Here is an 81308-nt window from a genome sequence, read left to right on the forward strand (position 1 = left end):
GACGGCAGCAGCCAGAAGGCATACGCGGCCGACGGCACCGAGTACTCCGCCGACACCGGCGCGGCGATCTACGCCAACAAGAACGCCGAGACGTTCCTCAACGACATCAACCCCGGCAACCAGGTCAACGGCGTCGTCGTCTTCGACATCCCGAAGAACGTCAAGATCACCAAGCTCGAGCTGCACGACTCGCCGTTCTCCGGCGGCGTCGACGTCGCCCTCGGCTGACCCTCCCCCACCGTCCGGGGCGGGCAACCACGCCCGCCCCGGCTGTTCACAGCCGATCTGTTCACAGAAAGAGGCTCACCATGACCGACCCGATCACCCCCACGCCGCCCGACCAGCCCGCCGAGCAGCCGCAGCCCTTGATATCGCCCGCGGCCGGTCCGTCCGAGACCGACCTGGTCGGTGAGCCCAACCCTGTCGCGCCCGAGAAGCGGTCCTACGTTCTGGTGTGGGCGGTCGGTGGCATCGCCCTCGCTGTCGCCCTCGGCTGCGCGGGCGCCGTCATCGGCACGGTCAACGGTGACGGACCGAAGACGACGGCCGGTGCCAGCAGCTCGCCGGTGAGCGGTCCCGCCAGCGCGTCGCCGACTGTCGCTCCTACTACTGCCGCCCCGACCAGCGCGGCCCCCACCAGCGCCGCCCCGAGCCCCACGAAGACGACTCCGCCGCCGAAGCCGAAGCCGCCGTCGTACAAGACGCTTACCGAACGGCAGTGGAAGCTGATCGCCAAGAACCCGGACAGCTACTTGGGAAAGACCTACGTCATCTACGGACGGGTCAGCCAGTTCGACGCCGCCACCGGCACCGACAGCTTCCGTGCGGACGTCGCCCACCGCCGGATGGCCGACGAGTACGACTACAAGACCAACACCATCTTGAGCGGGACCGAATCGGACCTCGACAACCTCGTCGAGGACGACATCTTCCGCGCCAACGTCACGGTGCTCGGCTCCTTCAGCTACGACACCCAGATCGGCGGCGAGACCACCGTCCCGCTACTCCGGGTCGACTCCATCAAGGTCCTCTGAAACTCCCCGAGACGTCAGGAGGCGTCGTGCGTCCCGATGAGTTCCTCCGCGCCCTGGCACTGCTCCCCCCTGCGCTGCACGACCGCGCCCTCACCCTGCGCGCCTTCGTCCGTCCCACCATCTGCGACGACTGCCAGCGCATCGGCGACGCCGTTCGCCTGGCCCTCACCGCCGCCGACTACGACGAGCTGACCTCCGCCGGCGACCTGCTCGACACGGCCGAGCGGCTGGCCGCCGACCACGACATCCACCGCCGGTCCGGCGACGACCAGCAGCGCGGCCGCGGCCGGGTGGTCCGCTGGGCGACGACGTCCGCGCCGCTTGTCGCCGCGACCGACGCCAGCTGGAAGGGCCGCGTCGGCGGCATCGGGTACGTCGTCAGCGATGGCCACTACGGCCTGCTCGGCCGGGGCACCGGCCGGCTCGACCCGACAGGCGTCTCCCGGGTGCTGATCAACGAGCTGCGCGCGGTCGACTACCTGCTGACCGGGTACGACGAGGCGCCGGTGGGCATGACGGTGCTGCTGGACTGCCTCGCCGCCCTGCGCTACCTGCATCGCTGGCAGGCCGGCGAGACTCACGCGATGCCGGCCGGCTACAGCCTGCGGGAGCGCCGCTGGTCGGAAAAACCGACCCTGGTCCGGCTCGCCGAGCAGGTGGCCCGCCGCCCCGACCTGACGTTCGCGCACGTCAAGGGGCACAGCGGCCACGCCCTCAACGAGGCCGCCGACGGCCTCTCGCACATGGCGCGTCGCCGGCGGGAGGAGTCCTTCGACCTGCGTCCTCGGGCGCACGCCCTGGTCGACGCGTTCCTGCGCGACTGGCACGCGAACGCCATGCTCTGACCGCTCGCCCGGGTGCACGGAGCGAAGGCGGGCCGACGTTCAGCCCTGATTCGTTTGCGGCATCAGCTCCACAGCGTCCGACGGCCACCAGCCTTCCGACTCCACTGCTCGCCCCAACCGGGCGACGGGGCCTTTCCACACCGCTCGCCTCGGGCGGGCCGACGAGTCGTCGGCCCGCGGACACCACACGCCTGGAGACGACCATGATCCAGCCTGCGCAATCCAAGGCGCCGCTGATCGAGCTGATCTTCGACCGGCTCGCCGCCGCTGACGACCTACCGTCCGAGACCGCCGAGCTGGTCCTCGCCGCGCTGACCAGCGACGACGAGCTGTCCGCCGCACTCGCCGGCACGCCCACCCGGCTCGACCCCCGCTCCCCCACCGGCGACGGTCCGGCGGAACGCATCTGGTTGAAGTCGGTGACCGTCGCCGGGTTCCGTGGCGTCGGCCCCGAGAGGACCCTCCAGATCGACCCTGGCCCGGGCCTCACACTGGTCGTCGGTCGTAACGGCTCCGGCAAGTCCAGCTTCGCCGAGGCCGTCGAGCTCGCCCTCACCGGTGACAGCGCGCGGTGGGCCGACAAGACAAGCGTCTGGCGTACGGGGTGGCGCAACCTGCACAACCCGGACCCGTGTTGGGTCGGTGTGGAGCTGCGTGTCGACGGTGTGGCCACGTCGACCCGGGTGCACAGGGCCTGGCCGGTCGGGGCCGAACTAGCCGACGCCGAGGTGACAGTCACCAGCGCCCAGGGTCGGCACGGCGGCCTCTCCGAGTTGGGTCTGGCCCGCCCGCTGGAGCTGTACCGGCCTTTCCTCACCGCCGCCGAGCTGGGCAAGCTCGCCGCCGGCACGCAGAGCCAACTCTTCGACGCGCTCTTCGCGATCCTCGGCCTGGACGCGCTCACCGACGCCGACCGGCGTCTGCTGCGCGCCGCCCAGCCGCACGACAACGCCATCAAGGAGGTACGCGCACAGCGCGCCGCCCTGGTCCAGGCGCTCGAAGGGATCGACGACGACCGGGCTCGGCGGACCGCCGCTCTGTTGCGCGGCCGGAGCACGGTCGACCTCGCCGCGGTGTCGACGATCCTCGACGAGCCGGACGAGGCAACCGTCACTGAGACGGTCCTGTTCTGCCGGGAGCTCGTCGCTTTCGCCCCACCGCCGGTCGACGAGGTGACCCGCCTGGCCTGTCAGCTCCGGGACACGGAGGCCGAGGCCCAGCGGTACGACGGCGGGCGTTCCCGGGCCGCGCTGCGCAGTGCAGAACTGCTCCGCCTCGCCCTCGAACACCACGACGATCAGGGCGACGGGCCGTGCCCGGTCTGCGCCAACGGCACCATCGACGGTGGGTGGCGTGCTGCCGCCGCGCAGTCGCTCACCGACCTGCGGCAGCGCAGTGTCGCCGCCCAGGCGGCCACCTCCCGGCTCACTGCTCTGCTGCGGCAGACGCACCACCTGATCGACGACCTCGTGGTGCCCGACGGCCCGTGGGCGGAGCCGTCGGGCGAGGCGCTGCGCGACGCCGTGGCCGCGCTGTGGCGCGTACCCGGGGAGCCGGCCGCGCTGGCCGACCACCTTGCCGCGCTCTACCCGGCGGTGGTGGCGGCGGCCGACGCGGCCCGCGCGGACGCGGAGGATTTTCTGCGGCAGCGCGACACCGGCTGGCGGACGGCGGCGGTCGACCTGCGCGCGTGGGTGGGCGTTGCCGGCGGGATGCCCGCGCGGGAGGCGACCCTGTCCCGGTTGAGGGCCGCGCGGACGTGGCTGACGGAGACCGGTGCGAAGATCCGCACCGAGCGGGTCGCGCCGTTCGCCGGGCACTCTCAGCAGATCTGGGCGCAACTGCGGCAGGAGAGCAACGTCGAGCTGGGTGCGATGACGCTCGAAGGCGCGAACACCCGGCGCCGCGTGGCCTTCCCGGTAAGCGTGGATGGCGCCGACAACGGCACCGCGCTGGGGGTGATGAGCCAGGGTGAGATGCAGGCGCTCGGGTTGGCGACGTTCCTGCCGCGCAGTTGCGCCCCGGAGAGCCCGTTCCGGTTCATCGTGGTCGACGACCCGGTGCAGAGCATGGATCCGTCGAAGGTGGACGGTCTGGCACGGGTGCTCGCCGAGCTGGCCGAGCAGCGGCAGGTGGTGGTCTTCACGCACGACACGCGACTGCCGGACGCGGTCGGCCGGCTCGACCTAGGCAGGGCGCGGATCATCGAGGTGACCCGCGCGGAGCGGTCGGTGGTGACGTTGCGGCCCGGCTCCGACCCGGTCACCCGCTACCTGGACGACGCGTACGCGCTGGCGCGCAACGAGGAGATCACCGCAGAGGTACGCGGACCTGTGGTCGCGGAGCTGTGCCGCTCCGCAGTGGAGGCGGCCTGCCACCGGGCGGTCTGGCGGAACAGGGTGGCGCGGGGCGTCCCGCACGTCGACATCGAGAACGCGATCGAGGACGCGTCCCGACGGGTCACCACGACCGTCGCCCTGGCGGTCTTCGACGACGCGGACAAGGGTGGAGACGTGCTCGGCTGGCTCGGCCGACGGCACGGACGGCGGGTCGTGAACGCGTACCAGGTGTGTCGGGAGGGCGTGCACGGGGCGGACCTGGCGGACCTGTCCGGACTTGTCGCGGACGCCCGTCTCCTCACGGCGGCGCTGTCGTGACCCCGCCGACGCCGCAGCGCTGCCTGGCGGCGGCCGACCAGTTGCTGCGCGGGTCCGGGCTGTTCGGTGCAACGGCCGTGGGCGCCGGGTGGTGGCCGCGGGCGTGCGCCTGCCTGATCCGGCTCGCCCTCGAAGGCGGCATCGACGGCTACTGGCAGCGGGTGAAGCCGGCCGTGGCGGCATGCCGGCAGGGCCGCGCGAAGCAATTGATGCTGCGTGGCCGGCTCGGGCCGGGCAGCGAGACCGCCCGCCGGGTGGCGCTCGCCTGGGCAACGCTGTCCGCCGCCACGCACCACCACTGCTACGAGATGGCACCCACAGCGGCGGAGCTGCGCCGGCTGCACGCCGAGGTGAGCACCCTGCTCGCGCAACTCCAGCCGAGCGCCAGCAGCGGCCCGGACAGATGACGTGGTCCGAGGGATCGCCCTAGCAACTGACCCCGGAAGGGCGGGGCAACTCGTGCCGGTAGGGTCCAGGCACGGGTGATGAAAGGCGGACCAACCATGGCGATTCCCCACCTCACGGCCGGTGACGGCACGAGCTTGCCGGCGATCGGGCTCGGCACGTACCAGTTGAACGGGTCGGCTGGTGTCGACGCGATCGGTCAGGCGATCCGGACCGGCTACCGGTTGATCGACTCGGCGGTGAACTACGAGAACGAGGGCGCGGTGGGCCGGGCTGCCCGGTCGGCGGGTGACGTGCGGGACGAGTTGGTGGTCACGTCGAAGCTGCCGGGGCGGCACCACCGTTTCGACGAGGCGCTGACCACGATCGAGGAGAGTGTGTTCCGCACCGGCCTCGACCGGATCGACCTGTACCTCATCCACTGGCCCAACCCCAATACTGACCTGTACGTGCAGGCGTGGCGGGCGCTGATCGAGGCCCGCGAGCGCGGTCTGGTGCGGCACATCGGCCTGTCCAACTTCCTGCCCGAGCACATCGACCGGCTGATCGCCGAGACGGGCGTCGCCCCGCTGGTCAACCAGATCGAGGTGCATCTGTACTTCCCGCAGCAGGAGGCGATCGACTACCACCGGGCGCGGGGGATTCTCGTGCAGGCGTGGAGCCCGTTGGGCCGGGGCAACGACCTGCTGCGGCACCCGACGATCGTGGACATCGCGTCGGCGCACGGCGTCAGCCCGGCGCAGGCGATCCTCGCCTGGCATGTGGCCCGCCAGGTGATTCCGCTGCCCAAGGCCGCCTCGCCGCAGCGACAGGTCGAGAACCTGGACGTCTTCGACATCAAGCTCACCGACGCGCAGGTCGAGGCCATCACCGCGTTGGGCCGCCCGGACGGGCGGCTCGCGGATCAGGACCCGGCGGTGTACGAGGAGTTCTGAACGGCCTCCCGGCGGCGCGGTGGCCGGCCCGCCTCCGCGCCTGCCGGTCAGGCCTGCAGTGATCCGGCGAAGTGGCAGGCCGCCGCGTGACCGTCGCCCACCGGCGACAGCGGCGGGGTGGTGGTGGCGCAGACGTCCTCGGCCTTCCAGCAGCGGCTGCGGAACCGGCACCCGGTGGGCGGGTCCATCGGTCCGGGTACGTCGCCGGCCAGCCGGATCCGCGCCTTCGGCGTCGCGCCGCGCACCACTGCCAGGTCGGGCACGGCGGAGAGCAGCGCCTGGGTGTACGGGTGCTGTGGCGTGCTGTAGAGCGCGTCACGGTCGCCGATCTCGGCCACCCGACCGAGGTACATGACCGCCACCCGGTCGCAGAAGTGGCGTACCACGCCGAGGTCGTGTGCGATGAATACGAACGCGATGCCGAACTCTGTGCGCAGGTCTTCGAGGAGGTTCATCACCTGGGCCTGGATCGACACGTCGAGGGCGCTCACCGGCTCGTCGGCGACGATCACCTTGGGCTGTACGGCGAGTGCCCGGGCGATGCCGATGCGCTGTCGTTGGCCGCCGGAGAACTCGTGCGGGTAGCGGTTGTAGTGCTCCGGGTTGAGGCCGACCACCTCCAGCAACTCGCGTACCCGGTCGAGTTCCTTGCCCTTGGGCACGAGGTTGTGCACCCGCAGGGGCGTGCCGATGATGGTGCCCACGGTGTGCCGCGGGTTGAGCGACGAGTACGGGTCCTGGAAGATCAGTTGCAGCTCCCGCCGGTACGGCCGCAGGTCCTTCTCCTTCAGGTGCGTGATGTCGTTGCCCTGGTAGAGGACCTTCCCGCCGGTCGGTTCCAGCAGCCGGGTGATGAGGCGTCCGGTGGTGGTCTTGCCGCATCCTGATTCGCCGACCAGGCCGAGGGTTTCGCCGGCGTGCAGTTGCAGCGACACACCGTCGACGGCGCGGATCCGGTGGTCGTCGCGCCCGAACCATCCACTGCCCCGGGCGGTGAAGTGCATCTCGAGGTCCCGCAACTCCAGCAACGGCGTGCCCAGGCCCTCGGGCGCCGGGCGGGTCGCGGTGTCGGTGGTGGCAGTGGTCATCACGTGCTCCTTCAGGGCAGCCGGGGCAGGATGTCGGTCTCGAAGGTCCCGGCCGGGTCGGGCAGGTGGCAGCGGGAGGTCCGGGTGGTGTCAGCCGTGCGGGAGACGAGGTCGGGGAGGTCGACGGCGCAACCCGGCACCCGGCCGGCGAACTCGCAGCGTGGGTGGAACGAGCACCCGCTGGGCAGCGCGAGCAGGCTGGGCGGCGTGCCGGGGATGGGGTGCAGCCGGGTCGGTTCGCCGGAGACCGCCGGGATGCTCTCCAACAGACCCCAGGTGTACGGGTGCAGTGGCCGGCCGAGGATCGACTCGGCCGGGCCGTACTCGACGCCGCGTCCGCCGTACATGACGAGCACGTCGTCGGCGATCTCGGCGACGACACCGAGGTCGTGGGTGATGAAGAGGACCGCCGAGCCGAAGTCCTGCTGCAATTCCTGGATCAGGTCGAGGATCTGGGCCTGCACCGTGACGTCCAGCGCGGTGGTGGGTTCGTCGGCGATGAGCAACTTGGGGTCGTTGACCAGGGCCATCGCGATCATGGCGCGTTGCCGCATGCCACCGGAGAACTGGTGTGGGTAGTCGTCCAGGCGGCGGCGGGGGTTGGGAATGCCGACCCGGCCGAGCATGTCGACGGCCCGGTCCCGGGCCGCCCGCTTGGACACCCGGTGGTGCGCCCGGTACGCCTCGATGATCTGGTCGCCGATAGTGAAGTACGGGTGCAGCGACGACTGCGGGTCCTGGAAGATCATCGCGGCGTTCGCGCCCCGCCGTTTGCGCAGTTCGGCGGGCGGCATGCCGACGATCTCCTCGCCGCCGACCGTTATCGACCCGGTCATCCTGGTGCTGCGCGGGTCGTGCAGACCCATGATGGCCATGCTGGACACGCTCTTGCCGGAGCCGGATTCACCGACCACGGCGAGGGTGCGCCCCAGCGGGAGCGAGTAGCTGAGGCCCTGGACCGCCCGCACGAGCCCGTCGGCGGTCGGAAAGGTGACGGTGAGGTCCGTGACCTCCAGGTAGGACGGTTCGGCGGCACGGTCACCGGCGACCCGGCGGGTGCGGGCGACCGTCTCGGGGCCTCGGCCCGGGGTGGTCAGGAGCTGCGGTTCGGTCATCCCAGCCTCACTCGCGGGTCGAGAATCGTGTAGAGGACGTCGACGAGCAGGTTCATCCCGACCAGCACCACCGAGCCGATCAGCACGCCGCCCATGAGCACCGGCAGGTCGTACTGGTTGAAGGCGCGCAGGGTGAGCACGCCGAGGCCGGGCAACCCGAACATCGCCTCGGTGAAGATCGCACCGGTCAACTGGAACGCCAGGTCGAGGCCGAAGATGGTGGCGACCGGGGTGATCGCCGCGCGCAGGCCGTGGCGGTACACGACGCGCCGCTCGCTGATGCCCTTGGCGCGGGCAGTGCGGATGTAGTCCTCACCGAGCGTCTCGATCATCGACGCGCGGGCGTAGCGGGTGTACGAGGCGGCGTTTGTCAGGCCGAGCGTCAGCCAGGCGGCAAGCAGCCCGGTCGCCCAGGTGAGCGGGTTCTCCAGCAGGGGGTGGTAGCCGGCGTGCGGCAGGAACGTCGCGTAGAGGGCGACGAGCAGCGCCACCACGAAGTACGGCACGGCGTTGATGCCGAGCGACGCGCCGACCATGATCCGGTCCAGGTAGGTGCCGCGTCTTCGGGCCGCCACCACTCCGGCGAGGATGCCGGCCGCCAGGTAGACCACCGCCCCACCGAGGACGATCGAGACGGTGATCGGCAGGGCCTGCCCGATCAGCTTCGTGACGGGCTGCCCGAGGGTGTACGAGTAGCCGAGGCAGGGGGCGGCGCAGTCGATCGTGAGCCCACCCGAGTGGTACGTCCGACCGGCCACGATCCCCTTGAGATACTCGCCGACCTGCTGCGCGACGGGTTCGTCGAGGTTGAGGCTGGCGCTGATGTCGGCGTAGCGCTCGGGGGTGCAGCGCTGCCCGCAGATCGTCCCGGCCGGGTCGGTGGGGGCGACGAAGAACAGGCCGAAGCTGGCGACAAGCGTCACGATGACGACGGATATCGCGCTGGCGACCCGTCGCAGGATGTAGAAGAGCACCGCCGAGGCTCCTGGTGGCAGCGGGCCGGGGCGCAGGGCCCACAGCCGGAACGGAGAAGGGGGGTGGACGCCGGCCGGCAATTGCCGGAGGGCCGGCCGGCGTCCACGATGGGGGGTGGGGCAGGTCAGTTCTTCAGGAACATGTTCACGTAGAACGGCTCACCTGCGGAGGCGTCGCCCTCGGCGCCACCGATGTGGGTGCCCACCACGAAGGCGAGCTTGCCGTAGTAGCGCGGCAGGGCCACGTACTTGCCCATGATCTCCTTGTCCAGCTCGCCCCACTTGGCGACGGCCTGCTCGGCCGGGAGCTTGGCGATCTCGTCGATCTTGGCGTCCAACGCCTTGTCGCTGAGCATGCCCCAGCTGAGGCCGTCGCTGATGCTGTGCGTCTGGAACAGCACCGGGAACCAGCTGCCGCCGCTCGGCCAGTCGGAGCACCAGCCCTGCGGGGCCTGACCCATGTTGACCGGGGCGTCGTAGTCAGCGATCTTGGCACGCAGCTCGGCGGTGGTGACACCGATCGGCTTGACGGTGAAGCCCGCCGCCTTGAGGGCGTCGACGCGGATCTGGTTGGTCTGCTGCGGGACCGGCTTGGTGTTGTCGTAGTACCAGCTGAGCTCGAAGCCGACCTTGCCGGCCGTCTCCAGCATCGCCTTCGCGCCGGCCGGGTCGCCCGCGCCCTTGCCGGAGAGGTCGGGCAGCGGGTCGTACTTGGTGTAGCCCGGCACGCTCGGCGGCATGACGGTGCTTGCCGGCTCGGAGTTGAAGCTGTTCAGGCCGCCGGCCTTGTAGATCTGGTCGTACGGGTACGCCTTGGCGATCGCCTTACGCACCTCCAGCGGGATCTTGCGGGTGTCCATCTGCACCGAGTAGGTGCAGGGCTGCTCGCCCTGGATCAGCTGGGCCTTCTTGTCCCCGTTCAGCTGCGGGATCAGCGAGGCGTCGGCGGGGCCGTAGTTGAGCGCGTTGGCGTCCTCGCCGGCGCTGTTGAGCACCTGCTGCTGGGTCTTCGGGTCCTCACCGCCCCACTTGAAGTCGAAGCCGTCCGGGTACTGGTGCCGCACCGCGTCGGTGCTCGGGTCCCAGTTCGGGTTCTTCTTGAGCTTCAGCTCGGCGCCCGGCGTGTAGGTGTCGAACTGGTACGGCCCGGTGGCGAGCGGGTTGTTCTTGTAGTTCTCCTTCGTGTCCTTGGCCTTCGGGATCGGTGTGAACGCCGGGAAGGTCAGGTAGAAGGGCAGGTCCGGGTACGGCTGGGCGAGGTGGATGACGAGCGTGCTCGCGTCCGGGGTCTCGACGCCGGAGAAGGAGTCGCCGCTGACGTAGGGGCCCTTGTACTTGTCGCCGTCCTTGAAGGTGGTCAGCTGGTAGGTCGGACCGTTGGCGAAGACGTCGTGGGCGAACGAACGCTTGATCGCGTACGCCAGGTCCTCGACCTTGACCTCGCTGCCGTCGGCGTACTTGATGCCGGACTGCATCTTGAACGTCCAGGTCAGCTTGTCCGACGAGACGGTGCCCAGGTCGGTCAGGTCGGGCACCAGGACCGGCTTGCCGTTGCGGATCGCAAACTGGGTCGGGCTGCGGAAGATCAGCTTCTCGATAGCCATCGTGTCGGCGTAGTAGGTGTCGGTCGGGTCGAACGTGTTCGGGGTCAGCTGGGAGTAGATCGTGATCACGCCGCCCTTCTTGGCGCCGGGCACCTCGGCCGCAGGGCCCTTGGCGGTCGGGTCGAGCGCGCTCTGCTGGGTCTCGATGCCCTTGGCGTCACCCCCGCCGCTGCTGCCGTTGTTCGACGAAGGGCTGCCGCAGCCCGCCACCGCCATGGTGGCGGCCAGCGCGGCGGCGAGACCAACTTTGAGTTGCCTCACAGACGTACTCCTGTCTTTCTTCCGGTCAGCGGACCCCCGGGCGTGCGGGGTCCGCGGTTCTCCTCCGGCCCAGGGCGTCCTCATCGACGGGTCCGGGGGTCGAAGGCATCGCGTACGGCGTCGCCGAGCAGGCTCAGGGCGAGCACCAGGATCGTGATGCCGAGCACGGGCAGCCACAGGTAGAGCGGGTCGGCCCGGTAGTAGGTGGTGGCGGCAGAGATGGTCAGCCCCCAGGACGGGGTGGGCTCGATCAGCCCGGCGCCGAGCACGGTCAGCCCGGCCTCGGCGACCACGTATCCGGGCAGCGCGAGCGAGACGGAGACGACGATCGGCGCGACAAGGTTGGGCAGCAGCTCCTTGAAGAGCACCTGCCGGGTCGGTACGCCGAGCACCCGGGCCGCGGCGACAAACTCGCGTTCCCGCAGCGAGAGGACCTGCCCCCGCACCAGGCGGGCGAGGCTGGCCCAGCCGAAGAACGCCAGCACGCAGATCAGTGAGACGAAGCGGATCTGGGCGACGTCCTCGGCGCCGGCACCGTCGGCACCGCCGAAGATCGCGACCAGGACGGCGGAGCTCGCGATCGCGAAGAGCAGGTACGGCAGGCTGAGCACCAGGTCGATCAGCCAGGAGAGCACCCGGTCGACCCAGCCGCCGGCGAAGCCGGCGACCAGGCCGACCACCACGCCGATGACAGTGGTGATGGCGGTGACCGCGACGGCGACGATGAGCGACGGTCGGGCCCCGTAGACCCAACGGGCGAAGAGGTCGCGGCCCAGCCGTGGCTCGACCCCGAACCAGTGCTCGCCGGTGGGCCCGATGGTCGGGAAACCGAACTCGTCGATCAGGTTCTGGTGCAGGTCGGTGGGGTTCTGCCCCTCCAGCCGGGCGAGCAGCGGCGCGAAGATCGCGATGAGGACGTAGGCCAGGCAGATCGCGGCGCAGATCATCGCGATCCGGTCGCGGCGTAGCCGGGCCAGGGCGATCCGGGTCGGCGACTTGCTGACCGTCCGGACCGGCGGCGACGTCACGTGCTGCGCCCGTCCGTCGTCCGGCTCTGCGGCGCGGAGCACCTGAGGCTCCGTGACCATCGGCTCCACGCGGGACGACCTCCTCATCGTGCTGACTCATGGCACCGCCACCCGAACGGCTTCTGCGTCCGGGTGGCGGATCTGACGGCGGAACGTTAGTCCGACTAATGATTTCGTTGTGAGTCGACTTTGTAACAGACTCATTTCCTTAACGACCATTCAATCGGTCATTCAGGCTGTCGGTCGCCATTGGCAGACAACGATCAGAGTGACACCCACCCGTCACCCAGGGTTAACCTGATGCTCCGTAAGCGCCAGTCGGCAGCACTCAGCGAACGATGTAACCGCAGCTCAGAGTGCCTGCATGGCGGCTCACCTGGAGATGACGCCTGTCCTGCCGACGGCTCGATCGACGCCGCTCATCACCAGAGCGTAATGTTCTTCGATTAGGCAGCGACGAGTCGGGGACCGAATATCGGGAGCCGACCACAGCGCAATCCCGCGCGAAGTGCAAATCAATTATCCTGACGTTAGTCTATTCGAATTGCCCTCATAGGCACCTCGGATTTGCACGCGAAAAACCGCGTTCCGGTGTGACGAGGGGGCATCCGTCAGCGGGCGGGATGATCCACGGTGGAGGGTCGTCGGGGCCGGCAGCAGCCCGGACGAAGCAGGACCGCTCCGGACAAGCCCGTCGAGGGGCACGTCTGATGCTGTCCCTGCCATTTCCGACATGGCTTCCCTACGCAGGACCGCAGCGCGTGGCGAGTCCATGTGTGGGCGACGTTGCAGGTGATATGCCGGCATGCCGCAAGCCCACCGACGTACCGTGAGATCGTGTCGATCAAAGACGTACTTACCAAGACCGACCTGGTCGAACTTCGCCGCTCGGCGCTCGGGACGGCCAACCCGCTAGGTGTCGCCGCCGACATCGCCGAGGCGGTGGAGCAGGGCCGGCTGGAGGACCCGGACGACGCCGGTGACGCGCTGACCCTGGCCGCCGAGATCGCCGAGATCCGGGCGAGGCCGGACGCCGCCCTGCGGTACGCGGAGCAGGCTCTGGCGGCGTACCCCTCTGGAGATGATCCTCGGGCCGGTTTCGCGCGGGCGCTGCGGGCGCGGGCCCTGTTGCAGGCCGGCGGCCGGGAGGACGAGGCGATGGCGGAGCTGACCGCGCTACGCCCGTTGCTGCTGGTGCAGCCCGACGCCCCCGCCTACGTCAGTGCGGCGTTGGACGCCGCCGGTCGGTCGGCGATCGCCGAGCGGTGGCTGAGCGAGGCGGTCGACACCCTGCTGGGTGAGCGCGCCACCGCGGCCGGGGCGTCGGCGCAGGCCATCACCGCCGTCGAGCCGGCGGTGGAGGTCGGCCCTCCGGAGTCGCCGGGCGTCCTGTTCTTCCTTCTGCAACAGCGCCACCGGGTCCGCCGGGATCTCAACCTGCCGCACGACCGGCACGACGACCTGGCCGACCGCTTGGAGGCGCAGCTCGTGCGCCGGGCGGGGGAACGCGGCGGCGGCGAGCCGGATCTGATCTTCTGGCCCCGGGCCGAGTTCGACCGGCTGCTCTCCACGCACGCCGAGCTGACCGAGGTGTACGGGCCGGACTGGGACGCACACCGGGCCCGGCTGGAGAAGGAGCTGGTGCGGCTGGCCGACGCCGGCCAGGTGGGGCTGGCAGTGCTCAGCGCGACGGTCAGCGGGCTCGACGCCTTCGCGGGCCGACGCGACGGCGACCCGTCCGACCGGGAGGTCCGGGCCGGCTACGCGCGTGAGCTGGCGGCCCGGCCGGCGGCGCGGATCCCCTGGCCACCGGAGCGCAACGACGCCTGCTGGTGCGGTTCGGGCCTCAAGTACAAGAAGGACTGCCTGCCGCGCTCCCGCAGTTGAGAGCACCGCGCGACGGGCCGGCCAGCTGATCACCGGGTGACACGTCCGGCGGGTACCGATACCGTCCAGGCCTGGATCATCGAGGTCCGTCGTCGCGCCAAGAGGAGTCGCCGATGTTCGAGGAGTTCGCGGGCCTACCCGCCCACCCTCTCGTGCTGCACGCCGCGGTCGTGTTCGTGCCGCTGCTGGCTCTTCTCACGGTCGGGTACGCGTTCGTCCCGCCGATCCGACCGCACACCCGCTGGGTGCTGGGGTTACTGGCCGTTGGCGCGCCGGTGGCCGCGTTGCTGGCGAAGCTGTCCGGTGACGCGTTCTTCGACCGCATGCGGTCGGCCAACCGGGTCACCCCGGAGTTCCTGCCGAAGCTGGAGGCCCATCAGGAGTTCGGCGACAACACGCTCTGGGCCAGCATCGGGCTGGCGATCGTGGCGCTGGCGCTTGTCTGGTTCGTCGCGCCACGAGCCGGCGGGAACACCGACGCGGGGGCCGCCGGCACGACGGTGGGCGTGCGGCACGGCCGGGCGCTGACCGTGGCGTTGCAGGTGTTGTCGCTGGTGGCCGCCGGCATCGCCGTGTACTACGTGATCCGCACCGGCGACTCCGGCGCGAAGGCGGTCTGGGAGGGCCAGTAGAGGTCCACCAGAGCGGCGGTGCGGCCCAGCCGGAGCGGGCCGCACCGCCGCGTCGACCGTCAGCCGGCGGTGTACGCCCGGATGATGGTCTGGTCGATGCCGCTACCGCCGTCGCCGTCGGCCTTCACCCGTAGCGAGACGGGCTTTCCGGTGGCGGCCTTGGGCAGCTCGGCCCGGTAGGTGTCACCAGCGCGGGTGACCCGGGCCGACTTCCAGGTGGCGCCGTCGTCGGTCGAGGCCCACACCTGCAACGACGTCACCTTCTGCGCCTTGACGCCGTGGGCCTGGCGGACGGTGAACTCGGCGGTGCCGCCGGTGGCGTGGTTGGCGGTGTCCATCGGCAGCGCGTAGTCCACGGCGAGCAGCGGCAACGGCACGCTTCCGGTCCCGTCCGGCCCGGCGGACCGGAACGTCCAGGACGTGGAGACCCGTGTGGAGATCGGCAGGATCATGCTCGTGTCGACGTCGAGGGTCACCCGGTAGTCGGCGGCCTGCTGCCCGACCGTGAAGTCGGCCAGTGGCCGGTCGCGCTGCTCGACGAGCTTGCCGTTGCGGTAGAGCGACAGCGTGCGGTTCACCCCGATCGCGGTGCCCTGCAAGCAGTCGGCGCGTTGGTGCTGGTCGGTAAGCGACACCAGGTCGATGTGCAGGTTGCCCCGGGTCCGTGACGGTGCGGTGGCGCAGGTCCACCCGTTGTCGGCCGGGTCGTCGTACCAGCCGGAGTGCAGCGGCTGGCGTGCCCAGACCTTGGACTGTCGGCTGCCGGGCTGGTAGCGACGGGGCGCCTCCTGCGCCGACAGCCCACCGTAGACACCCTCGTCGGCCCAGACGATCTCCGGCGAGAGGTAGTCGGTGCGGTTGGGCGGCAGGTCCGCCTCGTGGGTCTGGGTCACGCCCAGCCCGTCGGCGGTGAACCCGGTGCGGATCAGCTGGGTGACCATTTCCGGCGAATCCATCTGGTGGAACCGCTCGTCGATTCGGGCCAGTCGGGCCTGCTCGGCGGCGCCCACCCGGAAGGCGGGGTCGGCAGGTATGCCACCCGGGTATTCGTGCACCAGGTTGTAGCGGTACGGCTTGGCGGTGCCGGCGGGCGAGCTCAGGTTGACGGCCGCCCAACTGCGTCGCGATCCGACGCTGGGCTTCGGTAACGGGGAGGTGCGGACGCTCGTCGCGGACCCGTACCCGTTGGCCTGGCTCCACCACACCAGGCCGTTCTGCGCGGTCTGCTCGATGGTGAGGTCGACCCGCGTCGGCGTGGCGGCGACCCCGTCGACAGTCGCCGTCACCGGCTTGGCCCGCGCCGGGTCGAGCGTCAGGCTGCGGGGGCCGTTCACGTTCAGGTCGGACTCCCCGACAAGGGTCGTCTCCGTCACGTCGCTGTCGACGTAGTAGGCGACTGACGAGCCGAGGACCGCGTACCGGCCGGCCGGCACGCGGACGGTGAAGGTCTCACCGGGTACGCCGTTCGGCCCGCCGTAGAAGAGGACGGGATCGGCGAGGTTGGTGACCAGGATGTTGATCCAACTCTCCGCGCCGTCCTTGAGGCCGGGCAGCGGCTTCGTGTCGATCGTGAGGTCATAGCTCGGCTGCTCGACGAAGAAGCTGACCGGGGTGGTCGAGACCAGCTTGTGGCCGGCGGTGCGGGCGGTGACGGTGGCCAGATAGAAGCCGGGCCGTGCTGCCAGCGCCGCACGGTTGACGCGCAGGGTCGCGCCGGCGGTGGAGCCGCGCTTGAGCATCACTCGGGCCGTCGACAGCGACGCCGCGCCGCGCGGCACGGGCTGGCCGTCGTGGTTGACGATCGACACGTCGAGGTCGAGGTGGGTCGTCGCCGGGGAGTCCGCGCCGGTCCAGGTCAGCTTCGTCTCGCTGGTCCCCGACTGCGGGTACGCGAAGGTGCCGAGGTTGACGACAGGTTGGTCGCTTGTCGGGCCGCCGAGGGCGCGGGCCGCGTTGAGCCGGCCGGCACCGACGGCGTACGGGTCGACGCCGCTCAGCGGGTCGGCCGCTCCGACGAGCGCCGCTTTGAGCCGCTCCCCCGTCCAGTCCGGGTGCCGCTGGGCGAGCAGGGCCGCCGCGCCCGCCACGTGCGGGGTGGCCATCGACGTGCCGGTGCTGCCCTCGTAGAACTTGTCGATCGGGTCCTGTAGGTCGGTGCCGGCGGCGCGGGCGGCGACGATGTCGACGCCGGGTGCGACAAGTTCCGGCTTGGCCACGTTGCTGGTGACCAGTGGCCCACGGCTGGAGAAGCCGGCGAGCTTGTCGTCACTGTCGACGGCGCCGACGGTCAGCGCGCTGGAGGCGGAGCCGGGCGAGGAGATCGCGCCACCGCTGTTGCCGGAGGCGATCACGAAGAGCGCGCCGGTCTGCTTGCTCAGGGCGTCGACGGCGAGCGACAGCGGGTCGCTACCGTCGTCCGGGTAGCTGCCGCCGAGGCTCATGTTGATCACGTCGGCGCGGGCGGCGGCCCACTCCATGCCGGCGATGATGCCGGAGTCCTCGCCGGAGCCGTGGTCGTCGAGGACCTTGCCGATGACCAGCTTGGCCTCCGGCGCGACACCACGACGCTGGCCGTCCGAGGCCGCGCCGGTGCCGGCGATCGTCGACGCGACGTGCGTACCGTGGCCGTTGTGGTCGACGGCGTCGCCGCCCTCGACGGTGAAGTCGGCCCGGTCGGCGACCCGGCCGAGCAGGTCGGGGTGGGTGAAGTCGGCGCCGCTGTCGAGCACCGCGACCCGGACGCCCTTTCCGGTGTAGCCAGCCTTCCAGGCGTCGGGCGCGGCGATCTGCTCCAGGTTGCGGTCGAGGCCGGCGGGCTTACCGCCGCCGTGTCCGCCGCCGGTCAGCGCGGTGGCGCGGACCTTGCGGTCGAGCCAGACCTTCTTCGCGCCGGCCAGCAGCGAGTTGGTGGCCAGCTTGGCGGTGGTCGGGCTCTTCTTGGGTACGTGGCCAGCCACCGCGCCGATGCTGGGCAGCGGCAGGACGTCACCGAGGGCGGCAACCCGGGCAGACGCGGTGGCGGGCTGCACGATGAGCGGCAGTTCCGTGGTGTTTTCGTCGTCGTACCCGTCGGCGATCAGCGCGGTGACGTCGAACAGGGAGGGGTCGAGGACCGGGCCGACCTGGGACGCGACGCGGGCGGGGATGACGTGCAGGTGGCCGTCCGGGCCGCAGGTCTGGTGGATCACCGAATTCGGATCGGCGGGTAACACCGTGGCCTGCGGGCATCCCGATCCGGTGGTCCGTACGGTCACCACGTCGCCGGTGATCAAGGTTACGGTGTGTGATTTTCCGTTGGCGGGGGCGTCGGGCGCGCCCGTCCGGGTGGCACCGTTGGGGCCGGCTGTGGCGGCGCCGCCCGGTACGGCGGTCAGCGCCGTTGCCGTGACGGCGACGGCCAGCAGCCACCGCGTTCTCTTGAGCATCTTGCTCCCTGTCTGATGTGGACAAACACGCCTTATGGGCGGCTCACCGCAAGATCATATGCACGAGCACGTGATCTTCGGGGCCCTGGGCGTCACCTTTTCCTCGCCCGCGCGACAGAGATTTCGGCGATGTGTCGCCGCCGTACCCGGTTCGATGTCGGTTCGATTGCCGCCCACGTCGAGGCACCGAACCGGGCCGTCGGAGGTCGAAGTGTTCACTCTCTGTACAACCGCGACCCGCGATGTCGGTGGCCCAGATCCTCCCCAGCCGCGTACTCGTCGACGAAGGCCAGGGATCGACGGAAGGCCGACCCGGACCTAGCATGTCGACGAATGGATCTTCGAGATTGGCCCCTGCCGAGATCCGGCAACCAGCCCAACCGAAGGGAGACGCGCATGCGTCGACCCCGTTATTTGGCACTACTCAGCGTCGGCGTGTCCGGCGCCCTGATCCTCAGCGCGGCACCGGCATCGGCTGCCCCGCCCAAGGCCGCCGCGCCGACGGGCATCGTGGTCGCCGACGGCATGACCCAGCCGGTGTTCTCACTCGCCGACGCCATCGAGGAGCGGGTGTACGTCCAGACCCCTGTGGATACCGACCACGACGGCCGCCCCGACCGCGTGGCCATCGACATCTCCCGTCCCCGGGAGACCGCCACGCAGGGCTTCAAGGTGCCTGTCATCTTCGAGCACAGCCCCTACCGCAAGGGCACCTGGGGCGACGTGCCGTACCCGAGTGTGCTCGTCGACGAGCTGCCGCAGAACGGCCTGACCGACCGGTCCGGGCGTCGGGCGCTCGACATGGGCGTGCAGCGCGCCGAGGCGAAGGCCAACCTGCCCGGCTCGCTCGACGACTACTACGTCCCGCGCGGGTACGCAGTGGTGCTCGGTCAGAGCGTCGGCACCGGCGACTCGGACGGCTGCCCGACAAGCGGCGACCAGGCCGAGACGCTCGGCACCAAGGCCGTCATCGACTGGCTCAACGGCCGGGCCAAGGGGTACGACGCCAGCGGCGCCCCGGTCACCGCAGGCTGGACCACCGGCGCGGTGGGCATGACAGGTGTCTCCTACAACGGGACGCTGCCCAACCAGGTGGCGACCACAGGGGTCAAGGGCCTGAAGACGATCGTGCCGGTCTCGGCGATCAGCAGTTGGTACGACTACTACCGGGCCAACGGTCTGGTCGTCGCCCCCGGCACGTACCAGGGCGAGGATCTCGACATCCTGGCCCAGTACACCGCCGGGCAGGCACGGGCCGAGGGGCCCTGCGCCGACGAGCTGGCCGCGATCACGAAGGAGCAGGACCGGGTCACCGGCGACTACTCGAAGTTCTGGGAGGATCGCGACTACCTCGACGCCCGCGACGTCAAGGCGAGCGTCTTCGTGGTGCACGGCCTCAACGACTGGAACGTGAAGACCGAGCACTTCGCCGGCTGGTGGGACGAGCTGGCCAAGCGCGACGTGCCGCGCAAGATCTGGCTGCACCAGGGCGGGCACGGCGGCCCCGGCAGCAACGCCTCGGTGACCCTGCCCGACGGCCGGACCTGGACGTACAAGCAGACCGAGAACCGCTGGTTCGACTTCTGGCTGTGGAACGTGCGCAACGGGATCATGGACGAGCCGACAGCCGTGTTGCAGCGCGAGGACCGGGCCTACACGACGTACGCCAACTGGCCCGACCCGGCCGCCCGCGAGGTCGGGCTGCGGTTCGCCGCCACCGACGCCACCGCCCCGGGCGCGCTCACCACGGGCAAGCCGCCGAAGGGCAAGGTCGAGCAGAGTTTCGTCGACGAGGGCCGAACCATCCACCCGGACACCCTTGTCGCCAACCCGGACGTCGCGAGCGCCAACCGACTCGCGTACCGCTCCCCCGCGCTCGCGCAGAGCGTGCGCATCTCCGGCCGCCCGGAGATGCGGCTGCGGATGGCGATCGACAACAAGCCGGACGCGAACCTGACCGCGTACCTGGTCGACTACGGTCCGGTCGGCTCGACAGCCGCGCCGACAGTGGTGACCCGGGGTTGGATGGACCCGCAGAACCGCAAGAGCGCCGAGCGCAGCAAGCCGGTGAAGCAGGGCAAGCTGTACGACTACCGCTGGACCATGGAGCCGAAGGACTACGTCTTCCCGGCCGGTCACCGGATCGGCGTTGTCGTCTTCTCCAGCGACCAGGAGTACACGCTGCTGCCGCTGGGCGGCACCGAGTTGCGGGTCGCGCCGAACGACAGCGAGCTGCGACTGCCGGTGGTCGGCGGGCGGGGCGTACTCGGTTTCTGATCGGCTCTGTCAACGGGTGGGGCGGTTCGACGACTCGTCGGGCCGCCCCACCCGCGTGTGGTCGTCGGGGGTCTCGGTATGTATCGAGGCTGCGGACGTCGTGGCGGGCCCAGAGGGTACGCCACCGGCGTCTGCCGCCAGCTCGCGCCGCACGGCTCGCCAAACCCGCTCGATCGGGAACGTGGGTATGTGGCACGGTCGTCGGGTGCCCGTATCCCGTCGTGACGTCCTGCAGTGGCAGTTCGACCTGACCTGGTCGTTGTTCGAGTACCACCTGGAACGGTTGGAGTCGGCCGATTTCCTCTGGGAGCCCGCCGCGCACTGCTGGACGGTGCGCCCGACCGACGACGGCAGGTCGATGCCGGACTGGGCGGACGCCGAGCCCGACCCGGTCCCCGTCCCCACGATCGGGTGGATCACCTGGCACATCGGCTGGTGGTGGACTGTCGCTCTCGACCACGTTCAGGGGCGTCCGCCACGGGAGCGCACCGAGATCGCCTGGCCCGGCGGCGACAAGGCGGTGGCGTGGCTGCGGGACCTCCGTACCGAATGGTTGGAGGTCTTGGCCCGGCTCGACGACGCCGACCTCGACGGCACCGCGCCGTTTCCGTGGCAGGGCGACCCGGCGCACACCGTCGCCCACATGCTCGCCTGGGTGAATGCCGAACTCATGAAGAACGCGGCCGAGATCGGCCAGCTCCGCCTCATGCGTCACGCACGCGGGTAGCGTCGCCCGCCCGTCCGGCTACTCCTGCTCGGTCGCCGGTGTGAAGGTCACGCGCGAGCGGACCTGCCGAAAGCCGGTCCGTTCCAGCTCGGCCAGCACCGCGACCCGATGGGCGTCCACGTCGGCTGTCACCTCTCGGGCACCGTCCTCGGCCAGCAGGCGAACCGCCTCGACAAGCAACTCACCCCGGACGGCGTCGTCGAGCAGGCCGAGGTAGGCGATGAGTGGGAAGCAGGCGTCGCCGGTCGGTCTGACCAGGCCCACCGGCTCACCGTCGGCCGACCCGACCCGCCACTGCTCGGTCGAATCCCCCAGCCAGGCCAGGGGGTCCGTGGCCAGGTCGACTCCGCCGACCGCCTGAGCGGTCTCGACGCCGGTCAGCACGTCCGGCTCGGCCACCCGGGCGACGAGCGTGTTGATCTCCGCTTTGTCGAGGGGCGGACGGAACGTGTACCGCCCGGAGGTCGTCGGAAGTGGCGTGCCCGTCCACGAGCATCGCAACCGCTCGCCGCGCTCCACGAGCCCGGCCAGCCGAGCGGCCTCCATCGGGGCGCTGACCACGGCCAGCACCTCGGGCCGACGCCGCCAGTGCGCCGGCAGCGCGGCGTAATACGTGCCCGGACCTCCGAGCGCCTCGTGGGCGGCGCGTAGCAGCGCGGCACCCACCTCCGGCTCGGCGGCCAGGTCGAACCGATCCAGCCAGGGCGCCCCGACGGCCCCGGGCGGGAGGAGCCAGGCCGCCCGGCCGACCACCTGGCCGGCGCGCAGGGCCACCCAGGTGCGCTCGGGCCGGTAGCCGCCGCCGGCGATGCCATCGGCGTACGCGATTTTGCGCAGTTGGGGCAGCGGATCGGGCATGGAGTCGAACAGATTTTCCTCGCCCGCGACGAGCGGGCGGATGACCAGGTCGGTCATGGCAGGTCCTCCGGGAAGCGCGCGCCCCGGGTCAGATCCGCGTGGACGCCGGGGCGCGGAGGGGGCGCAGAACATCGGACATTGTTCTGACCTCCCCTCGGGCTCGACGGCGTGCCCGCGAAGTTACCCGACGCGCTCGCCGGCCACAAGCCAGGTGTTCGGGCTGCCCGCTCCGCAGCCGGCCTCGGTTACAGGGGTGGGTTGGTCTGCGCTCCGCGCCGGTGGGCCAGCCCGTCGGCGACCGCGATCCCGGCCAGGATCAGCGCCGCGACGGCAGCCACGGCGACCGGCGGAAGGAGCACCATGGGCGGGGCCGCCACGATCAGCAGCAGGACGCCCACCAGCAGCATCCGGCACCGCGGCCGGAGCGGGGACGGGCGCTCCAGATAGCTGCGCCCGATCAGGAACAGCACCGGGCCGCCGAAGATGATGGCCACGAGCGCCCAGTCGATCGGCGGGTCCGGGTCCTCGATGACCTGTCCGAAGCCGACAGCCGTGCAGATGATGCCGCCGACGATGAGCAGCAGGCTGAAACCCGCCGAATGGGCAAGCCGCAGCTCGTCCCCGGCCGACAATCCCGTCGCGGTCTGCCCCGGAGCGACGTGGTAGAAGTAGATCCGCCAGAACGCGACGACAGCCACGAACGCGGCGGTGAGGGTGACCGTCCGCGCGGTCGAGAAGCCCGGGAAGCTGACGGCGGCACCGGCTTCGAGCACCACCTCGGCCAACGCGATCATGAAGAACTGGTTGTACCGCTCCGCGAGGTGCACCTCGGAGATCGTGAGCATGCGGGTGAACCGTTGTGTGCCCAGGCGGGGCGCGGGCCAGTGACTTCCGGCGCCGATGACCTCGATGACGACGGCGATGGTCCAGAAGACCCCACGCCCCAGGCCGCCGCTGATGCCGCCGGCGATCCACAACACGCCGGACACGGCGTGCCAGGCCAGCACGCGGGCGGCCAGCAGCCCGCCGAGCTCACCCCGCAACGCCAGCGTCAGGTAGAGCGGCCGGCCGACCTGGATGATGACGTACGTGCACGCGAAGATCAGGCCCCGCTGGCCGAACGCCTGCGGCAGGGAGACCGCCAGCACCAGTGTGCCGAACATCGTCGCCAGCAGGATGACCTGGATGTCGCTGCGCCGGGGGTCGTAGCTGCTGGCCATCAGGGCGTTGAGGGACCAGATCATCCACATCGCCGTGAAGATCAGCAGTGTCTGACCCGCCTCCGACAGCAGCGTCTGCCGGACGATTGTCAGGTCGTCGGCGACGCGGCCGGCCAGGCGGGCCAGCGCGAAGACGTAGACGATGTCGAAGAGCAACTCCAGGACGGTCGCCCTACGCGGACTGCGACTGTCGGCCAGCCCGCGCGCCCAGGTACGCGTCAGCACGGCCCCACCCGCCTCCTCGCCGACGGTCCACCCCGTACCCGACGAGGCACTTTATCCTGATCTTTACCGGCTCCTGGCGGTAATGCGGGATCGGGCGGCGGCGGCCCGGGTCAGGCGCGGCTGGAGATCTGCTGCACCGCCCAGGCGTTGCCGTCCGGGTCGCTGAAGTAGATGAAGCCCACGTTGTCCAGCGGGTCCGGCACCGGACGCGGATTCTTGCCCATCACCTGGATCTCGCTGACCTCGACACCCCGCTCCACAAGCTCCGCGCGAGCCTTCTGCAGGTCGGGCACCACAAGTTGCAGCCCCTTGATCGAGCCGGGCGGCATGTCCGGCACCAGTCCCTTGCCGATGACTATGGAACAGCCCGAGCCCGGCGGCGTCAGCTGCACCAGCCGCGTGTCGTCGTTGATCGCTGTGTCGTGGTCCACAACGAAGCCGAGGCGGTCGGCGTAGAACTCCTTAGCGCGGTCCAGGTCCGCGACCGGTACGACCACCACTTCCAACGTCCAGTTCAACCGGCACTCCTCAAGTCGTGTGCTCTGGTCTCGCAATCGCTTCGGGGCCGAGCCCCGTCGCCGCCGTGCTGCCGACAGTATCGCCGCGACGCGTGCGTCACGCCTCGGAAACCGGCGTGTCCACATGGTCGCGCCACGAGTGCCGCGGCTCGTAGCCCAGGACCCGGCGTGCCTTGTCGATGCTGAGCAGTGTCTCGTGCTCGCCCAACTCGCCGCGGATCTCGACACCCGGGTAGACCTCCGCCATGAGGCTGGCACTGGACCTGGTCATGACGGTGTCGGCGTTGGCGATGATGAAGACGTCGGCACCGGGCCGGTCATGGGCGAGCGCCCGCTCGACCGCCTGGGCGCCGTCGCGGGCGTCGATGTAGCCCCACAGGTTCCACCGCCGCAGCCGCGGGTCGGCGTCGAACGAGGGGAAGGGCGCGTAGTCCTCGACGTCCATCACGTTGGAGAACCGCAGACCCACCATGACCAGCTCCGGGTCCCAGCGGCAGAAGTGCCGCGCCATCTCCTCCTCAAGGGCCTTGTTCAACGAGTACGTCGACTCCGGCCGCGGCGCGTACTCCTCGTCGACGGGCGCGTACGGCGGCGGGGTGTCGAACGGCAGCCCGAGCACCGTCTCACTCGACGCCCAGACGACCCGCTTGATGCCTGCCGCCCGGGCCGCCGCGAAGACGTTGTACGTGGCGGCGGAGTTGTTGGCGAACGTCCTCGCGTTGGACATCAGCCCCGGTGCCGGGACCGCCGCCAGATGCACTATCGCCTCGATGCCACCGGCGTGCTCGTCGGCACCCCCGGTGAACGCCTCCACCACCTGCCCGTAGTCGGTGAGGTCGACGAGGAGGAACTCGCCGTTCACGTCCCGGGGGTCGCGCCCGCCGGCACGGTCCACCGCGAGGACGTCGACACCCAGGCCGCGCAGGTGCGCGACCACCGCGCGGCCAAGCTTGCCGGTGGCGCCGGTGACGACGACGCGCCCGGGGAGTACGGAATCGGTCATGTCCCCCATCCTCTCCGGCGGGCTACGGCGTCGCGCGCCCGACCCACGCTTCGGGGACGCGGATCGGTCAGGAATCGAGAAGTACGCGCCGGTCGGCGTCCCTAGCATCATCGCCATGGACATCACCATTCACACCACAGCTCTTCCGCACGTCGACCCCGAGGCATCGCTTGCCTTCTACCGCGACGTGCTCGGCTTCGAGGTGCGCACCGACGTCGGGCAGGGCACGATGCGGTGGATCACCGTCGGCCCCGCCGGGCAGCCCGACGTGTCTATCCTCCTGGCGCCGCCGACGGCCGATCCCGGGATCACCGAGGACGAGCGCCGCATGATCGCCGAGATGATGGCCAAGGGCACCTACGGCTGGATTCTGCTGGCGACCCGCAATCTCGACGAGACCTTCGAGAAGGTGCAGGCCGGCGACGCCGAGGTCGTCCAGGAGCCGACCGAGCAGCCCTACGGCATCCGCGACTGCGCCTTCCGCGACCCGGCCGGCAACATGGTCCGCATTCAGGAGCTTCGCTGAGCCGCCCGCCCCGCATCCTCCGTCGCCGGGTGAAGGGTGTTCGCACCTCCGTGCGGGCGCCCTTCGCGACTGTCGTCGGCTCGGCTGACCGTTTCGCCCGTTGGCAGGCGTCCCGGCGTGCATCGCCCCGCCGGGTGCGTAACGTGCAGGGGTAACGCTCACGCGAGGAGGAGACGCCCATGTCCAAGCCACCGCTGCCCGAACCCGCGATCGCCATGCTGCGCAAGCCGAACCCGGCCGTCATGACGACCCTCCAGTCGGGTGGTCAGCCGGTGTCGGCCGCCACCTGGTACCTGTGGGAGGACGGTCGGGTTCTGGTGAACATGGACGCGAGCCGCCGCCGGCTGGACCACATCCGGAACGACCCCCGGGTCTCCCTCACGGTGCTGGACGAGGACGGCTGGTACACCCACGTCAGCATCATCGGGCACGTCGCCGAACTGCGTGCCGACGAGGGCCTCGCGGACATCGACCGGTTGTCACAGCACTACACGGGTAGCGACTATCCACGGCGGGAGCGCGATCGGGTCAGCGCCCTGATCGAGATCGACCGCTGGCACGGCTGGGGCGCGCTCAAGGACAACAGCCAGGTCGGCTGACGCCGGTCGAGCAGCCGGAACTCCCGTGGGCTACGTCGTCACGGTGGTGGCGGCCCGGGCGCCGACGCGGTTCACCAGGTAGCCGAAGGCCGCCGCGGTGAAGAACATGACGATGCCGTAGACCGCGCCCGGGATCGCCATCTGGGTGCTGTTGAGCAGCGCCGGACTGAGGGCGATCGTGATGGCGAGTGTGCTGTTGTGGATGCCGATCTCGAACCCGGCGGCCGTCGCGGCGCTCCGCTCGACGCCGGCCAGCCGGGGCACCCCGTACCCGATGGCGAGGCTCAGCAGGTTGAACGCGAGGACGGCCAGGCCGACCGAGACGAAGTAGTCGGCGATGTTCTCGCGTTCGCCGAGCACCGCGCCGGCGATCACCGCGACGAGCACGACGACGGACAGCACCCGGACCGGGCGGTTCAGACGCTCGGCGACCTGCGGCGCCCGGGCCCGGATCAGCATGCCGAGGGCGACCGGGACGAGCACGATGGCGAAGACCTGGAGCACCTTGTCGAACTGCAGGCCGATGCTGCGCCCGTCGGGCAGGAAGTACGCCGCCGACAGGTTGACCAGGATCGGCAGGGTGAAGACGGCCAGCACCGAGTTGATGGCGGTCAGGGTGATGTTGAGGGCGACGTGCCCGCCGAACAGGTGGCTGAAGAGGTTGGCCGTCGTGCCGCCGGGGGACGCGGCCAGCAGCATCATGCCGACGGCCAACTCCGGTGCCAGGTCGAAGGCAAGGACGAGGCCGAAGCAGAGCGCGGGCAGCACCAGCACCTGACACACCAGGGCGATGACGGCGGCTCTCGGATGCTGGGCCACCCGGCGGAAGTCCTCAGTGGTCAGCCCGAGACCCAGACCGAGCATGATGACGCCGAGGGCGATGGGCAGACCGATCAGTGTCAATGCTGAGTCCATGGCACAACATCGTTACCACCAGGTAACGCAGTCGCAATCCCCCATCTGGCCGGACGGCCCTTGACCGTGGACGGTGATCGGCTTAACTTCATCAATCAGATAAGTCTCTTAACTAATTCTGCTTGATACCTCGTGGGAGTGTGCCCATGCGACCATTCCGCCACCGCCGCCTCACCGCAGTCGTCGCCCTGGCGACCCTGCTTGTCACCGCCGCCCCGCCCGCCGCCGCGAGCGCGGGAGGCAAACCCGACCGGGCCGGCTATCACCGGGTCGGTTACTTCACCCAGTGGGGCATCTACGGCCGGGCCTTCCCCGTCAAGAAGCTCGAAACCTCCGGGGCGGCGAGCCGCCTCACCCACCTCAACTACGCCTTCGGTAACGTCAGCGAGGACGGCCGCTGCTATGTGGACGGTGGGCCGGGCGAGGGCGACGCCTGGGCCGACTACCAGCGGCCGGTGCCGGCCGAGGAGAGCGTCGACGGTGTCGCCGACGCCCCGGGTCAGGCCCTCAACGGCAACTTCGGCCAGCTCGCCAAGCTCAAGGCCAAGCACCCCAAGTTGAAGGTGCTCATCTCGCTGGGCGGGTGGAGCTGGTCGACGTACTTCTCGAACGCCGCCCGCACCGACGCCTCCCGCAAGGCGTTCGTCGCGTCCTGCATCGACATCTACCTCAAGGGCAACCTGCCGGGCAGCCCGGGTGCCGCGGCCGGCGTCTTCGACGGCATCGATCTCGACTGGGAGTGGCCCAACTGGGACGGTGAGCCCGGCAACGTCATCCGCCCGGAGGACCGGGAGAACTTCACCAAGCTGCTCGCCGAATTCCGCCGGCAACTCGACGGGTACGGCCGCACGACCCGCGCCCACCACCCGCTTAGCGCGTTCCTGCCGGCCAACCCGGCCACGATGGACGCCGGCTACGAGGGCCGCAAGATCTTCAAGTACCTGGACTTCGCCACAGTGCAGGGCTACGACTTCCACGGCGGCTGGGACGCGAAGGCCAACCAGCAGTCGGCGCTGCGCGTGCCCCGGGGCGCGCCGGACAACCCGGACTTCTCCGCCGAGGTGGCGATCGACGGTTGGATCAGCCGTGGCGCGCCGCGCGGCAAACTCGTTCTCGGCATCCCGTACTACGGCCGGGGTTGGACAGGCATCACCGGCGGCGGCAACGGCCTCTTCCAGCCGGCCACCGGGCCCGCACCGGCCACGTTCGAGGCCGGCTACGAGGACTACAAGAAGCTCAAGACCCTGGCCGGCAACGGCTTCACAGTGCACCGCGACCTGCGCGCCGGGCACGCCTGGCTGTTCGACGGTACGACGCTGTGGACGTACGACGATCCGGCCGTCGTGTTGCAGAAGACGCTCTACATCCGGGCGGCCGGCCTGGGTGGCGCGATGATGTGGTCGCTCGACGGTGACGACGACAACGCCACGCTGACCAAGACGATCGGCCTCGGGCTGACCACCTGGTAGGCGTACCCCCCTCGACCCGGCCCGCCGTCGACCGTTCATCCGATCGACGGCGGGCCGGCTTCACCTCACTGGCTGCTCCAACGATCGCTGTACCGCAGGGCCGGCCTTCCGTCAGCTCGTGTGGGCAGCCGATCCTCGTTCGGCCCCGGCGGGGTGACCCCGTGCAGCGTGGCACCCGCGAAGTGCGAGAGGGCGTGCAGGATCTCCGCCCGGCTGTGCGGGAAGTGCCGGAGGTCGGCCACTGGAAAGCCACCCAACTGTGTGGAGTAGGTGAACTCGCGTGGCTTCTCCACCTCGGGATAGTCCCGTTTGAAGGCGATGACGAGGACGTTGCCGGCGACGAAGATCCGGTCGAGGTGGTGCCAGGCGATGAACCTGTTGTGTGTGCTGGTCTGGATGCCGATGCCCTGCCTGGAGAGCGCGACGACGAGCGGCCGTCTCGCCAGAGCGAGGTGGCCGGTCACCACGTCCTCGAGTTGGGAGACGACCAGAAAGCCGATCACAAGGATCCCGGTCACCGTCCACAGCAGCCCGAGGGTGTGGCTCTCGAGCAGTTGCCACCACAGGGTTCCCTCCTCCGCCGGACCCGGATTCGCGTACAGGAGAACGCCGACCGTGGTGGCGAGCGCAACCGGGGTACGCCACCACATATTCACCCGACGGCTCCCGAGCCACCATGCGAACCAGGCGAGGACGCAGGCACTGAACGGAACGGCGATGATCATTTCGTCACCGAAAATGGGCGTCAGAACCCAGACGATGACCGTCACGAGCAGGATCACGACGACCAAACCCCAGGTAACGATGGCCAGTCCCCACTTGATCCTTGCAACTCCCGGGAACCCATCCCGCACATCGCCCGCAGCGGTGGCTGCCAACGCGGTGACGATCGCCGCAGCACCCAGTTCCATGAACGTGAGCATCAGGTTACCGTCGACCCACCCCACCTGGTCCGGCACGAACTTCGAGACGACGAACCATCCCAGCAGCAGGACGAGCCACACGGCTTCGACGCCGGCGGCCTGCGTCAGCCGTCGCCAATGTGCCCTCAGCAGTTCGCGATGCAACGGGTGAAACAGCCGCTGCGGTCGGCTGAGTGTGTCGATCACCGGCCGGGTTTCGGCCGAGGTGGGCAGGCCGACCGCTGGCGTGGCGACGGGCGGTTCTTTCGCTGGCTGATCCTCGGCCACCGGCGCGGCCGCAGTTGCGAGGGCGGGGCGCAACACCAGGTCGGCCGCGAGGTCGGTGTTGCGTTGACGTGGACGGGGCAGGCCCTGGCTGGGCAGGGTCACCGCCAGGTGCCGGTACACGGCGCTCAGGGTGAGGTCTTCCCCGTCGGGATGGCCGTCGCGCACCGGAGGTCCATGCCGCAGCAGGCTCAGCAACTCGCCGGTGAACGCCGTGTGCTCCGCGCCGACCGGGGCGATGGCGACGACGTTGTCGGAGGTAGCGGTCAGGGTGAACGTCCCCTGGATCTCGCTACGGTCAGCCAACCCGTTCTCGACATCGGCGGCGGACATGGTGTTGAGCGCGCGGCCCGCGAAGCAGCAGTCGAGGATCAACACCCGGGTACGCGCGGGGCTGTCCCGCATCGCGTCCCGGATCCAGCTGAACGGGATGGCCGTGTACTTCAACCAGTCCGGTCGGGGGTTCGTGCCCGACAGCGCGAGGAATAACTCCCCGTTGTCGTCCAGGAGCCCATGGCCGGCGTAGTAGACCAGCAACAGGTCCTCCGCCTCGCCACAGCGCTCCGCGATGGTCACGCCCGCCTCGCCCGGATGCGAGAGATCGAGGAGCTGCGTGCAGCGTTCCACGGAGACCAGGTCGACCGGCCCGGTGGTGAGCAGCCGGGCCATCTCGGTCACGTTCGCCCGTACGGCGGGCAGATCGTCGAGTGCCTGTTGGCTGTGCGTGGCAGTGCCGATCAGCAGCGCGGTCGACCTGGTCGGGTCGGGGCGGCTCACCTGTCGTTCGTCTCGACAGCCGGTTCGTGATCGGCCAGCGCCCGCACGGCAGCCTCAATGAGCGCGGTGACCTGGTCCATGTCACGGGCCCGGCGTACGTCCAACTCGGCCGACGAGCCGTCCGGAAGGGTCAGCCTCACCGTCACGTCCTCGCGGCGGTGGGTCAACCATCCGGCGATGGCCTGCACCAGCACCATGACCGCGCCGCCACTGCCGACCGCCACCAACAGCACGTCGGTGGCCCCGGCCGACATCTCGTCGGTCCGAGCCGTCGAGCCGGGCGCCGGCGCGGCGGTCACGTGCCCGCGGAGCCGGTCCTCGGCGCGCAGCCAGGACGCCAGGGATCGCTGAGCATCGGCAGAGGGCAGATCCGGGTCGACCGAGAGCGTGATCGTCTGCTGAGACGCGGGCACGGTCCTCTCCTTCCGGCGAAGGCAAACCCCACTCCCACATCCTGCCAGCCGGGTTGCCTTCGGGCAGCCCCACACAGTCACCGAAGTCGATCAGCTCTTGACCGTCGTGTCGACCGGTTCATAGGCTCCGGCCACTGCGAGGCTCTTCCCCAGAAGGGAACCCGAGACATGCCCTCATCGACGCGTCCGTTCTGGATGGTTCCTCCGAAACGGCTGGCGGGTGCCGCCACCATCGCACTCCTGCTCGGCATGACTCCCCTGCTCAGCGGCACCGCCGCCAGCGCCGCGCGACCCTCCCCGTGCCGCGACGACCCGACGGCCCGACTCAGCACGGTGCCCAGCCCGGAGTCCGTGCTCGGTTTCCCGCTCGGCGCGGGTCAGGAGCGGGTCGTCACCAACGACGAGGTGCGGAGCTACCTCGGGGCCGTCGACAGCGCCTCCGACCGGGTCGTCACCGGCGTGACGGCGACAAGCGTGCTCGGCCAGCCGCTGCCGTACGCGGTGGTCTCCAACGAGCGCAACGTGCGGCCGGCCACGCTGCGGAAGATCGCCGACGACGTACGGGACCTGCGCGACCCCCGCCGGACCAGCGCCCGGACGGCCGCCCGGACCGCGAAGGACAGCCCGGCCATCGTCTGGGTCACCGCGAACGTGCACGGCGGCGAGAAGAGCGGCACCGACGCGGCGCTCAAGACGCTCTACGAGTTGGCGTCGGGCCTGTCCTGCGATGTGGCCGAGCGCAACGACAACCTGGTCACCATCATCGTCCCGACGCAGAACCCGGACGGCCGCGACGCGACCCGTCGGCAGAACGAGTACGGCTTCGACATGAACCGGGACTGGTTCGCCCGCACCCAGCAGGAGACCGACGGCAAGCTCGAACTGCTGCGCCGCTACCCGCCGCAGGTCTTCATCGACGCCCACGAGATGGGCGGCCGGCAGTACTTCTTCCCGCCCAACGCCGACCCGATCCACCACGAGATCGCCGGCGAGGCGGTGGACTGGATCAACCGGATCGGCGAGGCCAACAAGGCAGGCTTCGGCTACAACGGCGCCTGCGACGACACCGTCACCACCGAGTGCTACTTCAACTACGACACGTACGACATGTTCTTCATGGGCTACGGCGACACCGTGCCGACCACAGGCTTCGGTGCGGCGGGCATGACGTACGAGAAGGGCAGCGCCTCGGCGGTGGCCGACCGGGTGCAGCAGCAGTTCCACACCCAGTGGTCGACGCTCGGCTGGGCCGCCGCCAACAAGCGCGAGGTGCTCGGCGGCTACTTCGACATCTGGACCGACGCGCTGGCCCAGGGCAGGGCGGGCACGCTGGAGCCCAACGAGGTCGTGCAGCCCACAAACGAGGTCCAGTTCCCGGTGCCGGACGTCAAGGTCCGCTCGTACTTCCTGCTGCCCGACCGGCAGCTCGCCGACGTCCGGCAACTCGTCGAGCGGCTGCGCCGGATGGACGTCGAGGTGTACGAGGTGCAGAAGCCGACCCGGGTGCCCAGCGCCCGGATCTTCGGCGGCCGGAGCGCCACGAACGTGACGGTGCCCAAGGGCGCGTACTGGATCCCGATGGACCAGCCGCAGAAACACTGGATCCAGGCCATCATGGGCGAGGACCCGTACGTCCCGTTCCCGTACTTCTACGACGTGTCGTCCTGGAGCAACCCGCTGCTGATGGGCGTCTCCGCCCTCTACACGCCTGACAACGTCCGGCCGAAGGCCCAACTGGTCCGCAAGGTCACGGGCGGGCGGTCCGGGGTGGCGTGGCCGTGGGGCTCGTACACGTACAAGCTGGATTCGGCGGCAGCAGCGGAGTTCACCTTCACCCTGCTCGGTCGCGGCGTGCCCCTCGTGCGTGACCTGAGGACAAACACGGTGGCCATCGCGGCGAGCAAACTGACCCGCACGGTCGACGACCTGGCCGAATCGCTCGGCGTCACCCTGGCCCCGGGCGGACGGCCCACCGGCACGCGTCTCGAACTGCCCGACGTCGGGCTGTTCCAGGGCACCGGCATCTCCACCACCTCGGGCTCGCACGGCGAGGCCCGGTACGTGCTCGGCAAACGGTGGGGCCTCGACCTCACGCCCGTCACCACCGCCGACATCAACGACAACACCGAGGCGTTCACCGGCCGTACGGTGTTGCTGGTGCCCGACGGCAGCAGCGCCACCGGCGGGCTCACCGCCACCGGGCAGGCCAACCTGCGCGACTGGATCGCGCAGGGCCACACCTACCTCGGGTTGCGCAACGAGGGCACCCGGCTGGCCCGCGCGGCAGGGCTCACCTCCACCACCGAGAAGCCCAAGCCAGCCGACTACCTGGTGATCGGCTCCCACCTGCGAGTCGACGTCGACCGCGACAGCCCTGTCGCGCTGGGCCGTCCCGCCGAGGACTTCGAGTTCAACAACAGCGACCCGATCCTCAACCCGAGCACCACCGGGACGAACGTGCTCACCTATCCGACGGGCGACACGTTCTGGGCCAACGGCTACACAGTGGGCGCGGACGCGCTCAAGGGCACTGCCGCGGTGGTGGACGAGCCGACCGGGGCGGGTCGGGCGGTGCTGTTCGCGTTCAATCCGCTCTTCCGGGCGTACAACGAGAATGGTCTGCACCTGGTGGCAAACGCGCTGCTCTACCCGGCCGCCGCGACCACGCCGGACGCCCGGCGCTCGGCCGCGGTCGACCCGGCGCGCGTCAGCGCCGCCGCCGCGCCGGTCACGGCGGACCTGGGTGGCGGGTGGCGGCCCATCACCATCCAGGTCGCGGCCACGGACCTGCCGCGCGCCCAGGCGATCGTCGAACGCTTCACCACCGACGCCCAGGCGTCCGCGAAGGACGGCTCGGCGTACGTCGTGATCCCCAACCCGGAGGGACGCCAGGCCGACGAACATCCGTTCCTGAATGATTTGGTACGGGCGCTTCGTGACGCCCGAGTGCCGCTGCGGTCCGTGGTCGGCTGACCAACAGCGGCGAATCCGCGCGGAACGGGTCGAGCGACAAGGCTTCCGGCATGCTGCCCGCCGATGACGCCGACGCGCTCGACTGGCTCGCCTTCGAGCAGGCGGGCGTTCTGACGACCGCGCAGGTCTCCGGGCTGCTCAGCGCGGGGGCGGTGCGGGGGCGGATCCGCTCCGGTCGATGGCGGTCGATATCCCGAGGCATCCTGCTGACCGGGAACGGTCGACTCACCCGCGACCAGCAACTCTGGGTGGCGGTGCTGGCCGCCGGCCCGGGAGCGGTGCTGGCCGGGGTGACCGCCGCCGCCGAGGCCGGAGTACGAGGGCTGCGGCGCGAGCCGCTGCACGTGTTGGTGCCGGCCGCACGTCGCGCCGCACGGACCAGCCTGCGCCAACTCCCGATTGACATGCCCCCGGTCCTGGTGCACCGCACGTCGGTACTGCTCGACGCCCATCTCCAACTCGCGCGACCACCGCGCACCACGACGGCCCGAGCCCTCGTCGACGCGGCGGGTTGGGCGTCCGGCGTGGACGAGGCGCAGGCGATCCTGGCGGCCGGCTGCCAGCAGCGCCGAGTGCTGCCCGAGGAGTTGGAGGCGGTGCTCGACGTCCTGCCCCGGGCACCCCGCCGCCGGCTGATCCGGCAAACAACCGCCGACATCGCGGGCGGCGCGCAGGCGCTCTCCGAGATCGACTTCCTGCGGTTGTGCCGCCGCCATCGGCTGCCCGCGCCGGACCTTCAGGAACATCGGGTCGACGCGGCGGGTCGGAACCGCTGGCTGGACGCGTACTGGCGGCAGTGGCGGGTGCAGGTCGAGATCGACGGCGCGCACCACATGGACGCCCGACAGTGGGCGGCCGACATGCGCCGGCAGAACGACGTCTGGACCAGCGGCGATCGAATCCTGCGCTTCCCGGCCTGGCTGGTCCGCTCCCGCCCCGACGAGGTCGCCGCGACGGTCCGCCGCGCCCTGATCGCCGCCGGCTGGACCCCGACCGCACCCCTACGCCACCCGGCCCAGACGTGATTCTTGGACAGTTTCCGTTAGCGCGTAACGGAAACTGTCCAAGATCTGCGCCGTGGTCCGGCTGGTCCGGCTGGCCCGGGGATCGGGCCAGCCGGACCGCTGCGTCAGTCTGTCGCGCAGACCGTGCCGTTGAGGGTGAAGGCGGTGGGCAGCACGTTCGGGCCGCTGTACGCGCCGACGAAGCCGGCGCTCACGCTCGCCCCGGGGGCGATCTGCCGGTTGTCGTCGGTCGGTGTGACACGCACGGCCGCGCCGACCTGCTCCCAGTTGGCGCTCCAGCCGCTGCTCACCTGCTGCCAGCCGGTCGGCCAGGTCCAGGTGAGCGTCCAGCCGGTGATCGGCCCCGTACCGTTGTTGATGATCTCGACGCCGCCGATGTAGCCGTTGCCCCAGTCGTTGTTGGTGGTGAAGCGGACCGTGCAGGCGCTCGTGGCCGGGCTGCCGGTGGCGAACGTCAGCGGCGGCGAGGACCACGACACCCGGCCGGCGGTGTCGCGGGCCAAGACATTTACCGTGTACCTGCTGCCGGGCACCAGATTGCCCACCGTGAACGAGAGGCCCGCCGTCTCGCCGAGCTGCTCGCTGACGGCGCCGTTCTGCCGGTACACCTCGTACTTGGCGATCGGGCTGCCGCCCGGCGTGGCCGCCGGCCAGGTGATCGTGGCGGCCCGGTCCGTGACGCCACTGGCGGTGGGCTGGCCCGGGGCCGTCGGCCGTCCGGCGGTCGCGCCGGCCGGGCGCAGAACGAGCGTGGTCAATGAGTACGGCGGCAGCGTCCGACTGGTCGCGGAGCCGGACTGGCTGGTGGCGATGCCCGTCGCCCCGTTGGTGAGGGTGGAGACCGTCGGCGCGGCTGCCGACGGGGTGAAGCCCGCGTAGTCGATGGTGATCGGGTGCGCGTTGTCCGGGTCCTTGTTCAGCAGCAACACCGCGAGGTCGCCGTTGGCCCGACGTACGGCGTGCGCGGTGACAAGCGGCTCCGTAGTGCCGGCGCGGACGAACTGGTCGCCGGTCTTGGCGAACAGCTTCATCATGGTCAGCCCGTGGTACGGCGCGAACGGCGTGTTCAGCGGCGGCTGACACACCGAGCCGTCCTCGGTGCAGGCGCCGCTGGACAGCAGACCGAAGTCGCCGTAGTCGGTCTGGCCCGCCACCTCCGACACCGTGCCCATACCGTTGTGCACGTTCCACCACTGGACGGTGAAGACGCCGCTGGCCAGCAGCCCGCTGTAGACGTCGGCCAGGAACAGCGCGGCCGGCTGGGTGGTGCGGCCCACGTCGACGTTCAGCTCGGTGAAGCTGATGCCGATGCGCGCGGCGTTCGGGCCCGCGTACCGGGTGAGCTGCTCGCGGAGCAGGAAGGTGGCGTCGGGAAGGTGGTTGGTCCGGGCCAGCGAGTCGGCGGCGGTGCCACCCGGGTACCAGTGCACGTCCACGAAATCGATCTTCGGGCCGGCGATGGAGAGGACTGTCTGGTTCCACGGGCCCGGGTCACTGCCGGCGGTGATCCCGTCCGGCCAGTTGCCCGGCATCGTCAACACCGCGCCGACCTTGATGCTCGGGTCGACAGCCTTCATCGCGTCGGCGTACTCGACGACAAGCCGCGCGTACTGGCTGGCGCTCTTGTCCGGGTGGTCGTCCGCCTCCCACGCCGAGCCGTAGTGGCCGTTGCCGTAGTTCTCGTTGCCGACGGTCCAGTACCGCGCGCCGTAGCCCTTTGTCACGTTGGCGTACCGCACCCAGTCGGCCGCCTCGGTGGGGGTGCCGGTGCCGTAGTTCGCGATGATCATCGGCTGGGCGCCGGCCCGCTTGACCGCCGCCATGAAGGTGTCGAAGTCGGTGTTCGGCGCGACGTACCCGCCGGGGGCGGTGTGGTCCTTCCAGTGGTAGATGTCGGCGTACGAGCCACCGGGGTAGCGCATCATCTGCACACCGGCGTCGCGCAGCAGGTCCGTCGTCGCGGCCGTGCCCAGGTTCTGGTCCCAGATGGCATGGTTGACGCCCAACGCCGTGTCGGGCACTGTGGCCAGCCCTGCGCGGGCGTTCACTGTCACGGCGACCGGGTCGGCTGCCGCGCTTGCGGTGGAGGGGGTGATGCCGGCGAGCACTCCCGCGGCGAGCACCAGGCTCGCCACGAGCGTCACGCGGCTTTTGGGGTTACGCATGGGCTGGGTTCCTTCACGGAGAACGAACAGTGAGTCACCCGTCCGTCCGGGAGCCCTGATCGGACCCCGGATGCCCGTTGGACGGGTGTCAGCTCCCCGCGCGGAAGTTATCGACGGTCAAGAATGTCATGGATGATCCGTCCAGCTCAAGTGTCGCTGCCGCGTGCCTCGTCGGCGGTCGCGGCGCGGCGGCGGCGGGCCAGGTGGCCAGCGAGCGCCAGCAGCACCACCGCTTCGGCCACCAGCACTGTCACCGCCCAGCCCGGCCCGATCCAACCGGCCAGCGAGCCGTACCAGAAGCGGATCAGCAGGGTCAGCACGGTCGCCACGAAGACCACCGACGCCACTCCGTACCCGGTGTAGATCAGTCTTTCCCGGCGACGATAGTCGGCTGTCGCACGACGACCGCCGCGCAGCAGCCGACCCCAGAACCGGTACGTGTCGGCCCGCAGGTCGGCGAGGTTGAGGGCGTGGCCGAGCATGTGGTAGCCGTCCAGTCGCAGGAACGGCACCAGGTTGAGCGCGACGGTCGCGGTGCCGAACAGCAGCATGGCGCCGGCCAGGTCGTGTAGCACGCCCGGCTCGGCGACGGCTCGGATGACGGCGAACGGCACCAGGGCGAGCATGCTGACGAACACGCCGGCGAATGCGGTGGCGACCCGCCGCCGGGGGGTGAACAGCACGATGTCGTCGACCTTGCAGTACGGCGCCAGCAGCGGAAACCGCCACATCACCCCGATTTCGCTGACCCGCCCGCCGAAGTGCCGGCAGGTCAACCCGTGCGCGCACTCGTGCAGCAAGATGATCAGCCAGCTGATCACCACGGCCGCCATGATCGCGGCGAGCGGGCGGTGACCACCGCCCGTTCCGGCCAGCAGATCCGGCAGGTTCGCCCCGACATACCCGGTCACGACCAGCGCGGCCAGCAGGGCGGGCAGCACGAACCACCAACTGAACAGCGGACCGATTCGGGGCAGCAGCCAGGTGAAGAGCGTGTCCGGGTCGAACAGCGGCCACCGGGCCGACAGCGGCCCGCGCCGGGCCTTCGCCGCACCCTCGGCGGCGGACGCGGTCAGCCGGGCGATCGCCTCCGGGTCGGTGGCGCCGTCGAGCAGCTGCCGGCGGTGCAGCATGCCGAAGAGCTGCTGCCAGTTCTCCGGCCCGAGCCGGCGCTGGTAGGTCGCGGCGTACTCGACGGCGATGTCGTCGAGGGTGCGAGTGCCGTCCATCCGGGAGAGGAGGAAGTGCTCCCGTGGGCCGACCCGGTAGAACCAGCCGGTCTCGGCGTCGCGGACATGGTGGATGAGCTTCTCGCCGCGCCACTGCCCGGGGCCGAGCGCCACCCCGTCGCGCAGTCGAGGGCGCGTCCAGGTCGCGTCGACGGTGGTCATCGCGCGCCGGCCGGCGCCTCGTCGAGCAGCGCGGCCCGCAGCAGGTACGACAGGTAGATCTCGTCCAGGATGCTCACCCCGAGCCGGTTGTTGGTCATGTGCACGTACGAGCTGAGCAGGATGGGCAGCGCGGCGGCGAGGTCGGTGACGGGTGTGAGGTCGCCGCCGCCGCGTTGGAACAGCAACTCGCCGCCCTCGACGAGGGCCACCACCCGGTCCCGCAGCGCGGTGCAGTGGTCCAGCCAGCGACCTTCGACGCCGCCGAGACGCCCGGACGTCCGGTCCCGGGCCGCCACGCAGATGTCGGCGAGCCGGCCGCGCAGCGCGGCGTCCATCCGGCGGTAGCTGGTGTCGAAGCTGGCGTGGTAGTCGTCGCTCGGCTCCGCGTAGGAGACCTCCCAGAAGCTCCGGTACTCGTCGAGGAACCCGGCGATCCGCTGGTCGTCGTCGAGAAAGACGGCGCACATCATCATCGTCAGCTGGGCGGAGAGGCCGAGCAGCACCGGTCGGACGTGCACGTTCGTGGTGGCCAGCAGGTCGAGCACCACGTCGCTGGAGTGCTCGAAGTGCCACTCAGCCAGTTCGATGCCGGCGGGACCGCCGTAGCGGCCGTACTCCCGCTCGTACGGGATGTGGTGGTGGCTGTTGTTCGCCCGCATGGGCATGACGCCGTCCGGACCATATTCCTCGTCCCACCGCTGCTGGCTGTACTCGGCGAGGAACATCTGCTTGTACAGGTCACCGAGACCGGCGCTGTCCACCTCGTACAGGGCGGGCCGGCGGCGCAGGAACGCCCCGATGGCCGCGTCCACCCGGGCCCGGACCACCGCCGGGTCGACGCCCGGCGCGGGCAGCACCCGCAGACGTACGTGTGGCCCCTCCATCCAGTACTTGATGAAGAAGTAGCGGCTGATCAGCCCTTCGGCCCGCAACTCGTCCACAAGCGGCCGGACGCCTTCGACGAGCATCGGGTTGGCGTTGCTGGCGTAGAAGACGTGCACGCTGAGCCAGCCGTGGGCGACCGGCGAGGGGTATTCAGTCATCGTTCACTCCGTCTCGGACACCGTTGAGTTCCACGGTCAGCTCGGTGACGTACGTGCCGGCGTCGCCGCGCACCAGCTGCTCGTCGCGGCCCGGCAGCATCTCGGTCAGCACCAGCCGGCTGCCCGCGGCGCGTGCCGTCGCGTCCAGCAGTTGCAGCGAGAAGTGGCTGTCGAAGTCCACGTAGAGCGGCTTGTGGTCCGGGCGGGCCGTGGCCTGAGCGCCGTCGTCGCCGGCCGCCGGGGTGAGCCGGCCGCCTTCCGGGGCGGCGAAGACACGCCGGGGCAGGGCGTTGTCGCGTCGCCACCGCTGCCAGGCCAGGAACCACTGCGCGTCGCTCTGCTCCGGCGTACGGGTCGGCAGGTGGTCCGGGTGCAGCTTCCACATCCGGCGTTGCAGCACCAGGTCGCCGTGCACGATGCGCGGGTAGTCGGCGATTCCCCGGCCGGGCAGCGGAACTGTCGTGCCGGCCCACAGGTCGGGCTGGGCCATGCCCAGGTAGGCGAAGGTGAGCAGCACCTGCTGGACCTCCGGCAGCGCCATCGGCAGCAGGAACCCGAGGTAGACCGGGATGACCTCGGCGTCGAGGCGGCGCGAGCGCAGCAGCAGCCGGTCGGTGACCGGGTCGTGTTCGACGCTGAGGTCGTCCATGTCGATCTGCTCGGCCGCCGGTCGGTGGCTGATCTCCCCAGGGCACACCAGCTCGTACGGGGTGACCACGGGGTGCAGGTTGAGGTTCGTCGCGTCGTACCCGCCTTTGAGTTCGGCCAGCACGGCGCCGGGCGGCTGCAGGCGCAGGAGTTCGGCGCGCAGCGCACCAGCGAGGTCCTGCCCAGCGAAGAGGTGCGCGAAGCGCGAGAAGAGCAGCGTCATTCCGGAATAGATCCGATTGACCACCACCCGGTGCTGGCCGCCCTGGTCGGCGATTTGGAGGAAGAACGACCGGGGGTCGAGCGTGCCGAGCGTCTCGGGCACCATGGCGGCGACGTCGTTCATGAACGTCTCGTCGAGCCGCAGCTCCTCGGCGCCGGCGGGCAGACGGTCGTACGCCTCGTTCATCCGCCGGGCCACCTCCTGCCGGGCGTCGTCCAGCGCGGTGATCTCGTCCTGCCGGAACCAGTTCTCCTGCCGGACGTAGCGGTTGTCCTCGTCGAACGCGCGGCGGCGCATCATCCGGCCGCTGTAGTGCTCGAAGAAGTCCTGCTGGAACTCGTGGGCGAAGGTGAGCAGGTCGTCGCAGCGCCCGCCGTCGCCGTACCGGGCCCGGAAGAAACCCTTGGTGGCCAGCCGGCGGGGCAGGTTGATGTCGAACACCGGCATGATCCGCGCGAGCGCCCGCAGACCGGGCAGGATCTCCCGTTCCCAGCGGGCCTGGTCGGCCGTGACCGGGCCGTCGGTCTGCCGGGTGGCGTCCTCGTAGACAAGGGTGCGGGGGGCCGGGATGTCCACCCGTCCCAGATCGGCGTGTGCGGCGACCAGTTCGTCGCGGATCCCGTCGAGCGCCTGGCGGCGGCCCGGCACGTCCTGAGCCGGGTACGCGGTGGCCAGCCGGTTGGCGGTGGCCACCCGCTCGGCGAGCCGATCGGACCAGTCCCGGTCGATCTGCCGCAGCGCGCCCCGGTAGCCCTCGACGGGGTCGTCGGCGTGGATGTCCAGTTGCAGGTTCGGCACCACCAGCAGGCCGACCCGCAGCAGATGGTGCAGGTACTGGGCGATCTCGTCGGCGGGCCGTCCGTCGGTGGCCAGCTCGGTGACCAGGTCGGCCATCCGTCGTACCCGCCCGCCGTCGAGGGCGGCCAGGATGTCGTGCAGCACCCGCCCGGTGGGCAGCACGAACAGCGACTCGTGGATCGACTCCAGGGTGATCGCGGCGTCGCCGTCCTCGGAGCTGATCCGACGGCGGCGCAGGTAGCGCAGCCGGCCGTGGGCGATGCGCCACCCGGTGGTAAGGGTCACCGGCAGGTCGGGGCGCAGTTTCTCGTCGGCGAGCACGATCGCCGACAGGCGACCCAGCGCGGCGAGGTTGAGCCGGGCGCTGCCACGCGTCGCCGCGGCGGTGCCGTCGGGCACGGCGTGCAGCAGCTCGCCGGTGCCGCTTGCGAAGGTGCCCACGTTCACAGTGGTCAGCCGGCTGAACGGGCTGGTCTTGGCGGCGGTGCGGTAGGCGTACTCCAGCAGTGACCGCTCGATGCGGCGGGCCCGCTTCCCCAGGGCTCCGGTCCCGTTGACGTAGCCGTCGAGGTAGCGGTCCAGGGACGGGGAGGCGAGCAGGATGCCGCCGCGCAGGTCCGGGTCGTCGGCGAGGGCGCGCAGGACGGTCCGCCGGCTGGCCAACTCGTCGTCGAAAACCGTCGGGCCGGCGGCCAGTTCCTCGTGGTACGCCGCGAAGGTGTCCAGCCAGCGGGTCAACTCCCGGTGGGTGTCCGTGCCCAACGCCTCGACCGGCCAGGCCGCCGGATCGGCTGGGCGGGGCGCACGGAGGTTGAACACGTCGCGGCGCAGCCGGATGAGCCGCCGCCGCAGACCGTCGTCGGTCAGGTTTCGGCCCACCGCGCTCTGCAAAGCGTCGGCCAGGCCCAGTCCGGTGGTGCGGAGCCGTGCCTCCAGGTCGAGCACCCGGCTGGCCCATCCGGCGCTGCGGTCGAAGGCGAGCCGGTCGGTGACCTCGATCGGCAGTCCGGCGGTGCGCAGCATGAACACCCCGGCCATCCGCCAGGAGATCGGACTCACCGGTCGTGCGGGCAGGGACACCGTCACAGGTCTCTCCTTCGTCGGTTCGGAGCGGGTCGGGGGGTCACAGCCGGTACGCCACGTCGGCGGTGGCCTGCGGGTGCCGCCCGAGCAGCAGGAAGAGCACTGTGCGTTCGTCGGTGCCGTCCAGCCCGAGGGCGGTGTTCATCGCGACGTTGTCGAAGCCGAGGACCGCGCCGCACCCGAGGTCCTGGGCGGTGGCCGCGCAGTAGGCCCGCTGAGCGACCGTGCCCACCTCGGCGTTGAGGATCCGGTAGCCGCGCGGCCCGAACACGTCGAGCACCGCGTCGGGGCGCCCCGAGATGGCCAGCACCGCGCCGACCTGACCCATCGTGTAGTTGGTGAGGAAGTACTGCTGTTGCAGGAAGGCGGCCATCCCCTCGTCGGGCGCCGGGGCGGCAGGCAGCAGGGCGTGCCGGCGTTCGCAGTAGGCGTAGGTGCCGGCCGGCAGCCCGTCGACGTGGTTGGCGAACACCCACAGCCGGGTCAGCTCGGGCCCGCCGTCGGGCCGTTTGACGTCCCCCGGGTAGCGGCGGCCGGCGGCGGCGAACGCGAGGGTGGTGCCAAGTTCGGCGGCCGTCACGTCGGGTGGACGCCGGAACCGGCCGAAGCTGCTGGATCGGCTGGCCAACACCGTCGAGAGTGGACTCGCGAGTCGGTCGAGCTGCACGGCGGGCAGCGCGACCGGGTCACCGGGCAGGTCGCGGGGCGTGGCGGTGCCGGCGTCGTCCGGGGCGGGCACGCAGGGGGCCGCCGCCGCCCGATGCACCGCGGTGACCGCGGCGAAGTCGCGGACCCGCCGGGACCGCTCGAACGCGGTGTACCGGGTCCGCACGTCCGCGTCCACGGGCTCAGCCGCCGGGCGTCCGCCCGCAGCGCCGTCCCACGTCACGGGCACGACCGCGAAGATGCTCTCCGCGTCGCCGTCGAGATCGAGCAACCGTTGCAGGGGCGCAGGGTCGAAGCAGAGCAACCGTCGCAGGGGTACGCCCAGCGCGGGCGCCAACAGGTCCCAGGAGCCGAGCAGCGCGCCGAGATCCTGGGTGACCACGTGGTAGGAGAAGCTGTTGTACTTGAACGAGTTCTTCCAGAACCGGATGCCGGCCAGCAGGTAGCTGTCGCCGGGAGCCGCGTCGCCGCCGAGGGCGGCGCGCACGGTCGGGGTGACGTCGCCGAGCAGCAGCCGTTCCAGCACGTGCGAGCCGGTGTGGTAGTGGTAGACACCCGGCAGCAGTGGCCCTCCGGCCCCCACCACCAGGTACAACTCGACCGGGTACATCCCGCCGCCGGACGCGGTGCCGCGCCCCCACACCGCGTGCTCGAAGTGCGCCCGCTGGGCGAGGTCCTGGTTCCAGTTGACTGTCAACCGCCGGTCCAGCACCCCGTACGACAACCGCAGGAGTGCGGCCAGTCGGGCCAGCGACCAGCCGGTGACCGGCGGCAGGTGCTCGCCGGTGTGCAGGTCCCGCAGGGTCGGCAGGTCAGGCGGTGGGGCGGGCAACGGCAGCCGAGGGGCGTCCGGATAGCTCTTGTGCCGCGACGGCTGGTCAGCCCAGTCCACCTCGTAGTTGAGTGGTTCCATTGGCGTACGGGCGCGCCGGAACACCGCCTCGGTGTACTCCCGGACGACCTCGATGGCCTCCTGCTGCATGGCGCTGCTCCTACGGGAAGGGGTGCGGGTGGGGGTTACGGCCGGTGGCGCCCAGCCCGTCCGGTCCGTGTCGCCCACGAGCCACGTACCGGTCCAGGCGCTCGCTCCAGAGCACCCGTTGTCGCTGCCAGCCGAAGTCGATCGGGACCAGCGACGGGGCCACCACGGCCATCGTGTGCACCCCGGCGACCTGCTGCTCGGGGCAGGTCTGGTCGACCGCGACGACGTCGCCGCCGAGGCCGGCGATCAGGCCGGCGAGGTACGACATGTCGGCGCGCAGGTCGTCGTTGTCCGGCCGGGTGGCGAGCCAGTCGCCGTACAGCTCGGACATGGACCGCATCGGTGGGTCGTCGAAGAGGAACGCCGCGTGCTGCGCCATCTCCGGCAGCCCGTAGAGCAGGGCGTGGTGGCTCAGCTCGGTGACCCGGGTGTAGTCACGGATCATCTCCCGCAGCTCGGGCTCGCTGGCGGCGACCCGCTCGTCGAAGCCGGGCACGTAGGAGGCGGTCTCGCACAGCGCCGCGCGGACCGCGTCGTCCGGGTCGAAGCTGGCGCCGGCGGCGAAGCAGAGTTGGCCGAGGCCGTCGCCGCGTTTGACGGCCACCGCCGTGACCACCGGGATCGGCAGGTCGGCGCGGGTGTCGAACAGGCGGACGTCATAGCCGAGCAGGTCGACCCGGTCGAGCATGAAGTGCACCCGCTCGTCGCGGCAGGTCGCGGGGTCGATCTCGGCCAGCCGTGCCCTGCCGTACCAGGCGAGCAGGAACGCGTCGCGTTCGACCAGCTCCAGCATGCCGTGCAGCAACGCCTCCTCCGGGCAGCTGCCGCTGGCGCAGCCGTTGGAGCACTCCTGGACGAACTTGCGCTCGTCGGTACGGCGGTCCAGGTAGTAGACGAGCTGCTCGGGGACGAGGCGGGGCTCTCCGTCGCGCAACGAGAACCCCCACACCCAGTGCATCGGCTCGTCCGGGGAGTACGGGGCGTAGTAGTGCCCGTGCCCCTGGTAGAACGCCGGGTGGTAGCCCAGGCCGGACGGGTCGAGCGCGGCCGGGGCGAGGTTGGTGTAGGTGTCGAACACCTCGGTGCGTCTGGCGCGCGGATATTGACCGGCGTACCGCTCCAGGCCCTCCAGCAGCGCGAACGTCTCACTACCGCCGTAGCTGTTGGCGTGTCCGCTCCACCACATCTCGTGCAGGTCGTAGCGGCTGCGTACCCGGAAGTAGCCGGTGACGGGCGCGGTGGCGGTGGCGTTGTACGCCCGCAGCGCGGTGCCGCCGAGCGCGCCGACGACGGGGTTGCTCAACGCCCCGACCGGCAGGTCCAGCTCGTCGGCCGCGCGCAGCCGGTACGACGTCGGGTGGGGCTTCGGTCGGCGGACCAACGCGGGCACGGCCGCCTCAGCGGTGTCCGGCTGCGAGTCGGCGCAGGCCGGGCACTCCGAGTCGGCCAGCACCTCCACTCGTGTCGTCTCCAGCGTGTCCATCCGCAGGTGGTGCAGCAGGGCGACGCCGGGGCGGCCGGCGGGGGTCCGACAGGCCTGCCGGAACAGGTGCCAGAGCGCGTCGATGGCGAACGGAGTCAGGTGCGGCAGGGGCGCCACCACACCGACCGGGGCGTCGTGCTCCAGGGCGTGCCGCTCCTCGCGCAGCCGGATGGCCTGCCAGCGACGCTGGACGCAGAGCGGGCACGGACCCGGCAGCGCGTCCGGTTCGCTGCCCCCGGTCCAGCGGGGGCCGACCAACGCGGTCGCGCCATGCAGCCAGATCGGCACCACATCGCTTGTGAGACCCTCACCGGTGTCGGCGAACGCGTCGGTGAGGCCGAGGGCGGCGATGCGCACGGTGATCCCGGCGGGCGGCAGGTCCTGGGTCGGCTGGCCGGCCCGGTCCTGGAGCCGTTCGTGGAACGCCTCGCCGAGCTGCTTGAGGCTGCTGTCCCATCCGGTGGAGGTGGTCCGGACGTCGACGATCATGCGGTTCACCTGTCTGCGGTTGCTGTGGTGTGGAGGGGGCGGTACCGGGGGTCCCCGCCGGCGTGGCTCGCCGGCGGGGACCCTGCGGCGGTGGCTATCCGCCGCCGCACCCGGTGCTCGTGCTGCTGCTGCAGCAACTGCTCGTACTGCAACTGCAACAGCTGGAACAGGAGCAGCTGGAGCTGGACCAGGCCATGACCATCGCGTCGATCGCGTCGACGTCCTCGATCTCGAACGTCTCGGTTTCCAACGCGCGGAGTTCCTCGGTCAGATCCGGCATACCTTCTACCTCCCCTCGGGCGTACGCGGGCCGCGGCACCGCCCGGCCGTCCGGAGCGGTCGGGTGGTGCCGGGCTCAAATGCCGATGCAACTCGGCGAGATGCAGCTACAACAACTGGACGTGCTGCGACTGCCGCTGCAATAACCCATGTGGTCGGCGGACAGATCCGCGAGGTCCTCGACCGAACGTCTCGGTCTGCAGCTCGTGTAGCTCGCCGCGGACCGATTCGGACAGTGCGACGGATGCCAGGGGTTGGGTCACGAGCGTCTCCTTGTGCCGAGGTCAGCACCAGTCGTGGGTGGGTCTGCGTCCGCACCACCACAGTGGAGCCAGCGGAGGCACGCAGGGGCTACTCGCCGGCGCGGGCCGGCGGCGGTTGGTGCATCGGATGCGATGTCCCACCGGATGACTGGGTTGGTCAGCGTTCGGGTCAACCCCCGGTTACCTCGGTCAGCCGCAGCTAGAGGTGCTGGTGCTGCTACTGCAGCAGCTCGACGTGCTGCAACTGCAGCAGCTCGACGTGGAGCAGCTGGAGCTGGTAGCGGCGAGCAACTCGTCGCCGTTCTCCACCTCCTCGATTTCGAAGGTTTCGGTCTCCAGCTCGCGGAGCTCGTCATTCAGGGTGATCGGCATGTTTACACCTCCTTCCATGGTGCGTGCCTCGCTCGGACCACTTGCGTGGCGGTTTCAGTCGGCCGTCCGGCCGTGGTGGCGCAGCAGGACCACACCGCTGCGGAACGCCCCGCTGGCGCGCACGTCGCGGGTCGTGGTCTCGACAAGCAACGCGCTGGTCCCCCGCGCGGCGAGTGCGGCCAGCACGGCGGCGCGGTCGGTGCGGTCGCCCGCGGTGTCCCCGCTCACCGCACCGGCGGTGAGGGTGGCCGGCTCGAGGTCGGCGAGCACCGGGTCGCCGAGGTCGACGTCGGTCCCCTCGAAGTGCCGCACCTGGACGCGGCCGACCAGGTCACGTACGGCGGTCAGCCGCGTGGCGATCGGGTCGAAGCCAGCGGCGAGACGCCAGTCGCGTCCGGCGGGGGTCTCGGTGACGGCGAGCACGGCGTGTGCCGGTGCGGCGCCGGCGAGGGCGAAGACCGTGAGTTGACAGCCGAAGCGGTGCGCCGCCTTCACCACGAAGGCGGTGTCGTCGTCGGCCACCAACTCCTCTTCGGCGACCACGGTGAGGCCGCCGGCGCCGCGCATGGCGGCGGTCAGCGCGTGGTACGCCAGCGCGTCGGCGAGGCCCTGGTCGATGACACCGTCGAGTGTGTCGGCGCCTGACGCGCCGGCGACCGTCCGCTCGGCGAGGCCCGTGCCGTTCGCGGCCGAGGTGGGCAGCGCCAGCGCGGCGGGCACCCACACGGTGTCGGTGCCGCCCAGCACCGTCGCCGGCAGCCAGCGGACCGGGCGGGATGGGTCGTCGGGGACGGCCCCGCTGGCGGTGTGCAGGTCGGTCCACGGCACCGGGTGCTCGCCGCGGTCGCGCAGCTGCTCGGCCGTGGCGAGCACACCGGTGTCCGGGTCGGCCCAGCGGGCGGCGTGGTCGCGCACCGCCACCCGGTACGCGGCCAGCCGGGCGCTCATCACGGTGTGCACGTCGAAGGCTGTCACCTCGCGCGGGCCGCGTCGGCCGGGCAGCAGCAGCCGGGCGGTCTTGAGCGGCGCCTGCTCCAGTGGGTCGTCGACGAACTGGGTGAACACCCCCGCGTTCGGTGACACCAACACTTGTGCCCGCTGGTACGTCTCGTCCTCGGAGCCGGCGGGTTCGGCCGCCGCGGGCACGTCCACGTCCCGACACACCGGACAGGCCGGATGGGGCAGCACCCTCTCCCGCGTTGACACCAATGTGGACAGTTGGAGCAGCAGAACACCGTCGGCGGTGTCCGCTGCCAACGCCCCGGTGAGCACGCGGAACACCTCGAACGCGGCGGCGTTGCCGAGCATGCGCGCGGTCACCTCCGGCAACGGCGCGGGGACCTCGGGGCCGGCGCCGACCGCGAGGTGTCGCCAGAACTCGGCCGCGTCGACGGCCGGCGCACCAGCGGTGAGCCGCAGGTGGGCGCAGAGCCAGCAGGGCGTACGCCCCGGCGCGACGGTCGGGCCGACCACCGCCCGCTCGTCGTCGGTGAGCACCGGGATCAGCAGAGGGCCGTCGCGGTGGCAGGCCCGGGCCAGCTCGGCCAGGCGGGGCAGGCCCGTGCGGTCGGTGCAGCAGATCACCGCGTCGGCGCCGCTCGCGTCGACAGGGGTGTCGTGCACCCGGACCTCGGCTGCCAATCCGTCCGCCCGCAGCGTCGCCACCTCCGGCCGCAACGCCTCCGCGTAGCGCGCCGGGTCGTCGTCCGGGTACAGGTCGAGTTGGAGGCACCCGTTGCGCAGCAGGCCGCTCGCGGCGGCGAGCAGGGTCGGCCCCCCACCGGCCAACGCCACGCGGGCGGTGTGGAACCGCAGGAAACGCCCGGTGGGATCGTCGACGAAGTGGTCGATGAACTCGATCTGCGGGGCGAACCGGCGGGCCACCGGCTCCGCCAACTCGGTGCGGTCGGTGGCGTCCTTGGCGAAGCCCCGGGCCAGCAACGCGCGGACCAGGGTCAGCACGGTCTGCCGCTGCGCCTCGTCAAGCGAGGCGGTGAGCTGCGCGAGGGTGTGCTCCCCGGTGAGGTACGGGCTCAACGAGGTCAGCCAGCGGAACGCCGACCTGCCCTTGATCAGGAAGGCGGTGTCCGGACCCCGCAGGTACGCCCCGGTCGGCGCATCCAGAAAGACCACGTCGTGGCGCAGCTTGGGCCGCACTTCCATGGTCTCCGCACCGTCCAGCGGCAGGCTCATCCGGTCTCCTATGCCAACGATCACCAGCAACTCGAAAGTGACTACATGCTGCACAAGGGCAATACGTTCGTCAACAGATTGTTTTGCGCCGGCCGGCGCCAAGACTAATTGATGCGCACTGAGCTGCGGAGGGGGAGGAAATTTTCCGAGGCAACCGTCGTGGACCTTCCCGAGGAGATCAACATCGGCTAGTCTGTGGGCGCCGTCGGATCATTCCGCAGGTCAGAGGCCTATTCCAGCGCCCCGGACGTGGAGTGGCCCGATGGCGTGACTCTCCATGGTGGTCGGTCCGGCCGCCGCCTGGCCGCGCTTAACGACCATTTAATTGACTACGCGCAACCAATCCTGTGACGTGGTCGGGAATGAGTAAGGACCGCCCAGATGAAGGCGAAGCAAAACGCCGGAGGCCGATTCCGCCACACCATCGGACGATTGCGTCAGTCCGTTGGGGAATGACCGATTCGCCATTGAAGTCCACGGGGTGACCAAGCGTTATCCCGGCGGTGTCACCGCAGTCGACGGGCTCACCCTTCGGGTGCCCGAGGGGATGGTCTTCGGCTTCCTCGGCCCCAACGGTGCCGGCAAGACCACGACCATGCGGATGCTGGTCGGGCTCGTCCGGCCGACGTCCGGCCAGGTCCGCGTCCTGGGCCATCCCCCGGGCACCCCTAACGAACTGGGTCAGGTGGGCGCGCTCATCGAGTCACCCGCCTTCTACCCGCACCTGTCCGGTCTCGACAACCTGCGGCTGGCCGCCCGCTACGCCGGAGTGCCCGCGAGCGCCGCCGAACGGGTGCTGGCCGAGGTCGGCCTCACCGCCCGCGAGCGCTCGCCGTTCCGGACGTACTCGTTGGGGATGAAGCAACGGCTCGGTGTCGCGGCGGCGCTGCTCAAGGAGCCCAAGCTGCTGATCCTCGACGAGCCCACCAACGGGCTGGACCCCGCCGGCGTGTCGGAGATCCGGGAACTCCTGCGCTCGTTGGGCCGACAGGGGCGTACGGTGCTGCTCTCCAGCCACGTCCTCGGCGAGGTCGAGCAGGTCTGCGACCGGATCGCCGTCATCAACCGGGGCCGGCTGGTCGCCGACGGCACCGCCGACGAGTTGCGCGCGGCGCTCGGCGGCCGCGAGTTGCTCATCGCCGCCGACCCGATCGACAAGGCCACCGCCTGCCTGCGCGACCACCCGGGCGTCCGCGCCGTGGAGACCGTCGACGGCACGCTGCGGGTCAGCGCCGACCCGACGCTCGCCGCGACGCTCAACCGCGCGCTGGTCGAGGCCGGCATCGAGGTACGCGAGCTGCGCACCGTACGCCACTCGTTGGAGGAGGCGTTCCTGGAGTTGACGAGCACGACAGGGAGCAGCCGATGATCGCCTCCGTACGCGCGGCCTGGTTCGCCGACCGTAAGCGGCCGGCGGTGTGGGCCGTGACCCTCACCTGGGTCGCGATGGCGCTCGGTTTCGGCGTCGGCGTGCCGTACCTCGTGCACCTGGCCCTGGCCAGCGACCCGAAGCAGGCCGACAACGCCGCGTCGCTGCTCGACGCCGTGCTGCCCGGCCAGCTCGTGCCCACCGGGATCGGGCTGTTCCCGCTGTTCGGCGGGGCGATAGTGGTGATTCTCGGCGCCGTCGTCGTCGGCAACGAGTACCGCTGGGGCACCCTCAACCTGATCTTCACCCAGCGTCCCCGGCGGGCGCAGGTGCTCGCCGGGCACGCCGTCGCGCTCTGCGCGCTGACCCTGCTGCTCGTCGCGCTCACCTTCGCCGCGATGGCCGCCGTCACCGCGCTGCTCGCGCTGCTCGAAGGGCGCGGCCTGGACTGGCCGCCGGCCGGCGATCTGGTCGCGGCCGTCGGGGCCGCGTGGCTGATCTGCAGCGCCCACGCCAGCCTCGGCTACTTCCTGGCCATCGCGTTCCGCAGCACCGCCACCGCCATCGCCGTCGGCCTCGTGTGGACGCTCGTGCTGGAGAACGCCATCAGCGGCCTCGCTCTCGTGCTGAGCCCGCTGGAGGCAGTCCAGAAGCTGCTGCTCGCCCCGAGTTCCGGGGCGCTCGCCGGTGCGCTGGGCGCCCCGTCCCAGTTCGAGGGCGGCACGCCCGGGGTGATCGAATCGGCGGGCGCCGGGCTGCCCGTCACAGTCCTACTCGGATACGTCGTGCTGATGTTCGGGCTGGGCACCTGGCTCGCCGTCCGCCGGGACGTCGGCTGACCGGAAAGGATGTCGAGATGGACTTCCTCCTCGCTTTCGCACTGACCGGGGTCATCGCGTCCGGCGGCTGGATCGCGTGGGGCGCGACCCGGGGCTGGGCCCAGGCCCGCGAGCGACGACACCAGCTACGCCTCGCCCAGGCCCGGTCGGCGGCCGAGGTACGCCAGGCCGAGCTACGGGAGATCGAGTTGGCCAACGAGACGTACCAGGACTTCGTCCGCCGACACCCGGACGCCTGACACCGGCGGTCACCCCTGCACCACCGCCGCGTCGACGACGGGCGTTTCAGCGCGGTGACCGGGCGCTGTCGCGGATGACGAGTTCGGTGGCGAGTTCGATGCGCGGGCTCTCGGTCTTCTCACCGCTGGCGAGCCGCAGCACGGTCCGTGCGGCAAGCATGCCCATCTCGGCAAGGGGTTGGCGGATCGTCGTCAGCGGTGGCGAGCACCAGCGGACCTCCGGCAGGTCGTCGAAGCCGACCACGCTTATGTCGTCCGGCACGCGCAGGCCGCGTTTGCGAACGGCCTCGTAGACCCCGAGGGCCATCTGGTCGCTGGAGGCGAAGATGGCGGTGGGCGGGTCGGGCAGGGCCAGCAGTTGCGTGGCCGAGGTGTAGCCGGCCTCGTGATAGAAGTTGCCGGGTCGGATGAGGGCGTCGTCGACGGGTATGCCGGCGGCGCCGAGCGCGGCGCGGTAGCCGTCCATCCTGGCCCTGCTGCACATCAGGTGCGGCGGCCCGGCGATGAAGCCGATGCGGCGGTGGCCGAGGTCGAGCAGGTACTGGTTGGCGCTCAGGCTGCCCGCCCAGTTGGTGGCACCGATTGTGGGTGACTCCTGCGGGTCGACACCGGCGGGGTCGATGATGACCACCGGGAGGTGCAGGCGACGCAGTTCGGCCTGTAGCGGCGGGTTCACCATCGACGTCACGAAGATGACGCCCTCGGTGGATCGGGTACGCATGTTGTCGAGCCATTGTTTGGCCGAGGTGATGCGCCAGTGGATGGCGGAGACGACGGTGCCGACGCCGCTGCTGCGGGCGACGTCCTCCACCCCACGGATGATCTCCACGGCCCAGGGGCTGTCGAGGTCGTTGAAGACCAGGTCGATGAGTGCCGCGTCGGTGCGCCTGGCCTGAGTCCGACGACGGTAGCCGTGCTGGTTGAGCAGCGCCTCGACGCGCTCCCGGGTCCCGGGAGCCACATCGGAGCGACCATTGATGACCCGGGAGACCGTGGGCACGGAGACACCGGCCAGTCGCGCGATCATCGCGATGGTGACGTTTCGGCCGTTGTCGGAGCCCACGGCCCCCTCCTTGCATCTGGCGGGACACTTCAGGTCGGCTGGAGGTGTGCTCTCACCCCTTGACGCTGCCGGTCAGGCCGCCGATGAGCTGCCGTTCGGCAACGGCGTAGAAGCCCAGGGCGGGGAGCATGGACAGGACGACGTAGGCGAGCACCCGGGCGGTGTCGTCGGCGTACTGGCCCTGGAACGCCTGGACCCCGACGGGCAGGGTCCACCAGCTCTGGTCGCTGAAGACGACAAGCGGCAGCATGAAGTTGTTCCAGCTGGTCACGATCGCCAGCACGGAGACGGTGGCCAGGGCGGGACGGGCCATCGGCAGCAGGACCCGCCAGAAGAAGCCGAAGGAGCCGCAGCCGTCGAGGACGGCGGCCTCCTCGACCTCGGCGGGAATGGTCCGGAAGAACTGCCGCAGGATGATGATGGTGATCGGCAGCCCGAAGGCAGCCTGCGGCAGGATCACGCCGAGCGGGTTGTCCAGCAGGCCCATGCCGCGCAGCAGGATGAACAGCGGCAGGATGGCCACCGCGAACGGGAACATCAGACCGATCGCGAACAGGGTGACAAGGAACTCGCGGCCCCGGAAGGCGTAGCGGGCGAAGACGAACGCCGCCATCGCCGCCGCGCCGACGACGATGAGGGTGCTGCTCACGGCGATGAGCATGCTGTTGCCGAGCTGCCGCCAGAACACCCCGTTACCCAGGATCTCGAGGTAGTTCGGCACCCAGGGGTCGGGCCAGCCGAGCGGGTTGGTGGACAGCTGCCCGTTGTCCTTGAAGCCGCCGAGCACCCCGAACCAGACCGGCACGACGATCAGCGCGCCGACGGCGATGCAGATCAGGTGCAGAACGACGCTGCGGGTCCGCTGGGCGCGGTTCACCGTGCCGCTCATCGCTGGCCTCCCTGGTTGGTGATCGCGCCCGCGGTGTCCCGACGAAGGACGATGCGCTGATAGAAGAGTGCGAAGACGAGGCTCATCAGGAACATGACGATGCTGATCGCGCTCGCGTACCCGACCTCGAAACGGCGGAAGCCGTACTGGTACATGGTGACGGCAAGGGTTTCCGAGGAGTGGATCGGCCCACCGCCGGTGAGCACCCAGACCATGTCGAACAGTTGGATCGTGCCGATGACCGACAGGAACACGCTGATCCGGATGGTGGGGCCGAGCAGAGGCAGCGTGACGTGCCGGAACGCCTGCCAGGAGCTGGCGCCGTCGGTGACCGCGGCCTCGGACAGCTCCTTGGGAATGCCCTGCCGGGCGGCCAGGAACAGCATCATGTAGAGGCCGAAGTACTTCCAGGACACCACGAGGAAGACGGCGAACAGCACAGTGTCCGGGTCGGCGAAGATCGTGCCCGCGTCGGCGCCCAACCACTGGGCGACACCCTCGCCCAGACCCCGGTTGGGTGAGAACACGAGCGTGAACAGGACGGCCGTGGTGACCTCGGAGAGGACGTACGGCGCGAAGAAGATCAGCCGGTAGATGGCCCGGCCGCGCAGGGGCTGGTTGAGGAGCATGGCCAGGGCCAGCGCGGCGGGCAGCTGCACGGCCAGGGACAGCACCACAAGGATGAGCCCGCGCCACAGGTCACCGCGGAAGGTCGGGTCGCTGAAGGCACGGGTGTAGTTGTCGAACCCGATGAAGTTCTCCGGCAGCCCGAAGCCGTTCCACTTGTAGAAGCTGGCGTAGCCGGCCACCACGATGGGGGCGACGACCAGCAGGAGGAACAGCGCCAGGGCAGGCGCCAGGAAGACAGCGAGGACGCTGCCCCGGCCGGGCCGGGGCTGGCGGCCGCGCTGACGCGCGGTGCCCGGCCCCGGTGCCGGCGGGTCGGTCGCCGTGTCGCCGCGCCTGATGTCCGACACGGTCGATGGCCTGGTCATGCCTGCTCCACTCGGGTTCTACGGCCGGCTACGGATGGATGGGTGGTCACGATCAGACGGTCTTTGCCACCTGCGTGATGTCCTTGACGATCGCCGCCGGCTGCTTGGTGCCGGCGATCAACTCAGCCACGCTGTCGTTGATCTGCTGACCGAGTGCGGGCGCGTACGCCTGGTCGAGGTAGAGCTGGAAGCCGGTGTTCTTGGCGAGGGTCTCCGCGACGACCTTGTTGTTGGGGTCGCTGATGGCCCCGGTGGCGTCCTTGACCGTGGGCAGCACCGCGCCGGTCTCGGCGGATCGGCGCTGGTTCTCGGCGCTGAGCAGGAACTTCAGGAAGTCGACGGTGGCCGGGGGCGCGTCCTTGCCGACGGCGAAGCCGTTGCCGCCGCCGAAGACCTCGGTGGAGGAGCCCTTGCCGCCGTCCACGGACGGGAACGGGAAGAAGCCCAGCTTGTCGCCGAGGCCCTTCTTGCTCGTGGAGCTGGACGCCTGCACCGCCGGCGCCCACTGCCCCATCAGTTCCATGCCGGCCTTGCCGTTGCCCATGGTGGCGGCCTGACCGTCGGGCGAGCCGAACTCCGCGCCGAGGAAGCCCTTCTGGAACGGCTGCAGGTCGACGAGCTCCTTGAGTCGCTCGCCAGCGGCGACGAGGTCGGGGGTGTCGAAGTTCTTGCTGTCGACGGCCTTCTGCAGCGCGTCGACCCCGCCGATGCGCATCGCCAGGTACGACCAGTAGAAGTGCGCCGGCCACTTGTCCTTACCGGCCAGGGCGACAGGGGTGATGCCTGCGGCCTTGAGCTTGCGGACCGCGTCGAGCACCTCGGTCCAGGTGGTGGGGGTGGCGGTGATGCCGGCGCGGGTGAAGAGCTCCTTGTTGTACCAGAACCCGACCATGCCGATGTCGAACGGAATGCCGTAGATCTTGCCGTCGATCGTGTACGGCTGCATGGCGGCGGGCAGGATGCCGCTGACCAGGTCCTTCACGTCGTCGGTGAGGTCCTTGACCAGACCCGCGTCGACCTGCTGCTTGAGCACGCCACCGCCCCAGGACTGGAAGAGGTCCGGCGGGTCGCCGGCCTGGGTGGCGGTGGTGAGCTTGGCCTTGAACGCCTCGTTCTCCAGGGGCTGGATGGAGAAGGAAACGTTGCTGTGCGCGGCCTTGTAATCGTCGGACAGCGCCTTCCAGACCGGGAGCATCGGTTCGGTGTTCTGGATGTGCCACCAGTTGATGGTCTGCGGCGCGTTCGGGTCGCCGGACTCGTCGTCGCCGCTGCAGGCGCTGAGTAGGTAGGCGCCAGCGCCGGCTCCGGCGAGGCCGAGCAGCGTTCGGCGGGAGAGGTGCGTGGTCATGATCCATCCCTTCGAGGAACTCATTGAGGGCTCGGAACGCCGGCCAGGCCGGCACGGGTTCAGACCTGGATCTCCGGAACTTTCATTGCTTCGTCGGTATTACCGATCGATGGCCGGCACGCTACGAGCTGTTTCGGCGGCGGTCAAGACCCCTGTCCAGTCGGGAAAAGACCGGCTAACGTAGTGAAGACTGCCTATGGTTTGGTACCGCATAATTTCCGGAAGTTTCTTAACCCGCACAGAGGAGCCCTCGTGTCGATCGACACCGCTGACGTGGCGACCGCTGCTTGGTCGATCCGCAACCCCGTCCTCGCCGGGTTCCACCCGGATCCGTCGATCCTGCGCGTCGGCGACGACTTCTACCTGGCCACCTCGACCTTCGAGTGGTATCCGGGAGTCCGCGTGCACCACTCGCGCGACCTCGTCAACTGGCGCACCCTGGGCGGGATCATCACCGACCGCCGCCTGCTCGACCTGCGCGGTTGCGGCGACTCCAACGGTGTGTGGGCGCCCGACCTGACATACCACGACGGCGAGTTCCACCTCGTCTACAGCGACGTGGCGAGCTTCGCCAGCGGCTACTGGGACCCGCAGAACTACCTGGTCACCGCACCCGACATCGCCGGCCCCTGGTCAGATCCGGTGAAACTGCACGGCCGGGGTTTCGACGCCGCGCTGTTCCACGACGACGACGGCACCACCTGGCTGCTGAGCATGAGCGCCGACTGGCGGCCCGGCCGGGACCGCTTCGGCGGCATCGAGATCCAGCAGTACGACAGGGCCGCACGCAGTCTCGTCGGCCGACCCCGGATCCTGTTCACCGGCACGCCTGTCGGTGTCACCGAGGGCCCACACCTCTACCGCCACGACGGCTGGTACTGGCTGATCACCGCCGAGGGCGGCACCAGCTGGGAACACCAGGTCACCGTGGCGCGGTCGCGGGAGCTGTTCGGGCCGTACGAGGTGGACCCGGACGGGCCGCTGCTCACCTCCGTCGGCCGCCCCGACCTGCGGTTGCAGAAGGCCGGTCACGGCAGCCTGGTCCGCACCCCGGACGGCGGGTGGTATCTGGCGCACCTGGTGGGCCGGCCCTACTCGCCGCTTGGCAACTGCGTGCTGGGGCGCGAGACCGCGATCCAGCGGGTCGAGTGGCCCTCGGGTGGCTGGCCGCGGATCGACGGAGGCGTGCCGGCCGAAGAGGTCGTCGCCCCCGACCTGCCCCCGCACCCGTGGCCGGCGGAGCCCGCCACCGACCACTTCGACGAACCCGAGCTGGGGCCGTGCTGGTCGACGCTGCGCCGACCTGCCGCCCCGGACTGGATCGATCTGCGGTCGCGTCCGTCGCACCTGCGGGTCCACGGTGGGCAGTCGCCGGTGGGGCGGAAGGCACCGAGCCTTGTGGCGCGCCGTGTCGGTGCGACGCACTGCTCGCTGGAGACGACTGTCGAGTTCGACCCGCTCGACCACCGCCAGCTCTCCGGGATCACCGCCTACTACAACAGCCTGAACTGGCACCACCTCTACCTGACCCGCGCCGACGACGGGCGTACGGTGCTGGATCTGCTCAGCTCCGACAACGGTCGGCGGACCGCGTACCCGGAGCTGACGGTCGACGCCGACGGCATCACAAGGGTCGCCCTGCGGGCGGTGTTCGACGGGCCGGTGGTGCGCTTCGACTACGACCTCGGCGCCGGTTGGCAGCGGCTGCCTGTCGACCTGGACGCGACGATCCTGTCCGACGAGCACGCGGCTCTGATCATCGACGGTGAGCCGGCGGCGTGGGGCTTCACCGGGGCGTTCCTCGGTCTGTGGGTGCAGGATCTCGGCGGCGACGGCGCGTACGCGGACTTCGACCTGGCCACCTATCGGGAGCACTGACGGGGCGGGCGGCGATCTCCCGGTCGGCACCCACACCCGACCGACCGGGAGATTGAACGTTTGACGTCGCATCGACGTACTGGTAACTGTTAATACGGTTTCCTGATTCTCGCGACGTCCACCGGGCCGACCCCGCCAGCGGTCGGCCGGCGGTGCGCCGCCGCATCCCCCGAGGAGCACCATGGTGCGCACGAGGACGACCGCCTACATCGTGGGCGCGCTGCTGATCGGCGTCGCGGCGGTCGGCTTCGGCCTGCCGTCGGCAAGCGCCGCGACCGCCGGCCCGATCACCGGCCTCGGCGGCAAGTGCGTCGACGTGGCCGCCGCCAACACGGCGAACGGCACGCCGGTCCAGCTCTACGACTGCAACGGCACCGCAGCCCAGACGTGGACCGTCGGCAACACCGACAACTCCATCCGCGCGCTCGGCAAGTGCCTCGACGTCACCGCCGCGTCGACAGCCGACGGCGCCAAGGTGCAGTTGTACGACTGCAACAGCACAGGCGCACAGAAGTGGACGGCCAGCAACGGCGCGCTCGTCAACACCGGCTCGGGCAAGTGCCTCGACGTGACCGACCGCAACACGGCCAACGGCACGCGGTTGCAGATCTGGACCTGCTCGGGCACCACCAACCAGCGCTGGACGCTTCCCGGTGGCGGCACCCCCACCCCGACCACTCCGACCGGTGTCGACCTCGACGACCCGGCCAAGAAGGACGTCGCCATGCAGCTCGTCTCGGCGGCGGAGAACTCCTCGCTCGACTGGCGGGCGCAGTTCTCCTACATCGAGGACATCGGCGACGGGCGAGGCTACACCGCGGGCATCATCGGCTTCTGCTCCGGCACCGGCGACATGCTCGAACTTGTCGAGGCGTACACCCGCACCAAGCCGGGGAACGTACTTGCCGCGTACCTGCCGGCGCTGCGCGCCGTCAACGGCACGGCCTCGCACGCGGGCCTCGACCCCAACTTCCCCCGCGACTGGCGGACCGCGGCCGCCGACCCGGTGTTCCGGGCCGCCCAGGAGGCCGAGCGGGACCGGGTGTACTTCAACCCGTCGGTACGCGACGGCAAGAACGACCAGGTCCGGGCGCTCGGCCAGTTCGCCTACTACGACGCGGCAGTGATGCACGGGTACGAGGGCATGCGCGCCATCCGCAGCCGGGCCCTCGCCCGTGCGAAGCCGCCGGCCCAGGGTGGCGACGAGCGGACCTGGCTCCACGCGTTCCTCGACGAGCGGGTCATCGAGATGCGCAAGGAGGCCGCCCACTCGGACACGTCCCGCGTCGACACGGCCCAGCGGGTGTTCCTCAACAACGGCAACGTCGACCTGAACACTCCCCTGGTGTTCGCCGTCTACGGCGACCAGTACCGGATCGGCTAGCACCCGGCACGAGGCGGCTCAGCCGTCGAGAGGCGGCTCAGCCGTCGAGAGGCGGCTCAGCCGTCGCGCCCGCGATCGGGTGCGCTCATGTCGCCCGTGCCGGGCGTGCCGTCGGCGAGGCCGTATCGCAGATAGACAGTGCCCGTCGGGCTGGCCACCGGCGGTTCGAGGAGTGTGACGTTCGTGGGCACGGCGCCACCGTCGAACACCTTCTTTCCGACGCCCAGCACGATCGGGTGCACCCAGAGGTCGAGCCTGTCGAAGAGCCTCTCCCGAAGGAGGGTCTGCACCAGGTTGAGGCTCCCCACGACCTTGATGTGCTCGTGCCGGTCGCGGATCTCGCGCACCGCGCCGGCCAGGTCCGCGTCGAGCAGGCTGGACCCGGCCCACGACAGGTCGGGCGTGCCCCGGGAGGCCACGTACTTCGGGACGCTGTTGAAGAGCGTGGCGATCGCGTTGTCCTCGCCGCCCTCCTGGTGCGGCCAGTAGGCGGCGAAGATGTCGTACGTTCGCCGGCCCAGCAGCAGGGCGTCGGTGCCCTCGTACGCGGCGAAGACCTGCGCCCCGGAGACCTCGTCCAGCAGGGGCGCCTGCCAGCCGCCGAACGGGAACCCCTCCGGGTCCTCCTCGGGGCCGCCGGGCGCCTGCCCGACGAGGTCGAGGGTTGCGAACATCTCGATGTGGATCAGGCCCATACCTACCCCCGATCAGTGGGTTGTCTCGGTCGAGAGACAGGCCCGTGGGCACCCGCAGACTCATCGCTGCGACGGCACCCCGTTGCCTGCCCGTCGACCGGTCGCCAGCATCTGGCGCATCGGTGGGTGACGCTACCCGCCCCGGCGAACCCGAGCGGGCAGGCGCGACGGTTCTCGACCGCGCGGCGCCGTGGCCCCCGGCGGCCGTACTCCCGTTGCCGTGACGCTGGCCCCTGCCTTGACGCTGGTCCCTTGCCTTGACGCTGGCGACAACGTTTAGCGTGGTCGCCAGGGTTTGGTCGAGGAGGTCGGATGCTTATCGGCGAGCTGGCGGAGCGGGCCGGCACGAGCACCCGCACGCTGCGCTACTACGAGGCGCACGGGTTGGTACGGCCACAGCGGTCGGCCAACGGGTACCGGGTCTACGACGAGGCGGAGCTGCGGGTCGTGCGGGAGATCCGGGCGCTGCTCGACGTCGGCTTCGGCCTCGACGACGTCCGCCCGTTCGTGGCCTGCCTGCGGGCGGGCAACGCGTCCGGCGACGTCTGTCCGGATTCGGTGCTGGTGCTGCGACGCAAGCTCGCGGAGGTCGACGACTACCTCGACCGGCTCGGCGCGGTACGTCAGCAGTTGCACACCCAACTCAGTCACGCCATCGCACACCGGGAGGAATCATGCCCCAGGAAACGACAGTCGGGTCACTGATCACCGTCACCGACGACACGTTCGCCGAGCTGGTCCTGGCCAGCGTGCGGCCCGTGGTGGTCGACTTCTGGGCGGACTGGTGCCCGCCCTGCAAGATGATCGAGAAGAGCCTCGCCGAGTTGGCGGGAGAGGTCGCCGGCCAGATGGTGGTGGCCAAGCTCAACAGCGACGACAACCCGCGGACCACGCGGGCGTACGCCGTCATGTCCCTGCCGACGCTGCTGGTGTTCCGCCGTGGCGAGGTCGTCGGCTCGATCGTCGGGTCCCGGCCGAAGACCTATCTGCGGCAGACCCTGGCCGCGCACGCCGGCCTGTGACGGTCAGCGGCGGTCGAGTTCCGCCTGGAGTCGCTGGATGAGCGTCTTGCGGCCCTTGCCGTCGCGTTCGTTGCGCAGGGCGGTCCGGAGCTGTCGCGTGTCCAGGCCACGGACGAGCTTGGCCGCCTCGGCGACCGACATCTCCGACATCCGGCCGGCCGTGGTGGCGTCCTTGCGCGCCCGTTTGGCCGGGCCGGTGTTGGCGACGTACTGCCTGCCGGAGCGGGACACGTCACGCTTCTTGGTGTCGGTCGCGCGCTTCTGATTGTCCGACAGCTCCTCCCAGGCACGCTTGGGCAGGTAACGGCTCGTTGTGTTGCCCCGGCGGGCACGGGTGTCGCCCTCCTTCGTCTGCCAGTGCTCGTTGCCCCAGCGCTGAAGGGACTTCTGCCGCTCGTCCTTTTCGCCCAGGAATCCCCCGCCGCGCCTCTTGTACTCCTGAGTGAGCAGCTGCGACTTGCGAGCCGACCACTGCCCCTGCCTGCCGCCCCTGTCGGAAGCCTTGATCTCTTCCTTGATCTGCTCCCGAAGCTCGGGCTTCGTGTAGCGCGCCATGGATCGCAGCTACCCGACACCACACCGGCTATGCGTCAGGCGTGCCGTCTTGACCTCAACCGCACGCGAGGTTCTAGCCTCCTTGCGGAGGTACGGAATGAGTATGGAATTTGCCGCGTGGACGTCCCTGCACCGCGCGATGAACGCGCAGGACGAGCGACCACTGTCCCGTGCCACCCTGAAGCGCATCGGGCGGTTCGCGAAGCCACACCAGGCCCTGATCGTCAGGTTCCTGCTGTTGAGCGTGGTGACAGCCGTGCTCACGGTGGCCGCGCCGGTCCTCGCAGGCCGGGTGGTCGATGCGATAGTCGACGGCGCCGACAGTGGCGTCGTGATCCGGTTGGCGGTGCTGATCGCCGTGATCGCGCTTGCCGAGGCCGGCCTCGGCCTGGTGACGCGTTTCCTGTCCGCAAGCATCGGTGAGGGGCTTATCGTCCAACTGCGGACAGCCGTCTTCGACCATGTCCAGCGCATGCCTGTGGCGTTCTTCACCAGGACCCGTACCGGCGCTCTGGTAAGTCGTTTGAACAACGACGTGATCGGCGCGCAACGGGCGTTCAGCGGCACCCTGTCGAGCGTGGTCGGCAACGCGGTCACCCTGGCCCTGACCCTGACGGTGATGCTCACCTTCTCGTGGCAGATCACGCTGCTGGCGCTCGTACTCCTGCCGATCTTCGTGCTCCCGGCCCGCCGGATGGGTTCGCGGCTCGCCCGGTTGCAGCGCGAGGCGGCCGAGCACAACGCGGCCATGAGCACCCGGATGACCGAACGGTTCTCCGCGCCCGGGGCGACGCTTGTCAAGCTGTACGGACGTCCGGCCGAGGAGTCGGCCGAGTTCGCGGCGCGGGCGCGGCGGGTGCGCGACATCGGCATCCGCACCGCCATGCTCCAGTGGGTCTTCATCACCGCGCTCACAGTTGTCGGCTCGCTGGCGCTGGCCCTGGTCTACGGGCTCGGCGGTCTGTACGCCCTGCGGGGCAGCCTCGACGCCGGCACCGTGGTCACGCTCGCGCTACTGCTGTCTCGCCTCTACGCGCCGTTGACCTCGCTTGCCAGCGCTCGGGTCGAGGTGATGAGCGCGCTTGTGAGCTTCGAGCGGGTGTTCGAGGTCCTCGATCTCAAGCCGCTGATCCTCGACAAAACCGACGCCCGGCCGCTTCCGGACGGACCTGTCGCGGTGGAGTTCGACGGGGTTCGGTTCGGCTACCCGTCGGCCGAGAAGGTGTCGCTGGCGTCCCTGGAGGATGTGGCGAAGCTCGACACACGCGGCGGCGAGGAGGTGCTGCACGGGGTGTCGTTCCGCGCCGAGGCGGGCCAGATGGTCGCCCTCGTCGGCTCCTCCGGGGCGGGCAAGTCGACGATCGCCCAACTCGTGCCGCGCCTGTACGACGTCGAGGAGGGCGCGGTGCGGCTCGCCGACGTCGACGTACGCGACCTGTCGGCCGAATCGATCCGCGCGGCGCTCGGCGTGGTCACCCAGGACGGGCACCTGTTCCACGAGAGCATCCGCGCCAACCTGGAGTTCGCCGCGCCGGGCGCGACCGAGGAGGAGATGTGGGATGTGCTGCGGCGGGCCCGTCTGGACACGTTGATCCGCTCACTCCCGGACGGGCTCGACACCGTCGTCGGTGAACGGGGATACCGATTGTCGGGCGGTGAACGGCAACGGCTCACCATCGCTCGGCTCCTGCTGGCCCGTCCCCGTGTGGTCATTCTCGACGAGGCCACGGCACATCTGGACTCCACGTCGGAGGCCGCCGTCCAAGAGGCCCTCGCGGAGGCGTTGGACGGCCGGACGAGCGTGGTCATCGCACACCGGTTGTCCACCATCCGGGCTGCGGACCAGATCCTCGTCGTCGAGGACGGCCGCATCGTGGAGCGCGGACGACACAGCGAACTGCTCGCCGCCGGTGGCCGGTACGAGGATCTGTACCGCACCCAGTTCGACCAGGACGACCCGGCGACACCGCAGGAACGGGTAGCGGCCGTCTAACATGGCGCCGCCCACCACGGTGAGCCCGTGGTGGGCGGCTGCCATGCGGTGATCAGTCGTCGTCGCCGGCCTCGTCGTCGTCATCGTCGTCATCGTCGTTGTCATCGTCGTCGTCGTCGTTGTCATCGTCGTCGTCGTCGACCGGCTCCTGCTCGGCCTTGACCACCGTGCCGTTGTCCCGGTCGACGTCCACCTCGTGCTCGGTGTCGCCCGCGACGATCTCGACACTCCAGACCGGCCGGCCGTTCTCCTGCTCGGCCTCGACCTCGACGATCTGCCCACCACCGGCCCGGGCCAGCGCGATCTCGCCAGCACGCTGCTGGTCGACGGCAGCGCCGGCCGGCGCCGCGGAACTCGACGGGGCGACGCTGGTCCCCGGAGTGGGGGTGCCGCTGCTTGTGGCGCTGCCATCAGGCGTTGCCGTGGGGTCGACAGTGGCGGCGGCCAGCACCGTACCGCGGGCCGGCGGGCCGGCGGCGACGTTGACGCCGATGGCGGTCCCGGCCACGGCCAGCACGGCCACCCCGCCGACCGACGCCAGGAGCAGAGAGCTGCGCTTCATCGTGGTGTCACCTTTCCTCGTTGTTGATATCGAGGATCGGCCGAAGCCCGATAGGGGCGCGCTGTGCGGATGCTAAGGCCGGGTTAAGCCGTCGGCGGCAGGCGCACCCGATGGTGTCGGCGGCCCGAGCCGGAGCAGCACCCGCGTCCCGCCTCCAGGTGCGGTGAACAGCTCCAGCCGGCCGCCTCCGGCCTGCGCGGCGCGGCGGGCGATGTCCAGGCCGAGGCCCGTCGACCCGGCCGAGCTGGCACCCCGCTGGACCGCCCCGGCCGGCATCCCCGGCCCCTCGTCGGCGACGGTGAGCAGCACCTCCCCCGCGTCCTCGGCCAGCCGGACGGCAAGCGGTGTCCCGTCGGGGGTGTGCGCGAAGACGTTGCCCAGCAATGCGTCCACGGCGGCAGCCAGGTCGTCGGCGGGCACCCCGACGAGGAGCGGGCCGGGGGCCAGGTCGAGGCTGACGGCGCGCCCGGTGTCCTCGGCCAGCACCGACCAGAACGCGACCCGTTCGGCGACGATCGCCGCGGCGTCCGAGGAGGCGGCGCCCGGTGCCGGCGTACGCCAGCGGGCCTGCCGGATCAGCCCGGTGACCGCCCGTTCGAGCCCGTCGGCGGCGGCGGTGATCCGGGCCGCGTCGTCCGGGTCGCGCAACGACTCGGCCTCCAGCCGCAGCGCCGTCAGCGGTGTACGCAGCCGGTGCGACAGGTCGGCGACCTGCTCACGTTCCTGCACCAGGAGAACCTGGATCCGGCCCGCCAGGTGGTTGAGCGCGCCGGCGACCTCGCGCAACTCCGCCGGGCCGGCCGGCACCACCCGGGCGTCCAACTCGGCGTTCGCCAGGCGGTGCGACACGGCGGACAGCTCGCTGATCGGCCGGACCAGGGTGCGCGCCAGCCGGTCGGCGACCGCCAGCCCGATCAGCACCAGGAGCACCCCGAGCAGGGCCAACACCAGCCAGGCCCGGGTCACCCCGGCGGTCAGCTCCTGTTTCGGAACGACAGTGCGGATCACTCCGGTGCCGTCCGCCCGGCCCTGCACGGCGATGACCACCTCCCGGCCGGCCGCCGACTCGCCGGTGAGGCTCTGCCCGCGCTCGGCCAGGGCCACCGCGGGCGTACGGGGTGCCGGGGCGCCGAGCACAGTGCCGTCGGGCAGGAAGACGCTCACCGGTCGACCGGACTCGGCGGCGAGCTGCTCGACGGTGAGCCGGATGGTGGCCGCGTCGGCGGTGCCGACCACCGGCACCAGGCTCTGCGCGTCGGCGGTGGCCCGGACGGTGGCCCGGTCCTCGGCGACGGTGCGCACCAGCAGCGCCAGCGGCACCAGGAACGCGATGAGGGTGAGCACGCTTACCGCCGCGACAAGCAGCGCGAGGCGGGCCCTCACCGCCGCGCCACCGGCGCTTCCAGCCGCACACCGACGCCGCGCACGGTGTGCAGGTAGCGGGGCTGCTGGGCGCTCTCCCCCAGCTTGCGGCGCAGCCAGGACAGGTGCACGTCGACGGTCTTGTCCGCGCCGCCGTACGGGATCTGCCACACCTCGGTGAGCAGCTCACGTTTGGTGACCACCTGGCCTGGTCGTCCCGCGAGGTGGTGCAGCAGGTCGAACTCGCGGGGCGTCAGCTCCACAGTCGTACCGTCCAGGGTGACCTGTCGGGCCCGGGGGTCGACGCGGAGGCCGCCCACGACGAGCGCCGGGTCCTGCGTGTCGACGCCGGCCGGGCCACGCCGCAGCACCGCGCGGACGCGGGCGTCGAGCTGCGCCGCGGTGAACGGCTTGACCACGTAGTCGTCGGCACCGGCGTCGAGGACCCGGACGATCTCGGTCTCGTCGTCGCGGGCGGTGGCCACGATGACCGGCACCGAGCTGACGGCGCGCAGCATCCGCAGCAGTTCCCGCCCGTCCAGGTCGGGCAGGCCCAGGTCGAGCACCACGAGGTCGGGGCGGTCCTCCAGGGCGTCGCGGAGCCCTGCCATCGCGGTCGAGGCCGCAGCCACCGCGTGCCCGCGTTCGCGCAGAGCACGGATCAGCGGCGTACGGATGGTCAGGTCGTCCTCGACGAGCAGCAGGCGGGCCACAGCTGGCAGGCTAGCCGCTGCGGCCGAGGTCGGGGCACGCGTTAGCACTGCCTTAACGCCCGGATGTGCCGGCCACAACAATGGATCGGGGATAGTCAGGGGATGGGCCGTCGTTCGATTCTCGTCGCCACCGGTTGGGTGGCGACCGCCGCCGTGGCCACCCTGATCGGGTTGGGCGCGATCCGGCTGGTGGGCGAGAGCATCACCGGCACCCCGGGCGGGGTGCGCAGCGAGGCGGAGATCGAGCGCGCGCTCGCGTCGCCGGAGCCGACACCCACCGGCACGACGCCGGGCGTCGCGCCGGGCACGGCGACCGCCGCGCCGAGCGCCAGCTCCGGCGTCCGCCGGGTGTTCGCCACCGGGGGCGGCACGGCCGTGGCCGAGTGCGGCACCGACGGTGTACGCCTCGTCTCCTGGGCGCCCGCGCAGGGTTACCGGGTCCGCGACGTGGACCGGGGCCCGGACGACGACGTCGAGGTCACGTTCGAGGGGTCGGCCGGCGAGCACGAGCTGAAGGTGCGCTGCATCGGCTCGGAGCCGGTGGCGGTCACCGACGACTGAGCCCCACACGGCCCTCCCGCCGCACCTCGGAAGCGGCTTGGTGCTGTCTGCGCGGCACTCCCCCGCGGCCGGCCTCACGAGAGGCCGACGCCCGGCACCCCTGAGCGCAGTCCTCAGTGGGTCCCGACGGAGCGCGTCGGTCGCTGTCGCAGGGCCGGCAGCGCGGGCACGAGCGCCACAAGCATGCACAGGCCGCCCAGTGGAAGCAGGTCGAGGTTGACGGCCGGCGCAAGGATGCCGACGAGCAGCAGCGGCACGCTCCACCACGGCAGTCGCCGGCTGGCGACCAGCATGCCCGCGAGGACGACCAGGCCGAGGAAGAAGAGTTGGGGTACGACGTCGTAGAAGGCGATCTCGACGCCGGGGATGTCCTTGAAGTCGGCGCCGAGCGCCGACATCTCCGCCCGGTCCGCCGCCATCAGCCCCTCCACGATGTCGGCACCGAACTGCACCATCGTGGCGGCGAGCCCGACCAGCGTGAGGGCCACCACGCCGGTGCGCCACGGGCTGCGGGGCAGCAGGCGGGCCAACGCCAGGACGGCCGGTACGAAGAACACCATGCCCGCGAGGCCGACCAGGTGCGCGGCCTGCCAGTCCAGGCCCGGCCCGTACGTCCCGTCGGACCTCCCCCACAGCCGGAGGAGTCCGTAGCCGACGATGCAGGTCGGCCCGGCGACCAGAAAGATCGAAGCTCTTCTCATGAATGCCATCCTCTGGCCGTCGGCGTCGGTCCGACCTCCGGGCGCTGCCCTGGCACGGCCCCGGTCTTCGCCTCAGGTCTTCCACTGAGCAACCCTGAGCAACGTCGACTGCCGGCGCTGCTCAGGGTTGCTCAGTCGACGATGACGCCCAGCCCCGCGACGAGGACGCCGACCATGCGACGCGCGTCGTAGCGGGGGTCGTCCGCGCCTATGCAGAGGTTGCCGACGCCGCGCAGCACCTCGACGGCGTGCAGGTCGGATCGGATCTCACCGGCCGTGGCGGCGGCGTCGAGCAGTTGAGCGCACACGGGCACCAGCCGGTCGAGAAAGTAGGCGTGCAGCGACTGGAAGGCGGCGTTGTCGGACTGCAACGCCTCGGCGAGGCCGTGCTTGGTGACGAGGAAGTCGACGAAGAGGTCGATCCATTGCGCCAGCGCCACGTGCGGTGTGGCGCTGCTGGCCAGTAAGGCTGGCCCGGCCTCGGCGCACGCCTCGACCTGGTGTCGGTAGACGGCCACGATGAGGTCGGCGCGCGTCGGGAAGTGGCGGTAGATCGTGCCGACGCCGACGCCTGCCCGGGCGGCGATGTCGCGGACGGGCACGTCGACGCCGGAGGCGATGAAGGCCGAGGCGGCGGCGTCCAGGAGGGTCGCCTCGTTGCGTCGGGCGTCGGCCCGTTTCCGCGGTGCCGGCCGCGCTGATCCGCTGTCGATGTCGGCCACCACGCCGCTACCTCCGTCACCTGGTTGGCAAACGGAACCATGTTCCGTATATTGGTTAGCGGAACACGGCTCCGCTTGCCCAGTTTGCCAGAGCAGGTGAGCCGCCGCCAGCACACCCCTGCCGCACGGAGGAACAGTCATGCAGTACCGCACCTTGGGCCGCACAGGCGTCCAGGTCAGCACGCTCTCGTTGGGCGCCATGAATTTCGGCGCAATCGGACGAACCACCCAGGAGGAGACGACAGCGATCATCGACGCCGCCCTGGAGGCGGGCATCAACCTCATCGACACCGCCGACATGTACAGCCAGGGCGAGTCGGAGGAACTCGTCGGCAGGGCCATCGCCGGCCGCCGCGACGACATCGTGCTGGCCACCAAGGCGAGCATGCCCATGGGCGACGAGCGCAACCATCGGGGCAGCTCACGCCGCTGGCTGGTCACCGAGCTGGACAACAGCCTGCGGCGCCTGGGCGTCGACCACGTCGACCTCTACCAGATCCACAGGTGGGACCCGACCACAAGCGACGAGGAGACCCTGTCGGCGCTTACCGACCTGCAACGGGCCGGGAAGATCCGCTACTTCGGCTCCTCGACCTACCCCGCGTACCGGATCGTGCAGGCCGAGTGGGCCGCCCGGGAGAACCACCTCAGCCGGTACGTCACCGAACAGCCCAGCTACTCGATCCTGCAGCGCGGGATCGAAGCCCACGTCCTGCCCGTGACCCAGCAGTACGGCCTCGGCGTGCTCGCCTGGAGCCCACTGGCCTCGGGATGGCTGTCGGGCGCGGTCCGGGCCGGCCAGGAGATCAGCACCAACCGTTCCAACGTCCTGCCCGAGCGCTTCGACCTCGGCATCCCGGCCAACCGGGCCCGGCTCGACGCCGTCGAGCAGCTTGCCGTCGTGGCCGACAAGGCCGGCCTCACCATGATCCAGCTCGCGCTCGGGTTCGTCACCGCGCACCCCGCCGTGACAAGCGCCCTGATCGGCCCCCGCACCATGGAGCACCTGCGCTCCCAGCTCGCCGCCGCCGACACGGTGCTCTCGGCGGACGTGCTCGACGCCATCGACGCCATCGTCGCGCCCGGTGTCGACCTTGCCCCAGGCGAGAAGTTCGACACCCCACCCGCCCTGCTCGACCCGACACTGCGGCGTCGCTGACCCGAGAGGAGGCTGTCACATGCACCATGGGCACCGAACTCAGTTCGGGATCATGACCGCTCCGTCGCAGGTCGACTACCAGGACGTCCTGCGGGTCTGGCGCGAGGCGGACGCGATCCCGACCATCGAGCACGCCTGGCTCTTCGATCACCTGATGCCGATCGCCGGCGACCCCAGCGGGCCGACGTACGAGGGCTGGACACTCCTCTCGGCCCTCGCCGCGCAGACCCGACGCCTGCGCCTCGGTCTGCTGGTGACAAGCAATCGCTTCCGACCGCCCGCGATGCTCGCCAAGATCGCCACGACCGTCGACGTGGTCTCCGGCGGGCGGCTGGACTTCGGCATCGGCGGGGGTTCACGGCCCGGTCATCCACTGGCCCGGCGTGAGTACGCGGCGCACGGGCTGCCCTTCCACGACTTCGCCCACTCGGTGGGGAGCCTCGCGGAAGCGTGCACGGTCATCCGACGCCTGTGGACCGAGGCGGAACCCTTCGACTTCCACGGCACGTACGTCGATCTCACCGGCGCCTTCGGCAACCCCAAGCCGGTCCAGCGTCCGCACCCGCCGATCCTCATCGGCGGACGGTCCGCGCCGGTCCTGCGGGTGGTCGCCGAGCACGCCGACCTGTGGAATATCCCGGGCGGCGACATCGACGACGCCGTCCACCGGAGTGCGCTGCTGGACCGCTACTGCGCCGAGATCGGTCGCGACCCCGCGTCGATCAGACGATCCATGGTCCTCCAGGTCTCCTACGACGAGCCCGACACGACCCTGGAGGCGATCGGCGCGGCGATCGACGCCGGGTTCTCGCACATCGTTCTGGGGCTCTCGGCGCCGTACCCCGAGCGCGTCGCGCAGTGGGTCAGCGACCGGCTCGTCACCCCGTCCGGCTAGCACCTGGAGTTCACCGGAAGGTGGTGTCCCGGGACGGCGGCCGGGCCAACCGCTGTCGTAGGGTGCCACCATGGCGTACCCCGCTCGGCCCGAAGTCGGGCCTCGCGGGAGGCACCGGGGCCGCCGCCGGCAGTGCCGTGCCGCAGCCCGATGACGTCGACCTGGTGGGCCGCTGCGCCGCCCCGACGTGTCAGCCACCTGCCGGCCGCCGACCCCGAACTGCTGCGGGTAGCGCTCGACCCGCTGCCCCCGGGCGCACCGGCTGTCGTGCACTACCGGCCAGCGGCCGTCGGCACGCTGGGTGACCTGGTGAGCACCCTGCTCGACCAGTTGGACAGCATGGCGCTCGCGATGTTTCCCAACTGGTTGCCGGGCGCGGCCGGCTTCGACGGTCCGGGCGGGCTGAGCGTCGCGGCGGCAGGCTCGCTGGCGGCCCGCACCGCCGCCCGGTCGCGGCACTTCGGCCCGTTCCTGATCGACCTGGCCGAGCGCGCGACACGCGGCACCCGGCGGCCCGGCGACCAGTTCCGCTTTCCAGCGGAGGTACGCGCCGCCGGGCTCGCCCGGGTGATCGCCGACGCGTACGACCGCACGGAGTGCGTCCTTCTCGTCACCGTGCCCGAGTTGGGCCCGGACGCCGAACGGACACTCGTGGCCGCCGCCGAATGGCTGGTGCGCCACGGCGGCTTCACGGTGTGGCTGACCGGCGCCGCGATGCGGCACGCGGACCGGGTCCGTTCGGTGCCGATGACGGTGCCGGCGCGCTTCGCCGACCTGGCCGACCCGAGCGGTCGGATACCGGACGTGATCGGCTCACCGGAACCCACGTTGCTGGCCTGGCCGCCGATCGCCGGCGTGCCACGCGGCGACAGCGCAGCCGAGCAGGCACTCGAACGCGCGCTCGTGCCCCACCGGTGGGCGCGCGGCCGACTGTGGAATCGAACGTACGAGCCGCATCTGCTCGGCGAGGCGTACCGGCTGGATCTCTTTTGGCCCGCCGAAGGTCTTGCGGTCGAGGTGGACGGCCCGGAGCATCGAGGGCGAATCGCTTTCGCCAACGACCGGCGGAGGGACGTTCGGCTGCAACTGCTCGGGCTGAACGTGCTCCGCTTCACCAATGAGCAGGTGCTGTCCGACGTACCGGCGGTGGTCGACGGCATCCGTCGGCTGCTGACCCACCGACGCGCGGACGGCACGCATCCCCTTGGAGATGAGACATCATGACGAGCCCGGCGGACGTACCGAGCCTGACGCCGAACCAGATCAACGCCCTCGTGGTGCTGATGGTCGAGGCGCGCCGACTCACAAACGTCGAGCTGCGTGAGCTGGCCGGCTTCTCCCTGACCGGCAAGGACAACAAGCGGCTCGTCGACCTGGGCCTGGTCGAGACCGACCGCCAGCACCGGCCGTTCGCCCACGAGTTGACCGACGAGGGCTGGCGGGTGGTCCGTCAGCTGCACGCCACCGCCCCGCCGAAGTCGGCCGGTTCGGCGACCCGCTCGCTGCTCACCGTCCTGACCAACCTGCACCGCTCGCTGGACCGGCTCCGGGTCAGCCACGGCGACTTCTTCAAGCAGACCGATGACGCGGCTCCGACCGCCGCCACGCCCGAACCGGCCCCGGCCGCGACGGACGTGGAGGCGCTGGTGCGCGAGGCGTACCGCGACCTGGCCGCGGCGCCGGGCGCCTGGGTCGGCCTCGCCGACCTTCGGGACCGGCTCGCCGACACCGACCGGGCCGCCCTGGACACGGCGTTACGAGCGATGGTCGGTCGGGAGGACGTCCGCATCATTCCGACGGCGAACAGCAAGTCGCTGACCCCACGCGACCGGGCGGCGGCCGTGCGGATCGGCAACGAGGACAACCACGCCCTGGCGATCGGCCCGGCGTGATCTCCGACGAGCAGCGGGCCGCCCTGGAGGCGGTGAGCTTCAACCCGGCCGTCACCCCGGACGACGTCTGGCGGGCCAGCCCGCACAACGTCCCCGAGTTGCACGAGAAGGTGGTCGCGGAGATCCTGCGCGGGGTGGGACGGGCGCGCACCGACAACACGACCGTGCCACTCGGCGTCGCCATGCAGGGTCGGGCGGGTGCCGGCAAGACGCACCTGCTCGGCGCGGTCCGTGAGCGCGTCCAGCGCGACGGCGGCTATTTCTTCCTTGTCGACATGGTCAGCGGCAAGACCTTCTGGGAGAGTGTCGCCCTCGCCCTGGTGGAGGGCATGGGCCGCGACGCGATCGGCTGGGGCACCCAGCTGCGTACCTTCCTGCGCCGGCTCACCGCCCAGCTCGGCCTGCCGGTCGAGGTCCGGGACGCGGTCGCCGGCACCCGGCCGGTGACCCGCGAGCACCTGGACACGTTCATCCGAGGGCTGCGCAGCCGCGACCGGGAGGTCGGGCGGGACTGCCAGGACACCGCCCGGGCGCTGGTCCTGCACGGCGCCATCGACTTCGAGGCGCAGGACGTCGGCTACGCCCACCTGATCTCCGAGCCGGGCGACCCGCAGGCGCGGACGGCGTGGGGGTTGAGCGCCGCGCTGCGGACCCCGCAGCAGATCGTGCAGGACATCTCCCGGCTGATGGCACTGACGTTGGACCCGACTGTCATCGCCGTGGATCAGCTCGACACACTCTTCGCCCAGAGCAGCACGGCGCTGTGGGAGCAGCACGCCGGTCTGGAGGACGGCCAGTCGCGGGTGGTCGGCCCTATCGCCGACGGCCTGCTCAAGCTCCGCGACGTCACCCGCCGCACGCTTGTCGTCGTCTCCTGCCTGCCCGACACCTGGGAGCTGCTGACGCGCAGCGCGCCCACCCCGGTCAGTGACCGGTTCCGGCAGGCGACCCTCCCGGATCGGATACCCACTCCGGAGATCGGCCTGGCGATCGTGGCGAAGCGGCTCACCGCCGCGTTCGCGGGATCGCAGTTCGTCCCGCCGCACCCGACCTGGCCCATCGCCCCCGCGGCTTTCGCCGACGCGCCGACCCTGACGCCCCGTGCCCTGCTGCGGCGGGTGGACCGCCACATCGCCTGGTGCCGCGACCACGACGAGGCCACCGAACTCGACAGGCTCATCGACGGCGTCGACAGCCCACCGGCTCCAGTCGTCGTGCCCGGCCGGGCGAGCGACCAGACGGCCGACGAGCAGAAGCTGCGCGAACTGGACGCCCGGTTCGCCGAACTGGTCGCCGCGGCGGACGTTTCGGCCGCGCTCGCTCCGGCCAGCGAGGACGAGCGGATGCCACAACTGCTCGCGGCCGGCCTGGCCGCCTGGATCTCCGAGCAGGCGCCGACCGGCGCCACCTACAAGTACGATCCGCCGCCCGGCCGCAAGCCCGCGCTGCACGGACGGTTGATCGAGGTCCTCGACGAGGCCACCGAGAACGAGGCGCACTGGTGCTTCCGGGCGGTCGCGCACCCCAACGCGATAGCGGTCACCGCGCGGGTCAAGGCCGCGTGCACGATGGCCGGGCTGGACCGGGACCTGCCGCAACGGCGACTGGTGCTGCTGCGCAACGGTCCGTGGCCGACGGGCAAGCGTACGACGGAGGTGTTGACCGCCTTCGACGCGGCCGGCGGCGTCCGGTGCGCGGTGACGGAGGCGGACCTGCGGGTCTTCGCGGCGCTGCGGGTCCTGTCGGGCGAGCCGTCGACGGTCCTGCAGGAGTGGCTGATCACGCGCCGCCCGGCCAGCGGCACGGACCTCTTCCGGGCGGTCCTGCCGGGACCCGACCCGGCACCCTCCGGCACCGTCCACGACTCCTCAGAGGGGCACGCCGACGAGACGTCGGTCGAGGTGACAGTGCCGGTCACCACTGATCCGCCCGACCCGGGGGCGGCCCTCGACGGACGGTCGATCGGGTTGGGACGGACCGTCCAAGCTGGCCAGCCATTCGCGGTGGATCTGGAGTCGCTGCGCCGGCACGCCGTCGTGTTCGCCGGCTCGGGTTCCGGCAAGACAGTGCTCATCCGCCGACTCGTCGAGGAGTGCGCCCGGCAGGGCGTCTCCTCGATCGTGCTCGACCCCAACAACGACCTCGCCCGGCTCGGCGATCCGTGGCCCGAACCGCCGAGCGGCTGGAGCCCCGGTGACGCCGAACGGGCCGCCGACTATCTCGCCCACACCGAGGTGGTGGTGTGGACACCCCGGGTCACCGCCGGCCGTCCGCTGAGTTTTCAGCCGCTGCCCGACTTCACGTCGCTACGCGAATGGCCCGACGAGTTCGACCAGGCGATCCGTTCCGCGGTGGAGGCGCTCGCTCCGCGGGCCGGCGTCGATCGGCCCACCAAGCTGGCCCAGCAGGGCAAGGCCGTGCTCACCGAGGCCCTCCAGGCGTACGCGCGCAGCGGGATGGTCGGCCTGCACGGCTTCGTCGAGTTCCTCGCGGAGTTGCCCGAGGGGGTCAGCCGTCTGACGCGGGCCGACAAGCTCGCCCAGGAGTTGGCCGAGACCCTCAAGGCGGCGATGGTCACCGACCCGCTCTTCGGCGGGATCGGCGCGCCGGCCGACCCGGGGTTGCTGTTGACGCCGTCGCCGGGGCGGCGGGCACGCGTCTCGGTCATCAACTTCGTCGGCCTCACCTCCGACCAGGAACGGCAGAGCTTCGTCAACCAGTTGCAGATGGCGCTCTTCGCCTGGGTGAAGCGGCACCCGGCGGGTGACCGTCCGCTGGGCGGCCTCTTCGTGATGGACGAGGCGCAGACGCTCGCCCCGTCGACGGGCAACACGGCCTGCACGGCCAGCACCATCGCGCTCGCCTCGCAGGCCCGCAAGTATGGGCTCGGGCTGGTCTTCGCCACCCAGGCGCCCAAGGGTCTGCACAACCAGATCTCCGGCAACGCGACGACGCAGTTCTTCGGGCTGCTCAACGCGCCGGCACAGATCGACGCCGCTCGCCACTTGGCCGAGGCCAAGGGCGGTCGGCTGCCCGATATCGGCCTGCTGAGCAGCGGCGAGTTCTACGTGGCCGGGGAGGGCTTCTCGTTCGTCAAGGTCCGTACCCCGCTGTGCCTCACGCATCACCCGAAGGCGCCGCTGACCCCGGAGGAGGTCGTCGCCCGCGCCCGCCCGGTCGACGGCCCGCGCGCTGGCACGCCGTGAAACGACACCGTGGCGCGGCGGCCGTGAGCCGCCGTGCCACAGAGCGCCGACCCTGGGGTACGAGGGTCAGCTCGCGTTGCAGGACACCGACGGCCAGGTCCAGTTGCCGTTGGTTCCGATGGTGACGCCGAAGTTCGATGGCGAGAGTATTGGTGCGCTATCGACGCGCTGTCAACATTTCTCGGAAACATTGCGGTAACGCGCACAGGGCAGACACCTTCGGTGGCGGATGTTGAGCCAGGTTGTGGGCCTGCCAGCCCGAGCGACTCCGCCACGATCGGCGGCGTAGCCAGCTCGGCCGGACGATCGAGGATAGATAGTTCCGATCAGTTTCCGGATTATCATGCCCGCAGGTGACCCGCTGCCGTGATCGAATCAGTGCTCATCGCGCCGGCCCGACGCCCCGGGAGGCAAGTCGACTCCTGATGAGGCGGGCTCACAGGCCTCGCCAGTGTCGATCTGCGTCCGGGAGGCGTTCCGAAGGGCTTCCGGAAGTTGTTGACGAGTCGGAATTCCCGCTGCAATACTCCGATCCATTACGGTCGATGCGATCCCGCTTCGTCGGAGTTCGGTCGACCTCTCCACCACCACCACCACCCGGATGGCCGGAGCGTGCGTCTCCACGCCTCCCCGCCCGGTAGAAGGGGCACCAGATGAGCACTGTCCCCCTCCGCACCCTCGTACGGTCGAAGCGACTCCGTGCGGGGTTGTCCATCCTCGCCACGGCCGTCGCGGCGTGCGGCGTCGTCGTCGCGGCCACCGCGACCCCGTCCAGCGCCGCCACATGCAACGGCTACGTCGGGCTCACCTTCGACGACGGCCCGACCGGCAGCACAAGCGCGCTGCTGAACGTGCTGCGCGCCAACGGCGTGCGCGCCACCATGTTCAACGTCGGTCAGAACGTCCAGAACAACAGGTCGGCGGCGCAGGCACAGGTGGCCGCCGGCATGTGGGTCGGCAACCACAGCTGGAACCACGCCCACATGACGTCGATGAGCCAGTCGCAGATGCAGTCCGACCTGTCCCAGACCAGCTCGGCGATCCAGTCGGCCACCGGCAGCCGGCCCCAGCTGTTCCGGCCCCCATACGGGGAGACCAACTCCACCCTCCAGTCCGTCGCCTCGTCGCTCGGCATGCGACAGGTGATCTGGGACGTGGACTCCCAGGACTGGAACGGCGCCAGCGTCAGCCAGATCGTGGCCAACGCCAGCCGCCTCCAGGCCGGCCAGGTCATCCTCATGCACGACGGGATCCAGAACACCCGTGACGCCATCGGGCAGATCATGGCCAACCTCACCAGCCGCAACCTGTGCCCCGGCATGATCTCGCCGTCCACCGGTCGTGCGGTCGCGCCGGACGGCACGACGCCGCCTCCCGCCACGACCCCGCCACCCGGCACGACCCCGCCGCCTGCCACCACGCCGCCGCCCGCCGGCGGCAGCTGCACCGCGACCGCGACGACCCCCAACGTCTGGGGTGACCGCTACAACACGTCGGTGACCGTCAGCGGCGCCAGCACCTGGTCCGTCGTCGTCGCCCTCACCGCGCCGCAGAAGGTCTCCAGCGTCTGGAACGGCAGCGCCACCTGGGACAGCAGCGGCAACGTCATGACCGTGCGGTCCAATGGCAGCGGCAACACCTTCGGCTTCACCACGATGTTCAACGGCAACAGCTACGCCCGACCGCAGATCCGCTCCTGCACCGCGGGCTGACCTTCGGGACCTGGTCCTGCGGGGCGGGCGGCGGACGCCCCGCAGGACCAGCGCCGGCACGGCGCACCGCCCTCAGAGGTCGACCCGGACCCGGTCGCTGTCGCCGTCGGAGAGGAACGACGCCAGAGCCTCCCCCTCCTCGGTCACGGCGGCGATGTCGGCTCGGGACAGGCGGCCCAGCGGTGTGACGCGCACGGTTTCGGCGTCGACGGTCCAGGTCGCGGCGACCCGGCCGTCGACCAGCACCACCCGATCACCGGCGACCGACAGGCCGCGATGAGCGTGGTCGATGATCCGGCTACGATCGTCGTAGCCGAGTATCGCGTTGTCGAACGCCGGCAGAAACCGTACCGGCGCGGGCGCACTGGTCGAGCAGGTCGGTCCGCCCCGGGTCGAGCGCCGCGGCTGGGATGGTCGTAGCGGTCATGGCGACGGGTCCTTCCGGTCGGTGTCGGGCACGAGACGACGATCGCAGGTGAAGAGGTCAGGCTGTGCCCGCCTCTCGTGGGTGCCATCGACGGCCGTGCCGAGGACCTCAGCTCGACTGTTCTCGCTGCTCCAGACGCGCCTGGGCGCCGCCCATGTCCGGTACGCGGAGCAGGCCGCGGTCGGGCGTGACTCGTACCACTGGTTTGGCGAAGTGTCCGATTCCGCCGGTCAACCGACAGTCTTGGTGGAACTATGCATGACGTGGGAACTGCGGAAACTTCTATGCCTGTCATCTCGCCCCTCGCTGGTGAGCCGATCAAGCGCGCCGACGCCGAGCGACTCGCGGGGGTGCTGAAGGCGTTCGCCGACCCGGCCCGTCTGCGTCTGCTCAGCCTGATCCAGTCCGCGCCGGAGGGCGAGGCGTCGGTCACCGACCTGACCGCGCCGCTCAACCTCTCCCAGCCGACGGTGAGCCATCACCTCCGGATCCTCACCGAGGCCGGCCTGATCGAGCGCGAGAAGCGCGGCGTCTGGGCGTACTACCGGATCGTGCCGTCCGCGATCGCGGCGATCGCCGACCTGCTGACGCCGCCCCGTAAGCGGCCGACGAAGAAGACCCGCTGACGCGGGCCAGCTAGCCGACCGCGGCCGGCGGGCCGCACCGACGATCGCTCAGGGCGAGGTCGGTGGTACGCCCCCGGCGCGCCGTCCTCAGCCGACGCGGGCGACGGCGCCGTTGAAGGACACGTCCTGGTCGGACGGGTGTGGCTGCGGCGCGTCCGCCCGCCGAAGGCTCTCCGCTGCGGATGGTCACCCGGGCCCCCCGTCGCCGCGTCGCTCTCCACCAGGTACACAGTCAGCCGTCGATGCGAGGGCCGGCCCGCGTTGGGCCGGTTGCGGCCGGCCCGCGTCGACGCGTACCCCGGCGAGCATGTCGGCGGTGGTGTGCGCCTGGATGCCGGGCGGCGGGCTGTCGGTGAACTTCCCGACGACCGTTCGCACGTGGCGCTCCGCCGGTTCGGCGAGGCCGTCGTAGACGGCCGCGAACAGCTCGCGGGCCGGCTGACGGAGCCATCCGGCCGGGAGGATCTCCCGGGGCAACTGCGGGTCGAGGACGGGAAAGCGCCGGAAGGTGTCCATGACCTCGGTACGCGCCCGCACCGCCGCCGCGCCGCCGACCTGCCCCGATCGCACCTGCGGCACCAGTGGCGCCCACCGCCGCAGGAAGGCCTCGTAGTGCCCGCCTATCGCTTCGATGTCCCAGGCGTCGATGGGAGCGCGTTGGCCGTCCGCGTCGAGCACGATCTGTCGTCCCCGAAACACGGTGACGGCCCCACCGGTGAGCTGGGCGAGTTGCGCCCGAGCCGGCGGGTTCAACTCGTACGGTGAGATCCACAGCCCGTCGTAGAGCGGCGCGTACCCCAGCCAGCGGAGCTGGCCACGCAGGGCGCGGCGCTGCGTGCCGCGGTCCTGGGGCAGCGAGAAGGCGACTGTCGTCCAGCACCCGTCCCAGGGCTCTGCCGCCGTGGTGGAGGCGAGGATCCAGTTGCCTCCGGCGGAGATGTTGGCGGCGGCGGCCAGACTGAGCCGGTAGGAGCTGCGTCGTCCCTGCCTGCTGCCCTCCAGGACACCTCGACGGGCCAGCCGACTGATCGCGGCGCGGGCGCCGGCCGTCGTCACCCCGGATTCGGCGAGCAGCGCGACGATGGCGGCGGACGGGAGCGTGGCACGGGCCCGCAGTGTGTAGTCCGCCAGAAGGGTCACCGCGACGCCCTGCGGCGAGCTGCCGGCCTGCCGCCGGGGCATTCGGGGTGAGCGCTCCCCATCGTCGGGATAGATCTCCTCGATGTCGAACGGGCTCGTCACAGGGCACTCCGGGCTCTGCTCAGGAATGGGTCCACCGACTGTAGACGGACCGTCGGCGGGCCAGGAGCGCCGAGACCGGAGGGTCGACCAGCACTGATCGAGCTGCATCGATTGACACTTCTTGGTCCGGGGATAACACTAACTGCAACGCGACGCCACAGGGAGCCGGGCACAGGGCAAGCACACGTTGCAGGCGATGCGCGATCACCGCGGGGCACCGGGCACACCCGCGAGCGCGTGGCCCATCTCAGCCGGCACAGCTGATCGAAGGAGTCGTCCCCGTGCGAATCAGAAGGAAACTGTTGCTTGGTCTCGCCGCGTCACTGGCCGCGATCGGCCTTGTCGTTCCCGCCTTCCAACCCGCGTACGCCGCGTCGCTGGCCGAGGTGACAAGCTTCGGAGACAACCCCGGCCGGATGCGCATGCACGTCTACGTGCCGGACACCCGCCCCGCCAGGCCGGCGATCGTGGTGGCCATGCACGGCTGCGGCGGATCCGGCCCCGGCTTCTACTCCGGCAGCGAGTTCGCCAGCCAGGCCGACCGGTACGGATTCATCGTGATCTACCCGAGCGCCACCCAGCAGGCCGGGTTCGGCAACTGCTTCGACACGTGGTCCGACGCCGCCAAGCGCCGCGGCGGCGGCAGCGACCCGGTGTCGATCATCTCCATGATCCGCTACGCACAGCAGCAGTACGGCGGCGACCCCAACCGGGTGTACGCCACCGGCAGCTCGTCCGGCGGCATGATGACAAACCACATGCTGGCGCTCTACCCCGACGTGTTCAAGGCGGGGGCGGCCTTCATGGGCGTGCCGTTCAACTGCTTCGCCGGCGCTGCGGACTACCCGCCCGGGGCCAGCCAGTGCACCGGCGGAAACATGAACCGGACCCCGCAGCAGTGGGGTGACGCGGTCCGCCAGGCGTACCCCGGCTACTCCGGCCCCCGCCCCCGGGTGCAGTTGTGGCACGGCACCGCCGACACGCTCGTTCCGTACTCGCTGCTCCAGGAGACGATCGAGCAGTGGACCAATGTGTTCGGGCTCAGCCAGACACCCACCTCCACCGACACGCCGCAGGCGAACTGGAACCGGCGCAGGTACGCCGACACCAGCGGCACCGTCCAGGTCGAGGCGTACAGCGTCCAGGGCGCCGGGCACAGCCTGCCCAGCGCCGGCATGGCCGCTGCCGCCGTCGCGTTCTTCGGCCTGACCAACCCGACGACCCCGCCGCCCCCGACCACCCCGCCGCCGACCACCCCGCCGCCGACCACCCCGCCGCCGACCACCCCGCCGCCGACGACGCCGCCCCCGACCACCCCGCCGCCGACAACCCCGCCGCCGGCCAGCGGCTGCGGTGTGACAGTGGCAGTCAACGCCTGGAACAACGGGCTGACGGAGAACATCACCATCACCAACAGCGGCAGCAGCGCCATCAACGGCTGGTCCCTGGCCTTCGCTCTGCCGAGCGGGCAGACCATCACTTCCGGCTGGAACGCCTCCTACTCCCCCACCTCGGGGCAGGTGACGGCCAGAAACCTCAACTACAACGCCACAATCCCCGCCAACGGATCGATCACCATCGGCTTCCAGGCCACGCACACAGGTAACACCGCACGGCCCACCTCGTTCACCCTCAACGGCGCGTCCTGCTCGCTCGCCTGACGACTGCGGCCTCCGGGGATGGCGACCACACACATCCCCGGAGTGCCGGCGGTCGCATTCCGGCCGGCACTTTCCGCTGCGGCCCGGCGCGGCGAGGGCGACGGCGTTAGCCGCCGAGGGCTATTCGCCGGCGGGGACCATGTCGGTGACCTCGTCGTAGGTGACCGTCACGGGCGCCTCGCTCGGCGTGTAGATCACACGGATCACGCCGGTCGGGAACACCTCGGTCGCGGTGGCCTTCAGGTGGTACGGCGTGTCGCCGTCGTCGAAGAGCCGGCGGCCCTTGCGCGCCGCCACCGGGTGCACCAGCAGACGCAACTCGTCGACGAGCCCAGCGGCGAGCAGTTGCTGCACCACGGAGATCGAGCCGGGGATGAGGACGCCCTTGATGCCGGCGTCGGCCTTGAGCGCGGCGACCGCGTCGACCAGGTCGCCCTGGATCAGCTCCGAGTTGCGCCAGGTGAACTCCAGCGGCTGGCGGGAGACGACCACCTTGCGGACGTCGCCGAGCTGCTTGGCGAACCCGGCGTCCTCCCCGCCCGCCGCCTCACGGTCGGGCCAGGCGCCCGCGAAGCTGTCGTATGTCTCACGGCCGATGAGCAGCACGTCGGAGGTGTCGTAGTCCTCGCCGACGGCGCGACCCATGTTCTCGTCGAAGTAGGGGAAATGCCAGTCGGGGTCGATCTCGGCCACCCCGTCGGCCGCTATGAACAGTGTGGAGATGACCTTCGCCATCGCGGTGCTCCTTCGAGTCGGGTGATGTCGGCACGTAGACCGCCACAGCATCCCAAACTCACCTGTCCACCACGGCCCCGGGGGGGGGGGGGGGGCCGCCCGCCCGCCCCCCCCCCGGGGGGGCCGGGGGGGGCGGGGGGGGGGGGGGGGTTGGGGGGGGGGGGGGGGGCCCGGGGGCCGCGG

Annotated in this window: 67 protein-coding genes and 1 pseudogene (1 of these 68 only partly in view); 32 read left to right on the plus strand and 36 right to left on the minus strand. The window is 70.7% G+C overall.

Going from position 1 to position 81308, the window contains the following annotated elements:
* The 6 genes from ACFY2Q_RS21975 to ACFY2Q_RS22000 all read left to right on the plus strand — a co-directional run.
* On the plus strand, positions 1-228 hold the 3' end of the coding sequence (locus tag ACFY2Q_RS21975) for a DUF4352 domain-containing protein (RefSeq protein ID WP_387133089.1). The gene continues 330 nt to the left of window position 1, outside the view; only the last 228 of its 558 coding nucleotides appear in the window; the start codon falls outside the window, past its left edge; it ends in the stop codon at positions 226-228.
* An 80-nt stretch (positions 229-308) separates the two neighbouring features.
* Entirely contained in the window at positions 309-1034 is a 726-nt protein-coding gene (locus ACFY2Q_RS21980; RefSeq protein ID WP_387133092.1) for a hypothetical protein, read from the plus strand.
* 26 nt (positions 1035-1060) lie between these two features.
* Entirely contained in the window at positions 1061-1879 is an 819-nt protein-coding gene (locus ACFY2Q_RS21985) for an RNase H family protein (protein ID WP_387133094.1), read from the plus strand.
* Between the two features lie 203 nt (positions 1880-2082).
* Positions 2083-4536 (plus strand): AAA family ATPase, encoded by a 2454-nt coding sequence (locus tag ACFY2Q_RS21990; RefSeq protein ID WP_387133097.1) that lies wholly within the window; start codon positions 2083-2085, stop codon positions 4534-4536.
* Positions 4533-4943: a hypothetical protein gene (locus ACFY2Q_RS21995; protein ID WP_387133098.1), complete on the plus strand. Its 411-nt coding sequence runs from the start codon at positions 4533-4535 to the stop codon at positions 4941-4943. The genes ACFY2Q_RS21990 and ACFY2Q_RS21995 overlap by 4 nt, the downstream gene beginning before the upstream one ends.
* Positions 4944-5039: 96 nt before the next feature.
* Positions 5040-5876: an aldo/keto reductase gene (locus tag ACFY2Q_RS22000; protein WP_387133100.1), complete on the plus strand. Its 837-nt coding sequence runs from the start codon at positions 5040-5042 to the stop codon at positions 5874-5876.
* Positions 5877-5923: 47 nt separating this feature from the next.
* Here ACFY2Q_RS22000 and ACFY2Q_RS22005 read toward each other — a convergent pair whose 3' ends face one another.
* The 5 genes from ACFY2Q_RS22005 to ACFY2Q_RS22025 form a co-directional block, all read right to left on the minus strand.
* On the minus strand, positions 5924-6964 hold the full coding sequence (locus ACFY2Q_RS22005; RefSeq protein ID WP_387133102.1) for an ABC transporter ATP-binding protein: 1041 nt from the start codon (positions 6962-6964) through the stop codon (positions 5924-5926).
* A gap of 11 nt (positions 6965-6975) precedes the next feature.
* Positions 6976-8079 carry an ABC transporter ATP-binding protein gene (locus tag ACFY2Q_RS22010; protein WP_387133105.1) on the minus strand — a complete coding sequence of 368 codons (1104 nt, stop codon included), beginning with the start codon at positions 8077-8079 and terminating at the stop codon, positions 6976-6978.
* The gene (locus ACFY2Q_RS22015) at positions 8076-9053 is read right to left on the minus strand and encodes an ABC transporter permease (RefSeq protein WP_387133107.1); all 978 of its coding nucleotides are present in this window, start codon (positions 9051-9053) and stop codon (positions 8076-8078) included. The genes ACFY2Q_RS22010 and ACFY2Q_RS22015 overlap by 4 nt, the downstream gene beginning before the upstream one ends.
* A 125-nt stretch (positions 9054-9178) precedes the next feature.
* Positions 9179-10918: an ABC transporter substrate-binding protein gene (locus ACFY2Q_RS22020; RefSeq protein ID WP_387133109.1), complete on the minus strand. Its 1740-nt coding sequence runs from the start codon at positions 10916-10918 to the stop codon at positions 9179-9181.
* An 80-nt stretch (positions 10919-10998) separates the two neighbouring features.
* On the minus strand, positions 10999-12006 hold the full coding sequence (locus ACFY2Q_RS22025) for an ABC transporter permease (protein ID WP_387133111.1): 1008 nt from the start codon (positions 12004-12006) through the stop codon (positions 10999-11001).
* Between the two features lie 777 nt (positions 12007-12783).
* On the opposite strand from ACFY2Q_RS22025, the gene ACFY2Q_RS22030 reads away from it, so the two are divergent.
* Positions 12784-13833 (plus strand): SEC-C domain-containing protein, encoded by a 1050-nt coding sequence (locus tag ACFY2Q_RS22030; protein ID WP_387133114.1) that lies wholly within the window; start codon positions 12784-12786, stop codon positions 13831-13833.
* A 113-nt stretch (positions 13834-13946) separates the two neighbouring features.
* Positions 13947-14465, plus strand: a complete 519-nt coding sequence (locus ACFY2Q_RS22035) for a DUF2231 domain-containing protein (protein ID WP_387133117.1) — start codon at positions 13947-13949, stop codon at positions 14463-14465.
* A gap of 59 nt (positions 14466-14524) precedes the next feature.
* Here the strand turns inward: ACFY2Q_RS22035 and ACFY2Q_RS22040 are convergent, their stop codons facing one another.
* A complete protein-coding gene (locus ACFY2Q_RS22040) occupies positions 14525-17890 on the minus strand; it encodes a S8 family peptidase (RefSeq protein WP_387133120.1) in 3366 nt (1121 codons plus the stop codon).
* A gap of 396 nt (positions 17891-18286) precedes the next feature.
* Between ACFY2Q_RS22040 and ACFY2Q_RS22045 the strand changes: the two genes are divergently transcribed.
* Together ACFY2Q_RS22045 and ACFY2Q_RS22050 are read left to right on the plus strand one after the other, a co-directional pair.
* The gene (locus ACFY2Q_RS22045) at positions 18287-20167 is read left to right on the plus strand and encodes a Xaa-Pro dipeptidyl-peptidase (RefSeq protein WP_387133123.1); all 1881 of its coding nucleotides are present in this window, start codon (positions 18287-18289) and stop codon (positions 20165-20167) included.
* Positions 20168-20372: 205 nt separating this feature from the next.
* Positions 20373-20894, plus strand: coding sequence for a DinB family protein (locus ACFY2Q_RS22050; protein WP_387133125.1), 522 nt, complete (start codon positions 20373-20375; stop codon positions 20892-20894).
* 18 nt (positions 20895-20912) lie between these two features.
* On the opposite strand, the gene ACFY2Q_RS22055 is transcribed toward ACFY2Q_RS22050, so the two are convergent.
* The 4 genes from ACFY2Q_RS22055 to ACFY2Q_RS22070 all read right to left on the minus strand — a co-directional run bounded on the left by ACFY2Q_RS22055 (position 20913) and on the right by ACFY2Q_RS22070 (position 24718).
* Positions 20913-21809 (minus strand): acetyltransferase, encoded by an 897-nt coding sequence (locus tag ACFY2Q_RS22055; protein WP_387133128.1) that lies wholly within the window; start codon positions 21807-21809, stop codon positions 20913-20915.
* A 188-nt stretch (positions 21810-21997) separates the two neighbouring features.
* A complete protein-coding gene (locus ACFY2Q_RS22060) occupies positions 21998-23197 on the minus strand; it encodes a low temperature requirement protein A (protein WP_387133131.1) in 1200 nt (399 codons plus the stop codon).
* A 110-nt stretch (positions 23198-23307) separates the two neighbouring features.
* A complete protein-coding gene (locus tag ACFY2Q_RS22065) occupies positions 23308-23715 on the minus strand; it encodes a VOC family protein (protein WP_387133134.1) in 408 nt (135 codons plus the stop codon).
* A 97-nt stretch (positions 23716-23812) separates the two neighbouring features.
* Positions 23813-24718, minus strand: a complete 906-nt coding sequence (locus ACFY2Q_RS22070; RefSeq protein ID WP_387133137.1) for an NAD-dependent epimerase/dehydratase family protein — start codon at positions 24716-24718, stop codon at positions 23813-23815.
* Positions 24719-24833: 115 nt separating this feature from the next.
* Here ACFY2Q_RS22070 and ACFY2Q_RS22075 point away from each other — a divergent pair, with 115 nt between their 5' ends.
* Together ACFY2Q_RS22075 and ACFY2Q_RS22080 are read left to right on the plus strand one after the other, a co-directional pair.
* Positions 24834-25244 (plus strand): VOC family protein, encoded by a 411-nt coding sequence (locus ACFY2Q_RS22075; protein ID WP_387133140.1) that lies wholly within the window; start codon positions 24834-24836, stop codon positions 25242-25244.
* A gap of 179 nt (positions 25245-25423) precedes the next feature.
* A complete protein-coding gene (locus ACFY2Q_RS22080) occupies positions 25424-25843 on the plus strand; it encodes a PPOX class F420-dependent oxidoreductase (protein ID WP_387133142.1) in 420 nt (139 codons plus the stop codon).
* 30 nt (positions 25844-25873) lie between these two features.
* On the opposite strand, the gene ACFY2Q_RS22085 is transcribed toward ACFY2Q_RS22080, so the two are convergent.
* Positions 25874-26758 carry a bile acid:sodium symporter family protein gene (locus ACFY2Q_RS22085; RefSeq protein ID WP_387133145.1) on the minus strand — a complete coding sequence of 295 codons (885 nt, stop codon included), beginning with the start codon at positions 26756-26758 and terminating at the stop codon, positions 25874-25876.
* A 146-nt stretch (positions 26759-26904) separates the two neighbouring features.
* On the opposite strand from ACFY2Q_RS22085, the gene ACFY2Q_RS22090 reads away from it, so the two are divergent.
* Positions 26905-28227 (plus strand): glycoside hydrolase family 18 protein, encoded by a 1323-nt coding sequence (locus ACFY2Q_RS22090; RefSeq protein ID WP_387133148.1) that lies wholly within the window; start codon positions 26905-26907, stop codon positions 28225-28227.
* Positions 28228-28292: 65 nt separating this feature from the next.
* On the opposite strand, the gene ACFY2Q_RS22095 is transcribed toward ACFY2Q_RS22090, so the two are convergent.
* Both ACFY2Q_RS22095 and ACFY2Q_RS22100 read right to left on the minus strand, forming a co-directional pair.
* A complete protein-coding gene (locus ACFY2Q_RS22095; RefSeq protein WP_387133152.1) occupies positions 28293-30191 on the minus strand; it encodes a caspase domain-containing protein in 1899 nt (632 codons plus the stop codon).
* On the minus strand, positions 30188-30604 hold the full coding sequence (locus ACFY2Q_RS22100) for a hypothetical protein (RefSeq protein ID WP_387133155.1): 417 nt from the start codon (positions 30602-30604) through the stop codon (positions 30188-30190). The genes ACFY2Q_RS22095 and ACFY2Q_RS22100 overlap by 4 nt, the downstream gene beginning before the upstream one ends.
* Positions 30605-30772: 168 nt before the next feature.
* On the opposite strand from ACFY2Q_RS22100, the gene ACFY2Q_RS22105 reads away from it, so the two are divergent.
* Both ACFY2Q_RS22105 and ACFY2Q_RS22110 read left to right on the plus strand, forming a co-directional pair.
* Positions 30773-33577 (plus strand): M14 family zinc carboxypeptidase, encoded by a 2805-nt coding sequence (locus ACFY2Q_RS22105; protein ID WP_387133157.1) that lies wholly within the window; start codon positions 30773-30775, stop codon positions 33575-33577.
* Between the two features lie 50 nt (positions 33578-33627).
* Entirely contained in the window at positions 33628-34602 is a 975-nt protein-coding gene (locus ACFY2Q_RS22110) for a hypothetical protein (RefSeq protein WP_387133160.1), read from the plus strand.
* 104 nt (positions 34603-34706) lie between these two features.
* Here ACFY2Q_RS22110 and ACFY2Q_RS22115 read toward each other — a convergent pair whose 3' ends face one another.
* The 9 genes from ACFY2Q_RS22115 to ACFY2Q_RS22155 all read right to left on the minus strand — a co-directional run bounded on the left by ACFY2Q_RS22115 (position 34707) and on the right by ACFY2Q_RS22155 (position 48680).
* Positions 34707-36767 (minus strand): cellulose binding domain-containing protein, encoded by a 2061-nt coding sequence (locus ACFY2Q_RS22115; RefSeq protein ID WP_387133163.1) that lies wholly within the window; start codon positions 36765-36767, stop codon positions 34707-34709.
* Between the two features lie 146 nt (positions 36768-36913).
* Positions 36914-38158 (minus strand): hypothetical protein, encoded by a 1245-nt coding sequence (locus ACFY2Q_RS22120; RefSeq protein ID WP_387133166.1) that lies wholly within the window; start codon positions 38156-38158, stop codon positions 36914-36916.
* Positions 38155-39201: a lantibiotic dehydratase C-terminal domain-containing protein gene (locus ACFY2Q_RS22125; RefSeq protein WP_387133168.1), complete on the minus strand. Its 1047-nt coding sequence runs from the start codon at positions 39199-39201 to the stop codon at positions 38155-38157. Before ACFY2Q_RS22125 ends, ACFY2Q_RS22120 begins: the two co-directional genes overlap by 4 nt.
* Positions 39194-41956 (minus strand): lantibiotic dehydratase, encoded by a 2763-nt coding sequence (locus ACFY2Q_RS22130; protein ID WP_387133171.1) that lies wholly within the window; start codon positions 41954-41956, stop codon positions 39194-39196. The genes ACFY2Q_RS22125 and ACFY2Q_RS22130 overlap by 8 nt, the downstream gene beginning before the upstream one ends.
* Positions 41957-41993: 37 nt before the next feature.
* A complete protein-coding gene (locus ACFY2Q_RS22135; protein ID WP_387133174.1) occupies positions 41994-43601 on the minus strand; it encodes a SagB family peptide dehydrogenase in 1608 nt (535 codons plus the stop codon).
* A gap of 10 nt (positions 43602-43611) precedes the next feature.
* Complete coding sequence (locus ACFY2Q_RS22140; protein ID WP_387133177.1) at positions 43612-45573, minus strand: TOMM precursor leader peptide-binding protein; 1962 nt, start codon at positions 45571-45573, stop codon at positions 43612-43614.
* 94 nt (positions 45574-45667) lie between these two features.
* Positions 45668-45853: a thiazolylpeptide-type bacteriocin gene (locus ACFY2Q_RS22145; RefSeq protein WP_387133180.1), complete on the minus strand. Its 186-nt coding sequence runs from the start codon at positions 45851-45853 to the stop codon at positions 45668-45670.
* Between the two features lie 451 nt (positions 45854-46304).
* A complete protein-coding gene (locus tag ACFY2Q_RS22150) occupies positions 46305-46487 on the minus strand; it encodes a hypothetical protein (protein WP_387133182.1) in 183 nt (60 codons plus the stop codon).
* A 54-nt stretch (positions 46488-46541) separates the two neighbouring features.
* A complete protein-coding gene (locus ACFY2Q_RS22155; protein WP_387133185.1) occupies positions 46542-48680 on the minus strand; it encodes a TOMM precursor leader peptide-binding protein in 2139 nt (712 codons plus the stop codon).
* 481 nt (positions 48681-49161) lie between these two features.
* Here ACFY2Q_RS22155 and ACFY2Q_RS22160 point away from each other — a divergent pair, with 481 nt between their 5' ends.
* Genes ACFY2Q_RS22160 through ACFY2Q_RS22170 form a run of 3 tightly spaced genes read left to right on the plus strand, consistent with a single transcriptional unit; the run spans position 49162 to position 51127 of the window.
* On the plus strand, positions 49162-50049 hold the full coding sequence (locus ACFY2Q_RS22160; RefSeq protein WP_387133186.1) for an ATP-binding cassette domain-containing protein: 888 nt from the start codon (positions 49162-49164) through the stop codon (positions 50047-50049).
* Positions 50046-50888 (plus strand): ABC transporter permease subunit, encoded by an 843-nt coding sequence (locus ACFY2Q_RS22165; RefSeq protein ID WP_387133189.1) that lies wholly within the window; start codon positions 50046-50048, stop codon positions 50886-50888. The genes ACFY2Q_RS22160 and ACFY2Q_RS22165 overlap by 4 nt, the downstream gene beginning before the upstream one ends.
* 17 nt (positions 50889-50905) lie before the next feature.
* On the plus strand, positions 50906-51127 hold the full coding sequence (locus ACFY2Q_RS22170) for a hypothetical protein (protein ID WP_387133192.1): 222 nt from the start codon (positions 50906-50908) through the stop codon (positions 51125-51127).
* Between the two features lie 46 nt (positions 51128-51173).
* Here the strand turns inward: ACFY2Q_RS22170 and ACFY2Q_RS22175 are convergent, their stop codons facing one another.
* The 4 genes from ACFY2Q_RS22175 to ACFY2Q_RS22190 all read right to left on the minus strand — a co-directional run bounded on the left by ACFY2Q_RS22175 (position 51174) and on the right by ACFY2Q_RS22190 (position 55422).
* Positions 51174-52154, minus strand: coding sequence for a LacI family DNA-binding transcriptional regulator (locus ACFY2Q_RS22175; RefSeq protein WP_387133241.1), 981 nt, complete (start codon positions 52152-52154; stop codon positions 51174-51176).
* A gap of 88 nt (positions 52155-52242) precedes the next feature.
* Positions 52243-53079, minus strand: a complete 837-nt coding sequence (locus ACFY2Q_RS22180) for a carbohydrate ABC transporter permease (protein ID WP_387133195.1) — start codon at positions 53077-53079, stop codon at positions 52243-52245.
* Complete coding sequence (locus ACFY2Q_RS22185; RefSeq protein WP_387133198.1) at positions 53076-54074, minus strand: carbohydrate ABC transporter permease; 999 nt, start codon at positions 54072-54074, stop codon at positions 53076-53078. Before ACFY2Q_RS22185 ends, ACFY2Q_RS22180 begins: the two co-directional genes overlap by 4 nt.
* 52 nt (positions 54075-54126) lie before the next feature.
* Positions 54127-55422, minus strand: a complete 1296-nt coding sequence (locus tag ACFY2Q_RS22190; protein WP_387133201.1) for an extracellular solute-binding protein — start codon at positions 55420-55422, stop codon at positions 54127-54129.
* Between the two features lie 252 nt (positions 55423-55674).
* On the opposite strand from ACFY2Q_RS22190, the gene ACFY2Q_RS22195 reads away from it, so the two are divergent.
* The gene (locus ACFY2Q_RS22195; RefSeq protein WP_387133204.1) at positions 55675-57300 is read left to right on the plus strand and encodes a glycoside hydrolase family 43 protein; all 1626 of its coding nucleotides are present in this window, start codon (positions 55675-55677) and stop codon (positions 57298-57300) included.
* Positions 57301-57481: 181 nt separating this feature from the next.
* On the plus strand, positions 57482-58684 hold the full coding sequence (locus tag ACFY2Q_RS22200; RefSeq protein ID WP_387133206.1) for a chitosanase: 1203 nt from the start codon (positions 57482-57484) through the stop codon (positions 58682-58684).
* A 56-nt stretch (positions 58685-58740) separates the two neighbouring features.
* Here ACFY2Q_RS22200 and ACFY2Q_RS22205 read toward each other — a convergent pair whose 3' ends face one another.
* On the minus strand, positions 58741-59379 hold the full coding sequence (locus ACFY2Q_RS22205) for a dihydrofolate reductase family protein (protein ID WP_387133209.1): 639 nt from the start codon (positions 59377-59379) through the stop codon (positions 58741-58743).
* 312 nt (positions 59380-59691) lie between these two features.
* Between ACFY2Q_RS22205 and ACFY2Q_RS22210 the strand changes: the two genes are divergently transcribed.
* Together ACFY2Q_RS22210 and trxA are read left to right on the plus strand one after the other, a co-directional pair.
* A complete protein-coding gene (locus tag ACFY2Q_RS22210; protein WP_387133210.1) occupies positions 59692-60084 on the plus strand; it encodes a MerR family transcriptional regulator in 393 nt (130 codons plus the stop codon).
* Positions 60054-60401 (plus strand): thioredoxin, encoded by a 348-nt coding sequence (gene trxA, locus ACFY2Q_RS22215; RefSeq protein WP_387133212.1) that lies wholly within the window; start codon positions 60054-60056, stop codon positions 60399-60401. Before ACFY2Q_RS22210 ends, trxA begins: the two co-directional genes overlap by 31 nt.
* Before the next feature lie 3 nt (positions 60402-60404).
* Here trxA and ACFY2Q_RS22220 read toward each other — a convergent pair whose 3' ends face one another.
* Positions 60405-60956 carry a DUF5872 domain-containing protein gene (locus ACFY2Q_RS22220; protein ID WP_387133214.1) on the minus strand — a complete coding sequence of 184 codons (552 nt, stop codon included), beginning with the start codon at positions 60954-60956 and terminating at the stop codon, positions 60405-60407.
* A 97-nt stretch (positions 60957-61053) separates the two neighbouring features.
* On the opposite strand from ACFY2Q_RS22220, the gene ACFY2Q_RS22225 reads away from it, so the two are divergent.
* Positions 61054-62949 (plus strand): ABC transporter ATP-binding protein, encoded by a 1896-nt coding sequence (locus ACFY2Q_RS22225; protein WP_387133216.1) that lies wholly within the window; start codon positions 61054-61056, stop codon positions 62947-62949.
* A 52-nt stretch (positions 62950-63001) separates the two neighbouring features.
* Here ACFY2Q_RS22225 and ACFY2Q_RS22230 read toward each other — a convergent pair whose 3' ends face one another.
* The 3 genes from ACFY2Q_RS22230 to ACFY2Q_RS22240 form a co-directional block, all read right to left on the minus strand.
* Complete coding sequence (locus tag ACFY2Q_RS22230) at positions 63002-63511, minus strand: PepSY domain-containing protein (RefSeq protein ID WP_387133218.1); 510 nt, start codon at positions 63509-63511, stop codon at positions 63002-63004.
* Positions 63512-63583: 72 nt separating this feature from the next.
* The gene (locus tag ACFY2Q_RS22235; protein WP_387133220.1) at positions 63584-64894 is read right to left on the minus strand and encodes an ATP-binding protein; all 1311 of its coding nucleotides are present in this window, start codon (positions 64892-64894) and stop codon (positions 63584-63586) included.
* Complete coding sequence (locus tag ACFY2Q_RS22240) at positions 64891-65586, minus strand: response regulator transcription factor (protein WP_387133221.1); 696 nt, start codon at positions 65584-65586, stop codon at positions 64891-64893. The genes ACFY2Q_RS22235 and ACFY2Q_RS22240 overlap by 4 nt, the downstream gene beginning before the upstream one ends.
* A gap of 102 nt (positions 65587-65688) precedes the next feature.
* Here ACFY2Q_RS22240 and ACFY2Q_RS22245 point away from each other — a divergent pair, with 102 nt between their 5' ends.
* The gene (locus tag ACFY2Q_RS22245; RefSeq protein ID WP_387133223.1) at positions 65689-66147 is read left to right on the plus strand and encodes a septum formation initiator; all 459 of its coding nucleotides are present in this window, start codon (positions 65689-65691) and stop codon (positions 66145-66147) included.
* Between the two features lie 113 nt (positions 66148-66260).
* On the opposite strand, the gene ACFY2Q_RS22250 is transcribed toward ACFY2Q_RS22245, so the two are convergent.
* Positions 66261-66848 (minus strand): hypothetical protein, encoded by a 588-nt coding sequence (locus tag ACFY2Q_RS22250; protein ID WP_387133225.1) that lies wholly within the window; start codon positions 66846-66848, stop codon positions 66261-66263.
* A gap of 131 nt (positions 66849-66979) precedes the next feature.
* Positions 66980-67570 (minus strand): TetR/AcrR family transcriptional regulator, encoded by a 591-nt coding sequence (locus tag ACFY2Q_RS22255; protein WP_387133242.1) that lies wholly within the window; start codon positions 67568-67570, stop codon positions 66980-66982.
* 139 nt (positions 67571-67709) lie between these two features.
* Here ACFY2Q_RS22255 and ACFY2Q_RS22260 point away from each other — a divergent pair, with 139 nt between their 5' ends.
* From ACFY2Q_RS22260 to ACFY2Q_RS22285, 6 genes are all read left to right on the plus strand, one after another.
* Positions 67710-68729, plus strand: a complete 1020-nt coding sequence (locus ACFY2Q_RS22260; RefSeq protein ID WP_387133226.1) for an aldo/keto reductase — start codon at positions 67710-67712, stop codon at positions 68727-68729.
* A gap of 52 nt (positions 68730-68781) precedes the next feature.
* On the plus strand, positions 68782-69624 hold the full coding sequence (locus tag ACFY2Q_RS22265) for an LLM class flavin-dependent oxidoreductase (protein WP_387133228.1): 843 nt from the start codon (positions 68782-68784) through the stop codon (positions 69622-69624).
* A 150-nt stretch (positions 69625-69774) separates the two neighbouring features.
* The gene (locus tag ACFY2Q_RS22270; RefSeq protein WP_387133229.1) at positions 69775-70848 is read left to right on the plus strand and encodes an endonuclease domain-containing protein; all 1074 of its coding nucleotides are present in this window, start codon (positions 69775-69777) and stop codon (positions 70846-70848) included.
* The gene (locus tag ACFY2Q_RS22275; RefSeq protein ID WP_387133231.1) at positions 70845-71516 is read left to right on the plus strand and encodes a hypothetical protein; all 672 of its coding nucleotides are present in this window, start codon (positions 70845-70847) and stop codon (positions 71514-71516) included. Before ACFY2Q_RS22270 ends, ACFY2Q_RS22275 begins: the two co-directional genes overlap by 4 nt.
* Positions 71513-74722 carry an ATP-binding protein gene (locus ACFY2Q_RS22280; protein WP_387133232.1) on the plus strand — a complete coding sequence of 1070 codons (3210 nt, stop codon included), beginning with the start codon at positions 71513-71515 and terminating at the stop codon, positions 74720-74722. The genes ACFY2Q_RS22275 and ACFY2Q_RS22280 overlap by 4 nt, the downstream gene beginning before the upstream one ends.
* Positions 74723-75375: 653 nt before the next feature.
* The gene (locus ACFY2Q_RS22285; RefSeq protein ID WP_387133234.1) at positions 75376-76434 is read left to right on the plus strand and encodes a polysaccharide deacetylase family protein; all 1059 of its coding nucleotides are present in this window, start codon (positions 75376-75378) and stop codon (positions 76432-76434) included.
* A gap of 72 nt (positions 76435-76506) precedes the next feature.
* On the opposite strand, the pseudogene ACFY2Q_RS22290 reads toward ACFY2Q_RS22285, so the two are convergent.
* A pseudogene (locus ACFY2Q_RS22290) lies at positions 76507-76788 on the minus strand (DNA glycosylase AlkZ-like family protein); the annotation flags it as partial.
* Positions 76789-77115: 327 nt separating this feature from the next.
* Here ACFY2Q_RS22290 and ACFY2Q_RS22295 point away from each other — a divergent pair.
* On the plus strand, positions 77116-77487 hold the full coding sequence (locus tag ACFY2Q_RS22295) for a helix-turn-helix transcriptional regulator (protein ID WP_167944206.1): 372 nt from the start codon (positions 77116-77118) through the stop codon (positions 77485-77487).
* 186 nt (positions 77488-77673) lie between these two features.
* Here the strand turns inward: ACFY2Q_RS22295 and ACFY2Q_RS22300 are convergent, their stop codons facing one another.
* Positions 77674-78729 carry a PaaX family transcriptional regulator C-terminal domain-containing protein gene (locus tag ACFY2Q_RS22300; RefSeq protein ID WP_387133236.1) on the minus strand — a complete coding sequence of 352 codons (1056 nt, stop codon included), beginning with the start codon at positions 78727-78729 and terminating at the stop codon, positions 77674-77676.
* A gap of 281 nt (positions 78730-79010) precedes the next feature.
* Here ACFY2Q_RS22300 and ACFY2Q_RS22305 point away from each other — a divergent pair, with 281 nt between their 5' ends.
* Positions 79011-80390, plus strand: coding sequence for a PHB depolymerase family esterase (locus tag ACFY2Q_RS22305; protein WP_387133238.1), 1380 nt, complete (start codon positions 79011-79013; stop codon positions 80388-80390).
* Between the two features lie 120 nt (positions 80391-80510).
* Here ACFY2Q_RS22305 and ACFY2Q_RS22310 read toward each other — a convergent pair whose 3' ends face one another.
* Positions 80511-81125, minus strand: coding sequence for a dihydrofolate reductase family protein (locus ACFY2Q_RS22310; protein ID WP_387133240.1), 615 nt, complete (start codon positions 81123-81125; stop codon positions 80511-80513).
* Positions 81126-81308 lie beyond the last annotated feature (183 nt).

This window comes from Micromonospora sp. NPDC000316 (assembly GCF_042898885.1).
In the GTDB taxonomy this organism is placed as follows: domain Bacteria; phylum Actinomycetota; class Actinomycetes; order Mycobacteriales; family Micromonosporaceae; genus Micromonospora.

Coding starts and splice junctions, on each gene's coding strand:
- ACFY2Q_RS21980 (WP_387133092.1), top strand. CDS start 309: ATGACCGACCCGATCACCCCCACGCCGCCCGACCAGCCCGCCGAGCAG.
- ACFY2Q_RS21990 (WP_387133097.1), top strand. CDS start 2,083: ATGATCCAGCCTGCGCAATCCAAGGCGCCGCTGATCGAGCTGATCTTC.
- ACFY2Q_RS22000 (WP_387133100.1), top strand. CDS start 5,040: ATGGCGATTCCCCACCTCACGGCCGGTGACGGCACGAGCTTGCCGGCG.
- ACFY2Q_RS22005 (WP_387133102.1), bottom strand. CDS start 6,964: ATGACCACTGCCACCACCGACACCGCGACCCGCCCGGCGCCCGAGGGC.
- ACFY2Q_RS22010 (WP_387133105.1), bottom strand. CDS start 8,079: ATGACCGAACCGCAGCTCCTGACCACCCCGGGCCGAGGCCCCGAGACG.
- ACFY2Q_RS22025 (WP_387133111.1), bottom strand. CDS start 12,006: ATGGTCACGGAGCCTCAGGTGCTCCGCGCCGCAGAGCCGGACGACGGA.
- ACFY2Q_RS22035 (WP_387133117.1), top strand. CDS start 13,947: ATGTTCGAGGAGTTCGCGGGCCTACCCGCCCACCCTCTCGTGCTGCAC.
- ACFY2Q_RS22040 (WP_387133120.1), bottom strand. CDS start 17,890: ATGCTCAAGAGAACGCGGTGGCTGCTGGCCGTCGCCGTCACGGCAACG.
- ACFY2Q_RS22045 (WP_387133123.1), top strand. CDS start 18,287: ATGCGTCGACCCCGTTATTTGGCACTACTCAGCGTCGGCGTGTCCGGC.
- ACFY2Q_RS22055 (WP_387133128.1), bottom strand. CDS start 21,809: ATGACCGACCTGGTCATCCGCCCGCTCGTCGCGGGCGAGGAAAATCTG.
- ACFY2Q_RS22070 (WP_387133137.1), bottom strand. CDS start 24,718: ATGACCGATTCCGTACTCCCCGGGCGCGTCGTCGTCACCGGCGCCACC.
- ACFY2Q_RS22075 (WP_387133140.1), top strand. CDS start 24,834: ATGGACATCACCATTCACACCACAGCTCTTCCGCACGTCGACCCCGAG.
- ACFY2Q_RS22080 (WP_387133142.1), top strand. CDS start 25,424: ATGTCCAAGCCACCGCTGCCCGAACCCGCGATCGCCATGCTGCGCAAG.
- ACFY2Q_RS22085 (WP_387133145.1), bottom strand. CDS start 26,758: ATGGACTCAGCATTGACACTGATCGGTCTGCCCATCGCCCTCGGCGTC.
- ACFY2Q_RS22090 (WP_387133148.1), top strand. CDS start 26,905: ATGCGACCATTCCGCCACCGCCGCCTCACCGCAGTCGTCGCCCTGGCG.
- ACFY2Q_RS22105 (WP_387133157.1), top strand. CDS start 30,773: ATGCCCTCATCGACGCGTCCGTTCTGGATGGTTCCTCCGAAACGGCTG.
- ACFY2Q_RS22110 (WP_387133160.1), top strand. CDS start 33,628: ATGCTGCCCGCCGATGACGCCGACGCGCTCGACTGGCTCGCCTTCGAG.
- ACFY2Q_RS22115 (WP_387133163.1), bottom strand. CDS start 36,767: ATGCGTAACCCCAAAAGCCGCGTGACGCTCGTGGCGAGCCTGGTGCTC.
- ACFY2Q_RS22120 (WP_387133166.1), bottom strand. CDS start 38,158: ATGACCACCGTCGACGCGACCTGGACGCGCCCTCGACTGCGCGACGGG.
- ACFY2Q_RS22125 (WP_387133168.1), bottom strand. CDS start 39,201: ATGACTGAATACCCCTCGCCGGTCGCCCACGGCTGGCTCAGCGTGCAC.
- ACFY2Q_RS22135 (WP_387133174.1), bottom strand. CDS start 43,601: ATGCAGCAGGAGGCCATCGAGGTCGTCCGGGAGTACACCGAGGCGGTG.
- ACFY2Q_RS22140 (WP_387133177.1), bottom strand. CDS start 45,573: ATGATCGTCGACGTCCGGACCACCTCCACCGGATGGGACAGCAGCCTC.
- ACFY2Q_RS22145 (WP_387133180.1), bottom strand. CDS start 45,853: ATGCCGGATCTGACCGAGGAACTCCGCGCGTTGGAAACCGAGACGTTC.
- ACFY2Q_RS22150 (WP_387133182.1), bottom strand. CDS start 46,487: ATGCCGATCACCCTGAATGACGAGCTCCGCGAGCTGGAGACCGAAACC.
- ACFY2Q_RS22155 (WP_387133185.1), bottom strand. CDS start 48,680: ATGAGCCTGCCGCTGGACGGTGCGGAGACCATGGAAGTGCGGCCCAAG.
- ACFY2Q_RS22165 (WP_387133189.1), top strand. CDS start 50,046: ATGATCGCCTCCGTACGCGCGGCCTGGTTCGCCGACCGTAAGCGGCCG.
- ACFY2Q_RS22170 (WP_387133192.1), top strand. CDS start 50,906: ATGGACTTCCTCCTCGCTTTCGCACTGACCGGGGTCATCGCGTCCGGC.
- ACFY2Q_RS22175 (WP_387133241.1), bottom strand. CDS start 52,154: ATGATCGCGCGACTGGCCGGTGTCTCCGTGCCCACGGTCTCCCGGGTC.
- ACFY2Q_RS22180 (WP_387133195.1), bottom strand. CDS start 53,079: ATGAGCGGCACGGTGAACCGCGCCCAGCGGACCCGCAGCGTCGTTCTG.
- ACFY2Q_RS22185 (WP_387133198.1), bottom strand. CDS start 54,074: ATGACCAGGCCATCGACCGTGTCGGACATCAGGCGCGGCGACACGGCG.
- ACFY2Q_RS22190 (WP_387133201.1), bottom strand. CDS start 55,422: ATGACCACGCACCTCTCCCGCCGAACGCTGCTCGGCCTCGCCGGAGCC.
- ACFY2Q_RS22200 (WP_387133206.1), top strand. CDS start 57,482: ATGGTGCGCACGAGGACGACCGCCTACATCGTGGGCGCGCTGCTGATC.
- ACFY2Q_RS22205 (WP_387133209.1), bottom strand. CDS start 59,379: ATGGGCCTGATCCACATCGAGATGTTCGCAACCCTCGACCTCGTCGGG.
- ACFY2Q_RS22210 (WP_387133210.1), top strand. CDS start 59,692: ATGCTTATCGGCGAGCTGGCGGAGCGGGCCGGCACGAGCACCCGCACG.
- trxA (WP_387133212.1), top strand. CDS start 60,054: ATGCCCCAGGAAACGACAGTCGGGTCACTGATCACCGTCACCGACGAC.
- ACFY2Q_RS22220 (WP_387133214.1), bottom strand. CDS start 60,956: ATGGCGCGCTACACGAAGCCCGAGCTTCGGGAGCAGATCAAGGAAGAG.
- ACFY2Q_RS22225 (WP_387133216.1), top strand. CDS start 61,054: ATGAGTATGGAATTTGCCGCGTGGACGTCCCTGCACCGCGCGATGAAC.
- ACFY2Q_RS22230 (WP_387133218.1), bottom strand. CDS start 63,511: ATGAAGCGCAGCTCTCTGCTCCTGGCGTCGGTCGGCGGGGTGGCCGTG.
- ACFY2Q_RS22245 (WP_387133223.1), top strand. CDS start 65,689: ATGGGCCGTCGTTCGATTCTCGTCGCCACCGGTTGGGTGGCGACCGCC.
- ACFY2Q_RS22250 (WP_387133225.1), bottom strand. CDS start 66,848: ATGAGAAGAGCTTCGATCTTTCTGGTCGCCGGGCCGACCTGCATCGTC.
- ACFY2Q_RS22260 (WP_387133226.1), top strand. CDS start 67,710: ATGCAGTACCGCACCTTGGGCCGCACAGGCGTCCAGGTCAGCACGCTC.
- ACFY2Q_RS22265 (WP_387133228.1), top strand. CDS start 68,782: ATGACCGCTCCGTCGCAGGTCGACTACCAGGACGTCCTGCGGGTCTGG.
- ACFY2Q_RS22270 (WP_387133229.1), top strand. CDS start 69,775: ATGACGTCGACCTGGTGGGCCGCTGCGCCGCCCCGACGTGTCAGCCAC.
- ACFY2Q_RS22275 (WP_387133231.1), top strand. CDS start 70,845: ATGACGAGCCCGGCGGACGTACCGAGCCTGACGCCGAACCAGATCAAC.
- ACFY2Q_RS22285 (WP_387133234.1), top strand. CDS start 75,376: ATGAGCACTGTCCCCCTCCGCACCCTCGTACGGTCGAAGCGACTCCGT.
- ACFY2Q_RS22295 (WP_167944206.1), top strand. CDS start 77,116: ATGCATGACGTGGGAACTGCGGAAACTTCTATGCCTGTCATCTCGCCC.
- ACFY2Q_RS22310 (WP_387133240.1), bottom strand. CDS start 81,125: ATGGCGAAGGTCATCTCCACACTGTTCATAGCGGCCGACGGGGTGGCC.